This is a genomic window from Bradyrhizobium sp. Leo114 (assembly GCF_055229415.2).
This window is the reverse complement of record NZ_JBUYEN020000031.1, coordinates 1-109321: the sequence shown is the minus strand read 5'-3', so window position 1 is coordinate 109321 and position 109321 is coordinate 1. Positions and strand designations below refer to the sequence as shown.

The window sequence follows — 109321 nt, the reverse complement described above, 5'->3', positions numbered from 1 at the left end:
AAGCTCATCCACGGTTGTGGCCGGAGGGGTAACGGGCGACTTCGCCACGCGCCTTGGCCGGTGGCCACCGGCCAAGGCGCTAGGTCGCTTCCATCGCACAGATCATGGCCGTGCAGATACAAGGGGTTACGGTTCCTCGATGGAGCTCATCCCCCTCACCCGGATCGCATCTCACGATGCGATCCGACCTCTCCCCGTCGGGGAGAGGTAAGGTACCTCCGACGCGGCGCCAATTCGACCTGATCTCATCATGCTCTAGCGTCCCCAACGGTCCTCCCAGAGCTTTTCGCCGATCTGGCAATCGATCCTTGGTTCCTTCGCGGCGGCGGAAACGACCTTCTGCTCGGGGTCACGTCCGGCCACTTCGAGCACCAGCTTGGTGCGAATGGCTTCCTTGAATCGTTCGCGATCCTTGATTGCCACGACGAAGGAGCCGGGCCCGCCGATGACGCAATCCTCGTAGTACCAATCGAGATTGTCGATATCCATCATTGAATGGGACGGCTCCTTGATCATGATCGGCAGGCCGTTGATGACGATGCCTTTCGCCAGCGCCTGGTCGCGAGCGGGCGTGACAGGTGGCCCGTTGTTGTTGGGACCGTCGCCGGAAACATCGATGACACGCCGAAAGCCGCGGTTAGGGTCCTCCTCGAAGAGCGGCGTCCCGAACAGGATTGCGCCCGAAATTGAGGTGCGCGACCCGCGCCGGATTGGCGCCTGCATGATTTCGCTGGCGACTGCGTCAGCCGTCTCGGGGCCGTCGATCACGCGCCAGGGAATGATCACCCGTTGGTCGCCGAACGCCGACCATTCGAAGTAGGTCAGGGCGATCTTTCCGTTCGGGCCCCCCTTCAGCGCCTGCAAAAATTGCCTGGAAACGATGGCCTCAGCATAACCCTCGCGCTGCACCGTGAGCTCGTCCGTATCCATGGAATAGGAGACGTCGGCCGCAATGATAAGCTCGACATCGACGGAAGGCGGGCCCTGCCGGTCGGCAAGTGCCGGTGGCTGACCAGGCGCTGCAGCGCCGGCGGCGCCCGCGAGCATGCCGGCGGCCAGCACCGCTGCGATCGAGATGCACCATCGCATCGCGGACCTCCTCGATCCCTAGCCCCGGTATGATGGTGACACGCAAGTTTCACAGGGCAAAGCGGAGAGATTGGCGACTCGGTATCCATATTTCGGAATTCACCAAGCCATGACTGCCTAAAAGTGCGCCGCGCTGCCTATCCAGTCTGGAACCGCCGGTCCGCCATTCCGAAACACGGGATTGTGCATTGCAGCACGATCGTTATGTTGCGGCTCCGCAAAAGGATGCTACGTGTCTGAAATCAATGCCGAGGCCTGGGTATCGTCAGGCCACCGCCCGATGGGCTTCCCCGAATTTGTCATTGCGATCGCATCGATCATGGCGCTGAACCCGCTGGCCATGGACATGATGCTGCCGGCGCTGCCCAGCATCGGCGCCGCATTCAACATTGCCGACGCCAACCATCCGCAGATGGTGCTGTCCACCTTCCTGATCGGCTTCGGCGTCGGACAGTTCGTGATGGGCCCGTTGTCGGATCGCTTCGGCCGCCGTCCGGTGCTGCTCGGCGGCATGGCCGTCTATGGTGTCGCAAGCCTGCTCGCGATCGCGGCGCCATCCTTCGAGACGTTGCTGCTCGCGCGTGCGCTGCAGGGCCTCGGCACGTCGGCGACGCGTGTGATCGCCACCTCGATCGTGCGCGACTGTTACGCAGGACGACGCATGGCGAGCGTGATGTCGCTCGCGATGATGGTCTTTATCGCGGTGCCTGTGGTCGCGCCGTCGTTCGGCCAGGCGGTGCTGCTGCTGACGCAGTGGCGCGGCATTTTCGTTGCGCTGATGCTGTACGGCGTGATCGCGCTGATCTGGAGCGCGTTGCGTATGCCGGAAACGCTGCCGGCGGAATTGCGCAAGTCGCTCGCGATCCGCGACGTGCTCGGCGCCTTCCGGCAGACCATCAGCAACCGCCAGACGCTGGGCTATGCGTTGGCATGCGGCGGCGTGTGGGGCGCGATGTTCGCGTTCGTGTTCTCGTCGCAGCAGGTGTTCACCGATATCTACCGGCTCGGCCACTACTTCCCGCTCGCATTCGCCGCCATCGCGACCGGCGTCGCCATCGCCGGCTTTCTCAACTCCCGCATCGTCGGCCGCCTCGGCATGCGCGTGATCTCGCACGGCGCATTGGCGGGATTTCTGCTGGTTGCCGCCGTCATGCTGGCGGCGGTGAAGCTGCAAATGCTGCCCTTGCCGTTGTTCATGCTGCTGTCGGCGCTGATGATGTTCACCTTCGGCCTGATGATGGCGAACTTCACGGCGCTCGCCATGGAGCCGCATGGCCACATCGCAGGCACCGCGTCGTCGCTGTACGGATCGATCACGACATTGCTCGGCATCGGCGTCGGGATGGCGATCGGCCAGAGCTATGACGGCACGCTGCTGCCGTTCTCGACCGGCTTCTTTCTCTGCGCGCTCGCGGCACTCGCCATCGCGGCTGTGACGGAAAAGGGCCGCCTGTTCCGGCCGCATCATCACGCGGTGTAGCCGCGCAGGTCTGATGATTTTCTCGTATCGAGCAAATGGGTCGGATTCACCTCGCCCCGCCCGCGGGGAGAGGTCGAAATTCAAGCCAACGGGTCGGCGCGAAGCGCCGCCCGATGACAGGCTCCGCTTGAATTTCGGGTGAGGGGGAGCCTCCGCAAACACCGCCGTCATCGTGTTCGCGGATAGAGCCCCTCACCCCAACCCTCTCCCCGTAAGAACGGGGAGAGGGAGCGCAGCATTCATCGTGGCAGCAAAGCGACGGCGGCTTATTTTCCGTTGCGCACCTGGATCACCAGCGCGCTCAGGCGGGCGTTCAGTTTGTTGTAATCGACATTCGCGCCGCCCAGGCCGGCCATGCATCTGCGCCTGCATCCGCCGCCACCGCCGCCGCCGCCACCACCACGGGCCGGCTCGCCGAAGGTGGCGACGGGAACGCTGCCGGTAACCTGGAAGCCGCGCGCCATCAGCCGCGAGCGCACCGCGAGGCAATAGCTCACCGACAGATGGGAGAAGCGCGTCTCGCCATGGCCCGCGCGGTATTTCATCACGGCGGTGCAGAGATCGCCGCGGGCGAGCCGCCATGCCTGGGCGAGGTAGGTCACCCCATAGCGGATGTTGGTCTCGGGCACGGCGAGTTCGGCGTTGGTGCCGGTGAAGCCAAGCATCCGCGCCGTCGAGGGCAACACCTGCATCAATCCGATTTCACCGACGCCGCCGATCGCGCTCGCATTGTAGCCGCTCTCCACGCCCATCACGGCCTCCGCGATCTCGGGCGCAAGGCCCGTGCCGGCGGTCTGCTTCTCGATCAGCTCGCGATAGCGGGAGCGAGGCTGCGCGCTTGAGGTCGAGGTCGCGCCGCCTCGCGTCGGGGGCAACCCGACCTTGGCATTCTCGCGCCATCGCCGTTCGATGGCCGACGGAGATTCGGCCGGCGCAGCTTCCTTGGCCGGCGCAGCTTCGGCTGGCGCAGCTTCCTTTTCAGGCTCGCTTGCCGCCTCGGCAGCGGGGGATTCCTCCGCCGCCGCGGGTGACGTATCGGCGAACGCGAGAGCGCTTGTCAGCGCGAGGCCGACGCCGGTCGCCAGTGCAAGCAACCAACCGCGCGACAGCCTGGTCTGCCGATGCCCCCGCACGCTCCCGCCTCGCTCACTCTGTAGATCGAAGCCGCAGGCGAAGACGCAGCGGCTGAAGCATGTCGGGAGGCGGCGCGCCGGCATTGGCGGAGGCAAGCAGCGGACGCAACCGGCCGCCAAGCTCGGGATCCATGCTGCTGTCGAACGCGATGCGGTCCATCCTGCCGTCGGGCAGGATCGAGGCGCTCACGACGAATGTCAGCGGCTTGTTCTCCTTCTCTCGCCCCGCCGCGAAGGTCACAAGCCACTGCGACGTGTCGCCGTCGGCATCGATCTGCTGCTGAAAGGCACCCTGCAGCCGGGACGCATAGTCGCGCCAGGCGGCGGGCGCTTCGGATGCGGCCTTGAAGTCCGTGCTTTGCGCCGGAGCCGGCGCGCGCCCGGCGGAAAGGCCGAGCGCCACGAGGCCGAACGAATGCAGCAGACGCCGCAGTCTGCCGGGATTCCCGTTCATGATCTGGGATTTCGATGCCATCGCTTCCGTGCCGAATGCTGTTAGCGGGCAGCGCCTGCCGATTGCGTCAGCTCGCCAGCGATGCGGGATAGAGCGATTTCGTTGATCGCGGGCGGATTCTGCTCGAGCGCGCGCGCAAGATAGGCGCGGCGATTGAGCTCGGCACGCTGCGCCCGCAGGCGCTGGACCAGGGTGTCCCGCACGTCGGCAAGCGCCATGGTTTCGGACGGTTTGGTCTCGATCAGCTTGACGATGTGATAGCCGTCGGCAAGCTTGATCGGCTCGCTCACGCTATTGACGGCCATTCCCATCACGCGGCTCTTGATCTCGGGAACGAGCTGCGGCTCGGGCAGCCAGCCGAGATCGCCGCCCTTGTCGGCCTGCTCCCGCTGGTCGGTGGTGTCCTTGGCGATCTCGGTGAAGTCCGCCTTCGGCTGCTTCAGCTTGGCCTGGATGTCCGCGACCTTCGCCTTGGCCTTCTCCTCGGCCGCGGCGTCCGCTCCTTCCGCCAGCGCGACATAGATCTGGGCGAGATGAAAGCGGCGCGGCATGATCAGCGCGCCCTTGTTGGCGTCATAGGTCTTCTGGATTTCCGCCTCATCCGGATAATTCTCCGGCGGCACCGACGCCGACTGCAGGTAGGTCTCGAAGATGGCCTCCTCACGCAGCTTGGCGAGCTGAGCGACGACGGCCGGTTGGTCCTGCCACTTCTTGTCTGTGGCTTCCTTGAGGACGAGCTGCCTTGCAAACATCGCGCGGAGCGTCTGGTTGAGAAGCGCGGGATCGCGCGCGAGCGCGGCGCGCTGTTCGGGCCCGACGGCGGCGAGGAAAGCGCGGATTTCCGACGCGGAGACGTCACGTCCGCCAACGCGCGCGACCGGCTCGTTGCCGGGCGCCGCCGCCTCGGCCTGCGGCGCCGGGGCGGCCGGCTGGGCCGCTGCAACAGGCGCTGGTGCTGCGGCAGGCGCCTTCGGCTTCACCACCCGCTGCGGTGCCGCCGGGGGAGGATTTTGCGCGAAAGTGGGTTCAGCCCCGCCCAATGCGCCGGCCAGTCCGACGATCGCCAACGCCACGAGGTGACGGCCGACACGATCGCGATGGTATCGCGGTGCTGGGCGTTCAAACGCAGGCCGAAAGGCAATCATAGTGACCTCAGGGTTCGATCTTCTGGTTCAGAATCCGGTCGCCGTAGTCCTGCGACAACGTTCTGGACCTCGACGCGGCGGAAGCCGAGTAGCGGTTCGCTAGCCACTACTCACCAAATGTCACATTTTCATAACAGTCCACCAGTTCGCGACCGGTCTTGGCCGGTTGCTGGTATCTCTGTACGTACCTGGCGGATCAGCGCCGGGAAGGCTCGTGGGCGAGAAGGTTCTTGTAGACCTTTCCGCCTTTCATGATGACGAGGAAATTCTTCGCCGGATCTTCCACGAGCCTGATGTTGTCGATCGGATTGCCGTCGACCAGCAGGAGGTCGGCGAGCGCGCCCTCCTCCACCACGCCCAGCTTGCCGGGATATGGGTTTCGGGGTCCGGACAGACTGAGCAATTCGGCATTGGTCGATGTCGCCATTGTCAGCGCTTCAGCCGGCGTGTACCAGCGCGTGAGGTCGGCCAGCATGGCGCCTTGCCGCTCCGCCAGCGCCTGAGAGAACAGAATGTCAGTGCCGAAGGCAGTCTTGATTCCGTATTTCTTTGCCAGCGCGTAGACTCTGTCCGTGCCGGCAACCACCTGCCGCATCTTCGCCTGCTCCGACGGCCCGAGCGCACTTGCGCCCGCCAGATCTAGGAAAGGTTGCGTGCTCAACCAGATTCCTTTCTCCGCCATGAGGCGCGCCGTAGCCTCGTCCATCAGGTGGCCGTGCTCTACGCACTTTGCTCCCGCCGCAATCGAGCGCTGAATCGAAACCGGCGTATAGGCGTGCACAGCCACATAGGTGCCCCAGTTTTCGGCAGCTTCGACGGCGGCACGCAGCTCGGGCTCGGTGAAGGTGGATACATCGAGCGGGCTGAACGGCGAAGCGACGCCACCGCCCGCGGTGAGCTTGACCTGTGAGGCCCCCTGCATGAGCTGCTCTCGCGCGCGCACACGAACCTCATCCGGACTGTCCGCGACCATGCTGCCGCCAATTTTTTCCATGCGGCTGAGCATGCCGCCGATCGTTCTTGGCAGATCGGTAAGCTGCCGGAAATCGCCATGGCCGCCGGTGATGGTGATCACGGCACCAGACGGATAGATGCGAGGGCCGGCGACGAGGCCATCGTCAATCGCGCGCTTGAGCCCAAAGCTCGGCCCGCCCATGTCGCGAATGGTGGTGAAGCCCCGCATCAGCGTGGCGGTGGCTTCCGCTGCCGCAAGGAGATTGTTGTAGCCGACGTCGTCAGCCAGAGTAGCCGCCGGCGTCGGGCGCACCAACATCGCATGCCAATGCGCGTCGATCAGCCCGGGCATCAACACGCGTTCGCCGCCGTCGATCACCTGAGCGTCAGCCTTGATCGCTGCAACCGAAATCTTCTCGATCTTGTTGTCCCGGACCAGGACATTGGACGGCGCGGAGAGCGCGGCGTTCTTTCCGTCAAAGATGCGAACGTTCTGGAACAGCACGGCGGACGCTTGTTGAGCCTGCGCAATCGGTAAAGCCGCGAGGTTCATTCCAATTGAAGCCAGGAGCGCAGCAATGAAAGCTCGACCCGGCTTCCTCAAACCTGACATGATTGATCTCCACCAATGGCGCATAGCGCAAGGTTCGCATTCTTGTTGTGCGGGAGGGTAACGCCCGACGTGATCGCGGGCGATTAGCGGCGTACTGCCAGTCTTCGTCGATCGACGGCTGCTACCCCGTTCTGACAGCCGGCAGCCAGGCAAGGGTCAGCCATCCGATGCCGTGAGACAAGAGGTCGATGCCGAGCAGCAATCCGATCACCCATGTCCCGGTGGCCGGAAATCCCGTGAGGATGATGAGACCTGCCACAACACCGAACAGCCCGGACACCAGAATGATCCAGCCGAACTGCTGCCAATGGCTGATGCCGACCAGGATGCGGATGAACCCCGAGATCAGAAGCAGCAGACCGAGGACAAGGGTCAGGATCAGCGCACTGGTCAGCGGCTGGGTCACCAGCACGATGCCGAATGCAAGATAGAGCGCGCCGAGCAGCAGTTGCCACACGAACCCTCCCCAACCCTTGGTCCAGAAAGCGTGAATGATCTCGAATCCACCGGCGAAAATCGCCATCCAGCCGATGAAGATGGTGCTGATCACGGTGAACAGCGCGAGATCTCCCAGGACCAGCAGGCCCGCGACGATCATGACGATTCCGAGCAGGATGCACACCCATAAAGGCGGTGTCGGCAGCCCGGTCAGGCGCATCGTAGAACCATTGTCATAGGTGGTCATGTCATTCTCCTCGATTTCAAGAGCACTCGACCCCGTTGCGCATCAGGCGGTTCGCCCGCTTTCGCTCGCCGTCTCGTCGCTCGGAATCTCTCCCGGTCGATAGTTCGGCAGCCGCCCGGCCGGAATGATCGACACAAGTGCCAGCGCAGCCATGACCAGCAGGCCGATTTTCAAGGCGCGCAGACGCGCCTCCGTGTTGACGCGCACCGCCTCGGCGACCTCTGCCGGGGATGCACTGGTATCGGCAAGGACAGTCTGAAGCCGGTCATTGCTGACGAAATTGATGTTGTCGAGATCGACCTGCGCTTGAAGTTCGGGCGTGAGCTTGGGGCTCGCGGCGATGCCGGTCAGCGCGATCGAACTCAACAGACCGACAAGGAGCGCGCCCGCCACTGCCGTCCCGACAGCGGCAGCGAGGTTGTTGGTGGTCCCGCGCAGCGATCCGACATCGCCCGCGAGTTCCTTGGGCGAAGCCGTGACCAGCACGTTGAACAGCAGCGTGACGAGCGCGCCTTGCCCGATACCAAAGACAACGAGCCCGAGCAGCACCGGCACCTCGCTCCAGTCGTTGCGCACAACGAATGCGAGCCACAACAGCGCAACTGTACAAAGGATGAAGCCGGCTCGCCCGATCTGCCGCGGCGTCAGCCTGTCATAGACATGCACGATCAGCATCGCGGCAAAGAATACTGTAAGGTTGAACGGCATCATCGCCACCGCAGTGGCAATCGGGCTGCGACCCTGCACGATCTGAATGTAGAGCGGGACGGAAAAGTTGAGCGCGGCCTCCAGCGCGACGACGGCGAACATCGCGTAGACGGCCGCTCGCTCTTCCGGCGAATCGATCACCTGAAGCGCAAGCAAAGGAGTCTTGCCTGCCTCCTGGCGTCTGTGTGTCCACATCAGGAACGCCTGGCCGAGCACGATGCCCACCACGATCAGGATCGGGGCGGGAGACAAGCCAAGAAAGCTGAACGGCGCGTTCGGGCTCGCCAACGCGAGCCCCCATCTGTTCAGATTATTGAAGCCGAAGCTGATGAGAATGATCGCGGCTGCTGCAAGTATGACGCCGACGAGATCAATCTCCACATCCGGCCGGCCGTGATCGCGCCTGAGCCGGAAGCTGAGGAAAAACACGATGGCGGAAACGGCGATGAGAATTCCGAACACCGGCCGCCAGCCGATATAGGTGCCGAGTACGCCGCCGATGATGAAGGCGAGCACGCCGGCCGCTGCACGTGCAGAACCGAGCGCACCCACCGCGGTTGCCTGCTGGCGTCCGGTGTAGTTCTCGGCAATGAGGGCCACCAGCGAGGGCACGATGACGGCGCCGGCGGCGCCGCACAGCGCCTGCGCCGTGATCATCACGACTGCCGTCGGGCTGAACGTCATCATGACCTGAGATATGAAGAACAGCACGACGGCCGCACGGAACACCTGCAGCGCGCCGTAGCGCTGCGCGAGCTTGGCGCCCAGCATGACGAAGCCGGCGACCAGCATGGAATAGGCCACGATGCCGGTCGCGACCGTGGTCGGAGGAACGCCGAAGCTCTTGACCATTCCCCCCATCGCCACCGGCAGCGAAGCGACGTTGAACGACATGATCATCTGGCCGAGCGCGAGCGCGATCATGGGAATCCATGATGCGCGTTCCTCCTCATGGATGCCGCCGATCGAGATTGTCTGTGTCACTCTGGCGTCCTCCGATTTGCCCGGGCTTTCAGGATCGGCTAGCTGGATAAGACGCCGATCCAGTCAACATTGGTCAGTCTTCCGGTTGCGAAACGAACAGATCCATGCCCAATCGCTGCGACAGGAATTTCGCGGCGAGTTGCCCTCTCACGCTGTTGCCGGCCGCATCCAGCGGCGGAGCGAACGTGCCGAAGCCACCTTTTCCGGGAGAAACCGCGACAATGCCGCCGCCGATCCCGCTCTTTCCCGGCAGGCCGATGTCGTAAAGCCAGTCGCCTGACGTCTCATACAATCCGGCCGTGATCATCACGGCCAAGGCGTAATGACAGACCGCAGCGTCGACCACGCGCTGCTTCGTGATCGGGTTCATTCCACCGTCCGCCAGCGTCGCGCCCATCACGGCGAGGTCTTTGGCGGTCACGTTCAGCGAACACTGCCGCGTGTAGAGATCGGTCGCCTGTTTGGCGTCGCAATAGATCCGGTCGTAGCTCTCGAGCAGCCGCGCGATACTGCGATTGCGAAAATTGGTCTCTGACGCGGAGGCGTAGACCTCTTCGTTGAGTGGGAGCTTGCGGCCCGCGAAGCGCGACAGCCCGCCGTGGATGAACTCCCACTGCGCCTCGGCGGACCTGCCTGGCGCCAAGCTCGTCGTCGCGATGGCGCCCGCATTCACCATCGGATTGGTACGCCCCTCCCCGCGCTCGATCGCGGCAAGCGAGTTGAACGGAAGTCCGGTGGCGTTGGCGCCGAGCTTTGCGCGTGCCTCTTCGGGGCCAATGGTCTCGCAGATCAGCGCGAAGACGAACGGCTTCGACACGCTCATGATGGAGAATTCGTAGTCTATGTCGCCCGCGCCGTAGACATGCCCATCGGTTGCAACGACACAAACGCCGAATAGCTCGCTCGGGACTCGGGCGAGCGCCGGGTAGACCTGCGAATTGTGGCCGTCGGCGTTCGATTTAATACGCCGGTGCGCGTCTTCCACCAGCGACTGCACCATCTCGGGATTAGGTAGATGACCGGTCGAAACGTAAGGCCGTTCATCGATCGCCGATGGTGACACCATCGCACCACTCCGCCGAACCGGGCTATGTCATTGATCTAACGCCCACGTTTAATGCGAGTCAATCTGCAACCGATGCAGCACTTTGCTGACAGATCAGCAAATGTGCCGGCTGCCATCGAGTTCTCTCACGCGCGCAAGGCTCCAACACTCGTTAGGTAAGGCACACTGTCGCAATCGACATCGCCCGCAATTGAATCCAAGAGCAGCCATTGACTGCAGAATCCGAACGCCGGGAAATTTGCAAGGTGGCCGCCTGAGTGTACGATTGCGTCACTCACGCGAGCCTGCCGCTGACCTGAGAAAAAAGGACGCGACGAGAAACTGGAGAAGGCGGGACATCATCTGAACAGCGAGGCTGATCATGGTGGCAAGTACGAGTGACGGACACTTTCTGCTGGTGAAGAAGCTTGGTGGGTTGGTCGCGGTTATCATCGGATGCCTGCTGACGGCAGTTGGCGTGACGTTTGAATCCACCAGCACGACGACTGTCGGCGTTCTCTTTCTTGTTCTTGGCGCCGTCCTGCTCACCCTCAAGATCATCAGACGGAATCAAGGAAGCCCGCTCGGATAGCTGGCTTGCGGCGTTGAGAATGAGGATGAGCCCGCAGCGATAGCGGTTCACTTCGTTCGCCAGTTCGGACAATGGGCGGTTGTTGACGATCGGCAGTCCGCGTTACCAGGCGCGCGCCTCCGCACATGTGCCATAAAGGTAAGAGCGAGTCGCTTAAGCCGATAGCGAGTCAATCAAGTCTAGGACCCGCCCCGCCTACCCACCCTCGATTTGCTGACCTTGAAGTCCGCTTTGCCCCAAGAGCAGACGCAGGATGTAAGCCGCACTTTGAACCCGGACGGACATGGAAAGGGTCCCATCGCTTTGTCGCTAAGGCGGGAAAACGCGCCCTGAAAGAAAACAGCAAAAATAACTATCCCCGAAGCAAGGATGACCCTGGTTGCCCATATGACCTGCCAAAGTTGAGCGTCGAGGGCAGTCCCGGTACGCTAGAAGCGTCCAAAATGCTCAATAATAGGCGCAATTGGCTTGGCCTTGAAATCCTTGGAATCCAATGGAACTCATCAAGGATATCAGCTCACGATTGCGCGACATTTAATTCTGCTTTAATATTTTAAATGCATCACCATTTAAATTGGGAGCAATCGAATGAAAGCCATAGTAGCGTCGGTCGCCCTTTCGATGCTTATTTTGTCACCGGCCTTGGCCGATCCTGGTGGCATCCCCAACGGTGGCGTCGGCAATGGCAACGGTAACGGCAACGAAAAACACGCACAAGGTGCTCCTGCCCCGCTTCTAGGCGCCGGCATTCCCGCGCTTGCGATCGGACTAGGCTATGGCGCTTATTGGCTCGTGCGCCGCCGCCGTAGCGGTAGCTGATTTTTCGAGAGACTTACACAGATTGAAACGAGGCCGCTGTATGGCGGCCTCTTTAATCGTTAGGAGATAGCCATGGTCAGGCGCATTCCCATTACTCCGGGCGACTTAACGGATCATCAGATAGGCACAGACGACATTTTGGTCGGCTTCCCAGACGGGACCAACGTCGTATATGGCGACGCCGGCGGAAGTCTGCTGGATCACGCCATCGGTGGTGATGATACTCTCACCGCGCAACTTGTCTTCAACGCTCCCCTGCCGACCCCCGTTACATTCAACATGTTTGGTGATGCGGTCGGAAATATTTCCGATCATGCCAGGGGCGGCGATGATACCTTGTCCGCTCAAATCACTAGCGAACTATCGCTGACTACATCTACGATTATGGTGAACATGTACGGCGATGCGGGCGGGAGCATTTCCGACCATGCGATCGCTGGCAATGATACGCTGAACGTTCAACTCACCGGGTTTTTTACCCCGATACCCGTCAATGTTTACGCTGACGCCGGTGGCGATTTGTCAGATCACGCCATTGGTGGTCATGACAGGATCACGCTCGCGCTCGGAGAAGGGCATTTTACAGACACCGTTTACGGCGATGCCGGCGGAAATCTTTCCGGCTCCGCCCAAGGGGGCAACGACACATTGACGGCCAGTAACGGACCAGAGAGAACGTTGCGGTTCTATGGTGACGCCGGCGGCGACATGTCTGACCATGCCCACGGCGGCAATGACAGTTTCACAAAAAACGGCTCCTCTGAAACCAACAATTATTTCTACGGCGATGCCGGAGGCGATATGTCGGGCCACGCCGCCGGTGGTAACGACGTTTACACGATGCGCGGCATTGAAACGGACAATTTTTTCTATGGCGACGCTGGCGGCAACATGTCTGATTTTGCCAAGGGTGGCGATGACACCTACAATCAGCTTAGCGGAACTTTTTTCCCAAATTTTTTCTATGGCGATGCTGGCGGAAGCATGTCCGGCAACGCCCAGGGCGGCAACGACACATTCAACAAGACCGGCGGGGAAGGAAGCACATTTTACGGCGATGCTGGCGCCAACATGGGCGATCACGCCGTTGGCGGCGATGATAGCTATAACGGTGGAAACGCCTTCTCACAGGTTCTGAGTGAAGCATTTGGTGATGCCCAGAGCATGTCCGGCAACGCGCAAGGCGGTAACGACACCTTGACCGGATGCAATCTTTCCAACCCACCTCCTGCTGGAACATTCCAATCCCTCCTTATCGGTGATGCGCAGACCATGTCCGGTAATGCGCATGGAGGAACCGACAAATTGATCAGCGGCACTGGAAATGACGATATGTGGGGCGACGCTCAGGTCATCGCGGTGTCCGCCCAAGGCGGCAACGACACGTTCGTGTTCAACTCCAACAACGGTCACGACAAGATCGAGGATTTTGGTCAGGGCTTCTCGAATCTAGGGACCGACCACATCGACGTGTCTGCTCTCGGCATCGAAAATTTCAACCAGCTCAACATCTCGGCCTTTGACCCGACGACCCATGAAAGCACGATCACGTTCAGTGCAGGCAACGACGTGGTTGTCCATAGCGAGGAAGCACTCAGGCCTCAGGATTTCACATTCGCGACGCACGGCCTCTTGCTGGCCTAAAAGGCGGTGGCCCGGTCCGCTAGCTTCAACCATTGAAGCGGGCCGGGCTTATGTTGGTTGGCCCAGGCCAATTGGTCCGCCGCATTAGTCCGCTTGGCCCATCAGCGAAGTGGTGGCACCTGTAAATTGAGGTCCGCTTTGCGGGGCAATAGCGGACCAGATTTGCTCGTGCTGAGTTTTTCTCATTTTGACCCGGTGCAGACCTCAAACGGCGCTTCCCGACCTTCAGATTGCCAATTCGATAGAGTTTTAGGCCCTAACAGTCATCAAGTGTTAGTGTGTTTTCTTGCACTACTATGCGTCAGCCTTTCCCCCTATAGAGGTGACGCCGTGAGATTTATAAGATCGACGATCCCCGTCCCGATTTTGTTCGCATTCATTGGCATCATGATTTTTGGCCTGTCCGACGCACTAACCGGTAGGCTCTTGAGCCAGCTCATTTCTGACGTTGCAGTAGCCGCTCTATTATCGGCTCTCTGGGGCGCGGTGATGGGTTATTTGCTCGGCTGGCATGTGGTGAGAAAAAGTGGGCTCCCACCCAGCGCGACGCCATATGACGTAGATGCTGCCTTTATCGCGAAGAAGCAAAATACCCCTAGGTAGTAAAGGCAAGCAGCGCCTCGCGCGTAGCAACAAGCACCGAGTTTCCGCTCTTGGCCCTTCTGAGACATGCGGGTTTGGCCGAATGTCCGGTTTGCTCCGGAAGCTACCCTCTACGTGAGATGTCGTTTTCACCCGACCCAGACATCAGGCGATTTTCCGTCTTGTGCCGCTATAGGAGGGATATTGTTGTAAGAGTCGAAAATCGAATAACCCTCTTGCGATGGGTGATCTCTGGACTTCTCTGCTTCTGCGTAGCTTTTCATTGCCACTACGGACGTCCGTGATGAAACGTTCCTCGCGTCGCCCCGCGTAAAATGCATCAGCGATTTCTAAGAAGACATCCGTTGAAAATTGCGCCGCGATCTAACTTCGGTGGTTCACTCGAAGGAAAACGACCGCGGGTGGAACTTTCGGTTTCGCTCCGAGTCATCTTTGTGACGGGGTGCGGCCCGCCCGCGGAGGAGGGAAGCCAAGGGAGTGATCATGCCAAAGTCCCGCCTTGGAATGGCTGCGGCTGGCCTTGCCCTGGTCGTTCTAGGAGCGCTGCCGAATGCGGCGGAGGCGGGCTTGCGCCTGCGCGTTGGCGGCCCCGTCGGTGTCGCGCGCTTCGCGATGGCCGGCATGCTGTCGGTCGCAGGTCTCCGTCACGCACGTATGGCGGCGCGCCACGGCCGCGTCCGAATGGCTGCCTTAAGACCGCAAGATCTTCGCCCCGCCGCCGAGTCGACCCGCCCGAGCGAGCGCGCGCAGCTCACCGCCATCGCGGCGCTGGCCGGCTGGCAGGGCGGCCGAGCTGCGCAAGGCTGGTGGCAGCACGCCGACGGTTCGTACGGCTGGGTCGGTCCGCTGTTCTGGCCGTTCGCCTATAGCGATCTCTATGACTACGCGCTTCTCAGTGATGGCAGCGGCTTCTGGGGCTATGGCTACGGCGATCTCTACGCTGCGATCTTCTCGCCTTACGCTGCGAGCGATCTCTCAGCGTTTGCGGCCGAGCGCCCCGCCGGGAGGCGGCATCGCAAAGCGCCCTCCGTGCAGGAGGAGCTCTGTGGCGGCGACACCGCCGAGACGACCGGCCTTCCCCTCGAACGGATCGGCCGGGTGGTCGCGGCGAACGAGGCGCAACGCACAGCCTTCGACGAGCTCGCAAGCGCCTGGACTTCCGCCGGCGACACCATCCGCGCCTCTTGTCCAGCACAGGCCGCAACTACCGCGCTCGAACGGCTCGCGGCCATGCAGAGCCGCGTCAACGCGATGCTGAGCGCAGTTGAGGCCGTTCAGCCGCCATTCCAAAAATTCTACGATCTCCTGAGCGATGAGCAGAAGGCGCGGCTCAACGCGCCCCAACGCGACCGCCGCGCTAACGCTGAGGTCGCGAAGCTGAAGGAGATGCAGGACGCCGCCTGCCAGGCGAGCCGCGAACCGCAGGACGAGCAACAGGCCGAAAAGCAATACCGCCAGCTCGTCGCCCAGCAATGGCCCATCGACGACATCGCTGCCACCTTAAAATTGAACGATACCGAGCGCGCCGCCCTCGAATTGGTGCAGGACACCACGATGTCCACGATGGAAGCCTTAAGCGCATGCCCGCCAAAGGACGCGCTCACCCCGCCGGCCCGCCTTAAGGCCGCAAAGGCGCGGTTGGAAGCGATGCGAGAGGCGATCGGAAGCGTGAACGACGCGGTCGACGATTTCTATTGGTACCTCAGTGACGAGCAGAAGACGCAATTCGAGGGGCTCGGGCCGAAGAAGCGGGGGATGTGATTCTTCCATCCCCAAGCGGCGCTGATCGGCTAAGGCAGCATTTCGCATCCCCTGTCGCATTTGCGAGCAATTCGCTGGCACTTTCTGCTGGTGAAGAAGCTTGGTGGGTTGGTCGCGGTTATCATCGGATGCCTGCTGACGGCAGTTGGCGTGACGTTCGAATCCACCAGCACGACGACTGTCGGCGTTCTGTTTCTTGTGCTTGGCGCCGTCCTGCTCACGCTCAAGATCATCAGACGAAATCAAGGAAGCCCGCTCGGATAGCTGGCTTGCGGTTGGCGTTGACAATGAGGATGTGCCCGCTGCGATAGCGGTGCACTTCGTTCGCCAATTCGAACAATGGGCGGTTGTTGACGATCAACAGTCCGCGTCACCAGGCGCTTGCCTCCGCACACGCGCCCGTGACCGCTGCGCAATCGCGTCGATGACCGCAATGCCTCCGTATGGAATGGAAGACACTCCGACGACTGTTCTCGCAGGGCGGGGCTGTACGAAGCGCTTTTCGAATTGCGCATTGGCAATGGAGCGCAGTCGCATGTCCGAAAGGAAATAGGTTACCTTGGTCACGGCAGCGAGGTCGAGCCCGATGGTCCCGAGGCGGCGCTCGACCTCGTTCAGCGCTGTGTCCAGGGCCGCCTCGTCACCCTCGACCGGCAGATGGGTAGCGTAATCGATGGTGGTAGCGCCCGAGACATAGGCGACACCATCCTTTTCGTAAACGAGACTGTAGGGATGCTCGGCGTCGGTCACTGATCTCTCCCGTCCTTCCAATCGGCGGCCGCGCCCCTGTGCGACACCCTGTCACCAAGGGACGGCCACCACACTACACCTTCGTGAACGAGCCGTCGAAGACGTCTGCGATGACGAATGGCGTGTTCAAGAACCCGTTCATCTTGAGCAATGCCTGTGTCGTGTCGAACTCGGCTGACGTGATCTTCCCGGTTTCAGACACGGCGGGATGGATCCGCTTCACGGAGTCCAGCAGTACGGCCTCGCCGAGACTTCCCAGCGCGGGCATCAAAGCCGCGACCACTGCTTCGGGAGCCGAGGTGCGAATGAAGTCCGAGGCCTTCTGGTAGGCGGTGACAGCTGCCTTTATCGTCGGGCGATTGGCCGCCAGATAATCCGGCGTCGTCCACAATCCTTCCATCATGAAGTTGGCGAGCTTTGGGTCCTCGCCGCGCGCATTGTTGATGAAGGAAATTGCTTTGCCTTCCCGGATCAGTTTTTCGCCGATCGGCATCGAGATGTAGATGAGATCGACAGCGCCGTTCTCGAGCGCCGCTGCCAGTGCCGGCGGCCCGCCGACTGCAACGATCTGCGCATCCTTGTCCGGATTGAGCCCCACAGACACAAGGTTGAACCGGGCAAGCTGCCAGGTCAGCGCACCGGGCCGCGTCACGCCGATCTTCATGCCTTTCATCCGGCCAAGCTTGTCCGCCAGCGGCATGGCTTCCGTAACGCCATATTTGGCCGCTGCCGTCTTGCTGATCGTCGCGTTGACGATCGAGCGATTGAGCAGGCTGAGCACACAGGTCAGCTTCTGTCCCTGCTGGAGCGCAGGAAGGATCTGGGCGCCGTCATTTACGGTCATCTCGGCGCGCCCGCCGAGCACGAGCTGAACGTCAGGGCCGCCGCCGCCGGTGTCGATGATCTGGGCAGTCAGCCCGGCCTGATTAAAGTAACCGTTCTGATTGGCGATGTAGCTTTGCATATAGGCCAGCGACGTCACGGCGTGGGTGATGCGCAGCGGCTTGCCGCCTGCTTGCGCGAGAACGATGGAGGGCTGGAGAGCCGCGGTGGCCATAGCGCCGCCAAAACCGGAAACGAAGGCACGACGAGAGATCATGGAAGTCTCCTATGCGTTGGATATCGTTCTTACTGTGTCTGGGTCGTTGTGAAGCGTGAGCTCGGCTGCCAGCGCAGCAGGCGGCGCTCCATGACGGCGAGCAGCGCGTTCATCGTCACAACGATGAACATCATGACGATGAGGCCAGCCATGGTCCCGGTGGTGTTGTAGAGACTGGTCTCCATCTGTATCTTCCAGCCGAGGCCCGCCGAGGATGCCACGAACTCGCCGATGATGGCGCCGATCAGCGCGTAGGGGATCGATAGCTTGATGCCGAGGAAGATGTGCGGGAGCGATGCCGGCAGGATCACTTTCCGGAACAGTTCGCTGGAATTGGCGCCCATGACAAAAGCGAGGTCAGTGAAGCGCCGATCGACACTCTTAATGCCCGCATAGGTGTTGTAGAAGATCACGAAGAATACCAGTGTGAAGACCAGAATGATCTTCGGCAGCATGTCGATGCCGAACCAGACGACGAACAGCGGCGCGAGCGCGACGCGCGGAATGCCGTTGATGGCGACGAGAAAGGGATCGAGGACGTCGGACAGAAATTGCGAGCGGCTCAGCACGACGCCCGCCAGCAGGCCGAGCACTGTACCGAGCGTGAAGCCCGCGATCATCGAGCCGAAGGTAAAGGAGAGCTGATAGAAGAAGTCGCCGTGAACGACCCATTTGAAGATGTAGCCGGCGATCAGCGAGGGCTTCGAGATCCAGAATGGCGAGAATAGTGTTCCCGACGCATATTCCCAGAACCCGAACACAAGGCCGACCAGGCCGAGCCGGGTCAGGTTGATCCTGGACCGATAGGACAGGGCGGGCTTCTGGACTTTGTTGGTCATGGGAAGGTCGATCGCTTCGATGGACATTCAATGCACTCCCGCCTGAACCTGGATTTCTTCCGCCAGCTCGTCGCCGACCTTGCTCAGAAGCTCGCGATAGGCTGCGTTTTCATGCAGGTGACGGATATTGCGCGGGCGCCGAATATCGATCGGATGCGATGACTTGATGCGGCCCGGCCGCGCCGTCAGCACGATCAGGCGGTCCCCGAGCGCGATGGCTTCGTGCAGATCGTGTGTGATGAAGATGACGGTCTTCTTTTCTTCGGCCCAGAGCTCAAGCAGCAGGTTCTGCAGCAACAGCCGGGTCTGGGCGTCGAGCGGGCCGAACGGCTCGTCCATCACCAGGATGCGCGGCGAGAAACACAGGGCACGGACGATGTTGCCGCGCTGTCGCATGCCGCCCGACAACTCGTAGGGATACGCATTGGCGAAATCGGCGAGCTGAACCTTTTCCAGATAGCGCGTGCTGATTCGGCGCCGCTCCTCAGCAGGAATCTTGCGCAGTTCGAGCGGAAACTCGACATTTTCGCGCAGGGTGCGCCACGGATACAGGTTGTCGTTCTGCATCACATAGCCCACGGTCTTGCGGTCTACGCCCCCGGCGCCGTCGAGTGTAACGGCGCCGGCCGACGGCGTTTCCAGGCCGACTAGAATGTTCAGGAGGGTGGACTTGCCGCAGCCGCTTGGGCCGACGATGGTGAGAAATTCACCTTCCTTGACGTCGAGAGAGATTCCGTTGAGGGCAACGACCGAGCCGCGCTCACTGGAGTATTTTTTGATCACGTCCGTGAAGGTGAGAACCGAATGGCGATCGCGCCATTCACGCGTCGTCCGATCCAACTCGACGGACTGATTCATCGTCGGCATCCTCCTGAGCTCTCTGGTCGATCGGGGTTAGGATTGCAGTGCGATGGCTTCCATCTCGATGTCGAACTCCCACGGCCATGCGCCGACGGTGCAGAACGTCCGCGCTGGCGGATCATTCGGGAAGTACTCGGCATAGATCTCGTTGATGTCTTTGAAATAGGCGCAGTTCACGGCGTAGATCGTGACCTTGAGCACCTGGTCCAGCGATGAGCCGGCGACTTCGAGAGCTGCTTTCACGTTTTCGAGGCACTGCCGGGTCTGGACGAGGATGTCGCCGCGCACGAGCTCGCCGGTGACATGGTCGACCGGCGGCAATCCGGAGACGAAGACGAAGCCGTTGCCGCTGGTGACAGCCGACAGCGGAATCTTGCGGTCGCCGGCAATGGCGCCCGAAAGCTTGCCCACGACGTATGTCTGCTTACCCTTCATCGAAGTCTCCTGCCTTGTTTTATGAACCAAATGTGAACCAATACGGGAAAACGTGCACCATATTGGTGTATGAGTCCGGCCAGCTGTCAAGGCATATTTTTGTAGCAAATGTTAGCATAAAATGCGCATTTTGTGACCAACAAAGTGATTGACGGCCGCACGATTGGTTCGCATTATCCCTCAGAATTGGGCTGGCCCTAGGCGTTATTGGTGCGCATAGCGCCCAAAAGAGAACCAATATGCAGACCACGACCGACGAGAATGTGCGCGAGCGTGCCCGAGAAGCGGCGCGTGAGATCCGCCGCTTCATCCAGGCGGGCATTGCGACGCAGACCTTGAAACCAGGCGACAAGCTGCCGACCGAGCGCGAGATTGCCGCGCGTTTCATGGCAGCACGCAATACGGTTCGAAAGACCTTGGATAGTCTCGAGCAGGAAGGCATCATCATCCGCGAGGTGGGGCGCGGGACCTTTGTCAGCGACAAGCTCGCGCTACATTTAGCGGCGAGCGCACCGCCGACCGCATCCGCCAACCTCGATCTAGACCTAGTGCGGAAGACGAGCCCGCGCGACCTGATGGAATTCCGGCTTTCGCTCGAGCCGGCGATCGCCGAGCTCGCGGTCGCACGCGCCGGCGGCGCCGATATCGAGCGGATGCAGGCCGCGATCGATCAATCCCGTGTGGCGAAGAGTCTGCAGCAGTTCGAAGATTGCGACGACGCGCTGCATTGCGCGATCGCAACCTCGACTCGTAACCCGCTGTTCTCCGCATTCGCAGTGATCGTGACCCAGATCCGCAATCAAGGCGATTGGGGAGCGCTGAAGAAGAAGACGCTTACTGACGAAATGCGCGACGTGCACACGGTTGAGCATGTGGAGATCGTCGATGCCATTCGCCGGAGAGATGCGGCTGCTGCGCGTGCGGCCATGACTATCCATCTGCAGAACGTGAAAGCGATGATGTTCAGGGGAGAGTAAGCCTCCCGCCCCAACCCCGATTCCACGAACCTAATCACACGCTTACGGATATGCGATGAAACTGGTCAGCTTCAAAATCGACACTCAAGAGTGCAGGGTCGGAATCCTCGCCGGGGATTTGGTGATCGATGTTGTGGCCTCGGCGCGGCATCACGGCGTCTGCGGTGATATCGGGCGCGACATGCGTTCATTGATCCGCGCCTGCGTCGATGGCACGGTCGAGTTGGACCGGCTGGCGTCCTCGGCTCCCTCTGAAGCCTCTTATGAGCTTTCGACCGTCCGTCTTGATGCGCCGATCATGCCATCGACGATCCTCTGTGCTGGCAGCAACTATCGGGCCCACAACAGCGAGAAGGCTAATACGCCGCTGTCTGGGAAGGAGCCAGAATTCTTCGTGAAGACAGCTGACTCCGTGGTCGGACCTGATTCCGCGATCATTTTTGACGGCGCGCTAACCCAGAAACTGGACTGCGAAACCGAGCTGGCGGTTGTGATCGGTAAGCCAGGCCGGCACATCCCGGTCAAAGCCGCGCTCGATCATGTATTTGGCTACACTATCGTCAACGATGTCACGGCTAGGGATCGGCAGGTGCGGACGGCGCCGAACGGCACGGTCTGGTACGAATTGGGGCGTGGCAAGGCCTTCGACACCAGCGCTCCTCTCGGGCCCGTCATCGTTACTGCGGATGAGATCCTCGATCCGCAGAGTCTGCAGATCTCGACGCGCATCAACGGCGAATTGCGCCAGAATTGCGCGACCAGCGACATGATCTGGACCTGCGCGGAACTGATCCACTTTTTCTCGATCAACTTCACTCTCCGCCCCGGCATGGTGATTATTACCGGCTCTCCGGCGGGAACCGCATGGTCGGCCGATAGTGAACTCGGGGGCGTCTGGGCTGGCAAGGATGGATTAGTCCGCGCGACACGATACTGCCTACCCGGGGATATTATTGAGTGCCAGATTGATCGCATTGGCACGCTGAGAAACTCAGTGGTCTAGCGAACAAATACCTCATCACGAATCGAGTTTCTCTGTCCGCTTCTGTGAAGGGTTTCGGATGCCGGCCGCTTGAAGGACGGCGCCGCATGCTCGGCGCCATGGCTGCGGAAGATATCCGCAACCTCCAAAGCCGGGCGCGACACAGCCCGCGCGCCAGTTGGGCGGCCGGATCTCCTTGAGCTTGAGCGCGATGCGCTCCAGCGGGCTCATGACCTCGCTGATTGTCCGCGCGCGCGGCCGGCATCCAACCTCTCAATACCGATCAGCGTCTAGCAGGCGCCGTTTGGTATCCACGCACAGCACGGCCGCAACGTATGCCGCTCGGTAAACCCACGAAGAATTTTATCGAATCCCTGCAGGGCGTGAAGGACTGTCCTGTCACCTGCACGAAGCGCACGCCCTCGATCGAGCCTGAGCGGCAGGTCAGCAACCCGCGCCGCTCAGGCGCCCTCTGCGTGAACGTTTAGTGACGTCCCAAAGGGGTCGAGTAGACAAGCGGCGGCGGGCGGTACGGCTGGGCCGAAATGCCGAAATTCTGCCCGTACTGCTGCCGAACCCCCGGTATGTTGATAACGCCAATACGGGTGTCCGGCGATCGCGCGTCGAGCGGCGGCTGATTCGTGATCGGAGGATTGACCTTGTTGACCTCGCCCATCAAGCGTTTGTTGAGATCGTCATAGCCGCCTTTGGCATTGCCGGCGTTTCCGGAATTGCCGCGGGCGGCGCCGTTGTTTCCTGAACCCTGCTGCGGCCCGAGGTCGAGAGCCGGCGGCAAATTATTCCGCTGCGGATCGACGCTTACGGGCGGAAGGGACATCGGCGGCTCCTCGGTCTGAGCCATGGCGACTCCCGCCACGGCAACAGCCGTCAAATTGATAAGCAATAATAGGCGCATCCCAATCACCTGCTCGACAGTTACGATAGCGGCATCCATTGAATATAATGCGCAGATTGCAAAAGCGTATGTCTTGCGCAGGGACGTGATTCAAATTCTACGCGCTTCGGCCGTTCCCGGTAAACGGTTTGTTGAAACGATACCCAATCAGCATCTTCGGCAAGATCAACCCCAGGGTGATCGCAAGAGTGATCAGGAAGGCATTGATTCCATCCGCGAGCGTTGCCTGCAGCAAGCCTGAAACGTTACCTCCGCTCGCGACGAGTTCGAGGAGCCCATCCGCCATCCGGAATAGGAACACCCCCGGGATCAGCGAAACCACGGATGCAAAGGCAAGCCCCGCATAGGGCAACCTGAGACGTTCTGCCACAGGCGTGGTGATCGCTCCGACAATGAGGCAGGCGATGAAGGCGGCGCCCGACAGGCTGACGCCGGCCTTGGCCAAGAGGGCCCAACGCACGCCGTGGGCGAACATCCCGATCAGGATCGGGACTGGCAGCATCCGCCACGGCATGGAGAAAAAGGTACCATAGGCGGACACCGCCGCACCCGCAGCGATCACGTCATAGATCAACGGGACCGGCGGCGACGGCGCCGATGCCGGCAGGTTGGCCCCGCCGAACGACAGTCCGGCGAGCAGGCCGATGCAGATCGAAAAGATGATCAGGCTGGCATAGACCACCCGGCAAATCCCGAGCGCCAGGCGTCCACGCGCAAGGTCGATCGTGCCGTTGAGAATGTGCGGGCCCGGCACCAGCACCATGCAGGGACAGACGGCAACGAGCCGCTGCATGCTGGAGGACAACTGGAGATCGACGACCAGCGCGCCGATCGCGCCGGCGAGCAGCGCGGCGGCGAGCGGCTGGGCGAACGGGTTATGGCTCCATCCGGCGATCCAGCGGCGCAGGCAGGCGCCGAGGCCGGCGCTGACAGCGATGACGATCAGGCTTGCCACATGCGCGGCGCCGAAGATGATGCCGAGCGCAGCGGCGCCGATGGCGGCGAAGGATGCGAAGCGAATGAGCGAGACGGGCGGGCGAGCCTGCACCCTGGCAAGCGCGGAGCGCAGCAGTTCTGGTGTGGAGGGGTGATCGCAGAAGTCGTCAATCAACTTGGTTGCGACAGCGACCTTTCCCATCTCGATGCCGACCGGCCTCGCCTCGACGGTCGTGCTCGCCACTCCGCCGCCATTCTCGATCGCGACGGTCACTCCGTCCCAGCGCAGAAAGACCCGCGCAGAAAAGCCGAGCGCTGTCGCCAGCCGCTCGACATACTCGGTCGTGCGCTCGCTCGTCTGGCCGTTCGTGAACAGCAATATCGCAGCCGTCACCAGCACGTCGAGCGCGCGCGCCGGATCGCAATCCGGGCTTCGGGCGGCGGCTGCCCTATCAAGCGGCTGGCTCATCGCATCAACAAAACCCAATCTCCGATCGAACGCGTATCAAAAGAGCGATACCGCCCCGCCTCGCGGATGGTCTTTCCGATTTCCATAGCCGTTTTCCGAATGGCCCGATGCCACGATTGTGGCGTTGATGGCACTGACTCCGCCCGACCTCGTCAAGGGACATCTCAACCTCGACGGCACCGCGATGAAGACGCTGAAGCGCGAGCGCTGCGCGGTCGTTCGCTGATCCCAGATCAGCTTTCGCCTGAGATTGGGGCGTGACGTTCGCCGGCTGGATCGCGCCGGCCGGCCTCCGCGGATCACACCTGAGCGAGGGCCTTTTCGCGGCTTGCAATCAGAACCCGCAACGGCTCTGCGACGGCAACAGAGCTGTGGGTCCGCTGGTCCGTGCACACCCACACGATTTCGCCGGTGGAGCGGAGATCGTCGCTGCCCTTGGCGAAAATGGCGAGCGCCAGCGTGATCGAGGACCGGCCGATCCTCGCGACGCGCACGCAGACATCGATCTCCTCGTCGAACCGGATCGGCGCCTTGTATTCGACGACCGACCGTACAAGGTGGAAATCGACGCCGGTCTTGGCGACCTCGCCGAGATAGTCATAGCCGAGCGCGCGAAAATACTCGGTGATCGCGGTATCGAAATAGGTCAGGTAGTGCGCGTTGAACACCACGGCCTGCGCATCGACCTCGGAATAGCGCACCCGAAACGGATGATGGAACCAGAAATCCTGGCGCATGCTTCTTCCTTCCACGAAGTATCGTCCATCCCCTGATATCACGATCGCGACGGATGCGAGCTGCCCGTGACCTTTTTCGCGATCACGGACAGGCAAGAGAGGCCGCAAGCCGTGCCACCGGGCAGCCGCGTGCCGGCGCTCCCCCTTTCTTGCTCCTGAGAATCTGCCATAGTAACGACAATGTACCCTGCCCTCACCATGCTGACCCCGCCGCGGATTGCAACCGACACGTTCACCGACGCCGCTGCAGCGGTCGCGCGGCTGGAAGAAATCTACGAGCGCAACACTGCCTTCCTGCGAGATCATTTCGAGGCCTATGCCAATGGCCGGCCGCTCACGGCCCGCGTGCGCGCCAACTATCCGTTCGTGCGCATTGCAACCTCGACCTATGTGCGGGTCGATTCGCGCCTCGCTTACGGCTTCGTCGCAAGGCCGGGGGTATATGAAACCACGGTGACGAGACCGGACCTGTTCCGCACCTACCTCACCGAGCAGATCGGGCGATTGATCGACAACCACGGCGTACCGGTGGAAATCGGCGAGTCGAACGAGCCGATCCCGATTCATTTCGCCTATCGTCGCGACATCAACATCGAAGCTGCACTCACGCCCGGCGACAAATCGAACGTAATGCGATCGCTGCGCGATCTCTTCGATGTGCCTGACCTGGCCACCATGGACGATGCCATCGCCAATGGCACGCTCGAGCTCGCGCCTGGCGCTCCCGAGCCGCTGGCCCTGTTCCGCGCGGCACGTGTCGATTATTCGTTGCGCCGGCTTTATCATTACACCGGCACGGATCCGGAGCACTTCCAGAACTTCGTGATCTTCACCAACTACCAGTTCTACATCGATGCGTTCGCCGAGTTGAGCCAGAAGCGTCTGGCTGCGGGCGCGATCGGCCCCGACGCCTTCGTCGGCCCGGGGAACGTGATCACGCGCAACGCGCGCCTTGGCGGCGGCACGACCGGGATCGCGCCGCAACGCATGCCGCAGATGCCGGCCTTTCACTCGGTCGAGGCCGGCTATCGGGGCATTACCCTGATCAACATCGGCACCGGTCCGTCCAATGCACGCAACATCACCGATCATGTCGCGGTGCTGCGGCCGCACGCCTGGTTGATGCTTGGACACTGCGCCGGTCTCAGGAATACACAGCGGCTCGGCGACTACGTGCTCGCGCATGGCTATGTGCGCGAGGATCATGTGCTCGACGATGAGCTGCCGCTCTGGGTGCCGATACCGGCGCTGGCCGAGATGCAGGTCGCGCTCGAGGAAGCCGTGGGTGAAGTGACCGGGCTCGAAGGCTTCGAGCTGAAACGGTTGATGCGCACGGGAACGGTCGCAAGCGTGGACAATCGCAACTGGGAGATCGGCGATCGCTCGGTCATTCGGCGTCTGTCGCAATCGCGCGCGATCGCCCTCGACATGGAATCGGCGGCGATCGCCGCCAACGGCTTTCGTTTCCGCGTTCCCTACGGCACGCTGCTGTGCGTCTCGGACAAGCCTTTGCATGGCGAGATCAAGCTCGCGGGAATGGCGAGCGAGTTCTATCGGCAGCGCGTCGGCCAGCATCTCGAGATCGGCCTGAAGGCGCTCGAACGACTGCGGGAGCAACAATTGGAGCGCCTGCATTCGCGCAAGCTCCGGAGTTTCGCCGAGGTCGCGTTTCAGTAACGCGTCAGATTTCGCGCCGCTTGTCCACGTCAGCAAGCTTCAACCCACCAGGAATGTCTCCAGCTTCTCGCAGAAGAAATCCGGAACCTCCTCGGCAACGAAATGACCGCTATCCTCCGCGACGACACTCGTGAGATCGGCGGCCTGATCACGCATGGATTCGGCGAGCTTGTCGCCGGCGCTATGACGCCCGGTGATGGTCATCACAGGTGGCATCAGTTTGCGTCCGCGCAGCGTCTCGGCGAGCTTCGCATCCTGGCGCAGCGCTCGATAGTAGTTGAACCCGGCCGTCATTCCGCCAGGGCGGGCGTAATGATAGGCGAACTCTGAAATGGCATCCTCGGAAATGGCCATTTTGTTGTGCGACCAGGCCCGAATCTGCGCGCGGATGTAGTCGCGCTCTCGCCCCCTGGTCAGCATCTCCGGAAACTCCGGCGCCACGTGAAATCCATAGTGCCAGGCTCCGCCGCGCAAGGCGTCCAAATTCTCGGTTCCCGGAAGCAGGCAGTCGACGAGCACCAGCTTGGAAACGGCTTGCGGATAAAGGTGGGCGAGGACATAGGCCGCCTTGCCGCCCATATCGTGGCCGACCACGTGGGCTGGACCGGGTCCCAGGTGCGCGATCAATGCGCGTATGTCCTCGGCAATCGTCTCCTTGTCGTATCCAGCCTCGGTGCGCTCCGATAGCCCGCACCCACGCAGGTCAGCCGCAACCACGGTGAACTTCCTGGCCAGTCGCGGCATGATGCCGCGCCAGGCAAACCACGTCTCGGGCCACCCGTGCAGCAGAACGACGACAGGGCCGGATCCCATGGCAACGTAGTGCATGCGGATGCCATTCACATCGACGAAACGACTAGACATCCCGGCCGGTATCTTAGTGGGCTCCGCGCTATCGGGCTTCTCTTGAGCAGAGACGGACTGAAGTCCGGCCGCTGTCGCAGCCGCGCCCGCGAGCAGTATCTGTGATCCTCCGAACAACAGTGATCGCCGGTCGAATTCCATCGTGCACCTCATGTTGGCCGAGTTCTTGCGCGGAATGTTCATCATGGACCGCACCGCGTCTATCCGCTATGAGCGAATGATCTGCATAACCAGGTGTTATGAATGGATCTGACCGCCGCCCTTCGTGCTTTCGTGCGCACTGTCGAGCGCGGCTCCATCACCGCCGCTGCCCGTGACCTGGGCGTCTCACAGCCCGCGGTGAGCAAGCTGTTGCGCAACCTCGAGCAGTATACCGGTGCGCGCCTGCTCGAGCGGACCGCGCGCGCGGTGCGCCCAACCCCGCAAGGCCTGATGCTCTACGAAGCAGGCGGGACCTCCCTGGCGGCCATCGATGCGACGGTAGAGATGGTGCGCCGTGATATGGGCGAAGTCGGTGGCAAGCTGCGCATTCACGGCCCCGTCTGCCTTGGTGAAAGCCATCTGCACCGCATCGTCATGGACTTCCAAAAGCAGCACCCGACCGTATCGGTCGACCTCACGCTGGAGAACAGGGCGGCGGACCTCGTGCATGAAGACATCGACCTGGCGGTTCGCATGGGACGCCCGACGGACCAAAGTACCGTCCTGCGCAAGGTCGGCATCATCAAGCGCATCCTGGTTGCGACACCTGAGTACCTGGCAGAGCATGGTCCGGTCCGGCGCTGGCAGGCACTGACCGACCACGCGCTCGTCGTCACTGACGCGGTGCTGTCTCGTCGAGGAACACTGACACTCTTGAGCGGCGCCAGAACCATCGAAGTGCCAGTCCAGCCTGTGCTGAAGACCAACAACGCGCGGGTCCTTATTGCGGCCTTGCTGGCGGGCCGCGGCCTGGGTCCGGTACAGCTTCCATTGGTGACGGAAGAACTGCGTGCGCGACGTCTGGTGCAGGTGCTGCCGCAGCACGAGATTCGAGCGAGCGAACTCTACGTGGCTTATCCGACGTCGCGCTTCCTGAGACCTGCAGTGCGCGCCTTCATCGACTTCGTGGTACCCGCGCTGCGCGCTGTCGAGGGTATCACGTGAGCGCGGCGGAGGAACATCCACCACCGGCCTGAGTTACAGTTTTAGAGGGAACCCAGCGCGGCCCTTTTTCCTGCCGAGGACTGATCATGACGGGCGGACGAGCGCAGATCAGCGACGTCAACATTGGTCTGCATCATCTCGCCGGCATACTGGGCGTACCCGAGGACGCGACTGCCATCGTGATCTTCGCGCATGGCAGCGGCAGCGGCCGCCACAGCCCGCGCAACAATCAGGTGGCGGCGGGCTTGCGCGAGGCGGGCTTTGCCACCCTGCTGCTCGATCTCCTCAGTGAGCAGGAAGAGCGCAACCGCTGCAACGTTTTCGATATCGGTCTGCTGGCGTCACGCCTCGCAGAAGCCGCGGACTGGGTCCATGCCAGGCCCGAATTTGCGGCACTGCCCGTCGGCTATTTCGGCGCAAGCACCGGGGCCGCGGCTGCACTGGTCGCCGCGGCCGAACGGCAGAATGTCGGCGCAGTGGTCTCGCGCGGCGGACGGCCCGATCTCGCCGGCGAGGCGCTGCGCGCCGTCACCGCGCCGACGCTGTTGATCGTGGGCGGCGCCGACCTGCCGGTCATTCCGCTCAACCGTGCGGCCTTCGCCGCGCTTTCCTACGAGAAGGATTTGGTCATCGTGCCACGAGCCGGTCATTTGTTTGAAGAACCCGGCGCGCTTGAGGAGGTCATCGAGCATGCCAAACGCTGGTTCCGCCGTTTCCTGTCATCGCCGCTGACAGGAACCTGCGACGAGCGCATCTTCGCCGACCGGCGCGAGGCCGGACGCCGGCTCGTGCCGACGCTTCTGAAGTTCAAGAACGACAACCCGGTGGTGCTGGCACTGCCGCGCGGTGGCGTACCGGTCGCATTCGAGGTCGCGCAGGCGCTGAACGCGCCGCTCGATGTCGTGCTGGTGCGCAAGATCGGCGCGCCCGGACACGAAGAGCTCGGGCTGGGCGCGGTGGTCGATGGCGCGAAGCCGCAGGTGGTGATGAACGACGAGATCGTTCGCGCCATCGAGCCCGGCGCCGACTATCTGAAGGCGGAGACATCCCGCCAGCTCGCAGAGATCGAGCGGCGGCGCTGCCTCTATCGCGACAGCGAGCCGCCCGTCGACATCACAGGCCGCACCGTGATCGTGATCGATGACGGCATCGCGACCGGTGGAACGATGCGGGCCGTGCTCAAGGCACTCTCCAGGGCGGGTGCGCGCCGGCTTGTGCTCGCGGTGCCGGTCGCTCCGCCCGATACGCTCGAGGCCCTGAACGCCGAAGCAGACGAAGTCATTTGCCTGATGAATCCCGAGTCGTTCTTTGCAGTCGGCATGCACTACCGGGATTTCAACCAGATCTCGGATCGGCAAGTGGTGGAGCTGCTGCGCCGCGCCAAGGGAAATGGCGGCCGTGCGTGAGCGACATCTCCTTGTTCAATTTCGCAGCCAGCAATCACCAGGGCTCGCGCGAACATGGAGCCGAAGTCGGTAGCCTCCTCCCATGCTTGACCATCTTGCACCAGCCGCCTATCTGGGCTTGCATCAGTCGCGGACAGGAGATGCAAATATGGCGATTGGCGATGTCGATGTGCTTGATTTGTGCAACAGCACAAAGCTGCGGCGTGCTGCTCGCCATGTTAACCGTTTCTACGATGCGCATATCGCGGCGTCCGGGTTACGTGTCACGCAATACGCGATTCTGGGTCATCTGAAGCAACGCGGACCGAAGTCGATGCTTGAGCTGGCAGAGATGTTGACCATGGACCGCGCCACGATCGGTCATAACCTTCGCCCGCTTGAACGTGACGGCCTGATCAAGATCGAGATCGGTCCGAAGGATCGGCGGGTTCGCCTCATCTCCATAACTGAGGCTGGTTTGGAGCGGTTTAAATTGGCGCGGCCGGGATGGGAACGTGCGCAGGCTGAATTCAAGACTGAGTTCGGTGCTTCCAACGTCCTTGCCATGCACAAACTCATGGACCAGCTTCTCTCGTGCGGTTTGGGCGAGCGCGGCGAGAAAGAGACTTCGGTGAAGGTTCAATCGAGCAAAACGGTCCAGGCCAGATCGGGACGGAATAGGCCGAAAGCGGCATATGGCCGTTCAAACACATCCCCGTGACCGCGAGATGTTTGAATCGCTCGTCGCCCAATGAATCCAGCTTGACCCCATAGTCCGCCACCCGACGTGGCGAGGCGCGCTCCGTCTATTGCACTGCGCCGCTAAGGCGCCACGCGCAAAAGTTCGAGTTCGTCGAGATCGATCGAAATCATCACCGTATCCATTTTTGGCCTTCCCTCGGCATCCGGAAGGTAAACCCGGCGCTTATGGGAGAATGTGATGCCTTCTGTCGCTCTGTGATCATAGCGATAGTGAGTAGCCTTTCGGCCGCCAAAAATCTCCACTGCGTAGTCATGCCGGCGGATCAGCCCGTTGCTATCGAAGTAGAGAGTCTGCTCCGTCGAGTGGGTGACTAACGACTTGGGAAACTTCAGTTTCAACGCACGCCAGGTCTCTCCGTCTTCCGCCCACGAACCGATTTCCTCTGTTTCGATCCCCTCCCCTACGAGGGAGAACGGCATGGTGAGATACATCCACATCGCGTAACCGGCAAAATAAGCCAATTGGGTCGCACTCCAGGGCGTTCCCATATCCCTGAATGACTCGCGCGGGTTATTCAGCTCCTCCAGAATCGTGCCATCGGAAGCTGCAATGGCCGTGCGCTTCGGCTCAAAAATCGCGCTTTGCCCAGAACCGAGGAAAGGGACGTAGACTGCTCTTTGCTCACGGGTGTCCACAGTCACCCTCGTTCGCTCCCTGGTGAAAGCTTCTTGTCCCCTTTGCTTGAAACTGAGCCCCCCAGGAATGAAGCTCGCGGAAATCTGTCGGAGCTGATTCCAACGAGCGAGTCCGCCGTGCGCTTCGATCGAAAAGCCAATCAGGTCATGCATACGCGCGTCCAAATCCCGAAAATGCCGTTCCTCAAGTCGAGAAATGTTTATCGTTCGTTGAGCTGACGTGGACGGACGGCCTACTGAAAGGCCGCCCGATTCTTCTCGACGAACTCACTGACGGTCATCGGCGGCCGACCGGCGATCTTCTCGACCAAGTCATTCGTCCCAGCGAAGATACCGTCGTTGTGGTCGATCGCTACCTCCTGTAGATGCTGTGCAAGGAACGGAATCTCCTGTCCGGTGACTTCGCGCGCCCACTGCTGCGCGGTGATCTTCTCGTAGCGGATTTCCTTGCCGAGGATTTTACCCACGGTCGCGGCGATTTCCGGAGCGGTAAGCTCGACGGGGCCAAAGAGGGGATAGATTTGCCCCTTGTGCGGCGCCGGATCGGCCAGGATCGCGGCGATGACAGCCCCCTGATCTTCCGCAGCAATGGGCGCATGGCGGCCCGTCGTGCCGAAAGGAACTGACATCCGGCCCGCGCGAATCATATTTCGCATGTAGAGGAGCCAATCAGCGAAATAAGTCGGGCGCAGGTGCGCGACGGGCGTCCCGGCCCAGTCGAACACGCGCTCCGACAGCCAGTGCTGAAGCGCAGCATCGCTTTTCGAATCCCGACGAGACGATTTCTGCGACATATTGACGATGAACTCGGCCTTGGCCTCAAGCGCAGCCTGCGCGAACTGCGCCGTCGCCTGGGTGATGCCGGGCCGGATCGGATAGACGAAGTATGCCCGCTGCGCCCCATCGAACGCACGGCGTACGGCTCGGAAGTCGAGGAGGTCGCCGACGACGATTTCGGCCCCCTCGGCTCGGAGCTTGCTGGAGCGCTCGTCATCGCGGTGAACGAGCGCCCGCACAGGAAAGCCCTGCTGCAGGAGAAGCTTGGTGGCAACGCGGCCGGTCGCACCTGTAGCGCCGGCGATCAAGATAGTCGGTTTCATCCTGGATACTCCCTCACTTGACGGCGATCCGTGGCCCGCTTTGATCGATAGGGGCATACTCCCCTAAAATAGGGGCATATAAGACTTTTGCAACAGGCGGATTCCTTCATGAACTTGCATTCGATAGCGGCAGGAGCTCCTGCGACAGCCTACCTGCTTTTGACCGATATCGTGCCGCTCAAGCGCGCCATCGGCGATCCAGAAGGGCAAACTCCGCAGATGCATGATGGATTCGAGCGCGTGCTTGGCCATCGCCACGAAGGCGGCGTCGCTCCTGTCGTTACAGATGTAACTTCTCAGTCCGATCGCGTCATGATCCAGTAGCAGAGCTCGCCAACATTTGAAGACCGCACAGGCCGCGTCTGGCAGTGCCCTTGCTCACGCTTGCGAGGACGTCGAATGAGCATCGTTTCGCACAACGGAGACCGAAGGATTTGTCTGAAGCGTCATTTACACAACGGCATGATTAGCGTCGCGATCAAGATGATTGTCCTGAGCATCGCAGATCGCATTTCGTCAGCGATCGACGTCAGAGCGCCACTGGGTCGAGGGGCGTTGCAGGACCGCAGGTCGCGGGCAGAAGGTAAGCAAACAAGTGACTCTTTTATCACGTCTATTCCTGCTGGTGGCTATCGCATTGATCCCAGCTATCGCGATTCAAGCCTACAATGAATTCCAATTCCGTTGCACCCGCCAAGTCGAAGTGCAAAACCAGGCACTCAACCTGGCGGAGCTTGCCGCGGCAGAACAGCGGCAGATCGTCCAGGGAATGCATCAAGCCCTGATCGCACTATCGGAGCTTCCGGCGATAAAGGCGAAGAACACGGAAGGCTGCAACGCCTACCTCGCCAGGATCATGCGACGATATCCGGGGTTCATCAGCTTCATCGTGGTCGACACGAACGGCGACGCCTTCTGTGACACCAACATTGACTACAAGCGATCGACCGCGGCTGGAAGGCCCTACTTCGCCGACGTACTGAAAACCGGCAAATTCACAGTCGGAGAGTTCGCAATCGGTCGGCAGACTGGTCGCAAGGTCCTTCATTTTGCGCTGCCTTTCTATGGCGACGATGCCCGGCTTGGCGGCGTCGTCATAGCCGCCCTCAGCCTGGATTGGCTTGCCGGCTCCATCGCTCAGCAGGATGTGCCGCCGGGAGCCGCACTTGCGATCATGGACCGGAACGGCACGTACCTGGCCCGTTATCCCGATAACGACCGCTTTGCCGGCCGGAGGATACCCGGGGATAACGATCGAAAGCCCGACCATCGGAGCACTGCCGATATCGTCGATCTCGATGGTGTGGAGCGGATCGTCGGCTATTCGGTCCTGCAGGATGGGGGAATCGTTATCGCCTTTGGCCTCGACAAAGCCCGGGCGTTCACCGAGATCCAGCACGGCACACAGCGTGGCGTTTTCCTGATCGTACTGAGCACCGCGCTGGTGTTGAGCCTGACGTCGCTGGGGGCTCGGCGGTTCATCCATCGTCCGCTCGAGCAACTGGTCGACGCCGCCAACCAATGGCGGCTAGGCGACCTTGCACGACGCGTCGACGTCCAGGGAACATCCGAAATCATCCGGGTCGCCGAAGCGTTCAACACCATGGCCGATGCGCTCGAACGCCGCGAGCACGAATTGTCCGAAGCAAAGGAGAGAGCCGAGGAAGCTGCCGCTCGGTTCACCATGATCTTTGAGAACACCACCGACAGCGTGCTTATCGTCGATCGGGATTGGCGGGTCAGCTATCTCAATGGACCGGCCTCGGCGAGTGTCGCCCACGGCCGGAACATCGTCGGCATGGCCCTTCCAGAAGCCTTCCCGGTCGCCGCCGATCTGGAAGCCTTGAAGAAAATTCGGGAGGCGACGTCAGAGCGACGACCGACCTATCTCGAAATGTTTTGCCCGCGCATGCAGGCCTGGTACGCACTCAATGCCTTTCCCTCGAGCCACGGCCTCGCGATCTTCCTCCGCGACATCACCGATCACAAGCAGGCCCTGGAGGCGCGCCGTCAGATGGAGGAGCAGCTCCATCAGAGCCAGAAGATGGAGGCCGTCGGCCAGCTCACCGGCGGCGTCGCGCACGACTTCAACAACCTGCTTACGGTGATCTCTGCGAATCTCGAACTCATCGAGGATGCCCCAGATATCGGCAAGATCCGGCAATACGCCGCAGCGGCGCGACGTTCCGTGCATCGCGGAACGAAGCTCACGACGCAGCTTCTCGCCTTTTCCCGTGGGCAGGCATTGAAGCCGGAATTCGTCAACCCCAATCGGCTCCTTTCGGAATTCCAGGGACTCATCCGTCAAGCCGTCGGGGATGGATGCGAAGTCCAACTGCGGCTCGATGAAGAATTATGGATGTGTCGCGTTGATCCGTCGCTTTTGGAGACTGCGCTCCTCAACCTGGCCTTGAATGCGCGCGATGCCATGCCCGATGGAGGTGTGCTGCAGATCGAAACCCGGAACGTGGTCCAAGACAGGAGTTCGGTGTCCGGCTGTCCGCCCGGATCGTATGTGAGGCTCTCCGTCGCAGACACCGGCTGCGGAATGCCCCCGGAAGTGCGGGACCGCGTGTTTGAGCCATTCTTCACGACCAAGGATGTCGGGAAGGGTACGGGACTCGGACTCAGCATGGTCTATGGCTTCGTTCGACAGTCTGGTGGCCATATCGTCATCAACAGCGCACCCGGCGCCGGAACTACGATCGATCTATACCTCCCCAGGGCTGCGCAAGCGCGTGAGGCTGATCCGGAGTGCTCTCAACGCCAGGCCATACCGACCGGCACGGAACGAATTCTACTCGTTGAAGACAACGAGGATCTGCTGGAGGCCACGTCAGCCATGCTGACCACGTGCGGCTATCAGGTTTCCTGTGCCCGCAACGGTATGGACGCGCTTCGGATCCTCCAGAGCGGTCAGGATTTCGAGCTGTTGCTGAGTGATATTGTGATGCCCAACGGAATGAGCGGAGTTGAGCTTGCTCGCGAAGCGAGGAAGTTCGGCAAGGATATCAGAATCCTGCTCGCCTCCGGCTATGCGGCAGATGTATTGGAACGACACAATGCGGTCGGGGAATTTCCAATTGTCGAAAAGCCGTTCCGCCTGGCAGAGCTTGCCCGGCGTCTGCACGCGATGCTGCACGAAGCATGAGCGCTGACCCGTTTACCACAATGCTGATTGCTGGTTGGCGGCCACCGCAAATCCCTCGGGCATGCTGCGGATCGTGGAGCAGCCTGCAACTAGCGCCCCCGACCGCGATTGGCGGCAATCGGTTCGCGCGGGATCGTCACCTGTGACAACGCTTCAACAAAGATCGGCTCCCAGGCCCTGATATGATGCCTGAGCAGATTGGTGAGAGCCTCCTCATTGCCGGCCATCGCAAGCTCAATGATCTGATAGTGCTCCGCGGTTGACTCATTCTGGCGGGCGAGACCTGCACGCGACTTGATACCGTAAAGTCGCATTTGGTCACGCAATCCCATCACCAACTCGGTGAGGCGTGCATTGTCCGCCGCGGCCGTCAGCAACTGATGAAAGCTTCGATCGGATTCGAGATAGAGCCTCAGGTCTTCCGTTCTCACCGCGCGCGCGATGTCATCGGCAAAGCGATAAAGCCCTTCGAGATCCCTCTTTGGCTTACGTGCAACGATCGCGGCCGCATGGAGCTCCAGGACTTCGCGGAGATCAAACAGGTTGCGCAGTTCGGTCAAGGTCGGTTCGACCACCTTGAAGCCCCGATTGCGCATGGGTTCGATCAGTCCGCTGCGCGTCAGCTCCAGCAGCGCTTCCCGCACGGGAGTCGTCGAGATGCCGAGGCTCGTGGCGAGGGTCGGCACGGAGTACATCGTTCCCGGCGCGCTCTGACCGGAAATGATCTCGGCGCGCACCTGCTGCACCACCTGCTCCCGCAAATTCTGCTCCATCCCCATCTCCGCTTCGTCGGTTCCAGAGCCCTCCGGCTTAGCAAGTGCAGCACAATAAATGCGCTTGACGGAGGATATGCCCACAGATCATGCTATGTAAAGCGTTACAGTAACGCGCTACATTAACTTCCCTGTGACACGGTTTCATTGACGATGGCTGAGCGCATCCCGGGCTATTGCACGCTCTGCCGATCACGGTGCGGCTCGACCATGGTGGTCGAGAATGGCCGGCTGATCGGCGTCGAGAGCCTGCAAGGGCATCCGACCGGCGGAGCGCTATGTGCAAAGGGCCGCGCCGCACCGGAGATGGTCCATAGTCCGCGGCGGCTGACCAAACCGCTTCGTCGAACTGCGCCGCGAGACGCTGCCGATCCGGGCTGGACCGAAATTTCCTGGGACGAGGCGCTGGACGACATCGCCCGAGAGCTCGGCGGCATTCGCAAAACATCCGGCGCTGAAGCTGTGGCCTTTGCCGTCACCACGCCCAGCGGCACACCGATGGTCGACAGCTTCGAGTGGGTCGAGCGCTTCATCAGGTGCTTCGGCAGTCCAAATCTGATCTACGCCGTCGAAATCTGCGGCTGGCACAAGGACTATGCCCATGCCCTGACTTTCGGCCGCGGTATCGGCTTTCCGGATTATGAGCAGGCCGACGCCATCGTGTTGTGGGGACACAATCCCGCCCGCACATGGCTTGCCCAGGCGACCCGTATCGGCAATGCGCGACGGCGCGGAGCGCGGGTTGCAGTGGTCGATCCCAAGCCGAACGGATCGGGACAGGACGCTGACCTCTGGCTACGCATCCGTCCCGGCTCGGACGGAGCCCTCGCGATGGGCGCAATCCGGCATCTCATCGCGACAGGATCGTTCGATGCGGGCTTCGTCACGCGCTGGACCAACGGGCCTTTCCTGGTCGACACCAATACAGGCCGCTTCGTTCGTGCCAACGAACTCTGGGACAATCAAGCGTCGGAAGCTTTCGTCGTGCTGGATCAGTCCGGGACGGCGCGGGCCTACGACGCCCGCGTTGCGGCTCTCGATCCTGCGCACTGCAGGCTGGATGGCCGGACGACGCTTGCCGCGCGCGATGGCCGCGTCATCGCTGCGGCGACCGCCTTCCGTCTGCTGGCTACGGAGGCTGCCCCCTACACGATCGCGCGCGTCGCCGAAGTGACTTGGCTCGAGGAGCGCAACATCGCTGCGTTCTACGGCCTGTTCGAGAACAGCCCAAGGCTCGCCTACCACGCGTGGACCGGCGTCGGCCAGCACACCAATGCGACGATGACCGAGCGGGCGATCGCGACACTCTACGCGCTGACCGGCGCCTGCGACCGGCCGGGCGGCAATGTCTGGCCGGTGCCGCCGCCGACGCGGAGCGTCAACGACTATGACTTGTTGCCGCCGGAACAGAAGGCCAAAGCGCTCGGCATCGACGAATTGCCGCTCGGGCCGCCAAGCCGGGGATGGATCACCGCGCGCGATTTCAGCCGCGCCGTGCTCACGGGCGAGCCCTATCGCGTCAGAGCGCTGATGAGCTTCGGCACCAACTTCATGGTTTCGCAGGGCCACTCCTCACGTAATCGCGAGGCATTGCGTGCGCTCGACTTCCACGTTCACGTCGACATGTTCATGAATCCGACGGCCGAGAATGCGGACATCATCCTGCCGGCCAATATGCCGTGGGAGCGGGACGCCCTCAAAATCGGTTTCGAGATCACGCAGGATGCCGTCGAGACGATACAATTCCGTCCGCAGATGCTTCCGCGTCTCGGCGAGTGCAAAGCAGACTATGAAATCGCAGCGGAGCTCGCCGTCAGGCTGGGCCTGGCAAACCAATTCTTCGGTGGCGACATCCGCGCTGGCTGGAACCATCAGCTCGCGCCGCTCAGCGTGACGGTCGACGAACTTCGTCGGCATCCGGAGGGCCTGCGCTTTCCCCAGCCGTTCCGGCACGAAAAATACGCAGTGCAGCGGGAGGACGGCACGATTGCAGGCTTTGCCACGCCTACCCGCCGTGTCGAGATCTATTCGGAATTGATGCTCGATCATGGCTACGCGCCGCTGCCGGGCCATATCGAGCCTGCAGAAAGCCCGCTTGCAGACGGCGCCGACAGCCGTTTCCCGCTGGTGCTCACCACAGCCAAGAGCGGCTGGTTCGTGCATAGCTCGCACCGTCATATCGCCTCGCTCCGGAAGAAAACGCCTGATCCCGCGATCGAGATCAGCAGCACGCTCGCAACGCGGCGCGATCTTGAGGATGGCGATTGGGCGATTGTCGAAACGTCAACGGGAGAGGTACGGCTGCGCGTGCGGCTGAACGAATCTCTCGACGATCGCATCGCCATCGCCGAGTTCGGTTGGTGGGAGGATTGTCCGCCACTGGGCCGCGAAGCGACCAGCTCCGCTGGTTTTGCGACATCGAACATGAACGACGGCTTGAGCGACGCAACGCGCGATCCGGTCAGCGGCTCGGTGCCGCTGCGGGCGATACGCTGCGACATTCGCAAGGACGAGACCGCGAGCCGTGGCCGCTGGGTCGGCCGGCGCGCTTTCTCGGTCGCCGCCATTCGCAGCGAGTCCAACGATGTCGTCGCGCTCGACCTCCTCCCGCGCGATGGCGGCCCGCTTCCCGCGTTCCGGCCGGGACAACACATCATGCTGGGCCTGCCGGGAATCGATGTGACCCGCGCCTATTCGCTGACCGGCCATGGCGGCCAGGACGTCCTGTCGGTCGCAATAAAGAAACGGCGTTTCGACGATTTGGCCCACACCCGCGACACCGGTCATCTTTCCGCTCATATCCATCGCCTGACCGTCGGTGATCAAGTCCAGATCGAGGCGCCGAGAGGAATTTTCACCCCGCCGCTGGCGGGTCCCCGGCCTCTCATTTTTCTCGCGGCGGGCATCGGCATCACACCCTTTATGAGTCACCTCGAGGCGCTGGCGGAGCGCGAGCCGACGGAGCGCGTCGCCAAGGTGCTTCTGCTCTATGGTTGCCGCAACGGTGATGAGCATCCCTTTGCCCGGCGGTTGCGAGAGCTTGCAGACCTCTTGCCGGAGCTCGATCTCGTCACGGCGTTTTCAGCGCCACGCGCGCAGGATCGCTGTGCGCAGGACTACGATTATGCGGGCCGGCTCGACCTAGCGGCGATCGATCCGCTGCTGCCGCAACGGCCCCTCGCCTATCTTTGCGGCTCGCCGCACTTCACGACATCAATGACTGAGCGACTGGTAGAACGGGGCATGCCGCGCTTCGACGTATTCGCGGAGGCGTTCGCATCACCGCCGATCGTGCCGCGGACGTTGCAGCCACAGAAGGTTCACGTCGCCGGTACCGACAAAAGCTTTATCTGGTCGCCTGAACTCGGAACCCTTCTCGATGCCGCTCAGGCCGCGGGCCTGTCTCTTCCCAGCGGTTGCCGTGTCGGCCAGTGCGAGAGCTGCGCCATGCGCATCGTCAAGGGCGACGTCGCACAACTCGGCGGCGATGAGGGCGCGACGGACCAGTGCCTGACCTGCCAGACGGTTCCTCTCTCCGAACTCACACTCGCGCTTTGACCGGCAACGACGCGACGAAAGCAACACCGACATAATAATGGGGGCTGCAATGACCGACGCCACGCATAGAAATTCGTTTCCTGACAAAGTGCCGATGCAGACCAACCTGCTTGCAAGGCTCTCGCAGCATATGGTCGCCTTCGCCGAGCGTTGGTTTCCAGATGCCTATGTGTTCGTTCTGATTGCCGTGGTCGTGATCGCACTCGGCACCATCGTGCATGGCGGCTCACCGCTTGCGGTCAGCCGCGCCTTCGGCGACGGCTTCTGGAATCTGATTCCGTTCACGATGCAAATGGCGCTGGTCGCGATCGGAGGCTATGTGGTCGCAATGTCGCCGCCTGTCGCGGCGGTGCTGCGGCGGCTGGCGGCCGTACCCTCCACCGCGCGCGGCGCTGTGGTCTTCGTTGGTGTCCTCAGTATCGTCCTGTCGCTGCTGAACTGGGGTCTCAGTCTGATCTTTTCCGGCCTGCTGGTGCGCGAAATCGCGCGGCGCAAGGACATCAGGCTGGACTATCGCGCGGCCGGTGCGGCTGGCTATCTCGGCCTCGGCTGCGGTTTCACGCTCGGCATCACATCATCAGCCGCCCAGCTTCAGGCCAATGCGGCCAGCATCCCGAGCTCGCTGTTGCCGATCACCGGCGTCATCGGTTTCTCCGAGACGATCCTGACGTGGCAGAATCTGGTCACGACGGTGGTCGTCACCGCGCTATCCGCAGCGATCTGCTACCTGACTGCTCCAGATCCGAGGTTGGTCAAGACCGCCGCGGATCTCGGCGTGTCGCTCGACGACGACCGAATCGAGCCGAAGAAGCCGGCGCGGCCCGGCGATTTTCTCGAGTTCAGTCCCATTCTGACGATCCTGATCGTCGTGCTGGCGCTGGGCTGGCTCTGGCAGACCTTTCAGTCCGGCAATCCGCTGATCACTTTGTCGGGCCTGAACACCTACAATTTCGTCTTTCTGGTGCTTGGCATCCTCTTGCATTGGCGTCCACGCAGCCTGCTTGAGGCTTTTTCCAAGGCGATGCCAAGCGTCTCGGGCGTGCTGTTGCAGTTTCCTTTCTACGCCGGAATCGCTCAGATGCTGACCAAGGTGCCGAACAGCAAGGGCGTAACGCTGTCCGACACCATCGCACACTGGTTCGTGGACGCCTCCGCCAACTCGACCGTCTTCTCGTTCCTGGTTGGAATCTATTCCGCGGTACTCGGTTTCTTCATCCCGTCGGCTGGCGGCAAGTGGATCATCGAGGCCCCGTACATCATGAAGGCGGCCAATGAGATCGGGGCTCATTTGGGCTGGACCGTGATGATCTATAACATCGCGGAGACGCTGCCGAACTTCATCAATCCATTCTGGATGCTTCCGCTGCTTGGCATACTCGGCTTGAAGTCAAAAGACCTGATCGGCTACACCTCGGTGCAGTTCTTTGTGCATTTCCCGATCGTCATGATCCTTGCGGCAATCCTGATGACGACTTTCACCTACCACCCGCCAATTCTTCCCTGATCGACCGCTGAGCCGCGCGAACTGACACGCCGGGACGACCGCATTGACGTCCCGGCGTGTCCTCGTCCGGCACGCCGGCGCACAACCTCGATTTGGTTCGGCAACCGCGAAAGCATGCGGGCGTCGCGCGAGAGCCGCGACGCAAAGTCTTGCAATGAGAAGGCCATGACCGAGAAACAACCGCTGCAGACCATTGATGCAGAGGAGGCGACGCGCCTTCTCCCGATGGATGAGCTGATCCCGCATCTGCGCAGCTTCTTTGTCAGGGGCTGCACGGTTCCGCCGCGACATCATCATACGATTCCAGTTCCGGGCGAGCCAGACGCGACGCTGTTGCTGATGCCTTCATGGCAGCAGAAATCGGAAGGTGACGACCTGCTTGGAGTCAAGCTGGTCGCCGTATTCCCGGGCAACGCCGCGCGCAAGATGCCGGCGCTCACATCGGTCTATCTGCTGTTCGATAGCGGCACCGGTGGGCAACTTGCGACGGTCGCAGGTGACGTCCTTACCGCCAGGCGAACCGCTGCGACGTCAGCGCTTGCGGCGTCCTATCTGGCGCGCGAAGACGCGACCAACCTGCTCATTCTCGGCTCCGGCCGGATCGCAAGCCTTTTGCCGGAAGCCTATCGGGCCGTCCGCGACATTCGCCGGATCAGCGTGTGGAACGTCAACGCCGACAGCGCCATTCGGATGGTGGATCGTCTCCGTGACTCCGGACTGGATGCCGTGTTCGTGTCCGACCTTGAACATGCCGTCAGGACGGCGGATATCGTCACGTCGGCCACTCTGGCAACATCGCCACTGATCAAAGGTGAATGGCTGCAGGCCGGCCTCCATGTCGATCTCATCGGCGCCTTCACGCCGGCAATGCGGGAATCGGATGACGAAGTCGTCAAGCGTTCCGCCATATTCGTGGACACCTATGAGGCGGCACATGAGGCCGGTGATCTCGTCCACCCGATCGAGGCAGGAATTTTGTCACGTCAGGACTTGAAGGCGTCGCTAGCCGAACTGTGCAGCGGCGCCGTTCACGGGCGACGATCGCGCGACGACATCACCATGTTCAAGGCAGTCGGGACCGCTCTGGCGGATCTTGCCGCCGCAGGTCTTGCATACAATACCCGCATACGGCGCGTCGCCCACATCGCGTAACAACGCGACAGGTACGAAAATTGAACGAGCTCGGCGTGTCATGCGTCGAAAGCCGGTCGTGCGCCGCGTACTGTGCCGACCCTCCGCCGATCCATCAAGCGCCTGACCCAGTCACGCCCGGGCTCCTCGACAAGACGATACGTTGCAACCGACAGCAGGACGGTCAACAACAGCATCGCAATTTGCAGGAGATCACCAAGCCAGAGCGATCCATTCAGAGAGACAACTTTCGTCGGTTCATGGCCCGGGCTCAACGCGTAAGAGGCAAACAATTCCGTATGCGTAAGGCGCTCGACGACCATAAGGATGGCCCGCACCACTGCCCTGAGGAGCGGATGCAGCATGTAGATCGAATAGGTCAGCGTCCCGATCGTGAGCATGGACGGAACCGTCAGCCAACGGCTGACCGCGCCAGCTTCACGCGCGAACACCAGAACGACCAGCGTAAACACCAGCGGCGAGGCGACCTGCAGAGTGACGCTGCTTCCAGCGACCGAAACATAGCCCACAACGAGCATGAGACTCGCCGCCTCGAGCAATGTCTCAACGGATGGCGCCAGGCGTGCGCGCAACACGGGGAAGCGCTCTCGCAAATCGAAAGCGAGAACGCCAAGCGCGAAACCATAAAGGCAGCGCACCAACCCATAGTCAAAAGTCGCATTCATCCCGTCCGGGCTGATGGTGGCGAGCACAACCGGCCCCGCAATGATCGGAAGCAGCCAAGGCCAGATTGTCGGCCCGATCCTGCTCACGACGGCGGCGAAGATCACATAAGCGGCGAACTCGGTGCTGATGCTCCAACTCGCGAAGTTCAACCAGTTCTGCGGATTAACGCCGAGCCCCTGCAGCAGCAGAATGTTGGTGACGCTGGCCTGCAAGAGGTTTGGGCCAATACCGTCCTTCGCAGCGTCGATGGGAATGAACAGCAGCAAGGTCACGAGATGCAGCGGATAGATCCTCCCAAGCCGCAGGAGGAGGAAGCGGCCCGTGCCGAAGCCCTCAGCGAGACGCGAACGATAATTCGACGCGATGACAAAGCCGCTCAACACGAAGAAGAAATCGACGAAGAGGTAGGCATTTCTGGTGAGCGGCAGGAAGGACAGATGGCTGATAACGTCGAAGTGAAACAGCGCGACCATGCAAGCGCAAATGCCACGCCAACTGTCGAGAGCATGATACCGCGTGATATTTTTGGCCGAGTCCATCGAAAACGGGTAGGCAAGACCTTCCACCGGCACAAGCAGCGGTTGACGCTATGCTTAATGTGGCAGGCGGTCGCGGCACTACGCAGCACTCCTCCGAATGATTGCCCCGACGACTGGGAAACCCAGGCGTTCCACGCGTGAACACAGCCAGCGAATTTTCGGACACTATCGTGCCTTTTCCAGACACCCTCCATGGTACCGAGCCGCGCAGTGATCCGCGCTCGGTTGAACTTGGAGTTCAGCCGGGCGCGGATGATGTGATCACGAACGCTGCCGGTCGTTGACGGGGCGTCGCCCGGAAAGCTCAACGCACTGGAGATGGAGCCGAGGGCGACATGGAGGCATTCGGCTTCACCGCCGGGGTCCGACTGCGCAACGCGGCTAGCGTTCGAGGCTCACTCTACGGAGAGCAATTGCCGCATCAGGATCCTCGGGCACGACGCTAAGGCAAGCGCCGGCGACAAGAGATATCAGGGAAGCCCCGCCCATGAAGCCCGCGATCGCGTACCAGTTCCCTGTTGCACCCAACAGGTACGTGCCCATCAGCGGCGCCGTCGCGCTACCTAAGATCGTGCCCAGGGTATATCCGATGGCCATACCGGTATAGCGAACCTTCAGCGGAAATACCTCTGTATAGAATGTGGGCATCACACCGTAGTTCGCGGCAAATGGAACGAACATGATGATGAAGCCGAGCAGCATGAGGCCAAAGCTCTTGGTGTCCAAGAGCGAGAACCAAATGAATGGAGCCACGGTCATGAAGGCCGCGCCTACAACGAAGATCATCTTGCGATTGACCCTGTCGGAAAGCCAACCAAAGAACACCATAGCTATCGCAAGGAAAAGGAAGGCACTCATTACTAGGATGAGCATTTCTCCACGCGGTACGCCCAGATGTTGGGCATAGGATAGCGAAAAGACGGACGACGTATAAAAGAACGTGCCAGCGCCGACGTATGCCAATGCAAGAAGGATGAGCCGCCCCTTGTAATCCCTGAACGTTTCGAAGAGGGGCGTCTTCACGAGGTGCGCTCTGCTCTTGACTTCTTCGAAATCGGGGCTCTCGGAGACACGAGCGCGGATCACCATTCCAACGACGACCAGAATTGCGCTCAGAACAAATGGAATTCGCCAGCCCCAGGAGAGGAACTGAGGCTCATCCAGCGCACTCAGTGCCAAGAAGGCAAGATTGGCGAGGATAAGGCCGAATGGGGAGCCGGTGTTGACGATGCTCCCAAACAGGCCGCGTCGACCGGGGCCTGCGTGCTCCACACTGATCAGCACCGCTCCGCTGTACTCTCCACCCAAGGAGAAGCCTTGAACAATGCGGACGATGACAAGCGCTACGGGTGCCCAGATTCCGATCGCATCATAGGTCGGCAGGAGTCCAATCAGGAATGTCGCGCCTCCCATGAGAGACAAGGTGATGATCAAGGAGGATTTGCGTCCGATCCGATCTCCCAGATGGCCAAATACGGCAGCACCAATCGGGCGCGCAATAAAGGCAACCGCGAAAGTGGACAGCGACAGCAACGTGCCGACAAGCGGATCAAAAGAAGGAAAGAACAGACGTCCAAAAACGAGAGCAGCCGCGATTCCATAAACAAAGAACTCATACCATTCGACGATGGTCCCCGCTAAGCTCGATGCAAGCGCCTTCGTTGCATCAGCGCTGTGCACAACCTCATTCCCCATCGTAGTCGTCGACATATTTGTCCTCCCATATCAATTTTTGTCTTGGTGCATCCGTCAGAAGCCGCACTGGAAGTGGGATGCTCCCTCCCAACCCCGCCGTTTATGAATGTCCGCGGCTTCCCCTAAGCTCGTTCTTGTGACGTCCTTCAACTGTTCCTCGATCAATGCGATCCGCTCGCCACTGATTTGGATGCTGAGAAAGGTTGGATTCCAGTCGCCGGCCGAGCGTCGCCGACGCCGTCCAGCGCAAGCGTCTGGCCGCGGCACTCGATGAGCTGTTTTGGCGACCCGGCGAGCAGCGCCAACGTGGGCGTCAACAAAATGACCCGCCGATCTTGTGTTGGTCGTTGCTCGAAGGAGAAACTTGCGAGACGCCCCTGGTCATGACGTCGATGGGAAATCGAAAACGCCTACAGAACGCCGAGGTCGGCAAGCACCGCCGCCAGTCGCTTCTCGTTTTCAACCGACAGCCGTCCCAGAGGACTTCTGGCCGGTCCGGCACTCAGACCCAGCATGCCGAGCGCAGCCTTGACGGCCTTCGATAGGCCGAGTTCGACAAGGAGATTGGCCAGCGGCAGCAGCTTCTCATGCTGCTTCCTGCCTTCGACGAGATTCGATTCGACGACGACCGTGCGATGAAGTGAGACGCAGTGGGATGGCACCAGGTTCGCCATGCCAGTGGTCCACCCGCGAACGCCAAGGCAGAAGGCAGGAAAAGCATATGGATCAAATCCACCGCCAAGCACCTGGAAGCGATTGCCGAACCTGGACTTCAGCGACGAGATACGGTTCACGTCCATGGTCGCTTCCTTGATTGCGACAAGGTTTTCGATGTGAACCATGCGGGCGATCGCATCCCCCGTCAGATCGACTTGCGACGTGAACGGGTTGTTGTACAGCATGACCGGCAACTTGACGGACCGAGCGACCTTCTCCACGTGTGCGGCGACCTCGTCGGATCCCAAAGCATAATACGTCGGGATACTGATCATGACGCCGTCCGCCCCACTGGCCTCGGCGTGCTCGGCCAGGCTGATCGTCTCCTTCGTCGTGATGGCAGAGATTCCGACCACGGAAGGGATTCGCCCTTTTGCGATCGACACGGTGGCCTCCGCGAGTTGCTGACGCTCGGGAGTGCTGAGGTAGGCAAATTCACCGGTGCTGCCGAGAGGGATCACGGCATGCACGCCTCCCTCGATCATGTGGTTCAGCAGCCGTTCGTATGAGCGCAAATCGATACGTTCGCCTAACTCGTCGAAAGGGGTGACGGGAAAGGCAAGGACTCCCTCGAAAAGTTCTTTTGTCATTTCCAACCTCGATTTTTTTACTGCTCTGCGTCTCTGAGCGCGTCTTAAACCACATATCAGGCTGTCTGACAAGTAGACTACCAGGCATCAGGTAGCCGGATTACCTTGCGACCGTCTGTTCCGTTTTGTAGAGGTCTTCGAGGGCACGGAGGCGAGAAGGCGCGCGATGGACTCGGGAACACAAAAGGGACTCCCCAGGGTGGCAAAGACCTCGCTGGTGGATGAAGTCATCGCCGCCATACGCACGATGCTGAGCGAGTCCTGGACCGTGGGAAGCAAGCTTCCTTCCGAGCAGGAGCTTAGCCGGCAATTGGGGGTTGGCCGCTCGACGGTCCGTGAAGCGTTGCGTGTGCTCGAGCATCTCGGCCTTGTCGAATCACGCAGCGGGCTGGGTACCTTTGTCGTCGAGCAGCGGATGCCCCCGCCTCGGATTCAATATCCACAGAGCCCGGAAGCGTTGGTGCAGCTCTATGAATTTCGGCGCGCGATCGAGATTCCGTCAGCACGTCTGGCGGCAGAACGCCGAACCGCCGAGCAGTTGGCCAACATCAAGTCGGCGTGGCAGGAGTGCGAGCTCGCGGTCAAACGCGGCAGTGCTGACGAGTTCGCGCGGCTCGATTTCCTTTTTCACGCCGCAATCGTGAAAGCCGCGCAGAACAGTTTTTTCATTGAAACCTATCTCGGCCTGCAGGACACCTTTGCCAATAACGTCACGCTGATCCTGGGACAGGGTCAGCTGAAGGGCATGCTGCACTTCCATGACAAGTTGATCGAGGCCATCGAACGACGCGATGCCAAGGCAGCCGCCCGAGCGGCCGAGGACAATTTCAAGGAAACTGATGTTCGCGTGCAACTGCTCTTGCAGAGCAGCAGTGACGTAGACGGGTCTAAAAAGAGATAGCCCGCGACCCGCGGGCCCCCCCGAATCGCGCACGCGAAACGGTGGTGAAAGCAAGAAAGGTCGCGCACGCCGCGAGCGGCGTGTCAGAAATCCTGCATTTGGCAATCACTCCCAATCCTGGTGACAGGACCGAGCGCCCGGCCAAAATGGCGCGCCATGCCCCGCTTTCCGAATCGTCGGTTGACTTGGGCAGGCGTAGCAATCAGAAAAAAGCCTGAAAAATGAATGGTCGGAGTGGCAGGATTCGAACCTGCGACCCCTGCGTCCCGAACGCAGTGCTCTACCGGGCTGAGCCACACTCCGACTGAGAACGCGGCTTATAGCGTCGGGTTGGGACGACCGCAAGCCGCGCATTTGAGGATTTGAGTCACAGTGGAAACCAGCCTGAAAACCCGGATCCTGCCGGCCGGACCAGCCGCGACCGCGGCGGCGGCCGGCGTGCTCGCAAAAGGCGGCCTGGTGGCGTTCCCGACCGAGACCGTCTACGGGCTCGGCGCCGACGCCACCAATGCGACCGCGATTGCCCATCTCTACCAGGCCAAGGGGCGGCCGGCGTTCAATCCCCTGATCGCTCATGTCGGCGATCTCGCCGACGCGCGGCGGATCGCCCGGTTCGGTGCGGTGGCGACCGCGTTGGCCGAGGCGTTCTGGCCGGGGCCGCTGACGCTGGTGCTGCCGAAAACGGAAGGCTGCCCGGTGGCGGAGCTCGCGACCGCGGGGCTCGATACCGTCGCGGTGCGGGTGCCCGCCCACGCCGTCGCCCGCGACATCCTGCGCGCCCTCGGCCGGCCGGTGGTGGCGCCTTCCGCCAACCTCTCCGGCCATGTCTCGCCGACCACGGCGGAGCACGTCGCAAGCGATCTTTCGGGGCGCATCGACCTGATTGTCGATGGAGGCCCGGTCGAGGTCGGGGTCGAATCGACAATCGTGGGCTGCTTCGAGCGCGCCACGCTGCTCCGGCCAGGCGGCCTGCCGCGCGCGGAGATCGAGCGCGTGCTCGGCAACGGGCTCGATCAACCGCCGGTCGCCGGCGAGAGCGACAACGGCCAGCCGCTCGCGCCGGGCGACGGCGGCAGGCCGCTCGCGCCGGGCATGCTGGCCTCCCACTACGCCCCGCGCACGCGGGTGCGACTCAACGCTGACAGGATCGAGCCCGGAGAGGCGCTTCTGGCGTTTGGACCCTTGAGCATATCGGGGGTTGATTCGGCGGCCGCCGTGATGAATCTGTCTAATAGTGGCGATCTTGCCGAGGCCGCCGCCAATCTGTTCGGCTATCTCCGCGCGCTCGACACCGAAGCCGCGCGTGCGATCGCGGTGATGCCCATTCCCCATGACGGTCTGGGCGAAGCCATCAACGACCGGCTGCGCCGCGCAGCCGTTGGCCGCGAATGAAGGCGGCCGGAGTGAAAGAGACCGGGATGAACATCGCAGATCCGCCAGCGCCGCAGCTTCCGCCGGAACTGATCGACAAGTTTCGCGCCATCGTCGGCGACAAATATGCGGTGACTGATGCCACCGACATCGCGCCCTACCTGGTCGAGGAACGCAACCTGTTCCAGGGCCGCTCGCCGCTGGTGCTACGCCCGGGCTCGACCGCGGAAGTCGCCGCGATCTGCAAGCTCGCCTCGGCGCATCGCATCGCGCTGGTCCCGCAGGGCGGCAATACCGGCCTGGTCGGCGGGCAGACGCCGCATCATGGCGAGGTGGTGATTTCGCTGAAGCGGATGGACAAGATCCGCGAGATCGATACCGCCTCCAACACCATGACCTGCGAGGCCGGCGTGGTGCTGCAGGTGGCTCAGCAGCGCGCCAGCGACGTCGACCGGCTGTTTCCGCTCTCGCTCGGCGCCGAGGGAAGCTGCACCATCGGCGGCAATCTCTCGACCAATGCCGGCGGCACGGCCGCATTGGCCTATGGCGTGGCGCGCGAGATGGCGCTCGGGCTCGAAGTGGTGCTGGCCGACGGGCGCGTGCTCAACGCGCTGTCGAAACTGAAAAAGGACAATACCGGCTACGACCTGCGCAATCTCTTCATCGGCGCGGAGGGCACGCTCGGCATCATCACCGCGGCGACGCTGAAGCTGTTTCCGAAGCCGCGCGCGATCGAGACAGCCTTTGTCGGGTTGAAATCGCCGGCGGATGCGCTGCAGCTATTGTCGATCTCGCAAACCGAAGCCGCGGGCAGCCTCACCAGCTTCGAGCTGCTTGCCGACATCGCGGTGGATTTCTCGATCCGCCACGGCATCGACATCCGCGATCCGCTCCAGAGCAAGCACCCCTGGTATGTGCTGATGGAGCTTTCCTCGCCGCGCGACGATGCACGCGATACGCTGGAAGTGATCCTCGCCGAGGGCATGGAAGGCGGCATCGTCGACGACGCCGTGATCGCGGCGAATTTGAGCCAGCGCCAGGCGTTCTGGAAATTGCGCGACGAGATGTCGGCGGCGCAGAAGCCGGAGGGCGGCTCGATCAAGCATGACATCTCGGTGCCGGTCGCCGCGGTCCCGGCCTTTATCGAAGAGGCCAATGCGGCGGTGGTCAAGCTGATCCCCGGCGCGCGGCCGGTGCCGTTCGGCCATCTCGGCGACGGCAACATCCATTACAATGTCAGCCAGCCGATCGGCGCCGACAGCGCCGACTTCCTCGGCCGCTGGCATGAGGTCAACACTGTCGTGTTCGACATCGTGCTGCGGATGGGCGGCTCGATCTCGGCCGAGCACGGCATCGGCGTGCTCAAGCGCGATGAATTGCCCGATGTGAAGGACAAGGTCGCGATCGAACTGATGCGCAGCATCAAGGCGATGCTCGATCCGTTCGGTATCATGAATCCTGGAAAAGTACTGTGAACGTCGCACCGCCACTCCGTATCGCTGCGCTCGCCATCGCGCCGATGTCCGACAGCGACGTCGCTGACGTCGTCGCACTGTGGCAGCGCTGCGGGCTGACACGGCCGTGGAACGATCCGGTCGCCGATATCGCGCTGGCACGACGAGGGCCCAATTCGGACATCCTGGTCGGCCGCGACAATGGGGTGATCGTCGCATCCGCCATGGTCGGCCATGAGGGCCATCGCGGCTGGGTCTATTACGTCGCGGTCGATCCCGAGCGACAGGGCAAGGGATACGGCCGGGTGATCATGCGCGCGGCGGAGGACTGGCTCCAGGCGGCCGGCATTGCAAAACTGCAATTGCTGGTGCGGCGGGAAAACGCCAAGGTTGGCGCGTTCTACCAGTCGATCGGCTATGAGGAGCAGCAGCTTCTCGTATTTTCCAGATGGATCGACGGGCGCACGCCGCCATGAGTATTTCCGACCGCGTTCGCATCAAGGACGAGCGCGTGCTCTCCGATGAGCACTACGTACTGAAGTCGGTGACCTTCGACTACCGCCGCGGCGACGGTGCGTGGCAGACGCTGAACCGCGAGGTGTTCGACCGCGGCAATGCCGCCACGCTGCTGCCCTACAATCTCGCCGCGCGCAGCGTGGTGCTGGTGCGGCAATTCCGCCTGCCGCCCTTCCTCAATGGCCATGACGATTTCATGATCGAGGCGGCCGCGGGCATGCTGGACAATGAGACCCCGGAGAACCGCATCCGCGCCGAGGCGGAAGAGGAGACCGGCTACCGGCTTCACCACGTCGAAAAAGTGCTCGAAGCTTTCATGAGCCCGGGCTCTGTGACGGAGAAGTTGCATTTCTTCGTCGCCGAATATGATTCCTCGATGCGGGTCGGCGACGGCGGCGGCCTTGCCCATGAGGGCGAAGACATCGAGGTGCTGGAGCTGCCACTCGATGAAGCGCTGGCGATGATCAGAGACGGCCGCATCGTCGATGCCAAGACCATCATGCTCGTGCAATACGCCGCGCTGAATATTTTCCGGTGACTACTTGCGTCATGTCTTTCCCTTCTCCCCTTGTGGGAGAAGGTGGCGCGCATGAAATGCGCGACGGATGAGGGGTTCTCTCCACAAGCGATAGTACGCGTGGAGACAACCCCTCACCCTAGGGAGTCCGTGGCGACCGTCCGAGCAGCCCTCTCCCACAAGGGGAGAGGGCGCAATAAGCCACATCGCGCAAGGATGATGGGCACGTACGCTTTGCCCACCCGTCAGAACAAACTGCCCTGCCCGTCGTCTTCCACCGGCGACGATGGCTTGCGCGGTGTCGCCCGCTTCGGCTTCTGCGGCTCGGCAGCGCGCTCCTCGTCCGTGATCGGCAGCAGCAATTGCGCATCGTCATTGGCGGCGTGGTTGACCCGCGTCGAGACCTCATGCCAGACGAATTCGCCGACCGCCGGGCCCTTCAAGAGCGGCATCGCCAGCGAGACCTCGTCGTTGCGGCAATCGAGCCAGCGCTCGAAGGCGTCGGGCGAAATCGTCACGGGCACGCGGTGATGCAATCTCGCCAGATCCGCGCTGGCCGGCGCGGTGATGATCGCCACCGTATCGACCTCCTCGCCGTTCGGACCCATCCAGGTCTCCGCCAGCGCGGCGAAACCGACCGGCTGCTGGTCGCGGCGATAGATGAAATAGGGCCGCTTGCGGCCGCCCTCGTCGTGCCATTCATAATAGCCGTCGGCCGGGATCAGCGAGCGGCGGCGCCGGATCGCGTTCTTGAAGGCGGGCTTCTGCAGCACCGTCTCCGAGCGGGCGTTGAACAAGAGCCCGACCTGACGGGGATCCTTGACCCAGGCGGGTACCAGCCCCCAGCGCATCAGCCGAAAATGCCGGCCGCCGTTCTCCAGGATCACCACGGGAACGGGTTGGGTCGGCGCAATATTGTGCCGCGGGGGGAAGTTGGGCTGCTCGGCATAGCCGAAGAGCAGCCTGATCGCCTCCGGCGGCGAGGTGATAACGAAGCGTCCGCACATAATCCGGGAAAAATAAGTACTCGTTCAGGACCTTTTAACCGCCCCTGTCAAACACTGGGCATGATGAACGCCACGGGCTCAACAGCAGCACAATCCGATCGCCAGACACCGCGACCGGCGGGCCCGGACGAGGCCCGGGCTGCGGCGTTGCGCGCCGCCAACATCAATCCGCGCACCGGGCTTGCCACCGATTACCTCAATCACTTCAACGAAGCCATCATGCTGCTCGAGATGATTCCGGACATGCCGGAATGTGCCGAGGATTTCCTGAGCTGGCACCCACTGACCTATGCCGAGCATTTCACGGCCTCCAACTTCAGGGCGCGCGACCTCGCAATCGAAGCCTACGAATCGGCTGATCCCACGACCCGCGCCGAATTCGACAACATCACGAACACGATGACCTCGATATTGACGGCGGTAAGCGCCGCGATGGGCAAGGTGCGCCAGGACAAGACCCGTGCCAAGCTAGCCGAGCAGGCCACGATCTGGGTCAAGCCGCTGGTCGCCCTCGCCGGCGGCATCATCAACGGCGGCACTGAAGCCGACATCGAACGGATCATGGCGAGCGAGTAGCTGAACCGGGTACAAATATCACTCTCGCCGTCATGGCCGGGCTTGTCCCGGCCATCCACGTCCTTCCAGCCGCGAAGGAAGGCGTGGATGCCCGGGTCAAGCCCGGGCATGACGAACTCTACGGTTAGACCTCTCGTTCCCAATCGGGCATGATCGGCGCCGGTTTCGCCGGTTTTGGATCGCCTCTTGACTTCCCCCGCCCAGCCTGCCCGTCCACAGCTTGCCGTTTCCGGCGCGATTTTTCGCGACGGCAAGGTGCTTCTGGTCCGCCGCGCCCGCACGCCGGGCAAGGGCTTCTATTCGCTGCCGGGCGGCCGGGTCGAATTCGGCGAATCCCTGCATACGGCGCTGCACCGGGAGGTCGACGAGGAGACAGGGCTCAAGATCGACATCGTGGCGTTGGCCGGCTGGCGCGAGGTGCTGCCCGGGGCGGCCGGCGGCGGGCACTATCTGATCATGTCGTTCGCGGCGCGATGGGTGGCGGGGGAACCCCACCTGAATGACGAACATGATGATTTCAAATGGCTCGAGCCCCATGCGATCGGCGATCTCAAGGTCACCGGCGGCCTGCAGGAGGTGATTCAGGCCGCCCGGCGGCTGATTTGAAGCCCTCTGGCGCGAGATCCAGCGCCTTGCCTGCAGCACAATCCACAGGCATATGACGCTGCCATGTCGAAAGTTCTCCTGGCCGCCCTCATCCTCGTCACGGCGTGCAGTCTCTCGCCCGGCCGGGCGGAGGATGCCGCGGCGCCGTTTGACGGCGACCTGCAGCGGCTCGCCGAGATCCTCGGGACGCTGCATTATCTGCGCGGCATCTGCGGCAGCAACGAAGGCGCCAAATGGCGCAACGAGATGCAGGCGCTGATCGACGCCGAAACCCCCTCCGGCGACCGCCGCGCCCGCATGATCGCGGGCTTCAACCGCGGCTATAACGGTTTCCAGCAGACCTACCGAAGCTGCACGCCGGCAGCGGTCGTGGCGATCCGCCGCTATGTCGAGGAAGGTTCGAAGATCTCGCGCGACCTGACCGCGCGCTATGCTAACTGACTGAGCGAATAGACGTTCGATTGACCTTGGTTGCCGCCATTAACCCTTCCTAAAGAAGTGGCCTAGGCGTGCCCAATCTGCGTGCTACAGCTTTGTGCATGACGTGATTCGCCGTGAATCGCGCCGACATTGCCTGTGAGTTTCATGCGCATTCCAGCGTTCTCGATTGCCCGCGATCCCCTGCCTGACCACGAGCAGAAGCAGGCCGCGCTCTCCTACCTTAACGAGGCTTGGGCCGAAGCGCGTCATGACGGCATCGACGGCGACTGCCTCGCGCAGGCGAGCCTGTTCGCCGCGCTGGCCGAGCTGGTCGGCACCTATGGCGAGGAAGCGGTGGCGAAGTTCGTCGAGGGGCTGCCGGCGCGCGTGCGCAACGGCGAATTCTCGCTGATACTGGCGCGGCAGTAAGTCTCCACGCGCTCAGTCGTCATCACCCGCTTGTTCTGCCGTCATTGCGAGCGAAGCGAAGCAATCCATTGTCACCCCGATTCGCGGCGGCAATGGATTGCTTCGCTTCGCTCGCAATGACGGAGAACTACACCCTCAACGTCTCCAAAAACCGCACTGGCTCGCCCAGCGACGGCGTCACAACCTCGCCCTGCCACATCACCCGCTTGCCACGGATGAACGTGCCGACCGGCCAGCCGGTGACGCGCATCCCGTCATAGGGCGTCCAGCCCGCGCGCGAGGCGATCCACTGGTTGGTGATGGTCTCGCTGCGCTTGAGATCGACGACGGTGAAATCGGCGTCATAGCCGGCCGCGATGCGGCCCTTGCAGGCGATGTTGAACAGCCGCGCCGGTCCCGCGCTGGTGAGGTCGACGAAACGCGCCAGCGACAGCCGGCCGGCGTTGATGTGATCGAGCATCAGGGGCACCAGCGTCTGCACGCCGGTCATGCCGGAGGGCGAGGCCGGATAGGTCTTCGCCTTCTCTTCCAGCGTATGCGGGGCGTGGTCGGAGCCGAGCACGTCGATGATGCCCTGCTCGATGCCGTACCAGATCCGCTCGCGATGGTCGGCCGAACGCACCGGCGGATTCATCTGCGCGTGGGTGCCGAGCCGCTCGTAGCATTCCGGCGCGGCCATGGTGAGGTGATGCGGCGTCGCCTCGCAGGAGGCGACGTCCTTGTGGTCGCGCAGGAAATCGATCTCCTGCTTGGTCGAGATGTGCAGCACGTGGATGCGCTTGCCGGTCTCATGCGCGAGCTTGACCAGCCGCTGCGTTGCCATCAACGCCGCGACCTCGTCGCGCCAGAGCGGATGCGAACGCGGATCGCCCTCGATCCTGAGCGATTTGCGATCGTTGAGGCGATATTCGTCCTCGGCATGGAACGCAGCGCGGCGGCGGATCACCTTGAAGATGCGGCGCAGGCTCTCATCGTCCTCGACCAGCAGCGTGCCGGTGGAGGAGCCGATGAACACCTTGACGCCGGCGCAGCCCGGCGCACGTTCGAGTTCCGGCAAATCCTGCACATTCTCCCGGGTGCCGCCGATGAAGAAGGCGAAATCGCAGTGCATGCGGTGATGGGCGCGCTTCACCTTGTCGGTGAAGGCCGCTTCCGTCACCGTCAGCGGGTCGGTGTTCGGCATCTCGAACACGGCGGTGACGCCGCCCAGCACAGCGCTGCGCGATCCGGTCTCGAGATCTTCCTTGTGGGTCGGCCCGGGCTCGCGGAAATGCACCTGGGTGTCCATCACCCCGGGCAGGACGTGCAGGCCCTTGCAGTCGATCACCTCGTCGGCGGAATCGCAGTTGAGGCCGCCGATCTCGGCAATACGGCCATTCCTGATGCCGATGTCACGGATGCCCTCGCCATCCTGATTGACCACGGTGCCGGATTTTAGAATGGTGTCAAAACGCTGATTCATCGTTCCTCGCGCCCGTGTTCAAGCTGCCTGCCGGGCCTTGTTCGGCACAGTTTAGCGCCTTAACTTCGGTAGGAATATCCGCTAGCTCCGTTTCCCAAAGGAACCTTGGAAAAGGGCCGAACAAGCCGCATGAAAGCAGCATTTCTACCCGATCGGGGCGTGGTCAAGGTGACGGGCGAGGACGCCCGCAACTTCCTCAACGGCCTCGTCACATCAGACCTGACCGACCTTGCGCCGGGTATGGGCCGGTTCGGCGCGCTGCTGACCCCGCAGGGCAAGATCATCGTTGATTTCCTGATCACGGAGGCGCCCGCTGGCCATGGCGGCGGCTTCCTGATCGATGTGCCGCGCGCGCTCGCGCCAGCGCTGACCGACAAGCTGCGCTTCTACAAGCTGCGCGCAAAGGTCGCGGTCGAGAATCTTTCCGACGGGCTCGGCGTACTGGCCGCCTGGGACGGTGAGCCGGCGATGAAGCCCGACCTCTGCTTCGCCGATCCGCGCAGCGGCGCGCTGGGTTTTCGCATCCTGGTGCCCGAAGATTTGAAGGCCAAGGTCGCAGGTCTCATCGGCGCCGACCTCGTCGACAGCGCCGCCTATGAGGCGCATCGCATTGTGAGCGGCATCCCGCGCGGCGGGCTCGACTTCAGCTATGGCGACGCGTTCCCGCACGAGACCAACATGGACCGGCTGAGCGGCGTCGATTTCGACAAGGGCTGCTATGTCGGCCAGGAAGTCGTGTCGCGGATGCAGCATCGCGGCACCGCGCGCACGCGCACCGTCAAGATCATCCTGGACGATCTGGCGCCCGAACCGGGCGCCACCATCGTCGCCGGCGACAAGCAGGTCGGCACCATGGGCTCGGCCGCGGGACAGAACGGCCTGGCGCTGATCCGCACCGACCGCGTCGCTGATGCGCTCGATGCCGGACTTTCGCTTTCCGCCGGCGGCCTTGGTCTGAAGCTTGCCGAGCCTGATGTTGTGCGCGCCGCACCGAAAAAGACCGTCGCATGAGCCGCACTGCGCAACTGCATCCCGACGGCAAGATTCGCTGTCCGTGGCCGGGCGAAGACCCGTTTTACGTCGCCTACCACGACGAGGAATGGGGTGTGCCGGAATATGACGACCGCGCGCTTTACGAAAAGCTGATTCTCGACGGCTTCCAGGCCGGCCTCTCCTGGATCACGATCCTGCGCAAGCGCGAGAATTTCCGTAAAGCCTTCGACGATTTCCAGCCCGAGAAGATCGCGCGCTACAACGACAAGAAGGTTCATGCGCTGATGAACGATGCCGGCATCGTGCGCAACCGCGCCAAGATCGAGGGCACGATCGCAAGCGCGAAGTCCTATCTGAAGATCATGGAGGAAGGGCCGGGCTTCTCGAAATTCCTATGGGATTTCGTCGACGGCCGTCCTAAGGTCAACGAGTTCAAGACCACGGCGAGCGTGCCGGCCTCGACACCGCTGTCGATCAAGGTCTCGAAAGAACTGGCCTCGCGCGGCTTCAAGTTCGTTGGCCCGACCATCGTCTACGCCTTCATGCAGGCGACCGGCATCGTCAACGATCATCTCGTGACCTGCTTCTGCCACGAGGCTTGCGGCGGCAAGCATCGCAGCCCGCGCTTCAAAGTGAAATGACCGGAAGATCACCGGCGCCGAAGCAGGACGCGCGGGCCTGGCAGCGCATGCTGTCCGGGCGGCGGCTCGACCTGCTCGACCCTTCGCCGCTCGACATCGAGATCGCCGACATCGCCCACGGGCTCGCCCGCGTCGCCCGCTGGAACGGGCAGACCAGCGGCGCGCACATCTTCTCGGTTGCCCAGCATACGCTCCTGGTCGAGGCGGTGATGCGCCAGCAGATGCCGCGCGTCGATGTCAGCGTGCGGCGCGCGGCGCTGCTGCATGATGCGCCGGAATATGTCATCGGCGACATGATCTCGCCGTTCAAGGCGGTGCTCGGCGGCGACTACAAGACGGTGGAAAAGCGCCTGCTCTCCGCGATCCACATCCGCTTCGGCCTGCCGCCGGCGCTGGCCGAGGAGATCACCCAGCAGATCAAGGCCGCCGATCGCGGCGCCGCCTATCTCGAAGCAACCCGCCTTGCCGGATTTTCCGAAGCCGAAGCCAAGCGCCTGTTCGGCCGCGATCCCGCACTGCCCGCGGCAACCGAGCGCGACTATCTCACGCCCTGGACCGCAGCAAAAGCCGAGAAACGGTTCCTCGAACGCTTCCAGGCGGTGGCGGCGTGATCTTCTTCCCTTCTCCCCTTGTGGGAGAAGGTGGCGCGAAGCGCCGGATGAGGGGTTGCCTCCACGGGCGATAGTGCGCGTGGAGAGAACCCCTCACCCAAGCGAGTTCGTGGCCATGCCGGAGCTGCCCTCTCCCACAAGGGGCGAGGGCGCAATAACTGGCATCGCGAAGGGTGGCTTTGCCCACCCTAGGGCAGCGGCTATAATCGAGCCCAGTCACGCTGCCGAAGGACCATGATGCTTCACGTCTGCTCGCTTGCCCTGCTTCCCGAAACCGTAAGACTGACCGGCGCCAGCCACGTCCTCACCGTGATGGCCAATATCGCGCAGGTGCAGCGGCCGGCCTCCGTGCTCGAAATCAACCATCTGCGCGTGCAGGTCGACGACATCACCGAAGTGATGGACGGCTTCATCGCACCGTCGGAACGGCACATCGAGCAGGTCCTGAACTTCGTGCGGGGCTGGGATCGTAGCGCGCCGATGGTCGTACACTGCTACGCCGGCATCAGCCGCTCGACCGCGAGCGCGTTCGCTGCCGCCTGCGCGCTCAATCCGCATCGCGACGAGGCCGAGATCGCGCGCCAGATCCGCGCCGCCTCCCCGATCGCCTCGCCCAACCGGCTGATGGTGAGCCTCGCCGACAAGGCGCTCGGGCGGGAGGGGCGGATGGTCCGCGCACTCGACGAGATCGGACCCGGCGCGATGAGCGTCGAAAACCAGCCGTTCCGGGTCGACCTCGAGTGAGTCGCGCGGAAATGCCGCTTTGATGATTGAACTTTTTGCGGGGCAACCTCCACTCAATGGATTGCGACGACCGCGGACGTGATTGGTTACGCCCCTCGCGCGCCGGCCCGGAGGCCTGATGCTGGAGTTCATTGTTTTTGTCATTGCGATCGTCGCATTTGCTTTTGCGCTGAAATCAATGAACGAAGTGGCCGCCTTGCGCGTGCGGCTGGAGGCCCTCGAAGGTGCGAATGCCGCGGCAATACGGCCGGCATCGCCGCCGCTCGTCCCCGAGCACGGGCCTGAGCCGACGCGTGCGACCTCGCCGCCGGCTGCGGCCACGCCTCCGCCATTGCCGCCCGAGGCCATCCAGGCCGCACCTGCCAAGGCCGCGCAAGCTGCAGAACCGGACGCGCCAACCGGCGCGCCGCCTGCGCCACCGCCTCCGCCACCGACACAACCCGGCTTCGAAGAGACCATCGGCACCCGATGGGTGGTGTGGCTCGGCGGCCTGACGCTGGCGCTCGGCGGTTTCTTCATGGTGCGCTATTCGATCGAAGCCGGCCTGCTCGGGCCCGGCGTGCGCACCATGCTCGGCGGCCTGTTCGCGCTGGCGCTGCTCGGCGCCGGCGAATGGACGCGACGCAAGGAAAGCATCTCCACCATCGCGCCGCTGCTATCAGCCAATATCCCGGCGATCCTCACCGCCGCCGGAACGGCTGTGGCATTCGCGACCGTCTACGCAGCTTACGCGCTCTACGACTTCCTCGCGCCGGCCACCGCCTTCGTGCTGCTCGGACTGGTCGCGCTCGGCACGCTCGCTGCGGCGCTGCTGCACGGGCCGGCGCTGGCCGGGCTCGGTGTCGTCGGCGCTTTTGCCACGCCGATCCTCGTGTCATCCGAAAAGCCGGATTTCTGGGCGCTCTACATCTATCTGGCGATCGTCACCGCGGCATCGTTCGGCCTCGCCCGCATCCGGCTGTGGCGCTGGCTTGCCGTTACCACGGTGGTGTTCGCGCTGCTCTGGACCTTCCCCTGCCTGCAATGCGGGCCATCGATGATCGGGCCGCACGCCTTCCATGTCGTCGCGGGATTCATCCTCGCCGCGCTCTTGGTCGTCTGCGGCTTCATGTTCGGACCGGAGGCGGAGGGCGAACAGGTCGAGCCGATCTCGTCGAGCTCGCTGATCGCCTATCTGTTCGGCGCGCTGCTGATCGTGCTGAACAGCTTTCACGCCGACCCCGCGATGATCACCTTCGGCCTCCTGGTCGCCGGCAGCCTGCTCGTTGCCTGGCGGACGCCGGCGGCCAGTGCCGCGATCGGCGCCGCCGCGCTGTTTGTGTTCGTCGTGTTCGCCGAATGGGCGGTGCGCGGCAATCCGGACATGCTGGTGCTGCCCGGCGGCCCCCTGCCCGGCATCGGGCCGAACGCCACCGACGGCTCGGTCTCGCTGCACCTGACCACGGCGGCGATCTTCGCCGGCATGTTCGGCGTGAGCGGTTTCCTCGCGCAGCGCCGCTTTGCAACGACTGCAATCACCGTGCAGTGGGCGGCGGCCGCCACCTTCACACCGCTGGCGCTGTTGATCGCGCTCTACGCCCGGATCGCGCAGCTCGACCGCTCGATTCCGTTCGCAATTCTCGCCGTACTGCTCGCCGCGGCCTTCGCCGCCGCCACCGAATTCCTGACCAGGCGCGAGGACCGGCCCGGACACTCCGCCTCGATCGCGCTGTTTGCGACCGGCACGCTCGCCGCACTCGCGCTCGCGCTCACATTCGCGCTGGAAAAGGGTTGGCTCACGATCGCGCTGGCGCTGATGTCGCTCGGCACCGCCTGGATTTCCCTGCAGCGGCCGATCGCCTTCCTGCGCACGCTTGCTGCGATCCTCGCCGGCATCGTGGTGCTGCGCATCGGCTATGAACCGCGTATCGTCGGCGACGCCGTCGGCAGCACGCCGATCTTCAACTGGCTGCTGTGGGGCTACGGCATTCCCGCCGGCTCGTTCTGGGCAGCCAGCATCTTCCTGCGCCGCCATGGCGACGACGCGCCGCTCCGCGCCATGGAATCGGCCGCGATCCTGTTCACGGTCCTGCTCGCCTTCATGGAGATCCGTCACGCCATCAACGACGGCGACGTCTACCGCAACAGCGCCGGCCTCACCGAGGTCGCGCTGCAGGTCTGCACGGCGCTGGCGATGGCGATCGGGCTCGAGCGTCTGCGCATCCGCACGGTCAGCATCGTGCACAATATCGGTGCGGTGCTGCTGACCGTGTTCGCCGGTCTTGCCGCGGTCTTCGGTCTGATGCTGCTGGAGACGCCGATCCTGTGGCCGATCGATGTCGGCGGCAGCTTCGTCAACCTGCTCCTGCTCGGCTATGCCCTGCCCGCGGTGCTGGCGCTGCTGTTGTCCTATGCGGTTGCGGGACGGCGCCCGGCCGCCTACGGCAACACGCTCGCGGCCGGCGCGCTGATCCTCGCGCTCACCTATGTCAGCTTCGAAATCCGCCGGCTCTACCACGGCCCCGTGCTGTCGCACGGCCCGACCACGGGCGCCGAGCAATACACCTATTCGATTGCCTGGCTGGCGTTCGGCGTCGTGCTGCTCGGGATCGGCATCGTCGTTGGCTCGCAGCGTGCGCGGATGGCCTCTGCCGCCGTCATCGCGCTGACCATCGTCAAGGCGTTCGTAGTCGACATGTCGCAGCTCACGGGCGTCTACCGCGCGCTATCCTTCATGTGCCTCGGCGTGGTGCTGGTCGCGATCGGCTGGCTCTACCAGCGCATCCTGTTCCGGCGACAAACGGCACCACCCCCGGTCGCTGGCGTGGGATGAGCTTGGCGAAGCTCGTGCCAACGCGTAGATAGGCGGCATGGCAAGACCGCGCAGTTTCGATCCCGATGAAGTGCTGGACGTTGCGCGCGACGTGTTCTGGCAGAAGGGTTTTCAGGGCACGTCGCTCGACGACATCACTGCAGCGACGGGCCTCGCCAAGCCGAGCCTCTATGCCGCCTTCGGCGACAAGAACGCGCTGTTCCTGACCGTGCTCGATCGCTACCACACGCGTATCGTTGCGCATGCCGAAAAGGTGATCAACGAGGGATCATCTGCACGCGAGGCGATCGAGCGCTGGCTCGCAGCCTTTATTCCACGCTGTTCGGGCGCCAAGGGCAGCCGCGGCTGCCTGTCGATCAACGCGTCGGCCGACGGCATTGCCGAACAGAAGGACGTGCGCACCAGGATCGAAGCTTTCAACCGGAAACTCGAGCATTTGCTGCGAGACAGGCTTCGCGCCGATCGCGCGCAGTTTGGCGCCGGTTTCGATCCCGATGCCGCAGCGCACACGATCATGGCGGTCTATATCGGGTTGATGGTTCTGGCCAAGGACAAGCCGAGCGCGGCCAGCGTTCGCGCCACACTCGATCAGATCATGCGCCTCCTTGTTTGACTTTGGCCGCTCATTATGTACTCATAAGTACATAACAGCGGAGACCATTGCCATGAAGGCGATCCAGATCGAAGCATTCGGCAATCCCGCCGATGTTATGAGGCTCGTCGACGTCCCCGATGTCGGCGCTCCCGGCGACGGCGAAGTCGTGATCGCGCTGGAGGCTTCGCCCATCAACATGAGCGACCTCCTGATGATCTCGGGCCGCTACGGCTACCGCCCGAAGCTGCCGAGCATCGTCGGAACGGAGGGTGTCGGCCGCGTCGTGGCGGTCGGTCGTGGCGTCAAGCATCTCAAGCAGGGCGACCGCACTCTCATCCCCTATCCCTCGCCGGCCTGGGCAGAGCGCATCAAGGCTGACGCCAGCAGGCTGCGGGCGCTTCCCGACGGCGATCCGCTGCAACTGGCGATGCTCGGCATCAATCCCGCAACGGCTTACCTGCTGCTCACCGAGTTCGCCACATTGGCTCCCGGCGCGTGGGTGATCCAGAACGCAGCCAATTCCGGCGTCGGCCGCGCGGTGACCGGGATCGCGAAATCGCTTGGATTGAAGACGGTCAATATCGTCAGACGCGAGGAAGTCGTGGCTGATCTCAAGGCGAGCGGCAGCGACGTCGTGCTGGTCGACGGACCCGACCTCAACAAGCGCGTCGCCGCCGAGACCGCCGGTGCGCCGATCGCGCTCGCCATCGATGGCGTCGCCGATACCGCGACGATGAATCTGATTACGTGCCTGGCGCCGAAGGGCGTGCTGGTGTTCTACAGCGCAATCAGCGGCAAGCCCTTCGTCGGTCCGGCACAGCCCTTCATCTTCCGCGACATCGCGATGCGCGGCTTCTGGCTCGCCAACTGGTTCAACAGCGCCACCGCCGCGCACGTCAGCGCGATGTACGAACACCTGGCGCCGCTGGTGGCCTCGGGCGCGATCAGCGCGCCGGTCGAAGGTACCTACCGTTTTTCGCAAATCCCCGAAGCCGTGTCGGCGGCGCAGAGGAATCGCGGCAAGGCGCTGTTCACGCCGGACTGACCGAGGGCAGACGGGATAAATCGGCAGGTTCTTTATCACGCCCGCGCGCCTGCCTCGGGGCGTGCCTGACATCACGCCCCTGTGACGCGACTTTGTGCATGACTTTGTGCATGACGAGTTGTCGCGTCGGCTCGCGCCATTGCACTGCACCCGGGCAGACATTTTCTAGACATAGTGTGCGCTTCAAAGAGCTATATTGCAGCGATTGACCATTTTAACGAGGGGAGCGTTTTGCACCGAGACATTGCGGGAGCGCTCGCGCGGCTGGCGAGCTTGGCGATCATCTGCGCAACACTTGCGATCCAGCCTGCGGCAGCGCAGACGATGGCCGCGACTTGTCCATCGCAGGCGGGCGCGCGAGGAACGCAGATCCTGGTCTGCCACGACGGCCTCATCATCGTCGCCGAGGACGGCGCGAGGTTTACGCTGCAAGGCCACGATGGCAGCGCCATGGCAGTCGATCTGCAGAGCAAGGCACTGCTGCTCGACGATGCCAAAATGCGCGGCAAGAATCGCTTTCGCGTCAACACGCCACAAGCGATTGCCGCCGTGCGCGGGACCAAATGGGCGGTCGATGTGCAGGAGGCGAGGACATCAGTGCTCGTGCTGCAGGGCCGGGTCGCGGTGCGCCGGCCACGGGGCGGAAACCAGGTGGTGCTTGGTCCGGGCGAAGGCGTCGACGTCGATCCGGGAAACGAGCCGCTGACGGTCAAGCGCTGGGGGCAGCCGCGCGTCGATGCGCTGCTCGCGCGCCTCGGGCAATGATCCTTGGTGAGCGGCCGGATCCCTCAAACATCGATCGCGCTTCTGCTCTCACTCGTCTGGGCGGCCGCGCTGGGAATAGGCTACTGGAACGGTGACGTTCAATTCCTCGATCGCGCCGAAGGCGCGCTGACCGACCTGCGCCTATCGGCACGCGGTGAGCGCGCGGCGCCCGATCTCGTCACGATCGTTGCCATCGACGATGAGACAGTCGCCAAGCGAGGCGGCTATCCGCTGCCGCGCGCCGACCTCGCCGCGATCATCGAGAAGGTTGGGAGCTACGCACCGCGCGCGATCGCAGTCGATCTCTTGCTCCTTGACCAGGGCAAGGACGGCGGCGATGCGGCGCTGGCGCAAGCGCTCGCAAAGCGCCCTTCCGCCATTGCCGCTGCCGCCGTGTTTCCCGATGCGATCCAGATGCTGGAGGCGGATGACAAGAGCCCGCTCGCGCGGCTGCCGCGGGCGGAGAGATTCCTGCGCCCACTGCCAGCGTTCGCGGAACATGCTGTTGTCGGCGTCGTCAACCTGACCACCGACAAATCGGGCACGCCGCGCGGCATTCCCTTGCTGGTCCGCACCAGCGACAAAGTCGAGCTGGCGTTTCCGCTGCGCGTCGTAGCGCTGGCCGCAGGCCACGATCCGGTGATCGAGCCGGACAGCGTTCGCCTCGCGGGTCAGAGCATTCCGACTGACATCGATCATGTGCTGCCGCTCGCCTATTACGGCCCTCGCGGCACGGTACCGACGGTGAGTGCCGCATCGGTGCTCGACGGCGAGGTCGCGCAACCGGCTATCCGCGACCGCGTCGTCGTCATTGGTGCGACCGTGACGGGCGGCGGCGACGTGTTTCCGACGCCGTTCGATCCCGTGATGCCTGGTGTCGAGATCGTCGCGACCGCGATCGATCACCTGATGACCGGCGGCGGCATCCTGCGCAATCGGTCGATACGCCTGGCCGACGCAATCCTGGCGGCGGCGCTCACGCTTGCGATCGTTGGCTTGCTGGCGTGGCGGCGCAGCGCAGCCGGCCTGCTCTCGATCGCGGCGCTCGTGGCGATCTGGGCTGTCATGAACTACGTCGCATTTTCGCACGGCATCTGGCTCAGCGCGGCATTGCCAGTTGCCGCCGCCGCGCCGCCGGCGATCCTGTTCGGCTCGATCCAGCTTTGGCTGAACCGCAGGCAGGCGCAATATTTTGCGATGAAGAATGACCTGTTGCAGCAATTCCAGGCGCCGGCGCTCAACAAATGGCTGACCGGCAATCCGGCGTTCCTGCTGGAGCCGCGGCACCAGGATGCGGCGGTGATCTTCATCGACCTCTCGGGCTTCACGGCATTGAGCGAGACGCTCGATATCGACGCGGGGCTTGCGCTGCTGAAAGATTTTCACACCCTCGTCGACGAGGAGGTCGAGTCGCACAGCGGGATCATCACGAGCTTCCTCGGCGACGGCGCCATGATCCTGTTCGGCCTGCCGGAAGCGACCGAAGACGATGCGCGCAAGGCCGCGCACTGTGCAGTCACGCTCTGCAACCGCGTCGCGCAATGGATCAATTCGTTGCCGGGAACGATGGCGCCCCGGATCGGCTTCAAGGTGGGCGCGCATTACGGGCCGATCGTCGCCTCGCGGCTCGGCGGCAGCTATCAGCACATCACCGCGACCGGCGATACCGTGAACGTGGCGAGCCGTCTGATGGAGGTTGCGGCCAAGGAAGGCGCGCCACTCGCGCTCAGCGACGACCTCTTGCAACGGACCGGCCCCGCCTCCGCCTTGTTCGAGAGCGGCACGCTCACCGGCCCACGCGAGACGCTCATCCGCGGACGCACCCGCCCGCTCTCAGTCTGGCTATGGCGCAACGATTCGCGCGGCCAAGCTAAAGTGCGATGAGATCAGATCGGAAGTACCTTACCTCTCCCCATCGGGGAGAGGTCGGATCGCATGCAGCGCAGCGGAATGCGATCCGGGTGAGGGGGAAGAGCTCCGTCGAGAGACTATAACCCCTCACCCGGCGCTGCGCCGTAGCCGAAGCTACGCTTCGGCGTGTCTTAGTAACGGCCGCCGAAGGCGGCCTATGCCTCTCCCTATGGGAGAGGTGAACACCGCGGCCGCACCGAATCAAGCAAAAGTCAGTTCTAACCAATCGACTCCGCGATCAGGCGGATTCTGAACACGGGCTTCTTGCTCTCGTCGATCAGCTCCATCTGCCACTCGGCGTCCTGCTTGAGGCTGCGTGCGATGCTGCCGAGAAGATTGCCGCTGACCTTGGTCATCTCGGCCCATGCGGCCTCACGGCTTTCGAATTCCGACCCCTGATCGGACGCGCCCGCGAAGCGACCATGGCTGATCCTGAAGAAATATTGCGGCATGTGGAACTCGGTTGTTGCGCCCACCCCCGGCCGTCCTGGTGGAGATTAGGAGATTAGACGCTACCAAGCCATGAATTCGCGAGCCCGTATCATTACGGGTCTTCGCCGCCACGTTGTCGCCTCGATCAAACCAAGTCGGCGGGACGGTGATTCCAGCTAATCGGTCGAACGGCGCAATTCCGCCGCGCCTTCCGGTTGCGCCGGTTCTGGCTTCACCGGCTCGAGCCTGGTGCGCTCGACAGGCGGCGTCTCGACGCGCGCGGACACTTCGGCGCGGGAGGCGTCGGCCGAGCGGGTCGCACGCAGCGAGCGCGGGCGCGCCACCGCGCGCGCCAGCAGCATCTGCTTGCCGCCCTGGTGATGGAAGTCGCAATAGGCAAAGCCCATGCCCGACACCGAGCCGCGGAACGAGCGATCGTCGCGCTTGTCGAGGTTGAAGCAGGGCTCGAACGGAAGGCCTTTCAGCGAGGCGCAGACGGCCTGACCGCGAACCTGCAGCGTGTTGCCCGGCAACCTGACATGGCGAATCGGGCCGGAGCCGGAGAACTGGATCGAGCCGGCGGCGCCCATGTCGTCGAGGATACGCCCCGCGCCGCGGGTGCCGTCAAAGCAGGTGAAGGCGAATACCTTGCCGGCGACAAATCGCCTGGCCTCTTCGGCGCTCATCGATCCCGCCAACGCAGGCGCGGCCATCGCGCCGGCCACGACCGTCCCCAATACCAGACGCGCAAGCATGAGCCACTCCACTTACCCAGCGCGGGCACACCGCCTTTACCCGCTGCTTACCATACCAACCAAGGCAACATTGGAGCAGCTTGGTTGGTAAATTCTGAACGCCGTCAGACTATTTTTACCACGATCCGGCCGCGGACTTCGCCCGCGAGGATTTTCGGGCCATAGGAGATCGCTTCGTCCAGGCCGATTTCATGAGTTATATCAGCGAGTTTTGCTTTGTCCAAATCGCTGGCGAGGCGGCTCCAGGCGCGCTTGCGCCGTTCGATCGGGCACATCACCGAATCGATGCCGATAAGGCACACTCCCCGCAAAATGAACGGAGCGACCGAGGAAGGTAGGTCCATGCCTGCCGCAAGCCCGCACGCGGCGACAGCGCCGCCGTACTTGGTCATCGAGAGCATGTTGGCGAGCGTGGTTGAACCGACGCTGTCGACGCCGCCGGCCCAGCGCTCTTTCGCCAGCGGCTTGACCGGGACGGTCAATTCGCTGCGGTCGATCACCTCGGCGGCGCCGAGGCCCTTGAGGTAGGCCGCCTCCGCTTGCCGCCCGGTGGAGGCGATCACGTGATAGCCGAGCTTGGACAGCACGGCTGTCGCGACCGAGCCGACCCCGCCGGCGGCCCCCGTCACCACGATCGGGCCGCTCTTGGGTGTCACCCAGTGGTCCTCCAGCGCCAGAACCGAGAGCATTGCGGTATAGCCTGCGGTGCCGATCGCCATGGCGTCGCGCGCCGAGATCCCGTCAGGCAGCCGCACCAGCCAGTCGCCCTTGACGCGCGCCTTTTCGGCATAGGCGCCGAGATGGGTCTCGCCCATGCCCCAGCCGTTGCAGACGACCTTGTCGCCGGCCTTCCAGTCGGGATGCGAGGACTGCTCGACAGTGCCGGCGAGATCGATGCCGGCGATCATCGGGAAGCGCCGCACCACCGGCGCCTTGCCGGTCAGCGCCAGGCCGTCCTTGTAGTTCAGCGTCGACCATTCGACGCGGACGGTGACGTCGCCATCCATCAATTCCGCGTCGTCGAATTGCGTGAGCGCGGCGGTCGTTCCCTTGTCCGCCTTGTCGATCCTGATCGCCTTGAACGTCGCCATGATGGACCCTCCCGTACTTGCGTTGATCATGTCTCCCGTCATGGCCGGGCTTGACCCGGCCATCCACGCGCTTGGCTCTCGCTCGACCTTAAAGACGTGGATGCCCGGGACAAGCCCGGGCACGACGACGAATTTTTGCGGGATTCTGTTTATCGCATCAGGCCGGCTGCGCAACCGGGCGCGATACTGGGGCCTCCACGATCGGCAGGTTGATCAGCGCCGACAGCACACCGAACAGGATCGAGAGCCACCAGATCGGCGTGTAGGAACCATACTGCTCGAACACGATGCCGCCGAGCCAGACGCCCAGGAACCCGCCGACCTGATGGCTGACGAAGGCGAAGCCATAGAGCGTGGCGAACCAGCGCGTGCCGAACATCAGCGCCACCAGCGCCGAGGTCGGCGGCACCGTCGACAGCCAGGTCAGGCCAGAGACCGCGCCGAAGGCGACTGCGGAGAACGTCGTGATCGGGAACGAGATGAAGGCGACGGTTGCCAGCGCGCGGGTGAAGTAGATCACTGAGAGGATGTAGCGCTTGGGGAAGAAGTTCTGCAACCAGCCGACGCCGAGCGAGCCCATGATGTTGAACAGGCCGATCGCCGCGATCACCCAGCCGCCGGTCGAGGTCGGAATGCCGCGGTCGACGAGATAGGCCGGCAGGTGCACGGTGATGAAGGCGAGTTGGAAACCGCAGGTGAAGAAGCCGAGCACCAGCAGCACATAGGAGCGATGGCCGAATGCTTCCGCCAGCGCCGTCTTGAACGACTGCTGGTCTGCGGCCGGCGCGTTGGTCGTCTCCGCTGGCGGCGTTGCGATCGCAAGCGACAGCGGCAGGATCAAAAGCATCAGCGCGGCGAACACAGTCAGCGCAGTCTGCCAGCCGAAATTGTCGATCATCGCCACGCCGAAGGGCGCGAACAGGAACTGACCGAACGAGCCCGCCGCGGTGCCGGCGCCGAGCGCGAGGCCGCGCTTTTCCGGCGGCAGCAATTTGCTGAACGCCGACAGCACCAGGTTGAACGAGGAGCCGGACAGGCCGAAGCCGATCAGGACGCCGGCGCCGATGTCGAGCGACAGCGACGTTGTCGAATAACGCATCATGTAGAGGCCGGCGGCATAGAGCAGCGCGCCCACGATCATCACGCGCATGATGCCGAAGCGATCCGCGATCGCGCCTGCGATCGGCTGGCCCAGTCCCCAGAGCAGGTTCTGCAGCGCCAGCGCGAGGCCGAAGACGTCGCGGCCCCAGGAGAATTCACGGCTCATCGGCTGCACGAAAAACCCGAGCGCCGAGCGCGGCCCAAAGCTGAGCAGCGCGATGGCGCAGCCGCAGATGATGATGATCAGCGGCGTGCGCCAACTATCGGCGCCGGAGGAAGGCCGAAGGTCGCCGGTGGTCACAGCCATCAATTCCCCCTGCATGCTGCGTTACTGGCGGCCCGACCCGCCGGACGAAAGGTTACGGGGAGTTAATGCATCTGCATGAAAAGCCCAAGGGGGCCGGAGAAAAAAATTTCAACGCAGGGCAGCCCTGCAAAATGATGCGAACTCTCTCCCCCGTCATTGCGAGCGAAGCGAAGCAATCCATAGTGCCGCGCGGGAGGCATGGATTGCTTCGCTCCGCTCGCAATGACGACTTCGTCGTCTCGGCGCAGGACCTATCGCTCGGGAAGCTAGCGTTTCGCGCTGGCCTGCTCGGCGGAGCTTCGCGCGGCCTCGGCGAGTTCTGCCGAGATCTCCGCGGTCTCGGCCGGGTTTCCCCAGCTCGGCGCGTCGCTGCCATCGCCCCAGGCGCGCGGGCGATAGAAGGTGTGGACGCCGAACTTGTACGTCTTCTTCATCTCGCTGACCCAGGACGGGCGCACCCAATAGGCGTGATAGTGCGTCGACTTGTCGACCTCGGGCAGCCAGAGCCGGCCATCGAGCATCGCCTTGGCGATCTTTTTCGCGCGATCCCACATGTCAGGTTCGCGGATCACGTCGCGGACGTTGTCGCAGGCGAAGGTGAACTGGCAGGCGAAGTGGCGATACTTGTTCTGGTAGACCACGCCACAGACCGTAGTCGGATATTTGCCGGAGAAGGCGCGGTTCAACACCACCTGCGCCACCGCGATCTGGCCACGCACCGCCTCGCCTCTCGCTTCGAAATAGACGGCTTCGGCGAGACACTTTTCGGATTTGGCGCGCGATTTCTCGTCGAACAGGCCGAGCCGCTCGGCCGGCGTCTTGGCGTGCTGGTCATCGGCATTGACCTCGCCCTTCGGCGCGATGCTCTCGCCCATGTCGCCGGCGCGCACCGGGCCGTCGGCATCGACCGGAAGCGAGGCCATCGCCTTCATGTCCGGATCCAGCGCCGCATCGGGCACGACGATCGTCGGCTCCTCACCCGGCTGCCAGCGCTCCATTGTCTCGGGTGCTCCGAGCGACGAGCCGAAGAACAGGCTCGAAGTCTGGAGCGAGAACGCATCGCGCGCCGGAGGCGCCGTCTCGGGAGCGGCCGTCGCTGCCGACGGCTGCGACGGCGCATATTGCGGCAATGGCGGCGCGTTCAGCGCGTCCTGCAATTCCGGATCGAGCTCGGCGGGCGCGCGCGCAGCGGTCTTCATGCCCCGGACGGAGAAGTTCGAGGTCGATGGATCTTCGCTCGCCGGCACCGACTCGCTGGGCGCAGCTTCAGCCGGGGGCGCGACGGCGAGGCGATCGCCCTTCAGCGTGCGATCAACCTTGGGGAAATCGGAGGCGACATAGCGCGGCGGCTGCGCGACGATCGGATTGCGGGTGATGGAACCGGTGAGATCGCCGCCCTGGCTGTCGAGCCGCGCCAGCCGGTAGGTCGCAACTTGCGGCGAGGACGTTCCGATCGGTCGGCCGAAACTGTAGGCGGCGACCTGGATCGTGCCCATGGCGGAGAACATGCGCGTCTGCCAGCGCTCGGCGACCCCGGGCTGACGGGCAAGCAGTGACGCGATGTCCTGATATCCGATCTCGGTCGGCATCAATGCGAAGATGCTAAGACCGAGTCCGAAGAGCGCGAACCGTGCGCCCTTCGGATGGTTACGCAACACTAACATCGATACGCTCACGCAACGCTTACAACGACCGAACGCAGTGCTTCCGTGCAATTCGACCAAATTTGTTGGTATCGAATTTAGGTTGCCGCCAAGTTAATCGACGTGGCTTGTCCGCTACACACAAGAGATCGCAGAGATTTTGCGCGACGCACGCATGCATTGGTAAATGCCTTGCGGACGAAAGTGGTAAATATACGGTCAACGAACATGGTGAAGAATTTCTTGCGACCGCGAACGCGAGGTTAGAGCGTTTTCGAGCGAAGTGGGCACCGGTTCGCGTAAAGAAAACGCGTCAAAACTAGAATCTAGAGCTTCGGTTCTGATTCCATCAGAACCGAAAGTGCTCTAGTCTTCGTGCAGGAGTGTCTGCAGGCGCCGGGCAAGGTCCGCGACATGGAAGGGTTTCTCGATGATCGGAAACTCGTCCACGGCGTGATGCCGTTCCAATGCATCGCCGGCATAACCGGAGGTGAGCAGGATCTTGATGTCCTTGCACAGCCGCTTCGCTTCGCGCGCCAGCTCGATGCCATTCATGCCGCTCGGCATCACGATGTCGCTGAACAGGAGCGCGAAGTGCCCGTCGCTCCTCAACGTGTTCAGGGCCTCAAGCCCGTTGCGGGCGCAGACAACTTCGTAGCCGAACGAGTTCAACATCGCCGCGGTGACCTCGAGCAGATCCTCATTGTCGTCGACGACGAGGATCCGCTCCGAACCTCCTGGTATGGCTCGCGGCTTCCGTTCCTGCACCGGCGCCTCCGGCGCCTTGTCGGCCTTGGGCAGGTACAGCGCGACCGTAGTCCCTGCTCCCGGCGTGCTTTCGACAGTGACGTGCCCGCCGGACTGTCGAACGAAGCCGTAGACCATGCTGAGGCCGAGCCCGGTCCCCTTGCCGACTTCCTTGGTCGTGAAGAAAGGCTCGAAGATCCTTTCGCGCACTTCGGGCGGCATCCCGCAGCCGGAATCCGTGACCGCCAGCCTGACATACTGTCCGGCCCGACACTCGTCCACGGCCCCCTGCTCCAGTTCGACATTCCGCGTCTCGATCTCGAGCACGCCGCCGTCCGGCATCGCGTCGCGCCCATTCAGTGCAAGATTGAGGAGAGCGGTTTCCAGCGATGAAGGATCGACATGGCACAGCCACAATTGCTCGTCGGTCCGCAGCCTGACCTCGCATCCTCCTCCGACCGCTTGCTGGATCAGCCCCTGGAATTCGGCGATGAGCTGATTCGCGTTGACCAGTTTTGGATTCAGTATCTGGCGCCGCGAGAAGGCCAGAAGCTGCGACGTCAGCTTCTCGCCTCGCTGGGTGGCGCGACGCGCCGCCGCGGCATACTGCCGGACCTTGCCGATGTCGGCGGCATCCTCGATGAGGTCGAGGCTGTTCGCGACCACCGTGAGCAGATTGTTGAAGTCGTGCGCGATACCGCCGGTGAGCTGACCGACCGACTCCATCTTCTGGCTCTGGTGGAATTGCTCCTCGATCAGCCGGCGCGCCTCCACCGCATGCTTGTGATCGGTGATGTCGCGGAGAAAGATCGCAAGACCCTGGCTGGAGGGAAACGCATTGACTGCGTACCAGACCTGTCGACGCGTGCAGAACACTTCGAGGAATGCCGGTCGCTGCGTCGACGTCACCTCCAGGATCTGGTTGGTGATATCGAGGTCGTCGGCGTCCGGAAATGCTTCCGACAACGTCAGACCCCTGACATCCTGTCCTTCCGCAAGGTCTGTCCAGGCGGGTCCGTTGAGATAGGTGAGGCGCCAGTCCTGATCGATGATCAGCACGCTGTCGGTGGTGCTCTCGAAGATCATCGTGATCCGGGCCGCGGCTTCCTCCGCTTTCTTCCTCGCGTCGGACAATTCCTGCTCGCGGTGTTCCAGCGCATCGGCCATGGTGTTGAATGCATCGGCGACCCGCGCGATTTCGGAAGTGCCATGGATATCGACCCGCCGGGTAAAATCGCCGAGCCGCCATCGGTTGGCAGCGTCGACCAATTGCCCAAGCGGGCGACGGATGAACCGACGGGCGCCCAAGGATGTCAGGATCAGCACCAGCGCGGTACTCAGGATGATCAGGAAGACGCCGCGCTGCGTGCCGTGCTGGATTGCGGTGAATGCCCGGTCCTTGTCCAGGCCGAAGCTGATGAGAAGGCCTCCGGAACTATCCGGCAGGGCTGCATAGCCGACGATCCGCTCCACGCCGTCCAGCTCAGTGATGTCGGCCGCACCCGATTTCTCAAGGTGCGGTTCATGCCCTTCGCTCAGGGTCCGCCCGACAAAGTGCGCGTTGTCGGGATAGCGGGCAAGATACCTCCCATTGCGGTCCATGATTCCGAGCGCAGCTCCCGCCGGAGCGCCCTTTCGCGCAATGTAGTCGGCGAGCCAATCCAGGCTGAGGGTTGCGATGATGGCACCCCCCATCTGCCCGTCCTGTTCGTAGAAGGGCAACGCAAACTGGATGGCCTTTCGACCCGATGACAGGCCCAGCGAGAACTCGCCGACGGAGAATGCGCCGGTTTTCCGCAAGTTTGCGAAATAGGCCCTGCCCGAGACATCGACCGGCTTGCGATTATTGTCGGGAGTGCAGAACGTGACGCCGTTCAAATCGGTGACGACAAGGGTGAGAAAAGCCGGGAATCGCTGCTTGATAGCGCCCATATAGGCATTGCAGGACTCGCTGTCCTTCGCCCTGATCGACGGAAGCTCCGACAGCGTGATCAGGACCTGATGAATTCCCTGAACGATCTGCCGTTGCTCCGCGGCGGCAAGTTCAGCCAGATTGAGCGCCTGGTTCTGCACCTCGATTTGGCGCGCGCGACGCAGGTCGAATTCATTATACGCTTGGATCGCTATTGCCGGCAGCAGAGCGACAGCCACCAGCACAAGCAGCCGGGATAGAAGGGTCACTTCCCATCAGGCCCCAATCCTGACGCTCGCCCGCCATCGCGCCGTCGCTGCGCTGATCTCAATTGAATACGCACAAACAATCTGAAGCATCCCATACCAACCTCACTCTACTGGCACAGGATTGTGAGCGCGGGTTACAGTTCGATTTCAGCACGCGGAAAGTTGGGTTACGCCTGTAATGCGTTTTCCCTTGGCAGCGCGCGTTGCCGCGCTCCATTCCCGCGACCGTCGTCATGGCCGGGCCTGTCCCGGCCATCCAGGTCCTTCTGCGCGTCCAAAACGTGGATGCCCGGGACAGGCCCGGGCATGACGAGATGCTCTTAGTTGTCAGCCGGCGCTAAGCGTCACGCCTGGCTCGCGATCGCCTTGCCGAGCGCCGCTTGCGCTGCGGCCAGACGCGCGATCGGCACGCGATAGGGCGAGCACGAGACATAGTCGAGCCCGACCTCGTGGCAGAACGCGACGGAAGCGGGATCGCCGCCGTGCTCGCCGCAGATGCCGACCTTGAGGTTGGGACGCGTCTTGCGGCCGCGCTCCACGCCGATCCTGACCAGCTCGCCGACGCCGTCGCGATCGACCGAGATGAAGGGATCGATCTCGAGGATACCCTTGGCGATGTAGGTGCCGAGGAAGCTCGCGGCGTCATCGCGACTGATGCCGTAAGTGGTCTGGGTCAGGTCGTTGGTGCCGAAGGAGAAGAACTCGGCGGTCTCGGCGACCTTGCCGGCCATCAGGCAGGCGCGCGGCAGCTCGATCATGGTGCCGACCTGGTAGGTCAGCTTGGCGCCGGTCTCCTTCGTCACCGCATGCGCGGTGGCGTCGATCCGCGCCTTCACCAGGTCGAACTCGGCCTTGGTGGCGATCAGCGGCACCATCACCTCGAGGCCGACGGCCTTGCCGGTGCGCTTGCCTGCTTCGACCGCGGCCTCGAAGATCGCGCGCGCCTGCATCTCGGCGATTTCAGGATAGGCGATCGCAAGACGGCAGCCGCGGAAGCCGAGCATCGGGTTGAACTCGGCGAGTTCGCGGGCGCGATCGGCGAGCCGGCGCGGATCGGTGTTCATCGCGCGCGCGACTTCCTCGATCTCGGCCTGGGTGTGCGGCAGGAACTCGTGCAGCGGCGGATCGAGCAGGCGGATCGTGACGGGGAGGCCCTTCATGATCTCGAACAGCTCGACGAAGTCGGCGCGCTGCATCGGCAACAGCTTCGACAGCGCGGCGCGGCGCGATTGCTCGTCTTCCGACAAGATCATCTCGCGCACCGTGCGGATGCGCGTCTCCTCGAAGAACATGTGCTCGGTGCGGCAGAGCCCGATGCCCTCGGCGCCGAACTTCACCGCGGTGCGCGCATCATCAGGGGTGTCGCCGTTGACGCGAACGCCGAGCTTGCGGACGGCATCGGCCCAGCCCATCAGCGTGCCGAACTCGCCCGACAGCTCCGGCTCGATCATCGGCATGCGCCCGGCCAGCACCTGGCCGATGCCGCCATCGATGGTGATGACGTCACCCGCCTTGAAGGTGCGCGAGCCCACGCTCATCGTGCCGCGGCCATAGTCGACGCGGATGGCGCCGCAGCCGGAGACGCAGGGCTTGCCCATGCCGCGCGCCACCACCGCGGCATGTGAGGTCATGCCGCCGCGGGTGGTCAGGATGCCCTCGGCCGCGTGCATGCCGTGGATGTCTTCTGGGCTGGTCTCGACACGGACGAGAATGACCTTGCGGCCGTCAGCCTGCAGCTTGGCAGCTTCGTCGGAGGAGAACACGATCTCGCCGGACGCCGCACCCGGCGAAGCCGGCAGGCCGGTGCAGATGATATCGCGCGTCGCCGCCGGATCGATGGTCGGGTGCAGCAATTGATCGAGCGAGGCCGGATCGATCCGCGTCACCGCATCTTCTTTCGAGATCAGGCCCTCATTGGCGAGCTCGACGGCGATGCGCAGCGCCGCCTTCGCGGTGCGCTTGCCGCCGCGGGTCTGCAGCATCCACAGCTTGCCCTCTTCGACCGTGAACTCCATGTCCTGCATGTCGCGGTAGTGCTTTTCGAGCAGCGTGTAGATCCGCGTCAGCTCCTTGAAAGCGTCGGGCATCGCGGTTTCCATCGAGGGCTTGTCGGAGCCGCTCTCCTGACGCGCGTACTCGGTGATGTCCTGCGGCGTGCGGATGCCAGCCACGACGTCCTCGCCCTGCGCGTTGATCAGGAATTCGCCGTAGAGCTTGCTCTCGCCGGTCGAGGGATTGCGGGTGAAGGCGACACCGGTCGCCGACGTCTCGCCCATATTGCCAAACACCATCGCCTGCACATTGACGGCAGTGCCCCAGGACTCCGGAATGTCGTGCAGCTTGCGGTAGGTGACCGCGCGCGCGTTCATCCACGAGGAGAACACCGCGCCGATCGCGCCCCATAGCTGGTCGTGCGGATCCTGCGGGAACGGATGGCCGGTCTCGCGCTCCACCGCTTCCTTGTACTTGCCGACCAGCTCGACCCAGTCGTCGCCGGTAAGGTCGGTGTCCAGCGAATAGCCCTGGCTGTCCTTGAAGGTGTCGAGGATGTCTTCGAAGTGATGGTGCTCGAAGCCGAGCACCACGTCCGAATACATCGTGATGAAGCGGCGGTAGCTGTCATAGGCAAAGCGGCGGTCGCCGGAGAGATCGGCCAGCGCCTCCACGGTCTGGTCGTTCAACCCGAGATTGAGCACGGTGTCCATCATGCCCGGCATCGAGGCCCGCGCGCCGGAACGGACCGAGACCAAAAGCGGGTTCTTGGCGTCGCCGAAGATCTTGCCAGTCAGCTTGCCGACATAATCGAGCGCCTTCTCGACCTGCGTCTTCAGCTCCTTCGGATAGGTCTTCTCGTGTTCGTAGAAATAGGTGCAGACCGAGGTCGGGATCGTGAAGCCGGGCGGCACCGGCAGGCCCAGATTGGCCATCTCGGCGAGGTTGGCGCCCTTGCCGCCGAGCAGATTACGCATCTCGGCTTTGCCCTCGGCCTTGCCGTCGCCGAAGGTGAAGACCCACTTGTTGGGCTTGATCGCCGCCGCGGCCGGCTTTGACGCCGGCGCTTTCGTCACGGATTTTGCCACCGGCTTGGCGGGGGCCTTAGCAGCAGCCTTAACAGGAGCCTTGGCAACAGGAGCCTTGGCGGGAGCTTTTGCCGCCACCTTTGGCGCGCTCTTCTTCAGCGCCTTTCGCGCCGCCGGGGCGGCCTTGCGGGCCGGGGCGGATGGCTTTGATTTCGCTGCGCTTTTCTCTGCTGCTTTCTTGGACTTGGCGACGGCTTTGGCCATGGCTTTCAACAATCCGGAGTGAGGGGCAAGAAGATGGGCGCCTTACACCACTTTGGTGTGTCGGGCGCAAGCTGCGAACGGCGTTTCGATCCTACAAATGCAGCCAGCGTAAAAGCCCCATGCCGACCAGGCCCACGAAGATCAGGTAGATCGCGACGATGAAGTTCAGCAGCCGCGGCATGACCAGGATCAGAATGCCTGCGATCAGGGCCACGATGGCAGGGACATGCGCAGCGGTGATGACCATTTGAGGAAGCTCCAGCGGATTTGTTCGGAAAGGAAATCGAATCGAGGCGGGTATTGTACTGGCATCGCGTTTTCGAGCGAAGTGTTACCGGTTTCGCATGAAGGAAACGCGTCAAACCTAGGATCCGCCCCACCCGCCAGCACGGCCAGCTATTTGAGACGTTTGACGCTTCAATCGGTTCCGCTATCCACGAAAATTGCTCAAAATTGCCGCGGATATGGCCGCGCTTTTTGCGGAACATCGACGCTCGCGATGCATTGGCCTCACATTGTGCATCGGCAAAAAGCCAGCACTCGCGGCGTCTCGAAAGGAGACCCGCCTTAACGCAAAATCGTCGCGAAGGAGTGAGCCATGCGAAACCGATTCCTTGCCGTTGCAGCGATGGCGTGCGCGATCAGTGCACCGGTCGCGGCGCAGGCGCAGAGCAGGACCACCACCGGCGTCGTCGGCGGCAACACCGTCGTAGTCGAAGAAGGTGGCGGGATCACGGTCGACCAGCGGCCGGCATTCCGTGAATATGTCGTCCGCGAACGCGTGCCGGACTATACGATTTCCGATCGCGTGGCAGTCGGCACCGTGCTGCCGGAAACCGGCGTGACAGTCTACGACGTACCGCAGCGCTTCGGCTCAACGCCGTTCCGCTACACCGTCGTGAACGGCGAGACCGTGCTGGTCGAGCCGCGCTCGCGCCGTATCGTTCAGGTGATCGACTAGCGATCAACCAGCTTTCGCCTTGAGCGAGTAGTCCGGGCGCCGTGCAAGCGGATGTGCGCGACAGCGACCGGACCCAAGAGCCCCGCCTGGCCCTCCCCTCCAGGCGGGGCTTTGCTTTGTCAAATTACGATCGCAGCATCGAGAGCAGCGTCGATGTCGACTTGTAGTTCTTGATCGCGGCATCCTGGAATTCGGGCGTCCAATTCGCGGCCTGCCGCTCTTCGGTGCTCATCGAGGAATAGGCTTTCAGGATGCCTAGGCTGAGCTGGCGCGGATCGCCGGTCGATTGGCTCTGCTTCAGCGCGTCGAGGATCGAGGCGCGGGTCCGCGCATTCAATTCCTGCTTGGCCGCATAGACCTCCTCGCCGGAAAAGCGATTGCCCTGATTCAGGGTGATTGCCGACAGCGAGCGGTTGTCGAGTGGGGACAGATCGGCCAATTGCCCGGTCTTGCGCCCGGGATCATAGACCAGCTCCTTGCCATTGCTGGCCGCCTCGCTCTTCTGACGATCGAGAAACCCGCGCACGTCGCCGGCGATATCGCTGAAGTCACGGCTCTTGTTCGGCGTAGGCGTGACCGTGCCGGCAAGCGCCGCCGCGATCGGATCGCCGGCAATTCCCGTTGGCGCCACCGTCGGGTCCGTCTGCGTCGCCTGATAGCCCTTGAACACCGCGGCGCGCTGGGCGGCCCAGGTCGCCGTCGCCTTCTCTTCGGGGCTCGCGCCATCGAGATAATCCAGCGCTGCCTTGTAGCTGACATTGTAGTCGCCGGTCAGACGCGTGGTCGCCAGCGACGGCGCAAGCGCGGCATCGAAGCGCTGCTTCAACGCGCCGGCTGCCACCGCCTGCTCATCGGGGCTGAACTTGCCGCCATTGTTGGTCGAGATCGCAAACAGCGAGCGCCGATCCAGGCTCGAGAGATCGATCGTGGTCTTGCCGTCGACCAGCGGCCCCTTCACGCCGGCTGCCGCATAGAGCCGGTCGAGCGTCGCGCGTGCGTCGTTCGTGACTATCGTGAAGTCGAGCGGCGCCCCTTTTGCGAGCTGTGCGCGGGCCGCTTCCGACAAGGTCAGGTTGGTCGCGCTGTTGGACGCGAGCGGATCGTTGGTCGCGCTGTCATTGGACAGCGTCGATGCCAGCGACGGCGTCGCCGCCGCCCGCGCATAGGCCGAACCATATTGGGCGTAAGGATTGAGCGCCGTGCCGATGGAGGTCATCGGGAAATTCCTGCATTTGCGCGCGGGCGATTTCCTTAAGAAACCGTTCACACGTCGCGACCTTGGCAGGACGTGGTTAACAGGGCGTAAATGTTGCGGGATATTTCCGCCGCCCCTGTCGCCGTCATTCCAGGGGGGTCCGAAGGACGAACCCGGAATCCATCGGGCGGCAGAGTACGCGGCGAAATGGATTCCGGGCTCGCGCTTCGCGCGCCCCGGAATGACAGCGTCAGGATCAATCCTGGATCTTCGAGAAATCCGCCACCGCGCGCGTCGCGGCACGGATCTCATTCAGCAGCTTCAGCCGGTTCTCGCGCACCTGCGGGTCGTCGTCATTGACCTTGACCTTGTCGAAGAACGCATCGACCGCCGGCCGCAGCGTCGCCATCACGCTCATCGCACCGGCAAAGTCCTCACGAGCTACCGCGCTACTTGCCTCACGCTTGACTTGATCGATCGCCTGCGCCAGCGCCTTCTCCTCGTCCTGCCGATAGAGCGACGGATCGGGCGCGCCGTCGAACGTCCGCTTGTCCCGCTTCTCCTCGATCGCAAGGATGTTGCCCGCACGCTTGGTGCCCGCGAGCAGGTTCTTGCCGTCATCAGTGTCGAGGAATTTGCCGAGCGCCTCGACACGACGGACCACGAGCAGGAGATCATCCTGTCCGCCGAGCGAGAACACGGCGTCGACGAGATCGTGCCGCGCGCCCTGGTCGCGAAGCTGGACCTTCAGGCGATCGGCGAAGAAGACCAACAGCGACGGCGCGATAGCAATCGGACTCTCAGAGGCCTTTACAGCATCACTCTCAAGCAACGTGCTGACAAAGGTCGTGATCGTCTTGATGAGGCTGGTACGAATATTGTTCTCGAGGATAAGCCTGATCACCCCGAGCGCCGCGCGCCTTAGCGCATACGGGTCCTTGCTCCCCGTCGGCTTCTCATCGATCGCCCAGAAGCCAACCAGCGTATCGATCTTGTCCGCCAGCGCGACCGCGACGCTCACGGGATCAGTCGGCACACGATCTGCCGGCCCCTGCGGCTTGTAATGCTCCTCGCTCGCTGCAGCGACCGACGCATCTTCGCCTTGCGCCAGTGCGTAGTACTTGCCCATCAGCCCCTGCAGCTCGGGGAATTCGCCGACGACTTCCGTCAGCAAATCCGCCTTCGCGAGATGCGCGGCGCGCTTGGTCTTCTCGACATCGGCGCCGACCAGCGGCGCGATCTCCGCGGCCAATCGCTCGATCCGCTTGATGCGCGCGCCCTGCGTGCCCAGCTTCTCGTGGAACACGATCTGGTCGAACTTCGGCAGCCGGTCCTCGAGCTTTGTCCTCAGATCCGTCTCGTAGAAGAACTTCGCATCGCTCAGCCGCGCGCGGATCACGCGTTCGTTGCCGGCGACGATGGCCTTGCCGCCGTCGGTGGCCTCGATGTTGGCGGTGAGGATGAACTTGTTGGTCAGCTTGCCCGTATTGGGATCGCTGACCACGAAGCATTTCTGGTTGTTGCGGATGGTGGCGCGGATCACCTCGTCCGGGATCGACAGGAATTCCTTGTCGAACGCGCCCATCAGCGCGACCGGCCATTCGACGAGGCCGGCGACCTCATCCAGCAGCCCCTGGTCCTCGACCAATTCAAAGTTCTGTGCCTGCGCCAGCGTCTTTGCATCCGCCAGGATCACGTCCTTGCGCGCCTGCGGATCGAGCACGACCTTGGCCGCCTGCAGCTTGGCTTCGTAGTCATGAAAATGGCGCACGGAGATCGCAGCCGGGGCCATGAAGCGGTGGCCAAACGTCGTCTGCCCCGCCTCGATGCCATCGACCGAGAAATTCACCACATCCGGCTCCTCGGTCTCCGGACCGAAGGTGGCGGTGATCGCGTGCAGCGGACGCACCCAGGTCAGCGCGCCGGGCCTCGCCGAACGCGCGCCCCAGCGCATCGATTTCGGCCAGGGGAAGGTTCTGACGATGACCGGCAGGATCTCGGCGAGCACGTCGAGCGCGGGCCGGCCCGGCTTCTCGATCAGCGCGATGTAGAAATCGCCCTTCTTGTCGCTCTGGATTTTTGCATCGTCGATCGAGGCAAGACCCGTGGCCTTCAAGAATCCCTGGATCGCGGGCTCAGGCCCGCCGACGCGGGGGCCGCGGCGCTCTTCCTTCAAGTCCGGCTGCCGCGCCGGAATGCCGTGCACGGTCAGCGCCAGCCGCCGCGGCGTCGCGAACGCGCGGGCACCTTCGTAGACCAATCCCTCGGCGACGAGCTTGTCGGTCACCATGCGGCGCAGATCGTCCGCCGCCTTCGCCTGCATGCGCGCGGGGATTTCCTCGGAAAACAGTTCGAGCAGAAGATCAGGCATCAGGCGGCCCTGCCGGCTTCGGTGTGGATCCAGGCTTCGCCGCAGGCCTTCGCCAGTTCGCGCACCCGCAGGATGTAGCTCTGCCGCTCCGTCACCGAGATCACGCCGCGCGCGTCGAGCAGGTTGAACACGTGGCTTGCCTTGATGCACTGGTCATAGGCCGGCAGCGCCATCAGGTGCTCCCGCTGGTTGCCGCCCTCACGCCAGCCGGCCGCGAGATATTTCTTGCAGGCTTCCTCGGCCATCCTGAACTGCTCGAACAGCATCGCGGTATCGGCAATCTCGAAATTGTGCCGCGAATATTCCTGCTCGGCCTGCAGGAACACGTCGCCATAGCTCACCTTCTCGGCGCCCTCGCGGCCGTTGAAGTTCAGGTCGTAGACGCGGTCGACGCCCTGTACATACATCGCCAGCCGCTCGAGCCCGTAGGTGAGCTCACCCGCGACAGGCGCGCATTCGACGCCCGCAACCTGCTGAAAATAGGTGAACTGCGACACTTCCATGCCGTCGCACCAGCATTCCCAGCCCAGCCCCCAGGCCCCGAGCGTCGGGCTCTCCCAATCGTCCTCGACAAAGCGGATGTCGTGCAACGCCGAATCGACGCCGATCGCAGCCAGCGATTTCAGATAAAGCTCCTGGATGTCAGGCGGCGACGGCTTCAGGATCACCTGGAACTGGTAATAGTGCTGGAGCCGGTTGGGGTTCTCGCCATACCGGCCGTCCTTCGGCCGGCGCGAGGGCTGCACATAGGCCGCGTTCCAGCGCTTGGGGCCGAGCGCGCGCAGCGTCGTGGCGGGATGGAACGTGCCGGCGCCGACCTCCATGTCGTAGGGCTGCAGGATCACGCAGCCGTAATCCGCCCAGTAGCGCTGCAGCGTCAGGATCAGTCCCTGGAACGAGCGTTCCGGGCGCATATGGGCAGGCAGAGAATCCATCGTCGGCATCGGTCTCGCGATGAGGGGTTTGAAAGCGCGCGGACCGTATCGGCGCGAAGACGGGGAATCAAGGCGAACGCACCTGCCGACTGCGCGAAAGACGCGTCCCACGTGCGCCGTCATGGCCGGGCTTGTCCCGGCCATCCACGTCTTTGGCATCCGCAGGAAGGGCGTGGATGCCCGGGTCAAGCCCGGGCATGACGAGTATGCGAGGCCTAGCCCGGCCGGTAGGCGCCGGTGACGGGGTCGCGGCGCAGGGTCGGAATCTCGTTGCGGCTGACGGCCTCGGCCATGTGGGCGCGACGCGCCTCTTCCAGTTCCTCGTTGATCCGCACGGCCGTGCGATAGGCCCAGCGGACCACGGCGAGCCCTCCCAAAACGCCCGCAAATGCGATCATGGCTGGCATCGGTCGATCCTTGTCGTTCACCTCTCAGGCCCCCAATACCTAGTATTTTCGCTTAAGCTGGGGCGGCCCGCAATCAACCTTTTGGTATCGGGTGCGGCAAACGGCAGCAGCTTCAAAGCGTTTTCGAGCGAAGTGGACACCGGTTCGCGTGAAGAAAACGCGTCAAAATAAAGAATCTGGACCTTCGGTTCTGATTCCAATCAGAACCGAAGGTCTAGAACCCGAATTTTGCCCAGATCGCCCGCGTTTCCAGCGCCGAGATCAAATCGTCCGGCAGTCCTCCGAGCGGGTCCAGCGCCGCCAGCGAACCCGCGCCCGGCGCCCGCCTGCCCAGGAGCCCCGACAACAGCCCGCTCGCGGGCGCGATCACCGGCGTCAGCACCTTTTCGCCGTAGCGGGCGCGGAGCGTCGAGCGGAGGTCTCCGATCCCGTCCGCTAGGCCGAGGGTGATAGAGGATTCGCCCGCCCAATATTCGCCGGTGAAGAGCACATCGTCGGCGCCTTTCAGCCGCGCGCCGCGGCTCTGCTTGACCAGCGCGATGAAAATCTCGTGGATCTCGCGCTGGATCGACTTCAGCCGCGCCACCTCCTCGGGCTTCTCGGGCAGGAACGGATCGAGCATCGCCTTGTGTTCGCCGGCGGTATAGAGCCGCCGCTCGACGCCGATCTTCCGGATCAGTTCCTGGAAGCCGAAGCTGCCGCCGACCACGCCGATCGAACCGAGGATGGAGGACGGATCGCAGAAGATCTCGTCGCCGGCACAGGCGATCATGTAGCCGCCGGAGGCCGCGACGTCCTCGACGAACACCAGGACCGGCAGCTTCTTCTCAGTGGCGAGCTGCCGGATCCGCAAATAGATCTGGCGTGACTGCACCGGCGAGCCGCCGGGCGAATTGATCACCAGCGCCACCGCCTTGGCGTTGCGGATCGCGAACGCGCGTTCGAGCGTCTTGGCGACGCCGGCGAGCGTCATGCCAGGCCGCAGCGGCGTCACCGCGCCGATCACGCCCGACAGTCGCACCACCGGCACCACAGCCATGCCACGCCGCAGCCGCGCCGGCAGCCAGCCCTCGAGCCTCTCGAGGAAGCCCGGCAGCCCGGGGCGATCAATTCTTTGTTCACTCATTCCCGTTACCTCGAATTAACCGTTTTTTATCGCACCACTGTCATCCAGTGATGGAACGCCCCTTGCATCGCGGTGTTCTAGCTGCAATCGCGCAGCGGAGAGCAAGATGAAAATCTATCTGCTGATTTTGCTGATCGGTACCCTGCTCGCGGCGGTTCACTTTACCGCAGCACCCGAACGGCAATCGGACAGGCTCCCGCAGCAGTAACACGACACGTCCGCGGTCCGGCATCTTCATCCGGCGAGCGGCAATATCCCCTTCCCCATCAAGCTCTCCTGTACCTCTTTATTAGGCACGCCCGACTCGTCATTGAGCACGAGAGCGGCGTGGAGGCGCGTCGGCGCGCGGCCACCTTTGACCGCGCGAAGCAGGATGCGGCCCGCCGCCGCGGTCACATCGGCGTGAACGGGCAGGATTTCAAGGCTGCCGAATCCGCGATCGAGCGCGGCCAATACCTCGGCAATGCCATCGGCGCGCCAGATCAGCGTCAATTCTCCCCCGGATTTCAGGATGCGCCGCGCGGCATGGATCCAGCCCGGCAGGGTTTTCGCCGACGCGATGTGCGCGACCTCGCGGGCCCGGTCCGGCGAAGCGCGGTGGCGCCTGGAATCATTGAAAGGCGGATTCATCAGCACGACATCGACGCTATCGGGCGGCAGGCCGGCGGCGGCAAAGGCCTCCGCTGACGATTCGACGTCGAGCACGATCACCTCAGCGGCAATCGCATTGGCGGCGGCGTTCGCGCGCGCCAGTGCCGCAAGCTGCGCGTCGATCTCGACCAGCACCAGACCGATGCCGGCAACGCGTTTGGCCAGCGCAAGGCCGGCGGCGCCGACGCCCGCGCCGAGATCGGCCACGCAATCGCCGTGACGCGCGCGCGTCGCGGCGGCGAGCAGCATGGCGTCATGCCCGGCGCGGTGACCCGACTTGAGCTGTCGCAGCAGCAATCGTCCGCCGAGAAAGGCGTCCTCGCTGACGTCGTCACCGTGCTCGGTGACGTCTTCACTCATCGGCGCGCAATTCATGCGCGAAACCCGCATCGGCCAACAACTCGCGCGCGGCGCGGTTGTCGTCCTCATGGACCAGGATCCGCCGCGGCAGGATGCCGAGCGATCCCTCGATGACGCTCATGTTCTGGTCCAGCACCAGATGATGGATATTGGCGCTGTCGAGCAATGCTGTGATCGCAGACACCAGCACCATGTCATTGGTTCGGACCAATTCCCGCAAGTGTTCGTTCTCCATGTTTCATGCCCAGCGCAGACCATGCGACAGATGTCAACAGCTTCGTACTATTGCCGCCCCAGCGCGCAGTTTCTATTGTAGCCTTCAGGCGCGGTGATCGAGTTGCCGGATCACGCCCTAGGATAGTGTGAATTCGGCAAATTTGGAGACCAGCGTGGCGGTTATTGTCCCCTTTGAAAACCCGTCGAACGCTTCGATAGACCCGCTGGTCACCCTGGTCGCCGCCGACATGGAACGCGTCAATGCGACCATCCTGACGCGGACCGGCTCCGAGGTCACCATGATCCCGGAGGTCGCCAACCACCTGATCTCCTCCGGGGGAAAACGCCTGCGGCCGATGCTGACATTGGCGATGGCCCAGCTCTCCGGCTATTCCAGGGACGGCCATATCAAGCTCGCCGCCGCCGTCGAGTTCATGCATACCGCAACCCTGCTGCATGACGACGTGGTCGACGAAAGCGAGCTCCGGCGCGGCAAATTGTCGGCACGGATGCTCTGGGGCAACGAGGCCAGCGTGCTGGTCGGCGACTTCCTGCTCGGCCAGGCCTTCCGCATGATGGTCGAGGTCGGCTCGTTGCGCGCGCTCGACATCCTCTCCTCCGCCGCCGCCACCATCGCCGAGGGCGAGGTGATGCAGCTTGCCGCCGCCAAGAACACCGCGACCACCGAGGATGAATATCTCGCCGTGATCCGCGGCAAGACCGCGGAATTGTTCGCCGCCGCCTGCGAGGTCGGCCCCGTCATCGCCAACCGGCCGAAGGCGGAGCAGACCGCCTGCCGCTCGGTCGGCATGAATCTCGGCATCGCCTTCCAGCTCGTCGACGACGTGCTCGACTATGGCGGCAAGTCCGCCAAACTCGGCAAGAATGTCGGCGACGATTTTCGCGAGGGCAAGATCACGCTGCCGGTGGTGCTGGCCTTTCGCCGCGGCAATGATAGCGAACGCGAGTTCTGGGTCCGGGCGCTGGAGCAAGGCGAAATCCGCGGCGGCGATCTCGACCACGCCATCGGCTTGATGACCAAGCACCGCGCGCTCGAGGACACGCTGACCCGCGCCCACCACTACGGCGCCATGGCCGTCGACGCGCTGGCGCTGTTTCCGCCCTCACCGATGAAGACCGCCTTGGAGCAGGTCGTAGCCTTCTGCCTGGCGCGCTCGCATTGAGCGACGCGTAGGATGGGTAGAGCGCAGCGAAACCCATCGGTACTTGCGGTACGATGATGGGTTTCGCTTCGCTCTACCCATCCTACGAAGCTGGAATCGTAGGGTGGGCAAAGCGCAGCGTGCCCACCATCCGCACTCCGCTCGTGATGGTGGGCACGCTTCGCCTTGCCCACCCTACAAGATCTACAAATCAGTCTCAGCTCAGCACGCCCGAATGCACCCACCAGATGGGGTGCTGGCGGCGCAGCTTCTCGGCGGCGCGCTGGGCGTCGGCGGTGTTCTCGTAGATCGCAAAGCATGTGGCGCCGGAGCCGGACATCCGCGCGAGCCAGGCGCCATCGGTGGCGTTGAGCGCGGCGATCACCTCGCCGATCACCGGCTGGATGCGCGCCGCCGGCGCTTCCAGGTCGTTCGAGCTGCCGGCAAGGGCCTCGACCCATTCTTCGAGCGAGCCGCCCTGCTCCGGCCAGGACGGCGCCTGCAGCATCACGTCGGTGGCGCCGACCAGGAGGTCGCCGGGGCGCAAGCCAAGCTCCGCGAACACGTCCTTGGTGGCCACCGGGATCCGCGGATTGACCATGACGCACGGCAGCTTCGGCAGGTTGAGCGGCATCAGCGTCTCGCCGACCCCGGTCATGTCGCAGGCATGCGAGGCGACGCAGACCGGCACGTCGGCACCGGTTTTCAGCGCAACGTCACGCAGACGCTCGTCGTCGAGGGCGAGATCGTTCAGTCGCGCGAGCAGCCGCAGCGCCGCCGCGGCATCGGCCGAACCGCCGCCGATCCCGGCGGCCACCGGCAACACTTTCTCCAGCACAAAGCTGCCGGCCTTCAGGCCGGGAACGCGCTCGCCGAGCAGGCGCGCGGCCTTCAGCACGAGATTATCAGCGGTCTCGCCGCAGGCCTCCGCCATCGGCCCTGACGTCGTGAGCGTGAGTTCTTCGCCCGGCGTCAGCGTCAGGCGATCGGCACAATCGGCGAACGCCACCACGCTTTCAAGGTCGTGATAGCCGTCGACGCGCCGCCCGATCACCCGCAGGGTCAGGTTGACCTTGGCACGTGCGTCCTCAATCAGCGCCGGCATCGACAAACCGCCCCCATAATAGCTTTGGATCAGCCGCCCTTGCCGTCTTCTTTCTTCTTCTCGACGGCGGCGGCGTTGTTAGAGGCGTCCTCCGGCAGGCCGTTCTCGATCTTGGCTTCGATCTTCGGCAGTTCGTCGGCCTCCGGCTTGAGGTCGCGCGCATGCGCCCACTGGAACTTGGCTTCGAGCGTGCGGCCGACCCGCCAATAGGCATCGCCGAGATGGTCGTTGATGGTCGGATCTTCCGGCTTGAGGTCGATGGCGCGCTCGAGCTGCTTCACTGCCTCATCGTAATTGCCGATGCGGTAATAGGCCCAGCCGAGCGAATCCACGATGTAGCCGTCGTCGGGGCGCTGCTCGACGGCACGCTTGATCATCTTCATGCCTTCGTCGAGATTGATGCCCTGATCGATCCAGGAATAGCCGAGATAATTCAGCACGTGCGGCTGCTCGGGCTGCATCTCCAGCGCCTTGCGCATGTCAGCTTCGGCCTTGGTCCACTGCTTGGAGCGCTCCTCGCAGATGCCGCGGTAGTAGTAGGTAACCCAGGCGTTCTTGTCGCCAGCCGTCGGCATGGCATCGATCGCCTGCGTGTAGGTGCCGGCGCAATCGGCGAACTTCTTGCGGCCACGCTCGATATTGCCGAGCGCCATGATGGCCTCGATGTCCTTCGGCGATTCGGCGGTGAGCTCCTTCAGGATCTTGATAGCCTCGTCGCTGCGGTCGGCGGCGTCGAGATCGGTCGCAAGCTGGATCTGCGCGTTGCGCTTCAGCGGCGATGAGGCCGGCATCCGCTCATAGATCTTGATCGCCATCTGCGGTTTCTTGACGCTCTCATAGAGGTCAGCGAGCGAAAGCAGCGCCAGCGGATGATTGGGCTGCAGGTACAGCGCAAGCTGCAGATAGACCAGCGCCAGATCCTCGCCGCCGCGGCGCGTCAGCGTCGCGCCGATGCCATAGAGCGCTTCGGCCGCACCGGACTGCGCCGAATCGACCAGCGGCGATAGCTTCTTGCCGGCCTTGGCCTCGCGGATGCCCTCCTGCACCAGCGGATGGCGCGGCAACTTCTTGTCGAAGGCCTCATAGAGGGACGTAGCGGCAGCCGCATCCTTGTTCCGCGACGACCAGCGCGCATATTCGTCCACGATCCGCAACATGGAATCATCGAGCTTGTAGGCGCGCTCGAAGCGGGTGCCCGCGTCCTTCTCCTTGCCGGAAAGCTCCAGGATCATGCCGGCGTGGAGATCCTTGAACAGCGGATACCATTCCGGACCGGTGAGCTTGTCGATGTTGGCGACCGCCACCTTGGCATCGCCCGCGCCATAGCTCGCCCAGGCTGCCAGCAGCGTCGCGACCAGGTCGGTGATCGGTCCGCGGATCGACTGGTTGACGTTGACCTGCGCGGCCGCGTACTTCTTCAGCTTCAGGTCGCGCACACCGACGACGAGCCGCGCGACGCGGTTCGACTTGTCCTGCGCGAGGATGCGGTCGGCAAGCTTGACGGCCTCGTCGATGTCGCCTTCGGCCAGCGAGGAGATGAAGGCGCGGTCGAGCAGTTCGTTGTTCTTCGGATCGGTGCGGAGTGCCGAGCGGTAAAATGCCGCAGCGGAGGCCGCATCGCGCTCGACGCTGGCGTGGCGGGCGGCGAGATAGCTGCCGGCCGTGGTCAGCGATTTCAGGTCGTTCTTGGTCGGAAACTGCGCCGCGTTGTCGGCAGGATGATCCGGCGTCTGCGCATAGAGCGCGCCAGGTGCGGCGAGCATGGCCAGGCTGAGAGCAGCAATCGTCCAGCGGTTAAAGCGTGTAGAAAGCATCACGGTTCGCCTTGCTCCAAGGGATTTACGGCGGGATTAACGGCGGCGATCTCTCGGGATCAGTGTCGAATGCAAACCCAAGCGGCGGCATCCCGGCCAGCGACAATGCCGTTTTTGGCCTTCAACCGCAAGGACACGGGTGGCGAATCGATTGGCAGATTGGCCTTCGAAGCCGCCGATTTAGCCAACAATACCGGAAAACGCTTCCAGTGTGGCGGTATCGTGGCCGGTGCGGCCCGATTATCGGAGCATCCACTCACGCAATTGTGGTCACCCCCGGCTTTATATCGCTGCTTGCACCACCAAGGTCACATCGCCTCATAGTTCGGCCCGCCGCCGCCCTCGGGCGGAACCCAGGTGATGTTACCGTTCGGGTCCTTCACGTCGCAAGTTTTGCAGTGAACGCAGTTTTGCGCGTTGATCTGGAAACGCGGCCCTGAGGCTTCCTCGACCCATTCATAAACGCCGGCCGGGCAATAGCGGTTGGACGGGCCGGCATAGACGTCGTGCTCCGACATCTTCTGCAGGTTCATGTCGGGGACCTTGAGATGGACCGGCTGGTCCTCCTCATGGTTGGTGTTGGAGAGGAACACCGAGGACAATTTGTCGAACGAGATCTTGCCGTCCGGTTTCGGATAGGCGATCGGCGCGTGCTGTTTCGCCGGGTCCAGCGTCTTGCGGTCGGGCTTGGCGTGCGACTGGGTTCCGAACAGCGAGAAGCCCAGCGTGTTGCACCACATGTCGAAGCCGCCGAGTGCCACGCCGAGGATGGTGCCGAACTTCGACCACAGCGGCTTGACGTTCCTGACACGATGGAGGTCCTTGCCGATGGCGGACTCGCGCCAGGCGTTTTCATACTCCACGAGCTCGTCATTGGCGCGGCCGGCGCCGATCGCCGCCACCACATGCTCGGCGGCGAGCATGCCGCTGCCCATTGCGTTGTGGACGCCCTTGATGCGCGGCACGTTGACGAAGCCGGCCGCGCAGCCGATCAGCGCGCCGCCCGGGAAGGTCAGCCGCGGCACCGACTGGTAGCCGCCTTCGGTGATGGCTCGCGCGCCATAACCGAGCCGCTTGCCGCCTTCGAGCACGGCGCGGATCGAGGGATGCGTTTTGAAGCGCTGGAATTCGTCGAACGGCGACAGATACGGATCGTCGTAGTTGAGATGCACGACGAAGCCGACCGCAACGCGGTTGTCGTCGTAGTGATAGAGGAACGAGCCGCCGCCGGTGGAATTGTTGAGCGGCCAGCCGAAGGAATGCTGAATCAGGCCCTTCTGGTGCTTGGCGGGATCGATCTGCCACACCTCTTTCAAGCCGATGCCGAATTTCGGCGGCTCGCTCTTGGCATCGAGCTGATACTTCGCGATGAGCTGCTTCGACAGGCTGCCGCGCGCGCCTTCCGCGAACAGCGTGTATTTGCCGACGAGCTCCATGCCGCGAGTGTAGGAGTCCTTGTGCGAGCCGTCCTTGGCGATGCCCATGTCGCCGGTGGCGATGCCGCGCACATTGCCAATGTCGTCATAGAGCACTTCGGCGGCAGCAAAGCCCGGATAGATTTCGACGCCCAGCGCTTCCGCCTTCGGCGCCAGCCAGCGGCAGACATTGCCGAGCGAGCCGATGTAGCAGTGATGATTGTTCATCAGGGGCGGCATCATGAAGTTCGGCAGCCGGATCGCGCCGGCGGCCGTCATCCAGTAGAAGCGGTCGTCCTTCACCTGGGTCTTCAGCGGACAGTCGGCATCCTCGCGCCAGTCCGGAATCAATTTGTCGAGCGCCGCCGGATCGATCACCGCGCCGGAGAGGATATGCGCGCCGACCTCGGAACCCTTCTCCACCACGACGATGCTGAGATCGGGATTGAGCTGTTTCAGCCGGATCGCAGCCGAGAGGCCCGACGGTCCGGCGCCGACGATCACGACGTCGAATTCCATGGATTCGCGGGGCGGTAATTCTTCGGTGCTCATGGTCTCTTCTCAGCCCGGTTGAGAACGCTTCTAATTCGTTAGGCTGCGTTGTTTCCGATTTTTGTCGCGAGGACAACCATTGAAATGCATTTCGCGACGGCGCGATGCATCCTAAATTGCGGGCGGAGGACTTGTATCCCACCATGACGCCCGAGCCTGCCCCTACCTTAAAGCAATTGCTGGCCTTTTACCTGGAGGCCGGGGTCGATTGCGCGCTTGTTGACGAGCCGATCAACCGGCTTGCGGAGGCCGAGCCTGTTCCCGCCGCACCGCCGCGCGAGGGGGCGTCGCCGCGTCCTCAGCGCGAGATGCCGCCTGCGGCTCCGACAGTTCCGCGCAGCGAAATCACCATCGCGCCGGATGCGGCGGTTGCGTCTGCACGCGAGGCGGCACGGACCGCGCCGACGCTGGACGCGCTGCGGACGCTACTGGCGAATTTCGACGGCTGCGCGCTGAAGCATACCGCGACCAAGCTTGTGTTCGCCGACGGCAATCCGGCGGCGCGGGTGATGTTCGTGGGCGAAGCGCCTGGGCGTGACGAGGACATCGAAGGCCTGCCCTTTGTCGGGCGCTCCGGCAAGCTCCTGGACCGGATGATCGCGGCGATCGGGCTCGACCGCAGCAAGGCCTATATCGCCAACGTGATCCCGTGGCGGCCGCCGGGCAACCGCACGCCGACGCCGCAGGAGACGCAGGTGTGCCTGCCCTTCATCCAGCGCCAGATCGAATTGGTGAATCCCGACGTGCTGGTCACGCTCGGCAATCCCTCGACACAGGCGCTGATCGGCACGCGCGAGGGCATCATGCGCACCCGCGGCAAATGGTTCGACTACGACACCGGTACCCGGACGATCCGCGCCATCGCCACCTTCCACCCCGCCTATCTGTTGCGCTCGCCCTCCTACAAGCGGATGTCATGGCAAGACCTCCGCGCCATCGCGAAGGCGCTGGGGCAGCAGAGTTCGTCCTCATCCTGAGAGACCGTAGGATAGGCACGCTGCGCTTTGCCCACCCCACGCTTTCCCCTCATCCTGAGAAGCCTGCGCAGCAGGCGTCTCGAAGGATGGCCACGGGCGAGACTGGGGCCTCATGGTTCGAGACGCGCGAAGACGCGCTCCTCACCATGAGGGGCTGACGGCGAGAAACAGGCCTACGGCCCCTTCGGCCGCACGATGGCCCAGCCGATCCTGAGCAGCGGCTGCCGGCCGTTGACCAGCCATTCGAACGATCGCGGCACTTCCGGCACCAGGTCCGGGAAGCGTTGCGCGATCTCGGGCGGCGGCGCGCCCGACGTATCGGACGCGCGCCAGACGATCAGTCCGCCCGTCTCATTAAGCTTCGCCGGCGAGAGCCAGGGCGTCCGCGGCCTTCCGTCGAGCAACAGATGCGGGCGCCGTGGGTCCATCGCGATCAGACGCGCCAACTCGGGATCGCCGGCCACCGCGCGCAACCGCTGGTTGGTGCGCCGCTCAAAACTGTCGGCGAAGAAATGCCCGATCGAGGCCGCCGGCATGGAAGTCCTCACTTCGGCTGTGCCGGTCCAGGGCACGAACAGCGTCGCAGCGACGACGGCCAAGGCCGGCGCGGCAATCGCCGCCGCCCAGGCCGAGCGCAACAACCGCTGGCGGTAGAGATGGATGAGATCGCCGGCATTGACGATCACGGCCAATCCCGACAGCAGCAGCGCGACGCCGGCGCCGCCGACCACGTGGTCGAGATGGAACAGGCCGGCGAGCAGGCTGCCAATCAGCGCCGGCGCGAAGGCGAAGAAATAGACGAACTGCCGTCCCAGAGGATCGAGCGGCGGCCGGCCGATGATCGGCGCCTCCTCCGGCTTGCGGGCGAACCAGGCAGAATTGAGGGCGAGGAGCAGCGCGATGCCGGCCATCGACACCACCAAGCCGCCGAGCAGCACGCCAGAGCGCGTCACCCGCGCGCGCAAATCCGCGACATCAGGCAGCGGCGGCAGCGTCACAACATCCGAGCGCATCAGCCAGATCAAGTAAGGCAGCGCCAGCACGATCACCACGAGCAGCGCAAACAGCGGATCAAGCGAGGCCAGCGTGCGGCGTCCGCGTGCAGTCGCCAGCGCAAAGGCCAGGACCAGCAGGATCATCCCGATCGCCACCGGTGTCGTCAGCAACAACAGGCCGCAATCGATCGACCACGCGAACCAGGCGCTGCGCCGGTTCTGGCCGAACAATTGCCAGGAATGCAGCAGCAACAGCGCCCAGAGCGGGCGCGCCAGCACCAGCGGGCCGAACTCGAGGCCGGGCGAAGAGAAGGCGGTGACCGTCATCGTGAGCAGCACCGCGAGCACCGCCTGCTGTCCGCCAATGATGGCGCGGCCAAGGTGATAGAGGCTCACGAAGGTCGCGATCGCGCAGATCTGCGCCAACAGATAGATGCCGAAGACGTGATTGCCGGCGGCGCGGAACGCGATGTCGGCGAGCCAGAAGGCGAGCGGCGGGCCGAGATCGGTGCCGACCTGGTATTCGCGGCCGAAGGCGAGCACGGTCGCGACATCGCCGGGCGGGCTGCGATAGATCAACAGCGGCACCAGCAGCCACAGCGCGGCCTGCGCCAGCACCACGATCCAGACCACGAGCCGCGGCCGGGCGCGGATCAGTTCGACGACCAGGGAGGTGAAACGCATGCGCCCAAAATGCCCGGAACCAGCCCTGTGTGCGGCCTCAATCGATCCCGAGATTGATAAAGGGCCGACGCGATGGAGGCAACGGGGCTAGGCAGCCGTCGCCTCGGCCTCGATGGTCGGGTCCACCGTGAAGAGATCGGGCTCGATCGTTTCCGGAAAATGCTTCTGCCGCGCGGCGATCACGGGCGCGAAGAAGCTGCGGTGATGCGCGCTCGGGCCGAGGCGATCCAACGCCTCCAGATGTTCCGGCACCGCATAGCCCTTGTGCTGTTCGAAGCCATAGCCGGGACAATCCAGCGCCAGCGCGCACATCAGCCGATCCCGCGTCACCTTGGCGATGATGGAAGCGGCTGCGATCGACATCACGATGCCGTCACCGCCGATCACGGCCTCACAGTCGCAAGTCACGGCGACCTTGTCGCGGCCGTCGACGAAGACATGCTTGGGTGCCTCCGGCAGCGCCTGCACGGCGCGCGCCAACGCCCAGAGCGAGGCGCGCAGGATATTGTCGCGATCGATTCGCGCCGGCGAAGCGAAAGCCACCGCAAACGCCGACGTCGCGCAGATCTGCTCAAACAGCTCTTCGCGCCGTTCTGCCGTCAGCCGCTTCGAATCGTCGATGCCTTTCGGGATCCGCTTCGGGTCGAGCACCACGGCCGCGGCCACCACGGGACCTGCCAGCGGGCCACGTCCGGCCTCGTCGCAGCCGGCAATCGGCCACACCCCGCGCTTGATCAGCGCGCGCTCGCGCCGAAAGCTCGGTGGCGTCACCGCGATCACGCCTTTTGCCGGTTTGACCGGCTTTTTCTTCTCAGACTTGTCCCGACTCATGGGCGCGACTGTGCTGAAGCAGCCGCCGCCGCGCAACCGGGAACCCGGCGCTCGTCCCCATTATTCAGCTTTTTGAGGCAGACATTCCGATCTTTCCTCCGTCATTGCGAGCGCAGCGAAGCAATCCACCTCTCCGCTTGCGGAGATATGGATTGCTTCGTCGCTACGCTCCTCGCAATGACGGAGAGGGACGCAATGACGGTCCTAAAACAAGCTCAACTGCTCGCCGCTCTGCTTCGGCTTGACGAAATGGTCGGTCGTCAGCTTCGAGCGGCGCTTGTTCAGGCCGAGCTTCTCGCAGGCGATCTCGAACCTGCGGCCGATCATCCAGGCCATCGGCCCGGTGCCCTTCATCCGCGTCCCCCACTGCGAGTCGTAGTCGCGCCCGCCGCGCATATCGCGGATCAGGGTGAAGACGTGACGGTAGCGATCCGGGTAGTTCGCGAGCAGCCATTCCCGGAACAGGTCGCGCACTTCCAGCGGCAGCCGCAGCAGCACGTAACTTGCTTCCTTGGCGCCGGCATGCGCCGCCGCATCGAGGATGCGCTCGATCTCCGAATCGTTCAGCGCGGGGATCACGGGCGCCACCATTACGGTGGTGGGGATGCCGGCATCCGAAAGTCGCTTGATCGCCTCTAGCCGCTTCGGCGGCGTCGAGGCGCGCGGCTCCATGGTGCGCGCCAATTTGGCATCGAGCGTCGTCACCGACAGCGCGACCTTGACCAGGTTGCGCTTCGCCATCCGCTGCAGGATGTCGATGTCGCGCACGACCAGCGCCGATTTGGTGACGATGCCGACCGGATGGCCGGCGCGCTCCAGGGTTTCGAGGATGCCGCGCATGATCTTGTGTTCGCGCTCGATCGGCTGGTACGGATCGGTGTTGGTACCGATCGCGATCATGCGCGGCTCATAGCCCGGCGCGGCGAGCTCCTTCTCGAGCAGCGCCGGCGCATCAGGTTTTGCCAAAAGCTTCGATTCGAAATCCAGTCCTGGCGACAGGCCGAGATAGGCATGGGTTGGCCGCGCGAAGCAGTAGACGCAGCCATGCTCGCAACCGCGGTACGGATTGATCGAGCGGTCGAAGCCGATATCGGGCGAGTCGTTGCGCGCGATCACCTTGCGCGAGGTGTCGAGCGAGACAGTGGTCTTGAACGGCGGCAGGTCTTCCAGGCTCTGCCAGCCGTCGTCGAACGTAACGCGCGCCTCGGCCTCGTAACGGCCGCTGGCATTGGATTGCGCGCCGCGGCCGCGCCGCCGTTCGCGCTCGATCGCGACCGCGAGTTCGGGAAACGCGGAGGGCGCACCCGCCGGTGTGGAGGGCGCCGTCACCGGCGGGTGCTTGAGGGCATGAGAGGATGCTCGGCTCATGCTCTGAAGCTAGCACGTCGTAAGAACAAATCAAGAACACATTCGCGAAATTCCACAGAGGCGCTGCCGCAAAAAACTGCACCCTTACGGCTGTTTTGATTGTGACAAGGTGATAACAATTTTGAGCTTTCCACCTGTTTTGAGCCAACGAAGCCGCTGTTGATGCTGAGCGTGATTATTCCGACTGAAGGCGACGAGCGGACCGCGGTCGCGACTCTTGCGGCGCTGGTTCCGGGCGCCGCGGCCGGGGTCGTGAAAGAGGTACTGCTGGTCGATCGCGCCAAGGACGGCGCCAAGACCGACGTGATCGAGCGCGTCGCCGATGTCGCCGGCTGCCGCTTCATGGCCTTCGACGGCAGTCGCGCCGCAGCGCTGGCGGCCGGCGCCCGTCAGGCGCGCTCGCCCTGGCTGATGTTCCTGCATGCCGGCGCCGTACTCGACAGCGGCTGGATCGAGGAGACCGCCCAGTTCATCCAGGGCGTCGCGATGAGCGGCCGGCCGCGCGCCGGCATCTTCCGCTACGCCCGCTCGCCCTACGCCGACGCACGCCTGCGCGACAGCTTCAAGTTCGTCGCCCGCATGCTGACCGGCCCGACTGCCGAACAGGGCCTCCTGATCGCGCGCGATCACTATGAGCAGCTCGGCGGCTACCGCCCGGATGCCCCCCGCTCCGAGGCGCGACTATTGCGGCAGCTCGGCCGCTCCTCCCGCACCATGCTGCGCAGCCGGATCATCGTGGCGTAGTTCCTTACGCTTCCCTCGTCATTCCGGGATGCGCCAAAGGCGCAGGCCCGGAATCCATCGGGCCGCAAGCCAAGTGGGCAAATGGAATCTCTGATGTGCAATTGCACATCATAGCTCGCGCTTCGCGCGCCCCGGAATGACAGCGCCTGATACTTGCCAAAGTCAAATAATTATTTGACAATGGCAACTATTGAGGTGCCCCTATGTCAGAGCCGGATTCCGAAACCCAAATCGCCGCGGTGCGGGCGTTCAATCGCTTCTACACCCGCAAGCTCGGCGTCCTCGACCAGCATTTATTGAAAAGCCCGTTCTCGCTCAGCGAGGCGCGGGTGCTTTATGAGCTGGCCCATCGCGAGGAGACATCGGCAAAGGAGATCGGGACCGAGCTCGGGCTCGATCCCGGCTATCTCAGCCGCATCCTGCAGAAATTCGACGAGGACGGGCTTTTGACCCGACGCCCGCTCGCTTCCGACCGCCGGCAATACCAGCTCGGCCTCACCGCAAAGGGGCGGCAGACCTTTACCAGGATCAACCGCACCTCGCATGACGAGGTGGCGGCGATGCTGACACGGCTTCAGCCGGACGATCGCGTCCGCCTGACCGGAGCAATGGGCACGATCGAGCGGCTGCTTGGCGAGACCCAGCCGTCGCGCGCGGTGCTGCGCGATCCGCGGCCGGGCGATATGGGCTGGGTGGCGCAGAGCCATGGCGCGCTCTACGCCAGCGAATACGGCTTCGATTCATCCTTCGAGGCGCTGGTCGCCGAGATCGTCGCAAAATTCCTGACCTCGTTCGACGCCTCGCGCGAACGCTGCTGGATCGCCGATCTCGAAGGTGCGCCGGTCGGCTCGGTGTTCCTGGTCAGGCATTCCGACGACGTCGCCAAGCTCAGGCTGCTCTTGATCGACCCGGCCGGGCGCGGCCAGGGGCTCGGCAAGCGGCTGGTTGGCGAATGCATCAGCTTCGCCAGGGCCTGCGGCTACCGCAAGATCACGCTCTGGACCCAGAGCATCCTGATCGCCGCGCGAAAAATCTATCAGGACGCGGGCTTCGCGCTGGTGAAAAGCGAGCCGCACCGCAGCTTTGGGCAGGACCTCGTCGGCGAAACCTGGGAGCGGGCGCTGTGAAGTTGACGCGCCGCGATCCCGCGCGGCGCATCACGCCGGAGCTGCTTGCCTTCTATATCAAGCGAGCGCACGCGCTTCGTGCCGAGGCTTATCGCGATATGATGCGCGCGTCGTGGGATTGGCTGATGAAGGTCATTCACAAGCGTTGATGTTGCCACCAGCGTCATTCCGGGGCGCGCGTCAGCGCGAACCCGGAATCCATTTTGCCGCCTGCGCAACCGGCCCAATGGATTCTCTGATGTGCAATTGCACATCATAGCTCGCGACTTCGTCGCGCCCCGGAATGACGGCCGTGGTGAACCTAAACAGTTGCGCCTTGCGCCTTCGGCCGGCGCAAATGCTCATCCAGCCGCGGCATGATCTCGACGAAATTGCAGGGGCGCGTGCGGTAGTCGAGCTGCGCCGCCAGAATCCCGTCCCAGCCGTCGCGGCAGGCGCCGGGCGAGCCGGGCAGGCAGAAGATGTAGGTCGCGCCCGCAACGCCTGCGGTGGCGCGGCTCTGGATCGTCGAGACGCCGATCTTGGCGTGGCTCAGCATGTGGAAGGCGATCGAGAAACCGTCCATCCGTTTCTCGAACAGCGGCTCGATCGCTTCCGGCGTCACATCCCGGCCGGTGAAGCCGGTGCCGCCAGTGGTGATGATCGCATCGACGCCGGCGTCAGCGATCCAGCGCGCCACGACCGTGCGGATCGCCTCGACGTCGTCGGTGACGATCTCGCGCGCCGCAAGCTTGTGGCCGGCGGCCGTGATGCGATCGGCCAGAGTCGTTCCGGACTTGTCGTCGGCGAGCGTCCTTGAGTCGGAAATCGTCAGCACCGCGATGTTGAGCGGAATGAACGGCTTTGTTTCATCTGTGGAGGCCATGACAATCGCTATCCAAATCTCACAGCGCCCCTTGGCCAAAGGTGTTGCAGGCCGACACCGTGCCTTGCTGGTAGCCGGTCATGAACCATTGCCGCCGCTGCTGCGCCGAGCCATGGGTGAAGGAGTCCGGCACCACCCTGCCCGTCGCCTGGCGCTGCAGCGTATCGTCGCCGATCGCGGTTGCCGTCTTGAGCGCCGCGTCGATGTCGCCGGCTTCGAGGAAGCCCGGCCGCTTCTTCTCCTCGCGGTTGACCCAGACGCCGGAGAGGCAGTCGGCCTGCAACTCGACCTTCACCTGCAGCGCATTGGCCTCGGCCTTGCTGTCGGCCGCCTGTTGCAGCCGCGTCACGCGCGGGATGATGCCGAGCAGGTTCTGCACGTGATGGCCCGCCTCATGGGCGATGATATAGGCCGCGGTGAACTGGCAGGCGCTGCCCGAGCAGCCACGGAACCGCGTCTCGACCTCGCGGAAGAAGGCGGTGTCGAGATAGATGGTCTTATCCGGCGGGCAGTAGAACGGCCCCATCGCCGACTGCGCCATGCCGCAGCGGCCGCCATTGGTGGCGTTGCGGAACAAGACGATCTTCGGACCGGTGAAGGTCTGGCCATTGGCCTGGAAGATCTCGGTCCAGCGATCGTCGATCTCGCCCAGGATGCCGGAGATCATGCTCCCCATTTCGTCGGTCGGCGCGCCGGTCTTGCCGGACGCGGTCCGGCGATCGGTCTGGTAGGTCGGCGCCTGTCCGCCGCCGGTCAGGATTTCGGCGCCGCCGATCAGGATGCGCGGGTCGATGCCGAAGGCGTAGCCGAGCAGGCCGAGCACGATGATGGTGCCGATGCCGAGCCCGCCGCCGCCCATGGGGATGCCGAAGCCGCCGCCTCCGCCTCCGCCGCCACCCTGGTCGCGACGATCCTCGATATCGTCGCTGCGACGGAAATCATCGTAACGCATGGCGGTTTTCCCTTAAGCCCTAACCTGTGTAAACGCGGAACAGACGTAAAATTTCCGTTCCGTTAATCAATAGCCTGCCCGGCAATTATTGCCTAGTGCGACGGCGCGCCATCCGCGCATGGCTGATGCGGCCAACGTCGTCACGAATCGCAGGAGCTTGCCTGCAACGAACTCGATGTCCGATTCCGCCGTCGCTGGCGCAATTCGCATAACGCATGCTGCGAGGCAGCACTCGATTTCAAATCCGAAAACGCACGATCGAAATGCGCAGAACTTGTCGCGTGGCATTTTCGATTAAGTCGATTTTTACTTTGGCGGATCATGGTGTCGCCAGTCGGTTGTTTAGTCCCGCGTCGCCGACAGCGTCGCCTGAGTCAGAGTTATGAGTCATGGTTGAGTCGCGTCGCGGGGCGTCTGCAAGGGCGCCCCGCACTAAATTTGAATCCACGTCTCCGAGTCGAATCGTCATAGGCGATTGCGTCGCCGAGATGTCGAAGCTTGCAGCCGGTTCTGTCGACGTCGTGTTCGCAGACCCACCCTACAATCTGCAGCTCAAGGGCGACCTCAAACGCCCCGATGAATCCCATGTCGATGCCGTCAATGACGACTGGGACAAGTTCTCCTCCTTTGCCGCCTATGACGACTTCACGCGCGCCTGGCTGCTCGCCGCCCGCCGCGTCATGAAGCCGTCGGCGACGATCTGGGTGATCGGCTCCTATCACAATATCTTCCGCGTCGGCGCCATCATGCAGGACCTCGGCTTCTGGCTCCTGAACGATATCGTCTGGCGCAAGTCGAACCCGATGCCGAATTTCCGCGGCCGCCGCTTCACCAATGCGCACGAGACCATGATCTGGGCCGCGCGTGACGAGAAGGCCAAGGGCTATACCTTCAATTACGAAGTGCTGAAGGCAGCGAACGAGGACGTGCAGGCGCGTTCCGACTGGCTGATCCCGCTCTGCACCGGCGAAGAGCGCCTCAAGGGCAAGGACGGCAAGAAGGTGCATCCGACGCAGAAGCCCGAACAGCTTCTCGCGCGCGTGCTGCTCTCCTCCTCGAAGCCCGGCGACCTCGTGCTCGATCCCTTCAACGGCACCGGCACCACCGGCGCCGTGGCAAAACGTCTCGGCCGCCGCTATCTCGGCATTGAGCGCGACGCAGCCTATGCCGCCGCCGCCGAAGCGCGCATCGCCGCCATCGAGCCGCTGCCGCAGGAAACGCTCGCGCCGTTCATGACTGCGCGCGAGGCGCCGCGCGTCGCCTTCTCCGAACTGATCGAGCGCGGCATGATCATGCCGGGCGCGAAACTCGTCGACGCCAAGAAGCGGGTCGGTGCCCTCGTGCGCGCCGACGGCGCCATCATGCTAGGGGACAAGGTCGGCTCGATCCACCGCATCGGCGCGGTCGCCCAAGGCTCGGGTGCCTGCAACGGCTGGACCTTCTGGCACGTCGAGACCAAGAACGGCCTCAGGCTGATCGACGAGCTGCGCGCCGAAATCCGCTCCGGGATGGCGGTGGGCTGAGCCTCCTCAATATCCTCCGTCATTCCGGGGCTCGCGAAGCGAGAACCCGGAATCCATTTCACCACCTGCGCCTGAGGCACAATGGATTCCGGCCCTGCACCTGACGGCGCATCCCGGAATGACGAAAGAAGTCCTGTTCACTTCTTTGCTTCCGGGCCAACAAGCTAAGCTGCACAGCAAGCCACGATGACGCTGTGTTGAACGCTCTTGCCTTGATTCGGCGCGAACAAAGGGCCTAGCATCCAACAACTGGTCGCTGTTTCGATTGGATTGCCCGATGCGCAGACAATCCGAGACGTTGCTGCTTGTGCCGCTGTTGCCGATATTCTTCGTCGGCATGTTCCCGATATTGCTTTTTGGCCTGCTCGGCTTTTTCGGCCTCGGCATCTTCGGCGTCCTTCTCGTCTCCGTCGGACTGACGAGCGCATTGGAGGCGCATGGCCAGTTCACCGAGGACATCATTACGCACGGCTATGGGCGCAGCGCCGAGCGCGCTGCTCACGCCACCGACCTGCAAACCGCGACGCGCTTCGCGGCGCTGTTGGACACGGCAGGGATCGCGCTGATCGTCGCCAGCGCGGTTGGCTTTATGTACTTCGGCTGATCGCCAAGCCGCCCGAGGCGCTTTCACAAATTCATCGCTTGCGCGCTCCGCCTGATGTGGCGCATGAGTGCGGCCCGCGGCCCATGCGGCTCGCGTCCCGATTTGGTCGGCAACAAAACAAACGGAGCCTTTGAGATGCTCAAATTCTACTTCAACGGAGCACCGAACCCGAACAAGGTCGCACTGTTCCTGGAAGAGTCCGGCCTCGCCTTCGAGGCAATACCGGTCGACACCCGCAAGGGCGAGCAGTTCAAGCCGGAATTTTTGAAGGTCAACCCGAACGCCAAGGTGCCGGCGATCGACGACGACGGCGTGTTCGTGTTCGATTCCAACGCGATCCTGCTCTACCTTGCCGAGAAGACCGGAAAATTCCTGCCCACCAACACGCCGGCGAGCCGCGCCGGGATGCTGTCCTGGCTGATGTTCATCGCCACCGGCCTCGGCCCCTATTCGGGTCAGGCGGTGCATTTCAAGACGGTGGCGCCAAAGGAGCTGGAATACGCACATAACCGCTACCAGTACGAGGCGAACCGCCACTACAAGATTCTTGACGACCACCTCGCCAAGAGCCGCTACATGGTCGGCGACACCTACACCATCGTCGACATGGCGCTCTGGGGCTGGGCCCGGCTGGGGTCGTTCGTGCTCGGCGAGGAAACTTACGCCAAGTACCCGAACGTCAAGCGCCTGGTCGACGAGATCTCCGCGCGGCCGGCCGCCGCACGCGCGATCGCATTGAAGGACAAGTTCACCTTCAAGGCCGAGCTGGACGAGGAAGCGAAGAACTTCATGTTCGGCCACCTCAAAACCAAGGTGGCTTAACCGCCCTTCCGGCGCGCCGGCGTAAGCCGGCGCGCGAGGTCGGCTAGACAGGCGTGCGGGAGCAAGGAAACGGCGCGCCGTGCCCACCTAATTCCGTCAGATCATCAGATCGTGCATCCCGTGGGTGACCGCGGCGCTCCCGACAAGCTCGGAAGCCGGGCCATAATGATCGGCCGTGTGTTGTCCATGCAGCAACGCCTCGATTGCTTGTGCTGCCTCCGGTCCGTGGATTGCTGCAGCGTCTTCGGGATGACTGCTCGATGCCGGGCCGTGGCCCACATTTCCGAGGTCGAAGCCATTCGAAGCTCCAGGATCGTAGCTCGTCTCCTTGAAGTGGAACGAATCTGCAAGGGGGCCGCCATGCTTGGCGAAGGCACCCCCATTCGCATTCAGGCTCGCGGCCGTTGGCCCATTCGCCTCCGATGCTTTCGCGACTCCCGAGGGCCCGCCGGTTGAGCCGCCATCGATTGCATCGCCATGAGTCGCGGCGGCATTAGAAGAGCCGCCGTTCGTCGGTAGCTCCTTGTCGGTTTTGTCATTCAATGCAACGGTGGAACTCGGTGCAGCCTCGATCTTCCCCGTGGCCAAATGATCGAAATCCCTGAGGTCTGCGTCGTTGGCGCCTTTGATGGTGATCGTCACCACCTGCGCGGTGCCATCTATGGTCTTCACCGTGAAGGTGTCGGTCAGGTGGTCGCAGGCGTCGAGCGCCTGCACCGTGCAGTTGCTATTGTCGAGGGTGTAGGTCCACACGCCGGCCGCCGTCATCGTGAAGGTGCCATAGCCGCCATCGCTCTTCATCGGCGAGCACACCGCGGTGAAGGTATTCGCCGGATTATCAACGTCGGTATCGGTAAGCGCGCCGGTCGCGGTTGGCGTGCCGGGCGTATCGCAGCCAGCTTCGGTCACCGTCCCGGTCGTCGTGCCCGAAACCACGGCCGCGTCGTTGGTGCCGTGGATGGTAATCGTCACCACTTGTGCGGTGCCGTCGATGCTGGTCACCGTGAAGCTGTCGGTCAGGTGGTCGCAGACGTTGAGCGCCTGCACCGCGCCGTTGGCGTTGTCGAGCGTGTAGGTCCACACGCCGGCCGCCGTCATCGTGAAGGTGCCGTAGCCGCCATGACTTGCCGTCGGCGAGCTGACCGCCGTGAAAAGATCGGGCGGATTGTCGACGTCGGTGGCGGCGAGCGCGCCGGTCGCGGTCGGCAGGCCCGGCTTGGCATTGGCGACGCCCCCGGCCTCGATCACGCAGCCGGTGGTGGCGCCGGAAATGACGGCCGCGTCGTTGGTGCCATTGATGGTGATCGTCACCACTTGCGCGGTGCCGTCCGCGGTGGTCACCGTGAAGGTGTCGGTCAGGTGGTCGCCGACATTGAGCGCCTGCACCGCGCGGTTGGCGTCGTTGAGCGTATAGGTCCAGACACCGGCCGCGGTCATCGTGAAAGTGCCGTAGCCGCCATGACTTGCTGTCGGCGAAGTGACCGCCGTGAAGGTGTTGGGCGCATTGTCGACGTCGCTATCGGTGAGCGTGCCGGTCGCGGTCAACTTGCCGGGCACGGCACCGCTCGCCTCGATCACCGAGCCGGTCGCCGCGCCGGAGATGATGGCCGCGTCATTGGTGCCGTTGATGGTGATCGTCACCACCTGAGGGGTGCCATCCACGGTGGTCACGATGAAGGTGTCGGTCAGATGGTCGCCAACATTGAGCGCCTGCACCGCGTGGTTGGCCTCGTTGACCGTGTAGGTCCACACGCCGGCCGCCGTCACCGTGAAGGTGCCGTAGCCGCCGGCGCTCGCCTTCGAGCTGACCACCGTGAAGGTATTCGGCGGATTGTCGACGTCAACGTCGGTAAGCGTGCCGGTTGCGGCAGGCACACCGGACCCAGCGCTGCCCGTCTCGATCACCGCGCCGGTCGTGGAGCCCGAAATGATGGCCGCGTCGTTGACGCCATCGATGGCGATCGTGAAGACCTGATTGGACGAGAGTGTGCCGTCCGACACCGTGATAATGAAGCTTTCGGTCGTCGGCGCAGTCAGCGCATTGATCGCGCCGCTGTCCGGAACGAAGGTGTAGGCGCCCGTCGCGCTGTTGAGGTAGAGCCTGCCATAGGGACCGGCGCTGGATACATCGTATGTCACCCCTCCCAGCACCGTGCTGCCGGCGATTCCGCCACTGATGCCGAAGGTCAGTGCGGCGCCGCTGTTGGAGCTGCTGGCAACGAAAGCTCCGCTCGTTGCGGCAAAGTGGTCAAACACCGATGTATCGATTTCCGTCGGTCCCGCCGCGAGGGTGAACACCGGCGGCGAACGCAGGACAAACAGATCAGGAACTACCGTCGACGATGGCAGCGGCGGGAGCGAATTATGGATCTGGAGAATGTCGGTCTGAATAAAATTGATCGGCTGCACCGGCAGCACATTGATCGTCGAGGGAGGCGTGCTCGACCCGGGCGCCACCTGTTCCTTCGCGAAATTGGCCAGCACGTCCTGCTGGGCGGCGTGCAACTCCTCCATGCGAGTCGCACTATTCGCGGTCTGGTTGACGCTGACCGAGGACCCTCTCCTGCTCAGGATGGTCGTCTCTCCGGGATCCTCGACAATGATGTGTCGCGGGATCGGCTCTTTGGTCACGAGTTCGAATACGCCATGCTCGAGATCCTTGTATGCGATGCTGTCGTCATCGAGATATGTGACGTCCGGCTCTGCGGCATGGACTACTTCGTTCATGACGGCGAAGGCCAGCGCCGCGAGCGTCAACGTGCCGATCCCGCCGCCATGAGCGCGGCCCCGAATGCTTCCAACAGGCGTATCAACCGTGAGGCAACCGGTCGTTGCCACCCGTCCGGCAACGAAAGCGAAAGTGCCTCTGGTCACACCAAACAGGGCCGAATGCGAGATGCCGTCGGCATCACAGATCAATTCGTTCAACACCAGACGGGTGCCGGGAGAGAGGTTGAACACAGTGCCGTCGACAAAGCGAAGTCCGACCTGCGCGTCGTCCGCCGTCTCGATCACGTCCCCCTGATAGACGGGATCGCCAGCCGTGAGTTGAACGGCAATGCCGGCCGCACGGCTGAGGGTGCAGCGACCGATCGCGATCTGAACATGGCCTATGATCTGGGGAGGCTGGGCGACAATGGCGTTGCAGTCGCCCCCGGACTCGACGCAAGACGCAACGAACATGGCTTCGACCTCGCCTGCTGAGTACTTTCAGGCCCAGCGTGGTGCCGCACTTTTCTTGCTCTGGCTTTGCCTACGCCATCAAGTCAAAACAATCCTCGCGTCGGCAACCCTAGGCTAGCCCGCCGCAACTTCCTGATCCAAATTTAATCAAACCTATCCGTAACATCCGACGCATTCAATGCACGAATTAAATCGCCCGCACAGGAATTAAATCACCTTTTCCTGGAGCGGGTCGCTTCCCTCTCTGGATTGCTGCAATTGCGGCCCCCTCGAGATGCAACGTTTTGGTAGCATTGAACCGGCTCCGGGATTAATGTGACAAAAATCAAACGAGGTGGCCGCTCATGGCCGCCCTGACGTTGCGCGTACTGCATAATTACGGCGACCTGACTGATCCATTGGGTCAGTGAGCTGTCACGCGGCAAGAAAGATCTTCTCAGGAAGGGGATCATGTGCACGCACACGATTATCGCGTCGGTGGCGGGTTTGGTTCTGGCACTCGCCAGCCTTTTGTTTGATGCAGCCGATGCGCAGACCAATCCTCCCGCGCCCGCTGTTCAGGATCTCGCATCAGCAAAACCCATCGGAACAGTTGTAACCACGACCGGCTCGGTAACGATCGAGCATGCGGGTGCGATGGTCATTCAGGCAAATGTCGCCGGCCAGATCGTCCAGACGAAGGTGGGTGATATCGTTTACCTCGGCGATGTGGTCCGGACCGGAGCCGATGGCCGGGTCGGTATCAACTTTGCCGACGGCAGTTCGTTCAAACTATCGAGCAACGCCCGCATGGCGTTGGACGAATTCGTGTACGACCCGAATGGGAAATCCAACTCGACCTTGTTCAATCTGACCAACGGAACACTTACGTTTGTCGCCGGCAATATCGCGAAGTCCGGCGACATGAAGGTCGATACCCCCGTCGCAACGATGGGTATTCGGGGCACGACTCCACATGTCGAAATTTCGGATGACGGGACAGTCAAGTTTTCAACCCTTATCGAAGAGGGCAAGAACAAGCTTACGAAAAAGTCCGGCCCATCTGCAGCGCAGCAGTCCGAACAGAAAGCCAATCGCAAGTCCAATCTGAATATCTGCCGAGGGTGCTAGACCGATTTATTCCGAAGTCAGTCTCGGCGCAGGGCCCCAGCAAGACGTGACGCCTTTCCGCGGAAAACTGATGACCGCGGATTCCTCAATTTCCAAAATCAGGAAGTCTGATATGGACGCCAGCACGAGGGGAGGCATCGTTGACGGCGTCGCATGCATGCTCATCCTGCTGCTGCTCGGCTCACCCGCGGCGGCGCAGGAGGATGCGAAGAAGAGCAACTATCTGACCGACATTGCGTTGTGCAACGGCACGGATCACGCCTCGCTTGAAGCCCGTGTCAATGGCTGCACGGCGCTCATCGCTTCCGGTCACGGCAAGACAGCTGCCTTGGCAATCGCCTACAACAATCGTGGCAACGCTTATGCGGCAAAGGGAGACTACGACCGCGCCATCCAGGATTTCGATCAATCGATCCAGCTCAATCCAACCTACGTCAAGGCCTTCAACAATCGCGGCGCGGCTTATTTGAAGAAAGGCGAATACGATCTCGCCATCAAAGCTCTCGATGGCGCGATCCAGCTCAATCCCAGCTACGGCAGCGCTTTCGCCAACCGTGCCAGAGCCTACCTGAAAAAGCACGAATACGATCGCGCGGCGCGGGACTATGACGAGGCAATTCGTCTCGAACCCGATTTGGAAGCCGTGTGGAGCGGACGCTGTTGGACGCAGGCCATCCTCGGCGCACTGGAGGCGGCACTGGAGGACTGCAACAAGGCGCTTCAATTAGCGTCGAACAACGCCGCGACATATGACTCACGCGGGCTGATCTACCTCAAAATGGGCAAATTCGACGCGGCTATCGATGATTACAGCTCCGCGCTGCAACTCGATCCGAAGCTGGCGAGCGCACTCTATGGGCGCGGGCTGGCCAGGCTGAAGACCGGCGACAAAGCGGGCAGCAACGCCGATATCGCATCGGCAAAGACGATCCAGGTCAAGATCGGCAGCGACTTCACGCGCTATGGTGTGCGGTAGGCACCAGCGACGGTTAGAAGCGCGAAGCGTTCCTGGCGGCGAGACATGTCGCCGTCGTGATCCGCGGCCAGAACGAGGACCTGATCGATGGCTGGCTGCGCTCCAAGGGCATTGAGCGGCGCATCGCTCTTGTCGTGCCCGGCTATATCGAGGCGCTGAAAATGTAGGTCTGCGTCAGGGAACGCAGCGAGGTCACGACCCTCCGTCATTCCGGGGCGCGCCCCTTGGCGCGAACCCGGAATCCATCGGGCCACAGACGCAAGCGGCGAAATGGATTCCGGGCTCGCGCTTCGCGCGCCCCGGAATGACAGATGCAGTCGGCGCGATTTTCCTTAATCCAATCAACGTGATTTGCCTCGTCCACCCCTCGCGCGAAAAACATTCCGCTTCCGCCGTCGGGCAAATCAGTGATTTAACTCCGCGCGTCTCACCCGAATGAGGGGCGGCTCGCGATCGTCACGAACGTTGCGGTGAGACGCGGTGGACGCGATGCGTGCGACTGACGAGCGCAGGTAACGCGGACGGCGAAGTCGTGTGGTCCTGGCGCCCCGACGCTGGCGCTAAGCTCGCGAGCAGCAAGAGCTGCCGCGGGTGACGGTGGCAAAAAAGCCCGGTCACCGGGCTATCTAATGCACACATCTTTGTTGCGAAGATCGGCGAAGACTGATTCCCTGGCGGGAGGCGGTCTTGTGGAGAGCGGTCGTATGTCGATGGAGGTGGGGCTGGGGCGATTTGGCGATCGTCGCC

General features: G+C 63.0%; 95 protein-coding genes, 1 tRNA gene and 1 pseudogene. 45 read left to right on the top strand and 52 right to left on the bottom strand.

The genetic code is table 11. The features are described 5' to 3' along the window. Positions 1–255: 255 nt before the first annotated feature. Complete coding sequence (locus tag ACZIRK_RS30965) at positions 256–1089, bottom strand: DUF1194 domain-containing protein (protein ID WP_474418752.1); 834 nt, start codon at positions 1087–1089, stop codon at positions 256–258. A 232-nt stretch (positions 1090–1321) separates the two neighbouring features. On the opposite strand from ACZIRK_RS30965, the gene ACZIRK_RS30960 reads away from it, so the two are divergent. Continuing rightward, a complete protein-coding gene (locus ACZIRK_RS30960; protein ID WP_474418751.1) occupies positions 1322–2569 on the top strand; it encodes a multidrug effflux MFS transporter in 1248 nt (415 codons plus the stop codon). A 266-nt stretch (positions 2570–2835) separates the two neighbouring features. Here the strand turns inward: ACZIRK_RS30960 and ACZIRK_RS30955 are convergent, their stop codons facing one another. From ACZIRK_RS30955 to ACZIRK_RS30920, 8 genes are all read right to left on the bottom strand, one after another. Further along, on the bottom strand, positions 2836–3702 hold the full coding sequence (locus ACZIRK_RS30955; RefSeq protein WP_474418750.1) for a lytic transglycosylase domain-containing protein: 867 nt from the start codon (positions 3700–3702) through the stop codon (positions 2836–2838). A 13-nt stretch (positions 3703–3715) separates the two neighbouring features. After that, positions 3716–4177 carry a hypothetical protein gene (locus ACZIRK_RS30950; RefSeq protein WP_474418749.1) on the bottom strand — a complete coding sequence of 154 codons (462 nt, stop codon included), beginning with the start codon at positions 4175–4177 and terminating at the stop codon, positions 3716–3718. 20 nt (positions 4178–4197) lie between these two features. Beyond that, positions 4198–5229, bottom strand: a complete 1032-nt coding sequence (locus ACZIRK_RS30945) for a peptidylprolyl isomerase (RefSeq protein WP_474418748.1) — start codon at positions 5227–5229, stop codon at positions 4198–4200. A gap of 268 nt (positions 5230–5497) precedes the next feature. Beyond that, positions 5498–6808 (bottom strand): metal-dependent hydrolase family protein, encoded by a 1311-nt coding sequence (locus ACZIRK_RS30940; RefSeq protein WP_474418753.1) that lies wholly within the window; start codon positions 6806–6808, stop codon positions 5498–5500. A 181-nt stretch (positions 6809–6989) separates the two neighbouring features. After that, complete coding sequence (locus tag ACZIRK_RS30935; RefSeq protein WP_028165242.1) at positions 6990–7553, bottom strand: HdeD family acid-resistance protein; 564 nt, start codon at positions 7551–7553, stop codon at positions 6990–6992. Between the two features lie 42 nt (positions 7554–7595). Then, the gene (locus ACZIRK_RS30930) at positions 7596–9245 is read right to left on the bottom strand and encodes an MFS transporter (protein ID WP_474418747.1); all 1650 of its coding nucleotides are present in this window, start codon (positions 9243–9245) and stop codon (positions 7596–7598) included. Between the two features lie 73 nt (positions 9246–9318). After that, positions 9319–10311 carry a glutaminase A gene (gene glsA, locus ACZIRK_RS30925; protein ID WP_456645309.1) on the bottom strand — a complete coding sequence of 331 codons (993 nt, stop codon included), beginning with the start codon at positions 10309–10311 and terminating at the stop codon, positions 9319–9321. A gap of 274 nt (positions 10312–10585) precedes the next feature. After that, positions 10586–10954 carry a hypothetical protein gene (locus ACZIRK_RS30920; RefSeq protein WP_456645308.1) on the bottom strand — a complete coding sequence of 123 codons (369 nt, stop codon included), beginning with the start codon at positions 10952–10954 and terminating at the stop codon, positions 10586–10588. Between the two features lie 516 nt (positions 10955–11470). On the opposite strand from ACZIRK_RS30920, the gene ACZIRK_RS30915 reads away from it, so the two are divergent. The 3 genes from ACZIRK_RS30915 to ACZIRK_RS30905 all read left to right on the top strand — a co-directional run bounded on the left by ACZIRK_RS30915 (position 11471) and on the right by ACZIRK_RS30905 (position 15709). Beyond that, positions 11471–11701, top strand: a complete 231-nt coding sequence (locus tag ACZIRK_RS30915) for a hypothetical protein (protein WP_474418746.1) — start codon at positions 11471–11473, stop codon at positions 11699–11701. Between the two features lie 72 nt (positions 11702–11773). Continuing rightward, positions 11774–13345 (top strand): autotransporter outer membrane beta-barrel domain-containing protein, encoded by a 1572-nt coding sequence (locus ACZIRK_RS30910; protein WP_474418745.1) that lies wholly within the window; start codon positions 11774–11776, stop codon positions 13343–13345. Positions 13346–14452: 1107 nt separating this feature from the next. Then, positions 14453–15709 (top strand): Spy/CpxP family protein refolding chaperone, encoded by a 1257-nt coding sequence (locus ACZIRK_RS30905; RefSeq protein WP_130227713.1) that lies wholly within the window; start codon positions 14453–14455, stop codon positions 15707–15709. A gap of 232 nt (positions 15710–15941) precedes the next feature. On the opposite strand, the gene ACZIRK_RS30900 is transcribed toward ACZIRK_RS30905, so the two are convergent. From ACZIRK_RS30900 to ACZIRK_RS30875, 6 genes are all read right to left on the bottom strand, one after another. Beyond that, complete coding sequence (locus ACZIRK_RS30900; RefSeq protein WP_283813285.1) at positions 15942–16070, bottom strand: hypothetical protein; 129 nt, start codon at positions 16068–16070, stop codon at positions 15942–15944. Continuing rightward, positions 16067–16459: a RidA family protein gene (locus tag ACZIRK_RS30895; protein ID WP_207231074.1), complete on the bottom strand. Its 393-nt coding sequence runs from the start codon at positions 16457–16459 to the stop codon at positions 16067–16069. The genes ACZIRK_RS30900 and ACZIRK_RS30895 overlap by 4 nt, the downstream gene beginning before the upstream one ends. Before the next feature lie 73 nt (positions 16460–16532). Then, positions 16533–17558: an ABC transporter substrate-binding protein gene (locus ACZIRK_RS30890; protein WP_130227691.1), complete on the bottom strand. Its 1026-nt coding sequence runs from the start codon at positions 17556–17558 to the stop codon at positions 16533–16535. A 29-nt stretch (positions 17559–17587) separates the two neighbouring features. Then, positions 17588–18424 (bottom strand): ABC transporter permease, encoded by an 837-nt coding sequence (locus tag ACZIRK_RS30885; protein WP_130227692.1) that lies wholly within the window; start codon positions 18422–18424, stop codon positions 17588–17590. After that, positions 18425–19255 carry an ABC transporter ATP-binding protein gene (locus tag ACZIRK_RS30880; protein ID WP_130227693.1) on the bottom strand — a complete coding sequence of 277 codons (831 nt, stop codon included), beginning with the start codon at positions 19253–19255 and terminating at the stop codon, positions 18425–18427. Between the two features lie 36 nt (positions 19256–19291). Then, positions 19292–19693, bottom strand: a complete 402-nt coding sequence (locus tag ACZIRK_RS30875) for a RidA family protein (protein WP_130227694.1) — start codon at positions 19691–19693, stop codon at positions 19292–19294. 239 nt (positions 19694–19932) lie between these two features. Here ACZIRK_RS30875 and ACZIRK_RS30870 point away from each other — a divergent pair, with 239 nt between their 5' ends. Then, complete coding sequence (locus ACZIRK_RS30870) at positions 19933–20670, top strand: FadR/GntR family transcriptional regulator (protein ID WP_130227695.1); 738 nt, start codon at positions 19933–19935, stop codon at positions 20668–20670. Positions 20671–20725: 55 nt separating this feature from the next. Next, positions 20726–21673 carry a fumarylacetoacetate hydrolase family protein gene (locus ACZIRK_RS30865; protein WP_130227696.1) on the top strand — a complete coding sequence of 316 codons (948 nt, stop codon included), beginning with the start codon at positions 20726–20728 and terminating at the stop codon, positions 21671–21673. 463 nt (positions 21674–22136) lie between these two features. On the opposite strand, the gene ACZIRK_RS30860 is transcribed toward ACZIRK_RS30865, so the two are convergent. The 3 genes from ACZIRK_RS30860 to ACZIRK_RS30850 all read right to left on the bottom strand — a co-directional run bounded on the left by ACZIRK_RS30860 (position 22137) and on the right by ACZIRK_RS30850 (position 24710). Beyond that, positions 22137–22607, bottom strand: a complete 471-nt coding sequence (locus tag ACZIRK_RS30860; protein WP_245474860.1) for a hypothetical protein — start codon at positions 22605–22607, stop codon at positions 22137–22139. 58 nt (positions 22608–22665) lie between these two features. Then, complete coding sequence (locus ACZIRK_RS30855; protein WP_130227697.1) at positions 22666–23973, bottom strand: threonine/serine exporter family protein; 1308 nt, start codon at positions 23971–23973, stop codon at positions 22666–22668. A 299-nt stretch (positions 23974–24272) separates the two neighbouring features. Then, positions 24273–24710, bottom strand: a complete 438-nt coding sequence (locus tag ACZIRK_RS30850; protein WP_130227698.1) for an acyl-CoA thioesterase — start codon at positions 24708–24710, stop codon at positions 24273–24275. Between the two features lie 198 nt (positions 24711–24908). On the opposite strand from ACZIRK_RS30850, the gene ACZIRK_RS30845 reads away from it, so the two are divergent. After that, positions 24909–26387, top strand: coding sequence for an AMP nucleosidase (locus ACZIRK_RS30845; RefSeq protein ID WP_130227716.1), 1479 nt, complete (start codon positions 24909–24911; stop codon positions 26385–26387). Positions 26388–26426: 39 nt separating this feature from the next. On the opposite strand, the gene ACZIRK_RS30840 is transcribed toward ACZIRK_RS30845, so the two are convergent. After that, on the bottom strand, positions 26427–27251 hold the full coding sequence (locus ACZIRK_RS30840) for an alpha/beta fold hydrolase (protein ID WP_245474861.1): 825 nt from the start codon (positions 27249–27251) through the stop codon (positions 26427–26429). A 243-nt stretch (positions 27252–27494) separates the two neighbouring features. Here ACZIRK_RS30840 and ACZIRK_RS30835 point away from each other — a divergent pair, with 243 nt between their 5' ends. The 3 genes from ACZIRK_RS30835 to ACZIRK_RS30825 all read left to right on the top strand — a co-directional run bounded on the left by ACZIRK_RS30835 (position 27495) and on the right by ACZIRK_RS30825 (position 30503). Next, the gene (locus ACZIRK_RS30835; RefSeq protein WP_130227699.1) at positions 27495–28397 is read left to right on the top strand and encodes a LysR family transcriptional regulator; all 903 of its coding nucleotides are present in this window, start codon (positions 27495–27497) and stop codon (positions 28395–28397) included. Between the two features lie 86 nt (positions 28398–28483). Continuing rightward, a complete protein-coding gene (locus ACZIRK_RS30830) occupies positions 28484–29803 on the top strand; it encodes a phosphoribosyltransferase family protein (protein ID WP_474418744.1) in 1320 nt (439 codons plus the stop codon). Between the two features lie 82 nt (positions 29804–29885). Then, positions 29886–30503, top strand: a complete 618-nt coding sequence (locus tag ACZIRK_RS30825) for a MarR family winged helix-turn-helix transcriptional regulator (protein WP_130227700.1) — start codon at positions 29886–29888, stop codon at positions 30501–30503. 101 nt (positions 30504–30604) lie between these two features. Here the strand turns inward: ACZIRK_RS30825 and ACZIRK_RS30820 are convergent, their stop codons facing one another. Together ACZIRK_RS30820 and ACZIRK_RS30815 are read right to left on the bottom strand one after the other, a co-directional pair. Then, positions 30605–31333, bottom strand: coding sequence for a hypothetical protein (locus ACZIRK_RS30820; protein WP_474418743.1), 729 nt, complete (start codon positions 31331–31333; stop codon positions 30605–30607). Between the two features lie 80 nt (positions 31334–31413). Then, positions 31414–32280 (bottom strand): NmrA family NAD(P)-binding protein, encoded by an 867-nt coding sequence (locus tag ACZIRK_RS30815; protein ID WP_028168115.1) that lies wholly within the window; start codon positions 32278–32280, stop codon positions 31414–31416. Between the two features lie 108 nt (positions 32281–32388). Between ACZIRK_RS30815 and ACZIRK_RS30810 the strand changes: the two genes are divergently transcribed. Beyond that, positions 32389–32604, top strand: coding sequence for a hypothetical protein (locus ACZIRK_RS30810; RefSeq protein ID WP_130227702.1), 216 nt, complete (start codon positions 32389–32391; stop codon positions 32602–32604). A gap of 271 nt (positions 32605–32875) precedes the next feature. Beyond that, complete coding sequence (locus ACZIRK_RS30805) at positions 32876–35431, top strand: ATP-binding protein (protein WP_130227703.1); 2556 nt, start codon at positions 32876–32878, stop codon at positions 35429–35431. 89 nt (positions 35432–35520) lie between these two features. Here ACZIRK_RS30805 and ACZIRK_RS30800 read toward each other — a convergent pair whose 3' ends face one another. Next, positions 35521–36204, bottom strand: a complete 684-nt coding sequence (locus ACZIRK_RS30800) for a GntR family transcriptional regulator (RefSeq protein ID WP_130227704.1) — start codon at positions 36202–36204, stop codon at positions 35521–35523. 153 nt (positions 36205–36357) lie between these two features. Here ACZIRK_RS30800 and ACZIRK_RS30795 point away from each other — a divergent pair, with 153 nt between their 5' ends. From ACZIRK_RS30795 to lhpI, 3 genes are all read left to right on the top strand, one after another. Continuing rightward, positions 36358–39762: a molybdopterin-dependent oxidoreductase gene (locus tag ACZIRK_RS30795; RefSeq protein WP_474418742.1), complete on the top strand. Its 3405-nt coding sequence runs from the start codon at positions 36358–36360 to the stop codon at positions 39760–39762. A gap of 49 nt (positions 39763–39811) precedes the next feature. Beyond that, a complete protein-coding gene (locus ACZIRK_RS30790; protein WP_474418741.1) occupies positions 39812–41266 on the top strand; it encodes a short-chain fatty acid transporter in 1455 nt (484 codons plus the stop codon). 165 nt (positions 41267–41431) lie between these two features. Beyond that, the gene (gene lhpI, locus ACZIRK_RS30785; protein ID WP_130227707.1) at positions 41432–42418 is read left to right on the top strand and encodes a bifunctional Delta(1)-pyrroline-2-carboxylate/Delta(1)-piperideine-2-carboxylate reductase; all 987 of its coding nucleotides are present in this window, start codon (positions 41432–41434) and stop codon (positions 42416–42418) included. Positions 42419–42456: 38 nt separating this feature from the next. Here the strand turns inward: lhpI and ACZIRK_RS30780 are convergent, their stop codons facing one another. The 3 genes from ACZIRK_RS30780 to ACZIRK_RS30770 form a co-directional block, all read right to left on the bottom strand. Further along, on the bottom strand, positions 42457–43650 hold the full coding sequence (locus ACZIRK_RS30780; RefSeq protein WP_130227708.1) for an acyltransferase family protein: 1194 nt from the start codon (positions 43648–43650) through the stop codon (positions 42457–42459). Positions 43651–44004: 354 nt separating this feature from the next. Then, positions 44005–45333: an MFS transporter gene (locus tag ACZIRK_RS30775; protein ID WP_130227709.1), complete on the bottom strand. Its 1329-nt coding sequence runs from the start codon at positions 45331–45333 to the stop codon at positions 44005–44007. A gap of 395 nt (positions 45334–45728) precedes the next feature. Then, the gene (locus ACZIRK_RS30770; RefSeq protein WP_245474863.1) at positions 45729–46625 is read right to left on the bottom strand and encodes a dihydrodipicolinate synthase family protein; all 897 of its coding nucleotides are present in this window, start codon (positions 46623–46625) and stop codon (positions 45729–45731) included. 199 nt (positions 46626–46824) lie between these two features. On the opposite strand from ACZIRK_RS30770, the gene ACZIRK_RS30765 reads away from it, so the two are divergent. Continuing rightward, positions 46825–47526 carry a FadR/GntR family transcriptional regulator gene (locus ACZIRK_RS30765; protein ID WP_165435354.1) on the top strand — a complete coding sequence of 234 codons (702 nt, stop codon included), beginning with the start codon at positions 46825–46827 and terminating at the stop codon, positions 47524–47526. A gap of 226 nt (positions 47527–47752) precedes the next feature. Here the strand turns inward: ACZIRK_RS30765 and ACZIRK_RS30760 are convergent. Then, positions 47753–47829, bottom strand: a tRNA-Pro gene (locus ACZIRK_RS30760). A 69-nt stretch (positions 47830–47898) separates the two neighbouring features. On the opposite strand from ACZIRK_RS30760, the gene ACZIRK_RS30755 reads away from it, so the two are divergent. Genes ACZIRK_RS30755 through ACZIRK_RS30740 form a run of 4 tightly spaced genes read left to right on the top strand, consistent with a single transcriptional unit; the run spans position 47899 to position 51405 of the window. Next, on the top strand, positions 47899–48918 hold the full coding sequence (locus tag ACZIRK_RS30755; RefSeq protein ID WP_474418740.1) for an L-threonylcarbamoyladenylate synthase: 1020 nt from the start codon (positions 47899–47901) through the stop codon (positions 48916–48918). Positions 48919–48944: 26 nt separating this feature from the next. Beyond that, positions 48945–50372 (top strand): FAD-binding oxidoreductase, encoded by a 1428-nt coding sequence (locus ACZIRK_RS30750; RefSeq protein WP_474418739.1) that lies wholly within the window; start codon positions 48945–48947, stop codon positions 50370–50372. 20 nt (positions 50373–50392) lie between these two features. Then, on the top strand, positions 50393–50827 hold the full coding sequence (locus ACZIRK_RS30745) for a GNAT family acetyltransferase (protein WP_456645834.1): 435 nt from the start codon (positions 50393–50395) through the stop codon (positions 50825–50827). Next, positions 50824–51405: an NUDIX domain-containing protein gene (locus tag ACZIRK_RS30740; RefSeq protein ID WP_474418738.1), complete on the top strand. Its 582-nt coding sequence runs from the start codon at positions 50824–50826 to the stop codon at positions 51403–51405. Before ACZIRK_RS30745 ends, ACZIRK_RS30740 begins: the two co-directional genes overlap by 4 nt. Before the next feature lie 224 nt (positions 51406–51629). Here ACZIRK_RS30740 and ACZIRK_RS30735 read toward each other — a convergent pair whose 3' ends face one another. After that, positions 51630–52391, bottom strand: coding sequence for an SOS response-associated peptidase (locus tag ACZIRK_RS30735; RefSeq protein ID WP_456645810.1), 762 nt, complete (start codon positions 52389–52391; stop codon positions 51630–51632). A gap of 63 nt (positions 52392–52454) precedes the next feature. Here ACZIRK_RS30735 and ACZIRK_RS30730 point away from each other — a divergent pair, with 63 nt between their 5' ends. The 4 genes from ACZIRK_RS30730 to ACZIRK_RS30715 all read left to right on the top strand — a co-directional run bounded on the left by ACZIRK_RS30730 (position 52455) and on the right by ACZIRK_RS30715 (position 54422). Continuing rightward, entirely contained in the window at positions 52455–52967 is a 513-nt protein-coding gene (locus ACZIRK_RS30730) for a hypothetical protein (protein ID WP_456645833.1), read from the top strand. A gap of 186 nt (positions 52968–53153) precedes the next feature. Further along, entirely contained in the window at positions 53154–53573 is a 420-nt protein-coding gene (locus ACZIRK_RS30725; protein WP_474418737.1) for an NUDIX hydrolase, read from the top strand. Between the two features lie 63 nt (positions 53574–53636). After that, entirely contained in the window at positions 53637–54014 is a 378-nt protein-coding gene (locus ACZIRK_RS30720) for a TIGR02301 family protein (RefSeq protein ID WP_474418736.1), read from the top strand. Between the two features lie 144 nt (positions 54015–54158). Beyond that, entirely contained in the window at positions 54159–54422 is a 264-nt protein-coding gene (locus ACZIRK_RS30715; RefSeq protein WP_130225582.1) for a hypothetical protein, read from the top strand. A gap of 127 nt (positions 54423–54549) precedes the next feature. Here the strand turns inward: ACZIRK_RS30715 and ACZIRK_RS30710 are convergent, their stop codons facing one another. Further along, a complete protein-coding gene (locus ACZIRK_RS30710; protein ID WP_130225583.1) occupies positions 54550–55884 on the bottom strand; it encodes a dihydroorotase in 1335 nt (444 codons plus the stop codon). Positions 55885–56013: 129 nt separating this feature from the next. Between ACZIRK_RS30710 and ygfZ the strand changes: the two genes are divergently transcribed. From ygfZ to ACZIRK_RS30665, 9 genes are all read left to right on the top strand, one after another. Continuing rightward, a complete protein-coding gene (ygfZ, locus tag ACZIRK_RS30705; RefSeq protein WP_130225584.1) occupies positions 56014–56895 on the top strand; it encodes a CAF17-like 4Fe-4S cluster assembly/insertion protein YgfZ in 882 nt (293 codons plus the stop codon). Continuing rightward, the gene (locus ACZIRK_RS30700) at positions 56892–57518 is read left to right on the top strand and encodes a DNA-3-methyladenine glycosylase I (protein WP_130225585.1); all 627 of its coding nucleotides are present in this window, start codon (positions 56892–56894) and stop codon (positions 57516–57518) included. Before ygfZ ends, ACZIRK_RS30700 begins: the two co-directional genes overlap by 4 nt. Then, positions 57515–58129, top strand: coding sequence for a YfbR-like 5'-deoxynucleotidase (locus tag ACZIRK_RS30695; protein WP_130225586.1), 615 nt, complete (start codon positions 57515–57517; stop codon positions 58127–58129). Before ACZIRK_RS30700 ends, ACZIRK_RS30695 begins: the two co-directional genes overlap by 4 nt. A gap of 237 nt (positions 58130–58366) precedes the next feature. Next, positions 58367–58873 carry a tyrosine phosphatase family protein gene (locus ACZIRK_RS30690; RefSeq protein ID WP_130225618.1) on the top strand — a complete coding sequence of 169 codons (507 nt, stop codon included), beginning with the start codon at positions 58367–58369 and terminating at the stop codon, positions 58871–58873. A 118-nt stretch (positions 58874–58991) separates the two neighbouring features. Beyond that, positions 58992–61685 (top strand): DUF2339 domain-containing protein, encoded by a 2694-nt coding sequence (locus ACZIRK_RS30685; protein ID WP_474418735.1) that lies wholly within the window; start codon positions 58992–58994, stop codon positions 61683–61685. A 37-nt stretch (positions 61686–61722) separates the two neighbouring features. Next, entirely contained in the window at positions 61723–62298 is a 576-nt protein-coding gene (locus ACZIRK_RS30680) for a TetR/AcrR family transcriptional regulator (protein WP_028166918.1), read from the top strand. 52 nt (positions 62299–62350) lie between these two features. Further along, positions 62351–63325 (top strand): zinc-dependent alcohol dehydrogenase family protein, encoded by a 975-nt coding sequence (locus ACZIRK_RS30675; protein WP_130225587.1) that lies wholly within the window; start codon positions 62351–62353, stop codon positions 63323–63325. Between the two features lie 231 nt (positions 63326–63556). Beyond that, positions 63557–64090, top strand: a complete 534-nt coding sequence (locus ACZIRK_RS30670; RefSeq protein ID WP_456645801.1) for a FecR domain-containing protein — start codon at positions 63557–63559, stop codon at positions 64088–64090. A 6-nt stretch (positions 64091–64096) separates the two neighbouring features. Further along, entirely contained in the window at positions 64097–65974 is a 1878-nt protein-coding gene (locus ACZIRK_RS30665) for a CHASE2 domain-containing protein (protein WP_474418734.1), read from the top strand. A 245-nt stretch (positions 65975–66219) separates the two neighbouring features. Here ACZIRK_RS30665 and ACZIRK_RS30660 read toward each other — a convergent pair whose 3' ends face one another. The 8 genes from ACZIRK_RS30660 to ACZIRK_RS30625 form a co-directional block, all read right to left on the bottom strand. Beyond that, complete coding sequence (locus ACZIRK_RS30660; protein WP_028166914.1) at positions 66220–66453, bottom strand: DUF6894 family protein; 234 nt, start codon at positions 66451–66453, stop codon at positions 66220–66222. 156 nt (positions 66454–66609) lie between these two features. Further along, positions 66610–67188: a hypothetical protein gene (locus tag ACZIRK_RS30655; protein ID WP_208821831.1), complete on the bottom strand. Its 579-nt coding sequence runs from the start codon at positions 67186–67188 to the stop codon at positions 66610–66612. A 104-nt stretch (positions 67189–67292) separates the two neighbouring features. Further along, positions 67293–68279, bottom strand: coding sequence for an acrylyl-CoA reductase (NADPH) (gene acuI / locus ACZIRK_RS30650; protein ID WP_474418733.1), 987 nt, complete (start codon positions 68277–68279; stop codon positions 67293–67295). A 157-nt stretch (positions 68280–68436) separates the two neighbouring features. After that, the gene (locus tag ACZIRK_RS30645; RefSeq protein WP_474418732.1) at positions 68437–69687 is read right to left on the bottom strand and encodes an MFS transporter; all 1251 of its coding nucleotides are present in this window, start codon (positions 69685–69687) and stop codon (positions 68437–68439) included. 266 nt (positions 69688–69953) lie between these two features. After that, a complete protein-coding gene (locus ACZIRK_RS30640; RefSeq protein WP_130225591.1) occupies positions 69954–71351 on the bottom strand; it encodes a cell wall hydrolase in 1398 nt (465 codons plus the stop codon). A gap of 345 nt (positions 71352–71696) precedes the next feature. Continuing rightward, positions 71697–74258, bottom strand: coding sequence for an ATP-binding protein (locus ACZIRK_RS30635; protein ID WP_130225592.1), 2562 nt, complete (start codon positions 74256–74258; stop codon positions 71697–71699). A gap of 344 nt (positions 74259–74602) precedes the next feature. After that, the gene (gene ppdK / locus ACZIRK_RS30630; RefSeq protein ID WP_165435187.1) at positions 74603–77542 is read right to left on the bottom strand and encodes a pyruvate, phosphate dikinase; all 2940 of its coding nucleotides are present in this window, start codon (positions 77540–77542) and stop codon (positions 74603–74605) included. 91 nt (positions 77543–77633) lie between these two features. After that, positions 77634–77789: a DUF3096 domain-containing protein gene (locus tag ACZIRK_RS30625; protein WP_080663951.1), complete on the bottom strand. Its 156-nt coding sequence runs from the start codon at positions 77787–77789 to the stop codon at positions 77634–77636. Positions 77790–78140: 351 nt separating this feature from the next. Between ACZIRK_RS30625 and ACZIRK_RS30620 the strand changes: the two genes are divergently transcribed. Beyond that, the gene (locus ACZIRK_RS30620; RefSeq protein ID WP_028166907.1) at positions 78141–78503 is read left to right on the top strand and encodes a DUF1236 domain-containing protein; all 363 of its coding nucleotides are present in this window, start codon (positions 78141–78143) and stop codon (positions 78501–78503) included. Positions 78504–78627: 124 nt separating this feature from the next. On the opposite strand, the gene ACZIRK_RS30615 is transcribed toward ACZIRK_RS30620, so the two are convergent. The 7 genes from ACZIRK_RS30615 to ACZIRK_RS30585 all read right to left on the bottom strand — a co-directional run bounded on the left by ACZIRK_RS30615 (position 78628) and on the right by ACZIRK_RS30585 (position 85768). Further along, positions 78628–79719, bottom strand: coding sequence for a hypothetical protein (locus ACZIRK_RS30615; protein ID WP_130225594.1), 1092 nt, complete (start codon positions 79717–79719; stop codon positions 78628–78630). Between the two features lie 235 nt (positions 79720–79954). Then, a complete protein-coding gene (glyS, locus tag ACZIRK_RS30610; protein ID WP_130225595.1) occupies positions 79955–82069 on the bottom strand; it encodes a glycine--tRNA ligase subunit beta in 2115 nt (704 codons plus the stop codon). Continuing rightward, positions 82069–83004 (bottom strand): glycine--tRNA ligase subunit alpha, encoded by a 936-nt coding sequence (locus ACZIRK_RS30605; protein ID WP_130225596.1) that lies wholly within the window; start codon positions 83002–83004, stop codon positions 82069–82071. Before ACZIRK_RS30605 ends, glyS begins: the two co-directional genes overlap by 1 nt. 215 nt (positions 83005–83219) lie before the next feature. Continuing rightward, positions 83220–83411 carry a hypothetical protein gene (locus ACZIRK_RS30600; protein ID WP_028166903.1) on the bottom strand — a complete coding sequence of 64 codons (192 nt, stop codon included), beginning with the start codon at positions 83409–83411 and terminating at the stop codon, positions 83220–83222. Between the two features lie 214 nt (positions 83412–83625). Then, entirely contained in the window at positions 83626–84537 is a 912-nt protein-coding gene (locus tag ACZIRK_RS30595; RefSeq protein WP_130225597.1) for a S49 family peptidase, read from the bottom strand. Between the two features lie 234 nt (positions 84538–84771). Beyond that, positions 84772–85548, bottom strand: coding sequence for a methyltransferase (locus tag ACZIRK_RS30590; protein ID WP_130225598.1), 777 nt, complete (start codon positions 85546–85548; stop codon positions 84772–84774). Next, on the bottom strand, positions 85541–85768 hold the full coding sequence (locus ACZIRK_RS30585; protein ID WP_028166900.1) for a putative signal transducing protein: 228 nt from the start codon (positions 85766–85768) through the stop codon (positions 85541–85543). Before ACZIRK_RS30585 ends, ACZIRK_RS30590 begins: the two co-directional genes overlap by 8 nt. A 169-nt stretch (positions 85769–85937) precedes the next feature. On the opposite strand from ACZIRK_RS30585, the gene ACZIRK_RS30580 reads away from it, so the two are divergent. Beyond that, the gene (locus tag ACZIRK_RS30580; protein WP_130225599.1) at positions 85938–86948 is read left to right on the top strand and encodes a polyprenyl synthetase family protein; all 1011 of its coding nucleotides are present in this window, start codon (positions 85938–85940) and stop codon (positions 86946–86948) included. A 196-nt stretch (positions 86949–87144) separates the two neighbouring features. Here ACZIRK_RS30580 and ACZIRK_RS30575 read toward each other — a convergent pair whose 3' ends face one another. The 3 genes from ACZIRK_RS30575 to ACZIRK_RS30565 all read right to left on the bottom strand — a co-directional run bounded on the left by ACZIRK_RS30575 (position 87145) and on the right by ACZIRK_RS30565 (position 91813). Then, the gene (locus ACZIRK_RS30575) at positions 87145–88032 is read right to left on the bottom strand and encodes a 4-(cytidine 5'-diphospho)-2-C-methyl-D-erythritol kinase (protein WP_130225600.1); all 888 of its coding nucleotides are present in this window, start codon (positions 88030–88032) and stop codon (positions 87145–87147) included. 29 nt (positions 88033–88061) lie between these two features. Further along, the gene (locus ACZIRK_RS30570) at positions 88062–89846 is read right to left on the bottom strand and encodes a tetratricopeptide repeat protein (RefSeq protein ID WP_130225601.1); all 1785 of its coding nucleotides are present in this window, start codon (positions 89844–89846) and stop codon (positions 88062–88064) included. 308 nt (positions 89847–90154) lie between these two features. After that, on the bottom strand, positions 90155–91813 hold the full coding sequence (locus ACZIRK_RS30565; protein ID WP_474418731.1) for an electron transfer flavoprotein-ubiquinone oxidoreductase: 1659 nt from the start codon (positions 91811–91813) through the stop codon (positions 90155–90157). A 143-nt stretch (positions 91814–91956) separates the two neighbouring features. On the opposite strand from ACZIRK_RS30565, the gene ACZIRK_RS30560 reads away from it, so the two are divergent. Next, positions 91957–92790, top strand: a complete 834-nt coding sequence (locus ACZIRK_RS30560; RefSeq protein ID WP_130225603.1) for a uracil-DNA glycosylase — start codon at positions 91957–91959, stop codon at positions 92788–92790. A 173-nt stretch (positions 92791–92963) separates the two neighbouring features. Here ACZIRK_RS30560 and ACZIRK_RS30555 read toward each other — a convergent pair whose 3' ends face one another. The 3 genes from ACZIRK_RS30555 to ACZIRK_RS30545 all read right to left on the bottom strand — a co-directional run bounded on the left by ACZIRK_RS30555 (position 92964) and on the right by ACZIRK_RS30545 (position 96668). Then, positions 92964–94469: a glycosyltransferase family 39 protein gene (locus ACZIRK_RS30555; RefSeq protein WP_130225604.1), complete on the bottom strand. Its 1506-nt coding sequence runs from the start codon at positions 94467–94469 to the stop codon at positions 92964–92966. Positions 94470–94556: 87 nt separating this feature from the next. Continuing rightward, positions 94557–95300, bottom strand: coding sequence for a ribonuclease HII (locus ACZIRK_RS30550; RefSeq protein WP_035691520.1), 744 nt, complete (start codon positions 95298–95300; stop codon positions 94557–94559). Between the two features lie 204 nt (positions 95301–95504). Then, positions 95505–96668, bottom strand: coding sequence for a PA0069 family radical SAM protein (locus tag ACZIRK_RS30545; RefSeq protein ID WP_130225605.1), 1164 nt, complete (start codon positions 96666–96668; stop codon positions 95505–95507). Between the two features lie 162 nt (positions 96669–96830). Between ACZIRK_RS30545 and ACZIRK_RS30540 the strand changes: the two genes are divergently transcribed. The 3 genes from ACZIRK_RS30540 to ACZIRK_RS30530 all read left to right on the top strand — a co-directional run bounded on the left by ACZIRK_RS30540 (position 96831) and on the right by ACZIRK_RS30530 (position 98688). Further along, positions 96831–97412: a glycosyltransferase gene (locus ACZIRK_RS30540; RefSeq protein WP_130225606.1), complete on the top strand. Its 582-nt coding sequence runs from the start codon at positions 96831–96833 to the stop codon at positions 97410–97412. Positions 97413–97615: 203 nt separating this feature from the next. Then, complete coding sequence (locus ACZIRK_RS30535) at positions 97616–98539, top strand: bifunctional helix-turn-helix transcriptional regulator/GNAT family N-acetyltransferase (protein ID WP_130225607.1); 924 nt, start codon at positions 97616–97618, stop codon at positions 98537–98539. A gap of 2 nt (positions 98540–98541) precedes the next feature. After that, the gene (locus ACZIRK_RS30530; protein ID WP_165435188.1) at positions 98542–98688 is read left to right on the top strand and encodes an RSP_7527 family protein; all 147 of its coding nucleotides are present in this window, start codon (positions 98542–98544) and stop codon (positions 98686–98688) included. 152 nt (positions 98689–98840) lie between these two features. On the opposite strand, the gene moaB is transcribed toward ACZIRK_RS30530, so the two are convergent. Next, the gene (gene moaB, locus ACZIRK_RS30525) at positions 98841–99404 is read right to left on the bottom strand and encodes a molybdenum cofactor biosynthesis protein B (RefSeq protein WP_130225608.1); all 564 of its coding nucleotides are present in this window, start codon (positions 99402–99404) and stop codon (positions 98841–98843) included. Between the two features lie 19 nt (positions 99405–99423). Next, positions 99424–100356 (bottom strand): KPN_02809 family neutral zinc metallopeptidase, encoded by a 933-nt coding sequence (gene ypfJ, locus ACZIRK_RS30520; RefSeq protein ID WP_456646650.1) that lies wholly within the window; start codon positions 100354–100356, stop codon positions 99424–99426. A 389-nt stretch (positions 100357–100745) separates the two neighbouring features. Here ypfJ and ACZIRK_RS30515 point away from each other — a divergent pair, with 389 nt between their 5' ends. The 3 genes from ACZIRK_RS30515 to ACZIRK_RS30505 all read left to right on the top strand — a co-directional run bounded on the left by ACZIRK_RS30515 (position 100746) and on the right by ACZIRK_RS30505 (position 103305). Further along, the gene (locus ACZIRK_RS30515) at positions 100746–101879 is read left to right on the top strand and encodes a site-specific DNA-methyltransferase (RefSeq protein ID WP_028166887.1); all 1134 of its coding nucleotides are present in this window, start codon (positions 100746–100748) and stop codon (positions 101877–101879) included. Between the two features lie 277 nt (positions 101880–102156). Further along, complete coding sequence (locus tag ACZIRK_RS30510) at positions 102157–102483, top strand: hypothetical protein (protein ID WP_474418730.1); 327 nt, start codon at positions 102157–102159, stop codon at positions 102481–102483. A 135-nt stretch (positions 102484–102618) separates the two neighbouring features. Then, the gene (locus ACZIRK_RS30505) at positions 102619–103305 is read left to right on the top strand and encodes a glutathione S-transferase family protein (protein WP_474418729.1); all 687 of its coding nucleotides are present in this window, start codon (positions 102619–102621) and stop codon (positions 103303–103305) included. Between the two features lie 96 nt (positions 103306–103401). Here ACZIRK_RS30505 and ACZIRK_RS30500 read toward each other — a convergent pair whose 3' ends face one another. Continuing rightward, positions 103402–106488, bottom strand: coding sequence for a VCBS domain-containing protein (locus ACZIRK_RS30500; RefSeq protein WP_474418728.1), 3087 nt, complete (start codon positions 106486–106488; stop codon positions 103402–103404). A 450-nt stretch (positions 106489–106938) separates the two neighbouring features. On the opposite strand from ACZIRK_RS30500, the gene ACZIRK_RS30495 reads away from it, so the two are divergent. The 3 genes and pseudogenes from ACZIRK_RS30495 to ACZIRK_RS30485 all read left to right on the top strand — a co-directional run. Continuing rightward, positions 106939–107598: a FecR family protein gene (locus ACZIRK_RS30495; protein WP_474418727.1), complete on the top strand. Its 660-nt coding sequence runs from the start codon at positions 106939–106941 to the stop codon at positions 107596–107598. A 70-nt stretch (positions 107599–107668) separates the two neighbouring features. Then, positions 107669–108574, top strand: coding sequence for a tetratricopeptide repeat protein (locus tag ACZIRK_RS30490; RefSeq protein ID WP_349645066.1), 906 nt, complete (start codon positions 107669–107671; stop codon positions 108572–108574). 17 nt (positions 108575–108591) lie between these two features. After that, positions 108592–108732, top strand: a pseudogene (locus tag ACZIRK_RS30485) (LysR family transcriptional regulator); the annotation flags it as partial. Positions 108733–109321 lie beyond the last annotated feature (589 nt).

Excerpts from the sequence above, each read along its gene's own strand:
- ACZIRK_RS30810 (WP_130227702.1), top strand. The coding sequence starts at position 32,389 with ATGAACTTGCATTCGATAGCGGCAGGAGCTCCTGCGACAGCCTACCTG.
- ACZIRK_RS30490 (WP_349645066.1), top strand. The coding sequence starts at position 107,669 with ATGACCGCGGATTCCTCAATTTCCAAAATCAGGAAGTCTGATATGGAC.
- ACZIRK_RS30570 (WP_130225601.1), bottom strand. The coding sequence starts at position 89,846 with ATGCTTTCTACACGCTTTAACCGCTGGACGATTGCTGCTCTCAGCCTG.
- ACZIRK_RS30815 (WP_028168115.1), bottom strand. The coding sequence starts at position 32,280 with ATGAAACCGACTATCTTGATCGCCGGCGCTACAGGTGCGACCGGCCGC.
- ACZIRK_RS30720 (WP_474418736.1), top strand. The coding sequence starts at position 53,637 with ATGTCGAAAGTTCTCCTGGCCGCCCTCATCCTCGTCACGGCGTGCAGT.
- ACZIRK_RS30940 (WP_474418753.1), bottom strand. The coding sequence starts at position 6,808 with ATGAACCTCGCGGCTTTACCGATTGCGCAGGCTCAACAAGCGTCCGCC.
- ACZIRK_RS30600 (WP_028166903.1), bottom strand. The coding sequence starts at position 83,411 with ATGCCAGCCATGATCGCATTTGCGGGCGTTTTGGGAGGGCTCGCCGTG.
- ACZIRK_RS30915 (WP_474418746.1), top strand. The coding sequence starts at position 11,471 with ATGAAAGCCATAGTAGCGTCGGTCGCCCTTTCGATGCTTATTTTGTCA.
- ACZIRK_RS30685 (WP_474418735.1), top strand. The coding sequence starts at position 58,992 with ATGCTGGAGTTCATTGTTTTTGTCATTGCGATCGTCGCATTTGCTTTT.
- ypfJ (WP_456646650.1), bottom strand. The coding sequence starts at position 100,356 with ATGCGTTACGATGATTTCCGTCGCAGCGACGATATCGAGGATCGTCGC.
- lhpI (WP_130227707.1), top strand. The coding sequence starts at position 41,432 with ATGACCGAGAAACAACCGCTGCAGACCATTGATGCAGAGGAGGCGACG.
- ACZIRK_RS30775 (WP_130227709.1), bottom strand. The coding sequence starts at position 45,333 with ATGTCGACGACTACGATGGGGAATGAGGTTGTGCACAGCGCTGATGCA.
- ACZIRK_RS30680 (WP_028166918.1), top strand. The coding sequence starts at position 61,723 with ATGGCAAGACCGCGCAGTTTCGATCCCGATGAAGTGCTGGACGTTGCG.
- ACZIRK_RS30935 (WP_028165242.1), bottom strand. The coding sequence starts at position 7,553 with ATGACCACCTATGACAATGGTTCTACGATGCGCCTGACCGGGCTGCCG.
- ACZIRK_RS30700 (WP_130225585.1), top strand. The coding sequence starts at position 56,892 with ATGAGCCGCACTGCGCAACTGCATCCCGACGGCAAGATTCGCTGTCCG.
- ppdK (WP_165435187.1), bottom strand. The coding sequence starts at position 77,542 with ATGGCCAAAGCCGTCGCCAAGTCCAAGAAAGCAGCAGAGAAAAGCGCA.
- ACZIRK_RS30965 (WP_474418752.1), bottom strand. The coding sequence starts at position 1,089 with ATGCGATGGTGCATCTCGATCGCAGCGGTGCTGGCCGCCGGCATGCTC.
- ACZIRK_RS30660 (WP_028166914.1), bottom strand. The coding sequence starts at position 66,453 with ATGCCGCAATATTTCTTCAGGATCAGCCATGGTCGCTTCGCGGGCGCG.
- ACZIRK_RS30500 (WP_474418728.1), bottom strand. The coding sequence starts at position 106,488 with ATGTTCGTTGCGTCTTGCGTCGAGTCCGGGGGCGACTGCAACGCCATT.
- ACZIRK_RS30795 (WP_474418742.1), top strand. The coding sequence starts at position 36,358 with ATGGCTGAGCGCATCCCGGGCTATTGCACGCTCTGCCGATCACGGTGC.
- acuI (WP_474418733.1), bottom strand. The coding sequence starts at position 68,279 with ATGGCGACGTTCAAGGCGATCAGGATCGACAAGGCGGACAAGGGAACG.
- ACZIRK_RS30860 (WP_245474860.1), bottom strand. The coding sequence starts at position 22,607 with ATGGATGCCGCTATCGTAACTGTCGAGCAGGTGATTGGGATGCGCCTA.
- ACZIRK_RS30845 (WP_130227716.1), top strand. The coding sequence starts at position 24,909 with ATGCTGACCCCGCCGCGGATTGCAACCGACACGTTCACCGACGCCGCT.
- ACZIRK_RS30595 (WP_130225597.1), bottom strand. The coding sequence starts at position 84,537 with ATGAGTGAACAAAGAATTGATCGCCCCGGGCTGCCGGGCTTCCTCGAG.
- ACZIRK_RS30695 (WP_130225586.1), top strand. The coding sequence starts at position 57,515 with ATGACCGGAAGATCACCGGCGCCGAAGCAGGACGCGCGGGCCTGGCAG.
- ACZIRK_RS30575 (WP_130225600.1), bottom strand. The coding sequence starts at position 88,032 with ATGCCGGCGCTGATTGAGGACGCACGTGCCAAGGTCAACCTGACCCTG.
- ACZIRK_RS30905 (WP_130227713.1), top strand. The coding sequence starts at position 14,453 with ATGGCTGCGGCTGGCCTTGCCCTGGTCGTTCTAGGAGCGCTGCCGAAT.
- ACZIRK_RS30770 (WP_245474863.1), bottom strand. The coding sequence starts at position 46,625 with ATGACAAAAGAACTTTTCGAGGGAGTCCTTGCCTTTCCCGTCACCCCT.
- ACZIRK_RS30540 (WP_130225606.1), top strand. The coding sequence starts at position 96,831 with ATGCTGAGCGTGATTATTCCGACTGAAGGCGACGAGCGGACCGCGGTC.
- ACZIRK_RS30510 (WP_474418730.1), top strand. The coding sequence starts at position 102,157 with ATGCGCAGACAATCCGAGACGTTGCTGCTTGTGCCGCTGTTGCCGATA.
- ACZIRK_RS30535 (WP_130225607.1), top strand. The coding sequence starts at position 97,616 with ATGTCAGAGCCGGATTCCGAAACCCAAATCGCCGCGGTGCGGGCGTTC.
- ACZIRK_RS30715 (WP_130225582.1), top strand. The coding sequence starts at position 54,159 with ATGCGCATTCCAGCGTTCTCGATTGCCCGCGATCCCCTGCCTGACCAC.
- ACZIRK_RS30515 (WP_028166887.1), top strand. The coding sequence starts at position 100,746 with ATGGTTGAGTCGCGTCGCGGGGCGTCTGCAAGGGCGCCCCGCACTAAA.
- ACZIRK_RS30790 (WP_474418741.1), top strand. The coding sequence starts at position 39,812 with ATGACCGACGCCACGCATAGAAATTCGTTTCCTGACAAAGTGCCGATG.
- ACZIRK_RS30655 (WP_208821831.1), bottom strand. The coding sequence starts at position 67,188 with ATGCTTGCGCGTCTGGTATTGGGGACGGTCGTGGCCGGCGCGATGGCC.
- ACZIRK_RS30890 (WP_130227691.1), bottom strand. The coding sequence starts at position 17,558 with ATGATCTCTCGTCGTGCCTTCGTTTCCGGTTTTGGCGGCGCTATGGCC.
- ACZIRK_RS30910 (WP_474418745.1), top strand. The coding sequence starts at position 11,774 with ATGGTCAGGCGCATTCCCATTACTCCGGGCGACTTAACGGATCATCAG.
- ACZIRK_RS30625 (WP_080663951.1), bottom strand. The coding sequence starts at position 77,789 with ATGGTCATCACCGCTGCGCATGTCCCTGCCATCGTGGCCCTGATCGCA.
- ACZIRK_RS30710 (WP_130225583.1), bottom strand. The coding sequence starts at position 55,884 with ATGAATCAGCGTTTTGACACCATTCTAAAATCCGGCACCGTGGTCAAT.
- ACZIRK_RS30590 (WP_130225598.1), bottom strand. The coding sequence starts at position 85,548 with ATGAGTGAAGACGTCACCGAGCACGGTGACGACGTCAGCGAGGACGCC.
- ACZIRK_RS30850 (WP_130227698.1), bottom strand. The coding sequence starts at position 24,710 with ATGCGCCAGGATTTCTGGTTCCATCATCCGTTTCGGGTGCGCTATTCC.
- ACZIRK_RS30555 (WP_130225604.1), bottom strand. The coding sequence starts at position 94,469 with ATGCGTTTCACCTCCCTGGTCGTCGAACTGATCCGCGCCCGGCCGCGG.
- ACZIRK_RS30875 (WP_130227694.1), bottom strand. The coding sequence starts at position 19,693 with ATGAAGGGTAAGCAGACATACGTCGTGGGCAAGCTTTCGGGCGCCATT.
- ACZIRK_RS30870 (WP_130227695.1), top strand. The coding sequence starts at position 19,933 with ATGCAGACCACGACCGACGAGAATGTGCGCGAGCGTGCCCGAGAAGCG.
- ACZIRK_RS30830 (WP_474418744.1), top strand. The coding sequence starts at position 28,484 with ATGACGGGCGGACGAGCGCAGATCAGCGACGTCAACATTGGTCTGCAT.
- ACZIRK_RS30950 (WP_474418749.1), bottom strand. The coding sequence starts at position 4,177 with ATGGCATCGAAATCCCAGATCATGAACGGGAATCCCGGCAGACTGCGG.
- ACZIRK_RS30740 (WP_474418738.1), top strand. The coding sequence starts at position 50,824 with ATGAGTATTTCCGACCGCGTTCGCATCAAGGACGAGCGCGTGCTCTCC.
- ACZIRK_RS30645 (WP_474418732.1), bottom strand. The coding sequence starts at position 69,687 with ATGGCTGTGACCACCGGCGACCTTCGGCCTTCCTCCGGCGCCGATAGT.
- ACZIRK_RS30800 (WP_130227704.1), bottom strand. The coding sequence starts at position 36,204 with ATGGAGCAGAATTTGCGGGAGCAGGTGGTGCAGCAGGTGCGCGCCGAG.
- ACZIRK_RS30615 (WP_130225594.1), bottom strand. The coding sequence starts at position 79,719 with ATGACCTCCATCGGCACGGCGCTCAATCCTTACGCCCAATATGGTTCG.
- ACZIRK_RS30690 (WP_130225618.1), top strand. The coding sequence starts at position 58,367 with ATGCTTCACGTCTGCTCGCTTGCCCTGCTTCCCGAAACCGTAAGACTG.
- ACZIRK_RS30550 (WP_035691520.1), bottom strand. The coding sequence starts at position 95,300 with ATGAGTCGGGACAAGTCTGAGAAGAAAAAGCCGGTCAAACCGGCAAAA.
- ACZIRK_RS30835 (WP_130227699.1), top strand. The coding sequence starts at position 27,495 with ATGGATCTGACCGCCGCCCTTCGTGCTTTCGTGCGCACTGTCGAGCGC.
- ACZIRK_RS30675 (WP_130225587.1), top strand. The coding sequence starts at position 62,351 with ATGAAGGCGATCCAGATCGAAGCATTCGGCAATCCCGCCGATGTTATG.
- ACZIRK_RS30545 (WP_130225605.1), bottom strand. The coding sequence starts at position 96,668 with ATGAGCCGAGCATCCTCTCATGCCCTCAAGCACCCGCCGGTGACGGCG.
- ACZIRK_RS30730 (WP_456645833.1), top strand. The coding sequence starts at position 52,455 with ATGAACGCCACGGGCTCAACAGCAGCACAATCCGATCGCCAGACACCG.
- ACZIRK_RS30605 (WP_130225596.1), bottom strand. The coding sequence starts at position 83,004 with ATGGATTCTCTGCCTGCCCATATGCGCCCGGAACGCTCGTTCCAGGGA.
- ACZIRK_RS30880 (WP_130227693.1), bottom strand. The coding sequence starts at position 19,255 with ATGAATCAGTCCGTCGAGTTGGATCGGACGACGCGTGAATGGCGCGAT.
- ACZIRK_RS30620 (WP_028166907.1), top strand. The coding sequence starts at position 78,141 with ATGCGAAACCGATTCCTTGCCGTTGCAGCGATGGCGTGCGCGATCAGT.
- glsA (WP_456645309.1), bottom strand. The coding sequence starts at position 10,311 with ATGGTGTCACCATCGGCGATCGATGAACGGCCTTACGTTTCGACCGGT.
- ACZIRK_RS30885 (WP_130227692.1), bottom strand. The coding sequence starts at position 18,424 with ATGTCCATCGAAGCGATCGACCTTCCCATGACCAACAAAGTCCAGAAG.
- ACZIRK_RS30735 (WP_456645810.1), bottom strand. The coding sequence starts at position 52,391 with ATGTGCGGACGCTTCGTTATCACCTCGCCGCCGGAGGCGATCAGGCTG.
- ACZIRK_RS30855 (WP_130227697.1), bottom strand. The coding sequence starts at position 23,973 with ATGAGCCAGCCGCTTGATAGGGCAGCCGCCGCCCGAAGCCCGGATTGC.
- ACZIRK_RS30565 (WP_474418731.1), bottom strand. The coding sequence starts at position 91,813 with ATGAGCACCGAAGAATTACCGCCCCGCGAATCCATGGAATTCGACGTC.
- moaB (WP_130225608.1), bottom strand. The coding sequence starts at position 99,404 with ATGGCCTCCACAGATGAAACAAAGCCGTTCATTCCGCTCAACATCGCG.
- ACZIRK_RS30840 (WP_245474861.1), bottom strand. The coding sequence starts at position 27,251 with ATGTCTAGTCGTTTCGTCGATGTGAATGGCATCCGCATGCACTACGTT.
- ACZIRK_RS30750 (WP_474418739.1), top strand. The coding sequence starts at position 48,945 with ATGAACATCGCAGATCCGCCAGCGCCGCAGCTTCCGCCGGAACTGATC.
- ygfZ (WP_130225584.1), top strand. The coding sequence starts at position 56,014 with ATGAAAGCAGCATTTCTACCCGATCGGGGCGTGGTCAAGGTGACGGGC.
- ACZIRK_RS30825 (WP_130227700.1), top strand. The coding sequence starts at position 29,886 with ATGCTTGACCATCTTGCACCAGCCGCCTATCTGGGCTTGCATCAGTCG.
- glyS (WP_130225595.1), bottom strand. The coding sequence starts at position 82,069 with ATGCCTGATCTTCTGCTCGAACTGTTTTCCGAGGAAATCCCCGCGCGC.
- ACZIRK_RS30560 (WP_130225603.1), top strand. The coding sequence starts at position 91,957 with ATGACGCCCGAGCCTGCCCCTACCTTAAAGCAATTGCTGGCCTTTTAC.
- ACZIRK_RS30640 (WP_130225591.1), bottom strand. The coding sequence starts at position 71,351 with ATGTTAGTGTTGCGTAACCATCCGAAGGGCGCACGGTTCGCGCTCTTC.
- ACZIRK_RS30495 (WP_474418727.1), top strand. The coding sequence starts at position 106,939 with ATGTGCACGCACACGATTATCGCGTCGGTGGCGGGTTTGGTTCTGGCA.
- ACZIRK_RS30505 (WP_474418729.1), top strand. The coding sequence starts at position 102,619 with ATGCTCAAATTCTACTTCAACGGAGCACCGAACCCGAACAAGGTCGCA.
- ACZIRK_RS30820 (WP_474418743.1), bottom strand. The coding sequence starts at position 31,333 with ATGCATGACCTGATTGGCTTTTCGATCGAAGCGCACGGCGGACTCGCT.
- ACZIRK_RS30865 (WP_130227696.1), top strand. The coding sequence starts at position 20,726 with ATGAAACTGGTCAGCTTCAAAATCGACACTCAAGAGTGCAGGGTCGGA.